Origin of the sequence: Streptomyces sp. NPDC102406 (assembly GCF_044765725.1) — a bacterium.
In the GTDB taxonomy this organism is placed as follows: domain Bacteria; phylum Actinomycetota; class Actinomycetes; order Streptomycetales; family Streptomycetaceae; genus Streptomyces.
This window is the reverse complement of record NZ_JBIWKP010000001.1, coordinates 711293-826049: the sequence shown is the minus strand read 5'-3', so window position 1 is coordinate 826049 and position 114757 is coordinate 711293. Positions and strand designations below refer to the sequence as shown.

The 114757-nt window shown below is 71.7% G+C and carries 95 protein-coding genes, 2 tRNA genes and 2 pseudogenes (1 of these 99 only partly in view); 57 read left to right on the top strand and 42 right to left on the bottom strand.

The window, feature by feature from the left end:
• Window positions 1–578, bottom strand: the 5' portion of a protein-coding gene (locus ACIRF8_RS03910) for an AMP-dependent synthetase/ligase (protein ID WP_404210538.1). It extends 1363 nt beyond the left edge of the window; only the first 578 of its 1941 coding nucleotides appear in the window; the start codon lies at window positions 576–578; its stop codon lies off the left edge, out of view.
• A gap of 120 nt (window positions 579–698) precedes the next feature.
• On the bottom strand, window positions 699–1373 hold the full coding sequence (locus tag ACIRF8_RS03905) for a TetR/AcrR family transcriptional regulator (RefSeq protein WP_404210536.1): 675 nt from the start codon (window positions 1371–1373) through the stop codon (window positions 699–701).
• A 78-nt stretch (window positions 1374–1451) separates the two neighbouring features.
• Between ACIRF8_RS03905 and ACIRF8_RS03900 the strand changes: the two genes are divergently transcribed.
• Both ACIRF8_RS03900 and ACIRF8_RS03895 read left to right on the top strand, forming a co-directional pair.
• The gene (locus ACIRF8_RS03900) at window positions 1452–1919 is read left to right on the top strand and encodes an SCP2 sterol-binding domain-containing protein (protein WP_404210534.1); all 468 of its coding nucleotides are present in this window, start codon (window positions 1452–1454) and stop codon (window positions 1917–1919) included.
• Window positions 1920–1932: 13 nt separating this feature from the next.
• The gene (locus tag ACIRF8_RS03895; protein ID WP_404210531.1) at window positions 1933–3153 is read left to right on the top strand and encodes an acyl-CoA dehydrogenase family protein; all 1221 of its coding nucleotides are present in this window, start codon (window positions 1933–1935) and stop codon (window positions 3151–3153) included.
• Window positions 3154–3175: 22 nt separating this feature from the next.
• Here ACIRF8_RS03895 and ACIRF8_RS03890 read toward each other — a convergent pair whose 3' ends face one another.
• The 6 genes from ACIRF8_RS03890 to mmsA form a co-directional block, all read right to left on the bottom strand.
• The gene (locus ACIRF8_RS03890; protein ID WP_404210529.1) at window positions 3176–3745 is read right to left on the bottom strand and encodes a putative glycolipid-binding domain-containing protein; all 570 of its coding nucleotides are present in this window, start codon (window positions 3743–3745) and stop codon (window positions 3176–3178) included.
• A gap of 65 nt (window positions 3746–3810) precedes the next feature.
• Complete coding sequence (locus ACIRF8_RS03885) at window positions 3811–5382, bottom strand: von Willebrand factor type A domain-containing protein (RefSeq protein ID WP_404210527.1); 1572 nt, start codon at window positions 5380–5382, stop codon at window positions 3811–3813.
• 181 nt (window positions 5383–5563) lie between these two features.
• Window positions 5564–6370 (bottom strand): ABC transporter permease, encoded by an 807-nt coding sequence (locus ACIRF8_RS03880; RefSeq protein ID WP_404212267.1) that lies wholly within the window; start codon window positions 6368–6370, stop codon window positions 5564–5566.
• 89 nt (window positions 6371–6459) lie between these two features.
• Complete coding sequence (locus ACIRF8_RS03875) at window positions 6460–9183, bottom strand: alpha/beta fold hydrolase (protein WP_404210525.1); 2724 nt, start codon at window positions 9181–9183, stop codon at window positions 6460–6462.
• Window positions 9184–9311: 128 nt separating this feature from the next.
• Entirely contained in the window at window positions 9312–10721 is a 1410-nt protein-coding gene (locus ACIRF8_RS03870; protein WP_404210523.1) for an APC family permease, read from the bottom strand.
• 409 nt (window positions 10722–11130) lie between these two features.
• Window positions 11131–12639 carry a CoA-acylating methylmalonate-semialdehyde dehydrogenase gene (gene mmsA / locus ACIRF8_RS03865; RefSeq protein WP_404210521.1) on the bottom strand — a complete coding sequence of 503 codons (1509 nt, stop codon included), beginning with the start codon at window positions 12637–12639 and terminating at the stop codon, window positions 11131–11133.
• Between the two features lie 277 nt (window positions 12640–12916).
• On the opposite strand from mmsA, the gene ACIRF8_RS03860 reads away from it, so the two are divergent.
• The 5 genes from ACIRF8_RS03860 to ACIRF8_RS03840 all read left to right on the top strand — a co-directional run bounded on the left by ACIRF8_RS03860 (window position 12917) and on the right by ACIRF8_RS03840 (window position 18348).
• Window positions 12917–13936, top strand: coding sequence for a helix-turn-helix domain-containing protein (locus ACIRF8_RS03860; protein ID WP_404210519.1), 1020 nt, complete (start codon window positions 12917–12919; stop codon window positions 13934–13936).
• Window positions 13937–14278: 342 nt separating this feature from the next.
• Window positions 14279–14479: a helix-turn-helix transcriptional regulator gene (locus ACIRF8_RS03855; RefSeq protein WP_404210517.1), complete on the top strand. Its 201-nt coding sequence runs from the start codon at window positions 14279–14281 to the stop codon at window positions 14477–14479.
• A gap of 170 nt (window positions 14480–14649) precedes the next feature.
• Window positions 14650–15594: a PrsW family intramembrane metalloprotease gene (locus ACIRF8_RS03850; RefSeq protein ID WP_404210515.1), complete on the top strand. Its 945-nt coding sequence runs from the start codon at window positions 14650–14652 to the stop codon at window positions 15592–15594.
• A 74-nt stretch (window positions 15595–15668) separates the two neighbouring features.
• On the top strand, window positions 15669–16010 hold the full coding sequence (locus ACIRF8_RS03845; RefSeq protein WP_404210513.1) for a heavy-metal-associated domain-containing protein: 342 nt from the start codon (window positions 15669–15671) through the stop codon (window positions 16008–16010).
• A gap of 64 nt (window positions 16011–16074) precedes the next feature.
• Window positions 16075–18348 carry a heavy metal translocating P-type ATPase gene (locus ACIRF8_RS03840; protein WP_404210511.1) on the top strand — a complete coding sequence of 758 codons (2274 nt, stop codon included), beginning with the start codon at window positions 16075–16077 and terminating at the stop codon, window positions 18346–18348.
• A 445-nt stretch (window positions 18349–18793) separates the two neighbouring features.
• Here ACIRF8_RS03840 and ACIRF8_RS03835 read toward each other — a convergent pair whose 3' ends face one another.
• Entirely contained in the window at window positions 18794–20092 is a 1299-nt protein-coding gene (locus tag ACIRF8_RS03835) for a citrate synthase (protein ID WP_404210509.1), read from the bottom strand.
• A 216-nt stretch (window positions 20093–20308) separates the two neighbouring features.
• A complete protein-coding gene (locus tag ACIRF8_RS03830; protein WP_404210507.1) occupies window positions 20309–22558 on the bottom strand; it encodes an ATP-dependent RecD-like DNA helicase in 2250 nt (749 codons plus the stop codon).
• A gap of 53 nt (window positions 22559–22611) precedes the next feature.
• Between ACIRF8_RS03830 and ACIRF8_RS03825 the strand changes: the two genes are divergently transcribed.
• Window positions 22612–23427, top strand: coding sequence for an aminoglycoside adenylyltransferase domain-containing protein (locus tag ACIRF8_RS03825; protein WP_404210505.1), 816 nt, complete (start codon window positions 22612–22614; stop codon window positions 23425–23427).
• 146 nt (window positions 23428–23573) lie between these two features.
• On the opposite strand, the gene tgmC is transcribed toward ACIRF8_RS03825, so the two are convergent.
• From tgmC to ACIRF8_RS03795, 6 genes are read right to left on the bottom strand one after another with little or no spacing between them, the layout of a single operon-like run.
• Window positions 23574–24722, bottom strand: coding sequence for an ATP-grasp peptide maturase system methyltransferase (gene tgmC / locus ACIRF8_RS03820; protein WP_404210503.1), 1149 nt, complete (start codon window positions 24720–24722; stop codon window positions 23574–23576).
• Window positions 24719–25681 carry an ATP-grasp ribosomal peptide maturase gene (gene tgmB / locus ACIRF8_RS03815; RefSeq protein WP_404210501.1) on the bottom strand — a complete coding sequence of 321 codons (963 nt, stop codon included), beginning with the start codon at window positions 25679–25681 and terminating at the stop codon, window positions 24719–24721. The genes tgmC and tgmB overlap by 4 nt, the downstream gene beginning before the upstream one ends.
• A gap of 1 nt (window position 25682) precedes the next feature.
• On the bottom strand, window positions 25683–25946 hold the full coding sequence (gene tgmA, locus ACIRF8_RS03810; protein WP_404210499.1) for a putative ATP-grasp-modified RiPP: 264 nt from the start codon (window positions 25944–25946) through the stop codon (window positions 25683–25685).
• Window positions 25947–25999: 53 nt separating this feature from the next.
• The gene (locus tag ACIRF8_RS03805) at window positions 26000–26536 is read right to left on the bottom strand and encodes a hypothetical protein (protein ID WP_404210497.1); all 537 of its coding nucleotides are present in this window, start codon (window positions 26534–26536) and stop codon (window positions 26000–26002) included.
• On the bottom strand, window positions 26530–26943 hold the full coding sequence (locus ACIRF8_RS03800) for an ATP-binding protein (RefSeq protein ID WP_404212265.1): 414 nt from the start codon (window positions 26941–26943) through the stop codon (window positions 26530–26532). The genes ACIRF8_RS03805 and ACIRF8_RS03800 overlap by 7 nt, the downstream gene beginning before the upstream one ends.
• Before the next feature lie 10 nt (window positions 26944–26953).
• Window positions 26954–27223: a hypothetical protein gene (locus ACIRF8_RS03795; protein ID WP_404210493.1), complete on the bottom strand. Its 270-nt coding sequence runs from the start codon at window positions 27221–27223 to the stop codon at window positions 26954–26956.
• Window positions 27224–27299: 76 nt separating this feature from the next.
• Between ACIRF8_RS03795 and ACIRF8_RS03790 the strand changes: the two genes are divergently transcribed.
• The 3 genes from ACIRF8_RS03790 (at window position 27300) to ACIRF8_RS03780 (ending at window position 29536) form a co-directional block, all read left to right on the top strand.
• Window positions 27300–27746, top strand: a complete 447-nt coding sequence (locus ACIRF8_RS03790) for a hypothetical protein (RefSeq protein ID WP_404210491.1) — start codon at window positions 27300–27302, stop codon at window positions 27744–27746.
• Window positions 27747–27771: 25 nt separating this feature from the next.
• On the top strand, window positions 27772–29121 hold the full coding sequence (locus tag ACIRF8_RS03785) for a hypothetical protein (protein WP_404210489.1): 1350 nt from the start codon (window positions 27772–27774) through the stop codon (window positions 29119–29121).
• 160 nt (window positions 29122–29281) lie between these two features.
• Window positions 29282–29536, top strand: a complete 255-nt coding sequence (locus tag ACIRF8_RS03780; protein ID WP_404210487.1) for a DUF4287 domain-containing protein — start codon at window positions 29282–29284, stop codon at window positions 29534–29536.
• A 12-nt stretch (window positions 29537–29548) separates the two neighbouring features.
• Here the strand turns inward: ACIRF8_RS03780 and ACIRF8_RS03775 are convergent, their stop codons facing one another.
• Window positions 29549–30121: a hypothetical protein gene (locus ACIRF8_RS03775; RefSeq protein WP_404210485.1), complete on the bottom strand. Its 573-nt coding sequence runs from the start codon at window positions 30119–30121 to the stop codon at window positions 29549–29551.
• 222 nt (window positions 30122–30343) lie between these two features.
• Between ACIRF8_RS03775 and ACIRF8_RS03770 the strand changes: the two genes are divergently transcribed.
• Genes ACIRF8_RS03770 through rbsD form a run of 5 tightly spaced genes read left to right on the top strand, consistent with a single transcriptional unit; the run spans window position 30344 to window position 36214 of the window.
• Window positions 30344–31387 (top strand): LacI family DNA-binding transcriptional regulator, encoded by a 1044-nt coding sequence (locus ACIRF8_RS03770; RefSeq protein WP_404210483.1) that lies wholly within the window; start codon window positions 30344–30346, stop codon window positions 31385–31387.
• A complete protein-coding gene (locus tag ACIRF8_RS03765) occupies window positions 31384–32922 on the top strand; it encodes a sugar ABC transporter ATP-binding protein (protein WP_404210481.1) in 1539 nt (512 codons plus the stop codon). Before ACIRF8_RS03770 ends, ACIRF8_RS03765 begins: the two co-directional genes overlap by 4 nt.
• Complete coding sequence (locus ACIRF8_RS03760; protein WP_404210479.1) at window positions 32912–34870, top strand: substrate-binding domain-containing protein; 1959 nt, start codon at window positions 32912–32914, stop codon at window positions 34868–34870. Before ACIRF8_RS03765 ends, ACIRF8_RS03760 begins: the two co-directional genes overlap by 11 nt.
• A gap of 49 nt (window positions 34871–34919) precedes the next feature.
• The gene (locus tag ACIRF8_RS03755; RefSeq protein ID WP_404210477.1) at window positions 34920–35828 is read left to right on the top strand and encodes a ribokinase; all 909 of its coding nucleotides are present in this window, start codon (window positions 34920–34922) and stop codon (window positions 35826–35828) included.
• The gene (gene rbsD, locus ACIRF8_RS03750) at window positions 35825–36214 is read left to right on the top strand and encodes a D-ribose pyranase (RefSeq protein WP_404210475.1); all 390 of its coding nucleotides are present in this window, start codon (window positions 35825–35827) and stop codon (window positions 36212–36214) included. Before ACIRF8_RS03755 ends, rbsD begins: the two co-directional genes overlap by 4 nt.
• Window positions 36215–36393: 179 nt before the next feature.
• On the opposite strand, the gene ACIRF8_RS03745 is transcribed toward rbsD, so the two are convergent.
• From ACIRF8_RS03745 to ACIRF8_RS03735, 3 genes are read right to left on the bottom strand one after another with little or no spacing between them, the layout of a single operon-like run.
• Window positions 36394–37227, bottom strand: a complete 834-nt coding sequence (locus ACIRF8_RS03745) for a sugar phosphate isomerase/epimerase family protein (RefSeq protein WP_404210473.1) — start codon at window positions 37225–37227, stop codon at window positions 36394–36396.
• Window positions 37224–38381 (bottom strand): dihydrodipicolinate synthase family protein, encoded by a 1158-nt coding sequence (locus ACIRF8_RS03740; protein WP_404210471.1) that lies wholly within the window; start codon window positions 38379–38381, stop codon window positions 37224–37226. The genes ACIRF8_RS03745 and ACIRF8_RS03740 overlap by 4 nt, the downstream gene beginning before the upstream one ends.
• Window positions 38378–39535, bottom strand: a complete 1158-nt coding sequence (locus ACIRF8_RS03735; RefSeq protein ID WP_404210469.1) for a Gfo/Idh/MocA family protein — start codon at window positions 39533–39535, stop codon at window positions 38378–38380. The genes ACIRF8_RS03740 and ACIRF8_RS03735 overlap by 4 nt, the downstream gene beginning before the upstream one ends.
• A gap of 169 nt (window positions 39536–39704) precedes the next feature.
• Here ACIRF8_RS03735 and ACIRF8_RS03730 point away from each other — a divergent pair, with 169 nt between their 5' ends.
• On the top strand, window positions 39705–40754 hold the full coding sequence (locus ACIRF8_RS03730) for a LacI family DNA-binding transcriptional regulator (RefSeq protein WP_404210467.1): 1050 nt from the start codon (window positions 39705–39707) through the stop codon (window positions 40752–40754).
• A 68-nt stretch (window positions 40755–40822) separates the two neighbouring features.
• On the opposite strand, the gene ACIRF8_RS03725 is transcribed toward ACIRF8_RS03730, so the two are convergent.
• A complete protein-coding gene (locus ACIRF8_RS03725; RefSeq protein WP_404210465.1) occupies window positions 40823–42250 on the bottom strand; it encodes an alkaline phosphatase family protein in 1428 nt (475 codons plus the stop codon).
• Window positions 42251–42596: 346 nt separating this feature from the next.
• Here ACIRF8_RS03725 and ACIRF8_RS03720 point away from each other — a divergent pair, with 346 nt between their 5' ends.
• From ACIRF8_RS03720 to ACIRF8_RS03705, 4 genes and pseudogenes are all read left to right on the top strand, one after another.
• Window positions 42597–43406 (top strand): sugar phosphate isomerase/epimerase family protein, encoded by an 810-nt coding sequence (locus ACIRF8_RS03720; protein ID WP_404210463.1) that lies wholly within the window; start codon window positions 42597–42599, stop codon window positions 43404–43406.
• A 606-nt stretch (window positions 43407–44012) separates the two neighbouring features.
• Window positions 44013–44564: pseudogene (locus ACIRF8_RS03715) on the top strand (LysR substrate-binding domain-containing protein); the annotation flags it as partial.
• Between the two features lie 245 nt (window positions 44565–44809).
• Complete coding sequence (locus tag ACIRF8_RS03710; RefSeq protein WP_404210462.1) at window positions 44810–46657, top strand: glycoside hydrolase family 3 protein; 1848 nt, start codon at window positions 44810–44812, stop codon at window positions 46655–46657.
• 125 nt (window positions 46658–46782) lie between these two features.
• Complete coding sequence (locus ACIRF8_RS03705; protein ID WP_404210460.1) at window positions 46783–47406, top strand: hypothetical protein; 624 nt, start codon at window positions 46783–46785, stop codon at window positions 47404–47406.
• Between the two features lie 67 nt (window positions 47407–47473).
• Here ACIRF8_RS03705 and ACIRF8_RS03700 read toward each other — a convergent pair whose 3' ends face one another.
• The 3 genes from ACIRF8_RS03700 to ACIRF8_RS03690 all read right to left on the bottom strand — a co-directional run bounded on the left by ACIRF8_RS03700 (window position 47474) and on the right by ACIRF8_RS03690 (window position 53266).
• Complete coding sequence (locus tag ACIRF8_RS03700; RefSeq protein ID WP_404210458.1) at window positions 47474–48895, bottom strand: S28 family serine protease; 1422 nt, start codon at window positions 48893–48895, stop codon at window positions 47474–47476.
• A 102-nt stretch (window positions 48896–48997) separates the two neighbouring features.
• A complete protein-coding gene (locus tag ACIRF8_RS03695) occupies window positions 48998–49414 on the bottom strand; it encodes a hypothetical protein (protein ID WP_404210456.1) in 417 nt (138 codons plus the stop codon).
• 102 nt (window positions 49415–49516) lie between these two features.
• Window positions 49517–53266, bottom strand: coding sequence for an ABC transporter ATP-binding protein (locus tag ACIRF8_RS03690; RefSeq protein ID WP_404210454.1), 3750 nt, complete (start codon window positions 53264–53266; stop codon window positions 49517–49519).
• Between the two features lie 223 nt (window positions 53267–53489).
• On the opposite strand from ACIRF8_RS03690, the gene ACIRF8_RS03685 reads away from it, so the two are divergent.
• On the top strand, window positions 53490–54284 hold the full coding sequence (locus tag ACIRF8_RS03685) for an endonuclease I family protein (protein ID WP_404210452.1): 795 nt from the start codon (window positions 53490–53492) through the stop codon (window positions 54282–54284).
• Window positions 54285–54303: 19 nt separating this feature from the next.
• Here the strand turns inward: ACIRF8_RS03685 and ACIRF8_RS03680 are convergent, their stop codons facing one another.
• Genes ACIRF8_RS03680 through ACIRF8_RS03670 form a run of 3 tightly spaced genes read right to left on the bottom strand, consistent with a single transcriptional unit; the run spans window position 54304 to window position 57865 of the window.
• Window positions 54304–55998: a thiamine pyrophosphate-binding protein gene (locus tag ACIRF8_RS03680; RefSeq protein WP_404210450.1), complete on the bottom strand. Its 1695-nt coding sequence runs from the start codon at window positions 55996–55998 to the stop codon at window positions 54304–54306.
• A 21-nt stretch (window positions 55999–56019) separates the two neighbouring features.
• Window positions 56020–56997 carry an agmatinase gene (speB, locus tag ACIRF8_RS03675; RefSeq protein ID WP_404210448.1) on the bottom strand — a complete coding sequence of 326 codons (978 nt, stop codon included), beginning with the start codon at window positions 56995–56997 and terminating at the stop codon, window positions 56020–56022.
• Between the two features lie 43 nt (window positions 56998–57040).
• Window positions 57041–57865 (bottom strand): nitrilase-related carbon-nitrogen hydrolase, encoded by an 825-nt coding sequence (locus ACIRF8_RS03670; protein ID WP_404210446.1) that lies wholly within the window; start codon window positions 57863–57865, stop codon window positions 57041–57043.
• A gap of 158 nt (window positions 57866–58023) precedes the next feature.
• Between ACIRF8_RS03670 and ACIRF8_RS03665 the strand changes: the two genes are divergently transcribed.
• Together ACIRF8_RS03665 and ACIRF8_RS03660 are read left to right on the top strand one after the other, a co-directional pair.
• Window positions 58024–59640 carry a PucR family transcriptional regulator gene (locus ACIRF8_RS03665; protein WP_404210444.1) on the top strand — a complete coding sequence of 539 codons (1617 nt, stop codon included), beginning with the start codon at window positions 58024–58026 and terminating at the stop codon, window positions 59638–59640.
• Window positions 59615–60418: a phosphatase gene (locus tag ACIRF8_RS03660; protein ID WP_404210442.1), complete on the top strand. Its 804-nt coding sequence runs from the start codon at window positions 59615–59617 to the stop codon at window positions 60416–60418. The genes ACIRF8_RS03665 and ACIRF8_RS03660 overlap by 26 nt, the downstream gene beginning before the upstream one ends.
• 117 nt (window positions 60419–60535) lie before the next feature.
• Here ACIRF8_RS03660 and ACIRF8_RS03655 read toward each other — a convergent pair whose 3' ends face one another.
• The 4 genes from ACIRF8_RS03655 to ACIRF8_RS03640 form a co-directional block, all read right to left on the bottom strand.
• Entirely contained in the window at window positions 60536–61522 is a 987-nt protein-coding gene (locus tag ACIRF8_RS03655; RefSeq protein ID WP_404210440.1) for a cation diffusion facilitator family transporter, read from the bottom strand.
• A 20-nt stretch (window positions 61523–61542) separates the two neighbouring features.
• Window positions 61543–62430 carry an acyl-CoA thioesterase gene (locus ACIRF8_RS03650; protein WP_404210438.1) on the bottom strand — a complete coding sequence of 296 codons (888 nt, stop codon included), beginning with the start codon at window positions 62428–62430 and terminating at the stop codon, window positions 61543–61545.
• 46 nt (window positions 62431–62476) lie between these two features.
• Window positions 62477–63634, bottom strand: coding sequence for an acyl-CoA dehydrogenase family protein (locus ACIRF8_RS03645; protein WP_404210437.1), 1158 nt, complete (start codon window positions 63632–63634; stop codon window positions 62477–62479).
• A 128-nt stretch (window positions 63635–63762) separates the two neighbouring features.
• Window positions 63763–64371 carry a TetR/AcrR family transcriptional regulator gene (locus ACIRF8_RS03640; RefSeq protein ID WP_404210435.1) on the bottom strand — a complete coding sequence of 203 codons (609 nt, stop codon included), beginning with the start codon at window positions 64369–64371 and terminating at the stop codon, window positions 63763–63765.
• 119 nt (window positions 64372–64490) lie between these two features.
• Here ACIRF8_RS03640 and ACIRF8_RS03635 point away from each other — a divergent pair, with 119 nt between their 5' ends.
• From ACIRF8_RS03635 to ACIRF8_RS03590, 10 genes are all read left to right on the top strand, one after another.
• Complete coding sequence (locus ACIRF8_RS03635) at window positions 64491–66113, top strand: carboxyl transferase domain-containing protein (RefSeq protein WP_404210433.1); 1623 nt, start codon at window positions 64491–64493, stop codon at window positions 66111–66113.
• Between the two features lie 26 nt (window positions 66114–66139).
• Complete coding sequence (locus tag ACIRF8_RS03630; protein WP_404212263.1) at window positions 66140–68134, top strand: biotin carboxylase N-terminal domain-containing protein; 1995 nt, start codon at window positions 66140–66142, stop codon at window positions 68132–68134.
• Window positions 68131–69072: a hydroxymethylglutaryl-CoA lyase gene (locus tag ACIRF8_RS03625; protein WP_404210431.1), complete on the top strand. Its 942-nt coding sequence runs from the start codon at window positions 68131–68133 to the stop codon at window positions 69070–69072. Before ACIRF8_RS03630 ends, ACIRF8_RS03625 begins: the two co-directional genes overlap by 4 nt.
• Window positions 69073–69079: 7 nt before the next feature.
• A complete protein-coding gene (locus tag ACIRF8_RS03620) occupies window positions 69080–70234 on the top strand; it encodes an acyl-CoA dehydrogenase family protein (RefSeq protein WP_404210429.1) in 1155 nt (384 codons plus the stop codon).
• 104 nt (window positions 70235–70338) lie between these two features.
• A complete protein-coding gene (locus ACIRF8_RS03615; protein ID WP_404210427.1) occupies window positions 70339–71385 on the top strand; it encodes an ABC transporter substrate-binding protein in 1047 nt (348 codons plus the stop codon).
• A gap of 4 nt (window positions 71386–71389) precedes the next feature.
• Window positions 71390–72268, top strand: coding sequence for a siderophore-interacting protein (locus ACIRF8_RS03610; RefSeq protein ID WP_404210425.1), 879 nt, complete (start codon window positions 71390–71392; stop codon window positions 72266–72268).
• Window positions 72269–72424: 156 nt separating this feature from the next.
• Window positions 72425–73891, top strand: a complete 1467-nt coding sequence (desA, locus tag ACIRF8_RS03605; protein WP_404210423.1) for a lysine decarboxylase DesA — start codon at window positions 72425–72427, stop codon at window positions 73889–73891.
• Window positions 73848–75155: a lysine N(6)-hydroxylase/L-ornithine N(5)-oxygenase family protein gene (locus ACIRF8_RS03600; protein ID WP_404210421.1), complete on the top strand. Its 1308-nt coding sequence runs from the start codon at window positions 73848–73850 to the stop codon at window positions 75153–75155. The genes desA and ACIRF8_RS03600 overlap by 44 nt, the downstream gene beginning before the upstream one ends.
• Window positions 75152–75688 carry a GNAT family N-acetyltransferase gene (locus tag ACIRF8_RS03595; RefSeq protein ID WP_404210419.1) on the top strand — a complete coding sequence of 179 codons (537 nt, stop codon included), beginning with the start codon at window positions 75152–75154 and terminating at the stop codon, window positions 75686–75688. The genes ACIRF8_RS03600 and ACIRF8_RS03595 overlap by 4 nt, the downstream gene beginning before the upstream one ends.
• Window positions 75685–77466, top strand: coding sequence for an IucA/IucC family protein (locus ACIRF8_RS03590; protein ID WP_404210417.1), 1782 nt, complete (start codon window positions 75685–75687; stop codon window positions 77464–77466). Before ACIRF8_RS03595 ends, ACIRF8_RS03590 begins: the two co-directional genes overlap by 4 nt.
• Window positions 77467–77548: 82 nt before the next feature.
• On the opposite strand, the gene ACIRF8_RS03585 is transcribed toward ACIRF8_RS03590, so the two are convergent.
• Window positions 77549–79165, bottom strand: coding sequence for a beta-N-acetylhexosaminidase (locus ACIRF8_RS03585; RefSeq protein ID WP_404210415.1), 1617 nt, complete (start codon window positions 79163–79165; stop codon window positions 77549–77551).
• Between the two features lie 139 nt (window positions 79166–79304).
• Between ACIRF8_RS03585 and ACIRF8_RS03580 the strand changes: the two genes are divergently transcribed.
• Complete coding sequence (locus ACIRF8_RS03580) at window positions 79305–80192, top strand: DUF4429 domain-containing protein (protein ID WP_404210413.1); 888 nt, start codon at window positions 79305–79307, stop codon at window positions 80190–80192.
• A 130-nt stretch (window positions 80193–80322) separates the two neighbouring features.
• On the opposite strand, the gene ACIRF8_RS03575 is transcribed toward ACIRF8_RS03580, so the two are convergent.
• On the bottom strand, window positions 80323–81897 hold the full coding sequence (locus tag ACIRF8_RS03575) for a purple acid phosphatase family protein (RefSeq protein WP_404212261.1): 1575 nt from the start codon (window positions 81895–81897) through the stop codon (window positions 80323–80325).
• 211 nt (window positions 81898–82108) lie between these two features.
• Here ACIRF8_RS03575 and ACIRF8_RS03570 point away from each other — a divergent pair, with 211 nt between their 5' ends.
• Both ACIRF8_RS03570 and glmS read left to right on the top strand, forming a co-directional pair.
• The gene (locus ACIRF8_RS03570) at window positions 82109–82366 is read left to right on the top strand and encodes a hypothetical protein (protein WP_404210411.1); all 258 of its coding nucleotides are present in this window, start codon (window positions 82109–82111) and stop codon (window positions 82364–82366) included.
• Window positions 82367–82399: 33 nt separating this feature from the next.
• Window positions 82400–84217 (top strand): glutamine--fructose-6-phosphate transaminase (isomerizing), encoded by a 1818-nt coding sequence (gene glmS / locus ACIRF8_RS03565; RefSeq protein WP_404210409.1) that lies wholly within the window; start codon window positions 82400–82402, stop codon window positions 84215–84217.
• 247 nt (window positions 84218–84464) lie between these two features.
• Here the strand turns inward: glmS and ACIRF8_RS03560 are convergent, their stop codons facing one another.
• Window positions 84465–84989 carry a universal stress protein gene (locus ACIRF8_RS03560; protein WP_404210407.1) on the bottom strand — a complete coding sequence of 175 codons (525 nt, stop codon included), beginning with the start codon at window positions 84987–84989 and terminating at the stop codon, window positions 84465–84467.
• Between the two features lie 344 nt (window positions 84990–85333).
• Here ACIRF8_RS03560 and ACIRF8_RS03555 point away from each other — a divergent pair, with 344 nt between their 5' ends.
• The 4 genes from ACIRF8_RS03555 (at window position 85334) to ACIRF8_RS03540 (ending at window position 88254) form a co-directional block, all read left to right on the top strand.
• Window positions 85334–85735, top strand: a complete 402-nt coding sequence (locus tag ACIRF8_RS03555) for a hypothetical protein (protein ID WP_404210404.1) — start codon at window positions 85334–85336, stop codon at window positions 85733–85735.
• A gap of 399 nt (window positions 85736–86134) precedes the next feature.
• Window positions 86135–87403 carry a helix-turn-helix domain-containing protein gene (locus ACIRF8_RS03550; protein WP_404210403.1) on the top strand — a complete coding sequence of 423 codons (1269 nt, stop codon included), beginning with the start codon at window positions 86135–86137 and terminating at the stop codon, window positions 87401–87403.
• 64 nt (window positions 87404–87467) lie between these two features.
• Window positions 87468–88070 carry an oligoribonuclease gene (gene orn, locus ACIRF8_RS03545; protein ID WP_404210401.1) on the top strand — a complete coding sequence of 201 codons (603 nt, stop codon included), beginning with the start codon at window positions 87468–87470 and terminating at the stop codon, window positions 88068–88070.
• Between the two features lie 111 nt (window positions 88071–88181).
• Window positions 88182–88254, top strand: a tRNA-His gene (locus ACIRF8_RS03540).
• A gap of 114 nt (window positions 88255–88368) precedes the next feature.
• Here ACIRF8_RS03540 and ACIRF8_RS03535 read toward each other — a convergent pair.
• A pseudogene (locus ACIRF8_RS03535) lies at window positions 88369–88482 on the bottom strand (hypothetical protein); the annotation flags it as partial.
• Window positions 88483–88509: 27 nt separating this feature from the next.
• The gene (locus tag ACIRF8_RS03530) at window positions 88510–89565 is read right to left on the bottom strand and encodes a LacI family DNA-binding transcriptional regulator (protein ID WP_404210399.1); all 1056 of its coding nucleotides are present in this window, start codon (window positions 89563–89565) and stop codon (window positions 88510–88512) included.
• Window positions 89566–89819: 254 nt separating this feature from the next.
• Here ACIRF8_RS03530 and ACIRF8_RS03525 point away from each other — a divergent pair, with 254 nt between their 5' ends.
• The 7 genes from ACIRF8_RS03525 to ACIRF8_RS03495 all read left to right on the top strand — a co-directional run bounded on the left by ACIRF8_RS03525 (window position 89820) and on the right by ACIRF8_RS03495 (window position 100031).
• Window positions 89820–91148: an ABC transporter substrate-binding protein gene (locus tag ACIRF8_RS03525; RefSeq protein WP_404210397.1), complete on the top strand. Its 1329-nt coding sequence runs from the start codon at window positions 89820–89822 to the stop codon at window positions 91146–91148.
• On the top strand, window positions 91145–92170 hold the full coding sequence (locus ACIRF8_RS03520) for a carbohydrate ABC transporter permease (RefSeq protein ID WP_404210395.1): 1026 nt from the start codon (window positions 91145–91147) through the stop codon (window positions 92168–92170). The genes ACIRF8_RS03525 and ACIRF8_RS03520 overlap by 4 nt, the downstream gene beginning before the upstream one ends.
• On the top strand, window positions 92167–93078 hold the full coding sequence (locus tag ACIRF8_RS03515) for a carbohydrate ABC transporter permease (RefSeq protein ID WP_404210393.1): 912 nt from the start codon (window positions 92167–92169) through the stop codon (window positions 93076–93078). Before ACIRF8_RS03520 ends, ACIRF8_RS03515 begins: the two co-directional genes overlap by 4 nt.
• A gap of 302 nt (window positions 93079–93380) precedes the next feature.
• Entirely contained in the window at window positions 93381–94856 is a 1476-nt protein-coding gene (locus tag ACIRF8_RS03510) for a GH1 family beta-glucosidase (protein WP_404210391.1), read from the top strand.
• Window positions 94857–94955: 99 nt separating this feature from the next.
• Entirely contained in the window at window positions 94956–96632 is a 1677-nt protein-coding gene (gene aspT, locus ACIRF8_RS03505) for an aspartate-alanine antiporter (RefSeq protein ID WP_404210389.1), read from the top strand.
• A 13-nt stretch (window positions 96633–96645) separates the two neighbouring features.
• Entirely contained in the window at window positions 96646–98349 is a 1704-nt protein-coding gene (gene aspT / locus ACIRF8_RS03500) for an aspartate-alanine antiporter (RefSeq protein WP_404210387.1), read from the top strand.
• A gap of 32 nt (window positions 98350–98381) precedes the next feature.
• On the top strand, window positions 98382–100031 hold the full coding sequence (locus tag ACIRF8_RS03495) for a bifunctional aspartate transaminase/aspartate 4-decarboxylase (RefSeq protein ID WP_404210385.1): 1650 nt from the start codon (window positions 98382–98384) through the stop codon (window positions 100029–100031).
• Window positions 100032–100105: 74 nt separating this feature from the next.
• Here the strand turns inward: ACIRF8_RS03495 and ACIRF8_RS03490 are convergent, their stop codons facing one another.
• The 3 genes from ACIRF8_RS03490 to ACIRF8_RS03480 all read right to left on the bottom strand — a co-directional run bounded on the left by ACIRF8_RS03490 (window position 100106) and on the right by ACIRF8_RS03480 (window position 103783).
• Window positions 100106–101572 (bottom strand): cellulose binding domain-containing protein, encoded by a 1467-nt coding sequence (locus tag ACIRF8_RS03490; protein WP_404210383.1) that lies wholly within the window; start codon window positions 101570–101572, stop codon window positions 100106–100108.
• A 112-nt stretch (window positions 101573–101684) separates the two neighbouring features.
• Window positions 101685–103082, bottom strand: a complete 1398-nt coding sequence (locus tag ACIRF8_RS03485; protein WP_404210381.1) for a sensor histidine kinase — start codon at window positions 103080–103082, stop codon at window positions 101685–101687.
• A complete protein-coding gene (locus ACIRF8_RS03480; protein WP_404210379.1) occupies window positions 103079–103783 on the bottom strand; it encodes a response regulator transcription factor in 705 nt (234 codons plus the stop codon). The genes ACIRF8_RS03485 and ACIRF8_RS03480 overlap by 4 nt, the downstream gene beginning before the upstream one ends.
• A gap of 169 nt (window positions 103784–103952) precedes the next feature.
• On the opposite strand from ACIRF8_RS03480, the gene ACIRF8_RS03475 reads away from it, so the two are divergent.
• Entirely contained in the window at window positions 103953–104483 is a 531-nt protein-coding gene (locus tag ACIRF8_RS03475) for a hypothetical protein (protein WP_404212259.1), read from the top strand.
• A 19-nt stretch (window positions 104484–104502) separates the two neighbouring features.
• On the opposite strand, the gene ACIRF8_RS03470 is transcribed toward ACIRF8_RS03475, so the two are convergent.
• On the bottom strand, window positions 104503–105390 hold the full coding sequence (locus ACIRF8_RS03470; protein WP_404210377.1) for a spermidine synthase: 888 nt from the start codon (window positions 105388–105390) through the stop codon (window positions 104503–104505).
• A 33-nt stretch (window positions 105391–105423) separates the two neighbouring features.
• Entirely contained in the window at window positions 105424–105825 is a 402-nt protein-coding gene (locus ACIRF8_RS03465) for a hypothetical protein (RefSeq protein ID WP_404212258.1), read from the bottom strand.
• 353 nt (window positions 105826–106178) lie between these two features.
• Between ACIRF8_RS03465 and ACIRF8_RS03460 the strand changes: the two genes are divergently transcribed.
• Window positions 106179–107555, top strand: a complete 1377-nt coding sequence (locus ACIRF8_RS03460; protein ID WP_404210375.1) for a tetratricopeptide repeat protein — start codon at window positions 106179–106181, stop codon at window positions 107553–107555.
• 16 nt (window positions 107556–107571) lie between these two features.
• Here ACIRF8_RS03460 and ACIRF8_RS03455 read toward each other — a convergent pair whose 3' ends face one another.
• A complete protein-coding gene (locus ACIRF8_RS03455; RefSeq protein ID WP_404210373.1) occupies window positions 107572–108171 on the bottom strand; it encodes a histidine phosphatase family protein in 600 nt (199 codons plus the stop codon).
• A 246-nt stretch (window positions 108172–108417) separates the two neighbouring features.
• Between ACIRF8_RS03455 and ACIRF8_RS03450 the strand changes: the two genes are divergently transcribed.
• From ACIRF8_RS03450 to ACIRF8_RS03420, 7 genes are all read left to right on the top strand, one after another.
• Window positions 108418–109350 (top strand): phosphatase PAP2 family protein, encoded by a 933-nt coding sequence (locus ACIRF8_RS03450; protein ID WP_404210371.1) that lies wholly within the window; start codon window positions 108418–108420, stop codon window positions 109348–109350.
• Complete coding sequence (locus ACIRF8_RS03445) at window positions 109274–110428, top strand: hypothetical protein (RefSeq protein ID WP_404210369.1); 1155 nt, start codon at window positions 109274–109276, stop codon at window positions 110426–110428. The genes ACIRF8_RS03450 and ACIRF8_RS03445 overlap by 77 nt, the downstream gene beginning before the upstream one ends.
• A complete protein-coding gene (locus ACIRF8_RS03440) occupies window positions 110425–112011 on the top strand; it encodes a hypothetical protein (protein WP_404210367.1) in 1587 nt (528 codons plus the stop codon). Before ACIRF8_RS03445 ends, ACIRF8_RS03440 begins: the two co-directional genes overlap by 4 nt.
• Window positions 112008–113369, top strand: a complete 1362-nt coding sequence (locus tag ACIRF8_RS03435; protein ID WP_404210366.1) for an AAA domain-containing protein — start codon at window positions 112008–112010, stop codon at window positions 113367–113369. The genes ACIRF8_RS03440 and ACIRF8_RS03435 overlap by 4 nt, the downstream gene beginning before the upstream one ends.
• An 85-nt stretch (window positions 113370–113454) precedes the next feature.
• Entirely contained in the window at window positions 113455–113811 is a 357-nt protein-coding gene (locus ACIRF8_RS03430; protein ID WP_404210364.1) for a hypothetical protein, read from the top strand.
• A gap of 111 nt (window positions 113812–113922) precedes the next feature.
• Window positions 113923–114534: a bifunctional DNA primase/polymerase gene (locus ACIRF8_RS03425; RefSeq protein WP_404210362.1), complete on the top strand. Its 612-nt coding sequence runs from the start codon at window positions 113923–113925 to the stop codon at window positions 114532–114534.
• A tRNA-Lys gene (locus ACIRF8_RS03420) sits at window positions 114525–114598 on the top strand. The genes ACIRF8_RS03425 and ACIRF8_RS03420 overlap by 10 nt, the downstream gene beginning before the upstream one ends.
• The last annotated feature ends 159 nt before the right edge of the window (window positions 114599–114757 follow it).

Below are 114757 nucleotides of genomic sequence, written 5' to 3'. Positions count from 1 at the left end.
AGTCGGGGTACGGCGTCCTCGTCGAGCTGCCAGAGGCGGGGTCGTTCGGTGTCGGGCAGGGCGGCCAGCGCGGTCTCGGCGGCGACCGCGTTCTCGGGGGTCTCCACGATCAGGGTGCGGGCGCCGGAGTCCCGTACGATCCACTCGATCTGCTCGGGCGCGGAGGTCGCGTAGACCGGTACGGTCTGGCCGCCGGCCGCCCAGATCGCGAAGTCGAGGACCTGCCACTCGTAGCGTGTGCGCGACATCAGGGCGACGCGCCCGCCCGGTTCGAGTCCCGCGGCGATCAGCCCCTTGGCGACGGCGGTCACCTCGCGGGCGAACGCGGCGGCGGTGACCGGCCGCCACTCCCCCGGCGCCGCGGGCTCCTTGCGTCGTACGACGACGGTGTCCGGGGCCTCCGCGGCGTTCACGTACGGGATGTCGGCGGGCGTGGAGCCGTCCGATGGGGGCGCGGCGAGCGGCGGGGTGCGGGCCTCGCGGACCACGCCCCGGTCGTCCCTGACGAGTTCGGGTCTGCCGCGTTCGGCCAGGTCGGCGCGGTTCCTGGCTCGCTTCAGATCTCTGCGTACGCCCATGACGGCTCCCGGTCGCGCGGCGGCTGGCGGTCGGTGCGTGCTTACTTACTCAGGAGTCAACTTACTCATGCGTAAGAAAAATTCAATGGGCGGTACGAGATCGGCCGCCGGGGGCCGCGCTCATGTCTCGGGCAGCCACGCCTCGCCGTCGAGGACGTCGCGCATGCCCACCCACACCATGTTCATCAGGCGCAGGGCGATGCCCTCAGGCCCCTGGCCGGGGTTGCGCTCCATCCAGTCGGTGAGCGAGTCGGCCGCGCCGACCAGCGCGTGCGCGACGAAGTCGGCGTCCTCGGCGCCGAGTCTGCCGCCCCTGCCGCTGTCCGTGATGCCGTCCCTGACGAGCCCGGCGACCTCGGCCATGACCGCGCGCCTGGCCTCCGCGACGGCGGTGGCGATCGCCTCGCTCAGCTCGCTGGCCTGGCGGTGCAGCACGACCCAACTGTCGCGGTGCTCGGCGACGAACGCGAAGAACGCCGAGAGGCCGCCGTAGAGCCGCAGTTCGGGGGCGGTGCCCGCGCCGCGCGCCGCCTCCTGGAAGGCCGCGACGAGCCGCTTCGCCTCGCGGCGCAGGCAGGCGAGGAAGAGGCCTTCCTTGGACTCCAGGTAGAGGTAGACCATCGGTTTGGAGATCCCGGCGAGTTCGGCGATCTCGTCGACGGAGGCGGCGTGGTAGCCGCGCTTGGCGAAGACGCGTACGGCCACGTCGATGATCTGCTGCTCGCGCTCCGGGCGCGGTACGCGCTTGCGCCGCGCCGCCGTGCGCCCTTGAGCCGCTCCTGGTGTCCCCGTCACTCTTGTCAGCCTACCTACGTCGCCGTAACCTTACCAATCAGTAATCTTACTATCCGGTAAGGACCTAGGAGAGTTCCCATGAGCGGTGCCGACGACATCGCGGCCCTCGACTTCGCGAGCGTCACCCCCGAGGAGTTCGCCCGGATCGTGAAGGGTCTGTCCGCGAAGGAGATCAACGAGATCGCGGAGGACACCACCCTGCGCACCCGCATCCTGAAAGAGGTCTTCGGGCGCATGGAGCGGCAGTTCAAGCCCGAGGTCGCCGGATCCCTGGAGGCGCTCATCCGCTGGAAGGTCACCGGCCGGGGCGAAACCCCCGACGCGGTCTACGAGACGAGGATCGCCGGCGGCACGTGCGCGGTCACCGAGGGCCGGTCGGAGGCGGAGCCGCGCACCACGCTCGTCATGGGCGACGCGGACTTCCTCAAGCTGGTCTCGGGCAACTCCTCGCCCGTCACGATGTTCATGATGCGCAAGGTCAAGATCGCGGGTGATGTCGCGCTCGCGGCGGGCCTGACCCGCTACTTCGACATCCCGAAGGCGTGAGGGCGGCGACACCATGGCTTTCTCTCTCGAACTGGACCAGGACCAGCGGGATCTGCGCGACTGGGTGCACGGGTTCGCGGCCGACGTGGTGCGGCCCGCCGCCGCCGAGTGGGACGAGCGCGAGGAGACGCCCTGGCCCGTGATCCGGGAGGCCGCGAAGATCGGCCTCTACGGGTTCGAGTCGCTGGCGGAACTCTTCGGCGACCCCAGCGGGATCTCGCTCCAGATCGCCAACGAGGAGCTGTTCTGGGGCGACGCGGGCATCGGCATGGCACTGTTCGGCACCTCGCTCGCGGTCGCCGGGATCTTCTCGTCCGGCACGCCCGACCAGTTGGCCGAGTGGGTGCCGCAGTGCTTCGGCGACGAGGACGACCCCAAGGTCGCGGCGTTCTGCGTCTCCGAGCCGCAGGCCGGTTCCGACGTCGCGGCGATGCGGACGCGGGCCCGCTACGACGAGGCCAAGGACGAATGGGTGCTCAGCGGCCAGAAGGCGTGGATCACCAACGGCGGCATCGCACACGTGCATGTCGTCGTGGCGTCCGTGGACCCCGGCCTCGGCTCGCGCGGCCAGGCCGCGTTCATCGTGCCGCCCGGCACACCGGGCCTGGAAGGCGGCAAGAAGATACGGAAGCTGGGGCTGCGGGCCTCGCACACGGCGGACGTCTTCCTCGACGACGTACGCGTGCCGGGCCACTGCCTGCTGGGCGGCAAGGAGAAGCTGGACGCGCGCCTCGCCCGCGCCCGCGAGGGCACCCGGGGCTCCGGCGGCCGGAGCCAGGCCGCGATGTCCACGTTCGAGGTGAGCCGGCCGACGGTGGGCGCGCAGGCGCTCGGGATCGCGCGCGCCGCCTACGAGTACGCCCTGGAGTACGCGGGCGACCGGGAGGCGTTCGGCCGCCCCATCATCGAGAACCAGGCGATCGCCTTCGCCCTGGCCGATCTGCGCACCGAGATCGAGGCGTGCCGGCTGCTGATCTGGCAGGCGTCGTGGATGGCCCGCAACGACAAGGTCTTCGACGCCGGGCAGGGCTCCATGTCGAAACTGCGCGCCGGTGAACTCGCCGTCGCCGCGAGCGAGAAGGCGATCCAGGTCCTCGGCGGCGCCGGGTACAGCAGGGAGCACCCGGTGGAGCGGATGTACCGGGACGCCAAGATCTACACCATCTTCGAGGGCACGAGCGAGATCCAGCGGCTCGTCATCGCGCGCGCGATCTCGGGGCGCCAGATCCGGTGAACCGGCGCCGGACCGGCCCGCGTCACAGGGCGCGGGCCAGTCCGGGGTAGTCGAGGACCAGTCCGTCCTCGTCGAACCCCACATCGGCCCGGAAGTCCCCGGACGCGTACCGGACGCGTGCCCCGTGCGGCGTGCGCCCCAGGTGGGTGTAGGTCTGCCGGGACGGCTCGACCGTGAGGGCCGGGACCGCGACCCAGGCCATCAGGAACGTGCGCTCGCCCGGCCCGAGATGGAGCCCGTGGCGGCGCACCGGCATGGTGTTCGTCAGGGGGCACAGCCCGAGGTCGCAGTCGAGGGCCCCGGCGAGTCCCGGCAGCTCCCGGCCGTCCGCTGTCCACCGCCCCACCTCGTCGCGCCGCAGATCCAACTCCCGGGCGCCGTCCGCGTCCTCGACGCTCACCCGCAGGCGCCGGGTCGCGAGGTCCTCACCCGTCTCCAGTGCGTACGTGACCCAGTACGGGCCCGGCGTGAGGCCCATGGCCCGGCCGTGGGCGCGGAGGCCGTCCGCGCCGAGTGCGATCCAGGCCGTCTCGTGGCCACCGCCGCTCGCGCTGACGTGCCAGGTGCGGACGTGCGTCGCCATGTCGGTCATCGCTCCACGGTAGGGCGCGTCACGCCGGGCCGCGAAAGCGCGGCCGTGCCGCGTCCTGCCGCTCCCTACCGGCTCCCGCTCAGCCCGGCCGCCTCGCGCACGGCGTCCGCCAGGGCCCGTACGTCCGCGTCCTCCGTGTCCGACCGCAACTGCCGTGCGTGCGCGGCGAGTCGGGTGAGGGACGGTTCTGCCGGGAACGGTTCGTCCGAGCCGTCGCCCAGGCGGTGGGCGAGGTACGCCGCCACCGCCGACACCCGCAGCCGGGGCGGTGTCGCGTCGGACCACAGGGGGCGGGCCAGCGCCGATGCCGCGATCGTGCCGGACTGTTCGCGGGGCGCGCAGCTCTGCGGGTCGAGCCAGCGGACCGTCGCCGTCGCCACCCGGTCTCCCGCGCCTTCGGCGGCCTCGCGGAGTTTGACCGCATAGAGCGCCGTCACGGTGTGGCCGGGGCCGATCTCGCCGCCGTCGACGCGGTCGTCGCGGAAGTCGTCGTCGGCGACGCGGCGGTCGCGGTAGCCGAGGAGCCGGAAGTCGGCGACGGTCCTCTTGTCGAAGGTGACCTGCGCCTTGGCGTCGCGTGCCCGCAGTTCCACGTTGGCGGGCAACTGCCGGCCGAAGACCTCGCGGGCGTCGGCGGGTGAGGAGACGTACGCGGTGTGGCCGTCGCCCCGGTCCGCGAGGCGCTCCATGAGGGCGTCGCCGTAGTCGCTGCCGACGCCGACGCCGAAGAGGGTGATGCCGTGGGCGCGGCGGGCGTCCGCGACGCGTTCGAGGATCGCGTCGGCCGTGGTCTCCCCGGTGTTGGCGAGCGCGTCGGAGAGGAGGACGACGCGGTTGGTGGCGCCGGGCCTGACCCCCTTGACGGCGGTGGCGTATCCGGTGCGGATGCCCGCGTCGAGGTTGGTGGAGTCGGTGGGTTCGAGGGTGTCGATCGCGCCCCGGACCCGGTCGCGGGTGTCCTTCCCCGGGGCGCCGAGCCGTGTCATGGGCAGGACGGTCCTCGCCTCGTCGCTGAAGGTGACCAGGGCGATCGAGTCGTCGGCGCGGAGCTGTCCGGTGAGGGTGGCCAGGGACGTCCTGACCAGGTCGAGGCGGCCCGGCTCGCCCATCGAACCGGAGACGTCGACCACGAACGTGAGCGCGGCGGGCGGGCGTTCGCCGCTCGCGGGGGCCTGTGCCGTCGCGAGGCCCACCCGCATCAGGCGCCAGCCGTCACCGCCGGTGCGGGCGCCGTCCAGGGTCACCGAGAACCCGTTGCCCGCCGGGCGCGGGTAGCCCTGCCGGAAGCTGTTGACGAACTCCTCGGGCCGCACCGTCGCCGGGTCGGGCAGCCGCCCCTCGGCCAGGGTGCGGCGGGCGTAGCCGTAGGAGGCGGTGTCCACGTCGAGGGCGAACGTGGAGCGGTGGTCCGCGTCGCCGTCGCGGTCGCCGTGCGGGGCGGCCGACGCCGCGGGGCCCTTCGGCGCCGGGCCGCGCGTGTCCTTCGCCGTGCCCGACGCGCCCTCGCCCGGCGCGCAGCCCGCGAGCAGCAGTCCGCCGGCGAGCGCGGCGGCGAGCGGCGCGCCGCCGCGCCACCGGACCCCGCCACGGTCACCCCTGTCACCCCTGCACCCCTTGCCGCCCCTGCCGACTCGCATGATCAGCCTCCCGCTCGCGGACGTCCCCCGGCGATGTCCTCCTGACTCTGACGTGGGAAGCGGGTGGAGTGTTCGTCCCGGGCCGTTGCGCCTCGGCCTCAAAGGGGTTACGGAGGGCGGCGGTTGTGACCGGTGGGTGATCCTCCGGAGACCGGGGCGCCACCTTCCCGGAGCGTTCGCGCTACGACACCACGTCCTTGCGCGCGAACCCGCGGAACGCCAGCGCGAACAGCACCACCGCGTACGCCACCGACACCGCCGCCCCCTGAATCATGCCGCCCCACTCGGGCTGCGCCTGGATCAGGTCCGCCCAGGCGAACTGCCAGTGCGCGGGCAGGAAGTCGCGCCAGTCGCCCAGCGCGGTGACCGCGTCCAGCACATTGCCGACGATGGTGAGGAAGACCGCCCCGCCGACCGCGCCCAGCGGATTGTCGGTCCGCGTCGACAGCCAGAACGCCAGCCCGGCGGTGACCAGTTGGGAGACGAAGACGTACGCGATCACGACGAGCAGGCGCCCTGTCGCCGTACCCGCGGGCAGGGCGCCGCCGGTCGGTATCTCCAGTGGCCCCCAGCCGTACGCGACCGTGCCCACACCGAGCGCGACGACGGGCAGCAGCACCATCGCGGCGAGGCTGAGCCCGAGCGCGACGACGAGCTTGGACCACAGGAGGCGGGCGCGGGGCACGGGCGCGGCGAGCAGGTAGCGCAGGCTCGACCAGTTCGCCTCGGAGGCGATCGTGTCGCCGCAGAACAGGGCGACGGGGATGACGAGCAGGAACCCGGCGGAGACGAACAGGCTCGTCGCCGCGAAGTTCGCGCCGGACGCCGTGGCCGTGTCCATCAGCGTGGTGCGTCCGTTGCGCCCGCCGGGCTCGCCGCCGATGGCGAACGCCGCGACGAGCACGAACGGCAGCAGCGCGAGCACCGCGCCCATGACGAGGGTGCGCCGCCGCTTCACCTGCCGGGCCAGCTCCACCCGCAGGGGCAGGGTCCGCCCGGGCCGGTACCCGTCGGCGCGTCCCGCGACGGGCGGGACGAGGGCGGGGGCCGAGGGGGGCGGGTTCGTCCCGGTGCCGCTCACGCGGAACCTCCGATCAGCGTCAGGAACGCGTCCTCGAGTCGTCGGTGCGGGCCGAACGACGTCACCGGTACGTCGAGCCGCACCAGCTCGGTCAGCAGGTGCGCGGCGGGGTCGGGCCCGGCGCCGTCACCGGCCGGTGCCGGGGCGAGCCGGATGAGGAGCCCGGCTTCCGCGCGGACCGCCGACTCCACCCCGTCCAGCGCGGCCACCTTCTCCAGGAGCGGGTCGGGCACGTCACCGGCGAGGCCGACGAGCACGGTGTCGCCGGAGCCGACGATGTCCGCGACGCGGCCGGCCCGCACGAGGCGGCCCCGGTCCATCACGACGAGGTGGGTGCAGGACTGCTCGACCTCGGCCAGCAGGTGGCTGGAGACGATGACGGTGCGGCCACCGCGCGCGTACCGGATCATCACCTCGCGCATCTCCCGGATCTGGGGCGGGTCGAGGCCGTTGGTCGGCTCGTCCAGGATGAGCAGGTCCGGCAGGCCGAGCATGGCCTGGGCGATGGCGAGCCGCTGGCGCATGCCCTGCGAGTAGGTGCGCACGGCGCGGGCCAGCGCGTCGCCGAGCCCGGCGATCTCCAGCGCCTCCTCCAGGTGCGCGTCACCGGGCGGGCGGCCGGTGGCACGCCAGTACAGCTCCAGGTTCTCCCGGCCCGACAGGTGCGGCAGGAAACCGGCGCCCTCGACGAAGGCGCCGACCCGGGACAGCACCGGGGCGCCGGGACGGATCGCGTGGCCGAAGACGCGGATCTCGCCCTCATCAGGGCCGATGAGTCCCATGAGCATGCGCAGGGTCGTCGTCTTGCCCGCCCCGTTGGGCCCGAGCAGGCCGAGGACCTGGCCCTTGTCGACCCGCAGGGACAGGTCGCGGACCGCGTACCGGTCGTGCGACCCGGCGTAGCGCTTGCTCAAGCCGGTTATCAGGAGCGGGACTTCGGCGAGGGCCGGGTCCGGGGCGGGCGCCGAGGTCCGCCTGCGGGACGTCAGCAGCAGCGCCGCCGCGAGGACGGCCGCGCCGATCGGCAGCCACCACACCCAGGCGGGCAGCGGTGTGGCCGCGGTCTCGACGCCGGGCGCGGTCGGCAGGGTGAGAGCGCCGTCGACCGACACCCGGTACGTCGCGGCCCGCGCCGGGGACGCGTAGCCGAGGTCCGTCGCGGACAGTACGAGGCGCAGGGTGTGGCCCTTTTGCACCTGGTGGTCGATGGCAGGCAGGGTGAAGGTGACGTCCTTGCCTGCTCCGCCCGCCCCGGTCACCCGTAGCGGCGTGACGAGTTGGGAGGGCAGTACCTGGCGTGTCCCGCCGGGCCCGGCGTCGTACATCTTGGCGAAGAGGACGGCGGTGCCGGTGGAGGACCGCACGTGGGCGGTGGCCGTCGGGGAGCCGGTGATCCGCACGGACCTTTCCAGCGGCGCCGACTCGAACCGGGCGAACTGGCCGGGGAAGTCGAGCGAGAGACCGGCGCCGAGGGACGACGACAGCGAGGAGGCGCCGCCCAGGCCGGGGACCGAGGAGATCGACGGCGGGGAGCCGCCCGGCGGGTTCTGGAACGTCTCGGTCGCGGACTTCAGCGGCACGCGGACCCGCTTCTCGCCGCGCAGCCCCGGGTAGCGGTCGCCGCTCGCGCCGCGCATCGTGGCCGCGCCGTCCGTGGAGTCGACGCCGCCGGTGCGGGTCACGCGGAACGCGGGCCCGGTGTCGACGTCCTCGTCCTTCAGGTACCGGTCGAACCAGGTGGTCACCCGGTGCTCGGTGCGGTCCGACTCCATGTCGCCGCCGTCGTGGCCGCCCGCGATCCAGTCGACGTCGACGGGCGCGCCGTTGGCCTTGATACGGCGGGCCATCGCGTCGGACTGGTCCAGGGGGAAGAGGGAGTCGGTCTGCCCCTGCGAGATGAGGGTGGGCACCTTGATGCGGTCGCCGACGGCGGACGGGCTGCGCTCCTCAAGGAGTTCGCGGGCCCTCGCGTCGGGCTGCCCGGCGACGGCGACCCGCTGGTACATGGCGCACAGTGCCGCCTCGAAGCGGCCGCAGTGCAGCCCTGCCTCGCTGGTGCGCGCGCCGATCTCCGCCGACCCGGTGGTGAAGAAGATGCCGGTCCACAGCTTCTTGAGGACGCCGTCGGGGAACAGGGCGTCCGCCAGGTTCCAGTACGTGATGTGCGGGGCGATCGCGTCGATCCGCTGGTCGTGGGCGGCGGACAGCAGCGACACCGCGCCGCCGTACGAGGCGCCGGTGACACCCACGCGCGGGTCACCCGCCTTGTCGAGCCGTACCTCGGGGCGGTCCGCCAGCCAGTCGATCAGCCGGGAGACGTCGGCGACCTCGCCGTCACGGTCGTTGAGCCCGATCTTGCCCGTGGAGCCGCCGAAGCCGCGCGCCGACCACGTCAGCACCGCGTACCCGTGCCGGGCCAGCTTCTCCGCCTCGCCCCGCACGTCGGCCTTGCTGCCGCCGAAGCCGTGGGCGATGAGGACCGCGGGCCGCTTGTGACGCGTGTCGCCCGAGGTGAAGTAGGAGGTCTTGATGCGGACGCCGCCGCCCATCGGCAGCGTCCGGTCCTGCCGGTGCACGGCCGTCCCGCCCCCGGAGGACGTGGCCGCGGCGACGGACCAGGTCCCCGCCCCCGCGAGCACCACAAGGGCCGCCGCGACGGCGGCCCACCGCCGCGGCTTCCCGCGTACTCGCTCGCGCCATGCGCCGATGCGTAGATCCATGCGTCAACGGTATGCGCCGCCACCGACAGTCACCGCACCCCCCGGTCGGAACCCTCCGACCTCCTCGGGTAGTACAGTCCGGCCGCCGTGTACCGCGGGCGTGGTACGACGCTGCCGGGCGCGCAGGGTCATTCGGGGATCGAGATCACCCAGCGTGCCTTCGGGTGCGGTCGCAGGTAGAGCGCCCAGTACACCGTCGCCGCCGCCGTGATCCCGCCCGTCCACAGCAGGTACGACACCTCCTGCTGACTGAGCACGTACACCAGGACCACGATCAGGAGCACCGGCACCGCGGGCCACAGCGGCATGCGCCACGCGGCCCGGTCGCGGTGCGCGCCGCGGCGGGCGAGGAGGGCGGCGACGGCGACGAGGACGTACATGCCGGTGACGGAGACGCCCGTCACGCCGTACAGGGTGTCGAGGTTGACGAAGCACAGGGCCGCGCCCGGTACGCCCACGACGAGGGTGGCGACCCAGGGGGAGCCGAACCGGCCGAGCCGGGACAGGCCCCGGTTGACCGGTGACGGCCACGCCTTGTCGCGGGCCGAGGCGAACAGGACGCGGGAGTTCTGGATGACCATGACGATGCCCGCGTTGATGATGGCGAGGGCGACGCAGAGGGAGACGAAGGTGCCGACGGCCGAGTTCGACCAGGCCTCGACCATGGCGCCGATGTCGCCCGAGGTGAGGGCAGTGAGGTCCGCCGCGCCCATCGTGATCGCCACGACCGGGACGAGGATGATCACCGTGGAGATGGCGAGGGTGGCGAGGACCGTGCGGGAGACCGAGGTGCGGGGGTTCTCCAGTTCCTCGGAGAGGTAGACGGCGGTGGAGAAGCCCTGGGTGACGAAGAGGGCGATCGCCAGGCCGGAGACGACCAGCATCGCCGTCACGGTGTCCGTGTGGCCGTGGCCGCCCGCCACCTGCATGGAGACCAGCGCGCCCGCGCCGCGCTCGGCGTGCGAGAAGCCGAGGACCGCGACGACCGCGGCCGCGATCACCTCCAGGACGAGGAAGACGCCGGTGATCCACGCGTTGGCGCGCAGATCGAGGAGGCCGGCGAGGGTGGCGAGCAGCATGACGCCGGCGCCCGCGACCGAGGGGTCGAGGTGGACGAGCGGCGCGAGGTAGTCGGCCGTGCCCATGGCGATGACGGGCGGCACGATCATCACGACGAGCAGGGAGAGGACGAAGACCAGCCAGCCGGCGAGGCGTCCCGCGAGCGTGGAGACCATGGCGTACTCGCCGCCCGCGCTGGGGATGAGGGTGCCCAGCTCCGAGTAGCAGAACGCCACGCCGATACAGAGCAGTGAGCCGATCGCGATGGTGAGGGCGGTGGCGGTGCCGAGTGAGCCGAACAGGTCGGGGACGACGACGAAGAGGGTGGAGGCGGGCGTCACGCACGACAGCGTGAGCAGGGTGCCGCCGACGACACCGATGGAACGCTTGAGCTTCTGGGGAGAACCTTCGGGTGCCGTGTCCGGCAGGACCTCCACCACCGGGGGGACGGCGGCGGTGGGGCGAAGCGTGTCGGTCATGGAGCGGTTCCGATCGACGTGTGCGGCAGTGGCTCGGGCGGGAGCGCTATCGCCTCCATGGGCTGTGGTGAGGGGTGGTACGGCCGCTCCCGGCGCGTCATCGAACCCCGCCGGTATCCGGAACGTCAACGCCCGTTTCCCTGCGGATTTCGCACTCGACACCTTGGCCAACTGCCCGCACTTCTTTAGCTGTTCGCAAAGTTGGCCGAGTTCAGTTCCCCGAACCTGCTAGTTGACCTTGTTAAGCAAGGTCAATGCGCCGCCCAGCCTGCACCGCCCCATTCATCCCCTACGTACGGGAACCGCAGCCCGGTCCCCGAACTTCGCCGGAATCTGTCCGCACTCCGGACAGCGCGCGAGTGCCCCGGCCCGCCGGGAGCGGCGGACCGGGGCACGGGAGCGGCGCGGGTCAGTGGTTGCGCGGGAAGCCCAGGTCGACCCCGGCCGGGGCGTCGGCCGGGTCGGGCCAGCGGGTGGTGACGACCTTGCCGCGGGTGTAGAAGTGCGTGCCGTCGTTGCCGTAGATGTGGTGGTCGCCGAAGAGGCTGTCCTTCCAGCCGCCGAAGGAGTGGTAGCCGACGGGGACCGGGATCGGGACGTTGACGCCGACCATGCCCGCCTCGACCTCCAGTTGGAAGCGGCGGGCGGCGCCGCCGTCGCGGGTGAAGATCGCGGTGCCGTTGCCGAAGGGCGAGGCGTTGATCAGCGCGAGGCCCTCCTCGTACGTCTGCGCGCGCAGCACGCACAGGACCGGGCCGAAGATCTCGTCCTGGTACGCCTTCGCCGACGTCGGGACGTGGTCGAGCAGCGAGAGGCCGATCCAGTGGCCGTTCTCGTGGCCCTCGACGGTGTAGCCGGTGCCGTCGAGGACGACCTCGCAGCCCTCGGCCGCCGCGCCCGCGACGTAGGAGGCCACCTTGTCGCGGTGGGCGGCCGTGATGAGCGGGCCCATCTCGGACGCCGGGTCGTTGCCCGGACCGATCTTGATCTTCTCGGCGCGCTCCTTGATCTTGGCGACCAGCTCGTCGCCGACCGCGCCCACGGCGACGACCGCCGAGATGGCCATGCAGCGCTCACCGGCCGAGCCGTACGCCGCCGAGACGGCCGCGTCGGCCGCCGCGTCGAGGTCGGCGTCGGGCAGCACCAGCATGTGGTTCTTGGCCCCGCCGAGCGCCTGGACGCGCTTGCCGTGGGCGGAGGCGGTGGTGTGGATGTGGCGGGCGATCGGGGTCGAGCCGACGAAGGAGACCGCCGCGACGTCCGGGTGCTCCAGGAGGCGGTCGACGGCGGCCTTGTCGCCGTGGACGACGTTGAAGACGCCGTCGGGCAGGCCCGCCCGCGAAAGCAGTTCGGCGAGCTTCATCGAGGCCGACGGGTCCTTCTCCGACGGCTTCAGGACGAAGGTGTTGCCGCACGCGATGGCGAGCGGGAACATCCACATCGGCACCATCGCCGGGAAGTTGAACGGCGTGATGCCCGCGACGACACCGAGCGGCTGCCGGATCGACGCCACGTCCACGCGGCTCGCGACCTGCGTCGACAGCTCGCCCTTGAGCTGCACGTTGATGCCGCAGGCGAGGTCGACGATCTCCAGGCCCCGGGCGACCTCGCCGAGCGCGTCGGAGTGCACCTTGCCGTGTTCGGCGGTGATCAGCTCGGCGATGGCGTCCCGCTCGGCGTCGAGCAGCGCGCGGAACCGGAAGAGGATCTCGGTGCGCCTGGCGAGCGAGGAGGTGCCCCAGCTCGCGTAGGCCTCCTTGGCGGCGGCGACCGCGGCGTCCACCTCCGCGGCGTTCGCGAAGTCGACGTGCGTGGTGACGGCGCCGGTCGCGGGGTCGGTCACCGGGCCGTGGTCGCCCGATACGCCCTCGACGGTCTTGCCGCCGATCCAGTGGTGGACCAACTTCGTGTCAGACATAGGGGCGACTCCTGTTGTGTCTCCAGCGTGGAACGCGTCCGCTGCTGCTTCACGTACGTCTCAGAGGTGGCGGCGGCGCGACCGCCGACGGCCCGTCCGCCGTCGCGGCCACGGGCACATCCCACCATGCCCGCCCGGGAGGCGGGCCCGACACTGTGTCTGTCGTTTCTGTCTCCCCATAGACACATGTGGGACAGACACATGCGGGACGAATCGCGGCGCGTGAAGCGGTGCACGGGGCTATCTCGGGCCGTGCGGTGTGCAGCAGTATCGGTGGATGAGTTCTCGCGCCCCGAGTTCCTCACGGCCGGCCGTCCGCCCCGCCCGCTGCCCGCACGGCACCTGGGAGACGGCGTCCGCGCGCCCGCACCCCCGGCTGCGCCCCGGCGTCCTCGGCTACCGCGGTTTCCGTCTCGCCTTCCCCGGGCCGCGCGCCCGCCTGGAGGCGCCGATCGGCGCGGTGACGCTGATGCTCGGCTTCCAGGGGGCGGTGCGCATCACGGAGGCGACGGGCGGCTGGGTGGGCGTCGGCGGGGACGGCGCCGCCCGCCCAGCGGGGCTGGGCACCATCGAGCTGTCCTCGGTCCTGTCGGGGCTGTCGACCACGCCGGTCCTCGGTGAGCACGACGGGAAGCTCGCCGGTGTCGAGGTGCTGTTGCGCCCGTGGGCCGCGTTCACCCTCTTCCGCACGGGCCTGCACGAGCTGACGGGAGCGCGGCTGCACCCGGACGCCCTGGACGCACTGCCGCACGAAGCGGTCGGTGAACTCGCGCACGCGCTCGGCAGGTCGGCATCATGGCGGGCCCGTTTCCAGCTCGTCGACGAGACCCTGGGCCGCTGGCTGGAGTCGGGGCCGCGCTGCGCCGACGGCACGGTGCGTGCCTGGTACGCGCTGGCGCACAGCGGTGGCACCGCGCCCGTCGGGCAGATCGCCGAGCAGGTCGGCTGGAGCGTACGGCACCTGGAGAACCGCTTCCGGGAGCAGATCGGGCTGAGCCCGAAGGCTGCCTCGCGGGTGCTGCGACTGCAACGGGCCCGGCGGCTGCTGTGCGCGGGCAGCACACAGGCCGAGACCGCCGCCGCCTGCGGCTACTACGACCAGGCGCACCTGAGCGGGGAGTTCAAGGCGATGACCGGTTGCACGCCCCGCCAGTTCGCCCTCGCGCGGGGCCTTCGCGCCGATCCGGGCGGGCCACCGGCCACGGACCGGCTCGCCGGGGAGGCGACGAGCCTGGTCCTGCGCCACCGGGGCCGCGCCGGCGGTGCGGATATCTCCAAGACCCGCGGCCCGCGCTGACGGCACTCTGGCTCTCCGGGCCACTCCTGTGGGGGGATGCGGGAAGGGAGGGGCCGGGTCCGGTGGAGCGGGCCCGGCCCCTCGCCCGGATCCGGGTCGTCCGTAGGGGCCTGTCCCTCGGAGCGCCGGTGTATGCGCCCGCGACGCATCCTGTTTGCATCATTCCCGTCACAAACGCCCGGTTCCTGCCACACATGTCCCGCCTACGCGGGTTCTCCGTCACAAGGGCCCCACAGGCCCACCCTTCACCTCGATGCACCTCGTTCATCGGGCACAGGGTGAGTGATCGCCGGCGGCCACCCCCGTGCCGCTGCCGCGACACCCGCCAGGGAGGAGCCACCGATGACCGACCGCAGGCTCTGGTCGTACAAAGAGATCGCCGCACATATCCGGGTACAGCCCGACACCGTCCGCTCGTACCGCAAACACGGCCTGCTGCCGCCCCCCGACCACGTGGAGCGCGGCAAACCCTTCTGGTACGCGGACACGGTCCGCGCGTGGGTGGCCTCACGCCCCCGCAACAGAGGCCGCGCGAGAGACTGAGCCCCGCCGAGGGGGCGCCCCGGTGGGCGCCCCCTCGTTCGGTACGGGAAGTGGCGCGGGGCGGCGCGCATCCCGGACTGCGACATTTCCCACCTTTAACTAAACTTCCCGCAAATCCCCCTTCACCCCTGCCCGTTCACGTCCGCCCGAGGGAAGCAGAGGCAACCGTCGTGCCGCACCCCCAGCGTCCAGGAGAGCCCCGGGCCCGCATCCCCCGGCAGCCCCTTCCTCCGGGAGCGCGGATACGCGCCGGTCTGTGGAGGCGCTGCCTCTGGGGCGGCCTGGGCCTGTGGGTGCTGACGGCGCTCGTCACGTACGCCACGAAGAACACCACCCTGCTCCCCACGCTCATCCTGCTCGGCAGCTTCCTCGTACCGGCCGTCTTCGTGCTCTGGGCGTACGAGCGTCACGGCCGCGACCTGGGCGTCCACCTCATCCTGGGCTGCTTCCTGGTCGGCGGTGTCCTCGGCGTGCTGGGCGCGTCGGTGATGGAGTACTACCTGCTGCATCCGTCGGTGTGGATGTTCGTCGGCGTCGGCCTGATCGAGGAGGCCGTGAAGCTCCTCGCCCTCATGTACGTGCTGCACCGCCACCCCCGCGTCCACGGGCTGCGCGCCGGTCTCGTCCTGGGTGCCACGGTCGGCTTCGGGTTCGCGGCGTTCGAGAGCGCGGGCTACGCGTTCAACGCGGCGGTCACCATGAAGGGCATCGACCTGCGCTCCCTGCTGGAGACGGAGGTGCTGCGCGGCCTGCTCGCCCCGTTCGGGCACGGTCTGTGGACGGCGATCTCCGGCGGCGTGCTCCTCTCCTTCCGCCGGCCCGACGGGAGCTACCGCTTCGCGGCGCCGGTCCTCCTCGCGTACGCGGGTGTCGCCCTGCTGCACGCCCTGTGGGACTCGATGCACGGCATCGCCGTCTGGCTCGTGGCCCGGGTGACCGGCACCGGCCTCGATCCCGCCCTGTTCGCGCAGGGCTACATCCCCGAGCCCACCAGCGCCCAGAAACACCTGTTCACGCTGTTCTCGGTGGGCGGCCTGGTCCTCGTCTCGCTGCTCGGGCTCGCGTGGGCGCGCTCTCTGACCCGTCGTGATCCTTCGTGGACTAATACCCCCTAGGGGTATAGGCTCGGGTGCGTCAGGAGATGCCGGGGTACCCGGCCCCTCACACGACTTCCAGCAAGGAGAACGACATGAGCGCCCAGACCGAGCTCCACCAGATCGGCACCGAGGCCGGGGCATCCGCCGCGCCCTCGGAGGCGTCCGGTTCCTGCTGCGGCGGCGCCTGCCACGGCGAGGCCGCGACCCCGGCCGCCGAGGGTTCCGTCACCACCGTCTACCAGGTCACGGGCATGACCTGCGGCCACTGCGAGGGCGCGGTTTCCGCCGAGCTCTCCGAGCTGCCCGGAGTCGCCTCCGTCCAGGCGGTCGCCGCCTCCGGACAGGTCACCGTGGTCTCCGCGGCCCCCCTCGACGAGGAGGCCGTCCGCGCCGCCGTCGACGAGGCCGGCTACGAGCTCGTCGGCAGGGCCTGACACCCACGGCGCCCCGGGCCGGGCAGCGGCGGACCGGCCCGGCCGCCGTACCCTCGACAGCACCATGACGGACGCACCTGCCACCGACATCGACCTCGCCATCGGCGGCATGACCTGTGCCGCCTGCTCCGCCCGGATCGAGAAGAAGCTCAACCGCCTCGACGGCGTGAGCGCGACGGTCAACCTGGCCACGGAGAAGGCGAAGATCTCCTACGCGGCCGACGTCGCCCCGCAGACGCTGATCGACACGATCACCAAGCTGGGCTACACCGCGGAACCGGTCGTCAAGGCCGAGCCACCGCCCCCGGCCGACCGCGAGGCGCCCCGGCCCGCCGAGCACGGGGACTCCCCCGCCGCGAGCGACGCGACCGCACCCGTCGCCCAGCGCCTTCGGATCTCCGCGCTCCTGACCGCGCCCGTGATCCTCCTGGCCATGGTCCCGGCCCTCCAGTTCGACAACTGGCAGTGGCTCTCGCTGACCCTGGCCGCGCCGGTCGTCGTCTGGGGCGGCCTGCCGTTCCACCGCGCCGCCTGGACCAACGCCTGGCACGCCGCGGCCACCATGGACACCCTGGTCTCCCTCGGCACGCTCGCCGCCTTCGGCTGGTCCCTGTGGGCACTGTTCCTCGGGGACGCCGGGATGCCGGGGATGCGGCACGGGTTCACCTTCGTCACCGAAGGGGCGAACGCCTCCTCGACCATCTACCTGGAGGTGGCCTCAGGCGTCGTCACCTTCCTCCTCGTCGGCCGCTACCTGGAGGCCCGGGCCCGGCGCAGCGCGGGCGCGGCCCTCAGGGCGCTGCTCGACCTCGGCGCGAAGGACGTCGCCCTGCTGGCCGCCGACGGCACCGAGACGCGTGTCCCCGCCGACCGGCTGCACCCCGGTGACCGCTTCGTCGTACGGCCCGGCGAGAAGATCGCCACGGACGGCACGGTCGTCGAGGGCGCGAGCGCCGTCGACGCCTCCGTGCTCACCGGCGAGTCCGTGCCCGTGGACGTGGCGGTCGGGTCCGCCGTCACCGGCGCGACCGTCAACGCGGGCGGCCGGCTCGTCGTCGAGGCCACCCGGGTCGGCTCCGACACCCGGCTCGCCCACATGGCGCGGCTCGTCGAGGAGGCCCAGACCGGCAAGGCCCAGGTGCAGCGGATCGCCGACCGGGTCTCGGCGGTCTTCGTCCCGGTCGTCGTCGCGATCGCCCTCGGCACCCTGTTCGGGCGCCTCCTCCTCACCGGGGACACCACGGCCGCGTTCAGCTCGGCGGTCGCCGTACTGATCATCGCCTGCCCGTGCGCCCTCGGCCTCGCCACACCGACCGCCCTCATGGTCGGCACCGGACGCGGCGCCCAGCTCGGCATCCTCATCAAGGGCCCCGAGGTCCTGGAGAGCACCCGCAAGGTCGACACCATCGTCCTCGACAAGACCGGCACCGTCACCACCGGCCGTATGACCCTCCTCGCCGTCCATCCGGCCGAGGGCGTCGACGAGAAGGACCTGCTGCGCCTGGCCGGTGCCGTGGAGCACGCCTCCGAGCACCCGGTCGCCCGCGCGGTCGCCGCGGGCGCCGCCGACCGCGCGGGCGACCTGCCGCCGGTCGGGGACTTCGCGGGCGTCCCCGGGCTCGGCGTGCGCGGCACCGTCGAGGGCCATGCCGTCCTGGTGGGGCGCGAGCGGCTGCTCACCGATGCCGGGGTCGCGCTGCCGCCCGCGCTCGCCGCCGCGCGGCAGGCGGCCGAGGCGGAGGGCGGGACGGCGGTCACGGTCGCCTGGGACGGGGTGGCGCGGGGCGTCTTGGCCGTCGCCGACACCGTAAAGGGGACGAGCGCCCGGGCCGTCGCCGAGCTGCGCCGGCTCGGGCTCACGCCGATGCTGCTGACCGGCGACAACCGGGCCGCGGCCGAGGCCGTCGCGCGGGCGGTGGGCATCGCTCCCGGCGACGTGATCGCGGAGGTGCTGCCGCAGGAGAAGGTCGACGTGATCCGGCGGCTGCGGGCCGAGGGCCGGGGCGTGGCGATGGTCGGCGACGGGGTCAACGACGCCGCCGCCCTGGCCACCGCCGATCTGGGCCTCGCCATGGGGACCGGCACGGACGCGGCGATCGAGGCGGGCGACCTGACGCTGGTGCGCGGCGATCCGCTGGTCGCGGCCGACGCGATCCGGCTCTCCCGCCGCACCCTGGCCACGATCAAGGGCAACCTCTGCTGGGCCTTCGGCTACAACGTGGCCGCGTTGCCGCTGGCCGCCGCCGGGCTGCTGAATCCGATGATCGCGGGGGCCGCGATGGCGTTCTCCTCGGTCTTCGTGGTCACGAACAGTCTGCGACTTCGCAGATTCACGTAGCCAGACCTGGACCTCCACACAATCCACACGGCACAATTGCAGCACTCTCACGCAGGAGGTTCACATCTACATATCGGACCTCTTGCGTACACACGGGACATAAGCAAGAGACGTAGATCACATTGATCCGAACGTAACCCTTTGCCGGTCCCGTGAGTCTAAGGAGGCGATGCAGAAACGTCTTGGGGGGCGTTTCCGTATCGCACGGGCCCGTCTTGGGGGACGGGACCGACTGCGTTGGCCGGGGCACGTGCAACGGGGAGCTTGAGCGGCCCACCCGTGCGTACGTGTTCCGGCGGCCGACGCAGCCACAGACGCCCGGCCGGATCCCGTGGGGGGAATCCGCACCGGGAAAAGGAGAGCGCCCCGACTGTCGACCCGTGGGGGGATCGACAGCGGGGCGCTCTCCGCTTACCTGCGGCCGTCACTCAGGACGGGCGGGCGCTCAGCGCTCCTCGACCGGGACGAAGTCCCGCTCGACGACGCCGGTGTAGATCTGGCGCGGACGGCCGATGCGCGAACCGGGCTCCTTGATCATCTCGTGCCACTGGGCGATCCAGCCCGGGAGACGGCCGAGCGCGAAGAGCACGGTGAACATCTCGGTCGGGAAGCCCATGGCCCGGTAGATCAGGCCGGTGTAGAAGTCGACGTTCGGGTAGAGCTTGCGCTCGACGAAGTAGTCGTCGGCCAGCGCGTGCTCCTCCAGCTTCAGCGCGATGTCGAGCAGCTCGTCGCTCTTGCCGAGCGCCGAGAGGACGTCGTGCGCCGCCGCCTTGATGATCTTCGCCCGGGGGTCGAAGTTCTTGTAGACGCGGTGCCCGAAGCCCATGAGCTTCACGCCGTCTTCCTTGTTCTTCACCTTGCGGATGAAGGTGTCGACGTCGCCGCCGGAGGCCTGGATGCCTTCGAGCATCTCCAGGACCGACTGGTTGGCGCCGCCGTGCAGCGGGCCCCACAGCGCCGAGATGCCCGCGGAGATCGACGCGAACATGTTGGCCTGCGAGGAGCCGACCAGACGCACGGTGGACGTCGAACAGTTCTGCTCGTGGTCCGCGTGCAGGATGAGCAGCTTGTCCAGCGCGGAGACGACCGTCGGGTCCAGGTCGTACTCGGCGGCCGGCACGGAGAACGTCATGCGCAGGAAGTTCTCGACGTAGCCGAGGTCGTTGCGCGGGTAGACCACCGGGTGGCCGACCGACTTCTTGTACGCGTACGCCGCGATCGTCGGAAGCTTGGCGAGAAGGCGGATCGTCGAGAGGTGACGCTGCTTCTCGTCGAAGGGGTTGTGGCTGTCCTGGTAGAAGGTGGACAGCGCGGAGACGACCGAGGACAGCATGGCCATCGGGTGGGCGTCGCGCGGGAACCCGTCGTAGAACCGCTTGACGTCCTCGTGCAACAGGGTGTGCTGCGTGATCTCGTTCTTGAAGGTGGAGAGCTCGTCGACGGTGGGGAGCTCACCGTTGATCAGCAGGTAGGCCACCTCGGTGAAGGTGGAACGCTCGGCCAACTGCTCGATCGGGTAACCGCGGTACCGCAGGATGCCCTGCTCGCCGTCCAGGTAGGTGATCGCGGATTTATAGGCGGCGGTGTTGCCGTATCCGCTGTCGAGGGTGACCAGTCCGGTCTGGGCCCGGAGCTTCCCGATGTCGAAGCCCTTGTCGCCCACGGTGCTGTCGATCACCGGGTAGGTGTACTCGCCATCGCCGTACCGCAGTACTACAGCGTCGTTTGTGTGCTCGCTCACGTCATCCCTCACCGACGTAGTGCCTCTTCTTCGAGGTGCCCTGACTGTCTCTACCATCCCCCACTTGGCCCAGCAGAGTGCACTCGGGGTCGACCATTGGGCCTATTGGCGGCACTCAGTGCCGCCAACCTGCTCATCCTGCCCCCTTCGCCCTGGTTCCGGAAGTCCTGTGTGACCTTTGCGACTCGTTTGATCGATCAAAAGGGGTGTGAGCCGTCAACGAGCCCCGGCGGACAGCCGGAAATCCAGCGCCGTACAGCGTCTTCCCGCGGAAACAGTGCGCACCGCCTGCCCTAGAGCCTTCCGCGAACCGACCAGGACCACCAGCTTCTTCGCACGGGTCACCGCCGTGTAGAGAAGATTCCGCTGGAGCATCATCCAGGCTCCGGTGGTGACCGGGATCACGACGCACGGGTACTCGCTGCCCTGCGAGCGGTGGATCGTGACGGCGTAGGCGTGCGTCAGCTCGTCCAGTTCGTCGAAGTCGTACGGGACCTCCTCGTCCTCGTCCGTCAGCACCGTCAGCTTCTGCTCGTCGGCGTCGAGGGAGGTGACGACGCCGACCGTGCCGTTGAAGACGCCGTTGGCGCCCTTCTCGTAGTTGTTGCGGATCTGGGTGACCTTGTCGCCGACGCGGAACACCCGGCCGCCGAACCGCTTCTCGGGCAGCTCGGGGCGGCCGGGGGTGATGGCCTGCTGGAGCAGGCCGTTGAGCGTGCCCGCGCCGGCCGGGCCGCGGTGCATCGGCGCGAGCACCTGCACGTCGCGGCGCGGGTCGAGGCCGAACCTGGCGGGGACGCGCCGCGCCGCCACGTCGACCGTCAGCCGCCCGGCCTCCTCGGTGTCCTCCTCCACGAAGAGGAAGAAGTCCTTGAGGCCCTGGGTGAGCGGGGGCGTACCGGAGTTGATGCGGTGGGCGTTGGTGACGACGCCGGACTCCTGGGCCTGGCGGAAGATCCGGGTGAGGCGCACGGCCGGGACGGGGCTGCCCTCGGACAGCATGTCGCGCAGCACCTCGCCCGCGCCGACGCTCGGCAACTGGTCGACGTCCCCGACGAACAGCAGATGCGCGCCGGGCGGCACGGCCTTCACCAGTTTGTTGGCGAGGAGCAGGTCGAGCATGGACGCCTCGTCGACCACCACGAGATCGGCGTCGAGCGGCCGGTCCTTGTCGTACGCGGCGTCGCCGCCGGGCTTCAGCTCCAGGAGCCGGTGGACGGTGGAGGCGTCCGCGCCGGTCAGCTCGGCGAGCCGCTTGGCGGCACGCCCTGTCGGCGCGGCGAGCACCACCTTGGCCTTCTTGGCGCGGGCCAGCTCGACGATCGAGCGCACGGTGAACGACTTGCCGCAGCCGGGGCCGCCGGTGAGGACCGCGACCTTCTGGGTCAGCGCGAGGCGGACGGCCTCCTCCTGCTCGGGCGCCAGCGCGGCCCCCGTCCGCCCCGCGAGCCAGGTCAACGCCTTGTCCCAGGCCACGTCCTGGAAGGCGGGCAGCCGGTCCTGGTCCGTGCGCAGGAGACGGGCGAGCTGGGCGGAGAGGGAGAGTTCGGCGCGGTGGAAGGGGACGAGGTAGATGGCGGTCACCGGCTCGCCGTGCTCACCGGGCACCTGTTCCCGTACGACACCGGGTTCGCCGGAGTCCTCGTCCGGCAGCGCGAGCTCGGCCAGGCACTCGATGACGAGCCCGGTGTCGACCTGGAGCAGCTTGACCGCGTCCGAGATCAGCCGCTCCTCGGGCAGGAAGCAGTGCCCCTGGTCGGCGGATTGCGAAAGGGCGTACTGGAGACCGGCCTTGACGCGCTCGGGGCTGTCGTGCGGGATGCCGACGGACTGGGCGATGCGGTCGGCGGTGAGGAAGCCGATGCCCCACACGTCGGAGGCGAGCCGGTACGGCTGGTTCTTCACGACGCCGATCGACGCGTCGCCGTACTTCTTGTAGATGCGCACGGCGATGGAGGTGGAGACGCCGACACTCTGCAGGAAGAGCATCACCTCCTTGATCGCCTTCTGCTCCTCCCACGCGTCCGCGATCTTCTTGGTGCGCTTGGGGCCGAGCCCCGGCACCTCGATCAGGCGCTTGGGCTCCTGCTCGATGATGTCGAGGGTGTCCAGGCCGAAGTGCTGGGTGATGCGGTCGGCGAAGACCGGGCCGATGCCCTTGACCAGGCCCGATCCGAGATATCTGCGGATGCCCTGGATGGTGGCGGGCAGCACCGTCGTGTAGTTCTCCACGGTGAACTGCTTGCCGTACTGGGGGTGCGAGCCCCAGCGGCCCTCCATCCGCAGCGACTCCCCCGCCTGCGCGCCGAGCAGCGACCCGACGACGGTCAGCAGGTCGCCGCCACCTCTGCCGGTGTCGACGCGGGCGACGGTGTATCCCGTGTCCTCGTTGGCGTACGTGATCCGCTCGAGGACCCCCTCCAGCACCGCCATCGGCCGCGCGGCCGTCGCCTGCTCCTTCGCCATGATCCGACGGTAGCGGTGCGGTCTGACAACGCGGCACCCTCTAGGGTTTTCGGATGAGCGCTACGAGCGGGGCGGCGGCCGGGGTCCCGGTGAGTGTGCGGCGGTTGCTGCCCGATCTGCTGACGGCCGTGGCACCTGTGGTCTGCGAGCGGCTGGTGGGCATCTGGCTGTACGGGTCGGCGGTGACGGGATCCTTCGAGCGCGGGGTCAGCGATGTCGACGTGCTGGTGGGCGTCGAGGGCGAACTCGGCCTCGGGACAGAGGAGTTGGGGTCCGTCGAGGCCCGGGTCCTGCGGGCGCACCCGGGGTTCCGCGACCGGCTCGACCTGACCTTCGCGCCCGCCGCCGCGCTCGCCGGGAGCCTGCTGGAACCGCTGCTCACCGTCTCCCCCGGCGAACCGCCGCACACCGCGCGCGTGCTGCCCCGCTGGGCGCTGACCAGGGCCCTCGTCCGCGAGACGGGCCTGACGCTGGCCGGCCGCACGACGCGCGAGGCGCTGGCCGGGGCGGAGCCGCAGGAGCTGCGGACGGCGCTGATCGACTCCGTCGCGGGGCTGCGGGACGCGGCGCCGGAGGTACGGCACCGGGGCGGGCACGCGTATGTGGTGCTGACCGCGTGCCGGGCCCTGCGCGCCCTGACCACGGGCGAACTGGCGGACAAGGCGGAGGCGGCGCGGTGGACGGCCGAACGCTGGCCCCACCTGGCCCCCCTCCTGGAGGCGGCGCTCGCGTGGCGCCGGACACAGGCGGTCCGGGACGAGACGCCGCTGCCACCCGAACTGGCGCTGCTCCGGGACGAGTTGCTGGACCTGGTGGCGGCGACGGCGGGTGCGGTGCAGAGGGGGCCGGCTGGGCACGGGGGTTACTGAGGTCGGCGGCCATCGGGGGGGCGGGCCGATCCCCCTTGTACGGCTCCGCACCACCACCGCCGGGGCCCAGCGGGTGCTCGGCATTGCCCTATGGGCTCCCCCACCGAACATATGTGCATCGAGCATGGACGTACTGAGGTGGGATCTCACACGGGCAGGCGCCAGCTCGGGCCGTCGGGAGTGCCCAGCCACACGCGTTGTCCACCGCCAGTGATCGTGAGTCCGAAAGCCTCGACGTGCGGAGAGCCAGCGGCTGTCCAGACCTCGACCGAATCCTCGACCGCGTCCCACAGCTTGAGCGGCCCACGCTGCTCGACGATCCACCCCCCGCGCTCTGCCGTGCGGGTCCGTGCCTGTGAGCCCGTGGCGACGTCGAGCAGGATCTGTTCGGCGCCGGTTCCGAACCGCTCGGCCGAGGGCGCGGCGAGCTGTCCGACGAACCGGCCCGTCCAGTTGTCGAGCAGTGTGGGGTCGATGCGGCTGCGGCGCTGTTCGCCGGGCAGGAACTCAAGTCGGCCGCGCGGCGGGTGGTCGTGCGGCCGGGCAATCATGAACGAGGTGTAGCCGGGGAGGAACCGGCCGTTCGCCCCGCCCTCGTCGTCGACTGTCAAACGCACGAGGCCGTGACCGGACGACCAACCTGCGAGCGTGACGAGGATCGTGCCACCCGGTTTGATCTGACGCAGCCATGTGTACGGAACGAACCGCACCGAGCATGTGGCGATCAGCCGGTCGTACGGTGCGCCTTCGGGCGCGCCGAGCAACCCGTCGCCCGTGATCAGCGTGGGACTGTGCCCGGCAGCGTCGAGGGCTCTGCGGGCGCGCTCGGCCGCGTTTTGGTCGACCTCGACCGACGTCACGTTCCGCTCGCCGAGCACGTTGCAGAGCAGCGCCGTCGAGTAGCCGGTGCCGGTGCCGATCTCAAGGACACTGTCGCCGGGCTTGGTGCCTGCGCGCTCGATCATCTGCACGACGAGGCCCGGCAGCGTCGACGACGACGTCGGACTACCTTCCACGGGGCCGGTGGCGTCCTCGGCGAGTACGCCGTCGATCTGTGTCACCCATGTCTCGTTGCTGTACGTGAGGGCGAGCCATTCCTCGGCGGGGACGCTGGTCCGGCGCAGCGCTGTCCACGCGGTCGACGCCGGTAGCCCTGTCTGCTTGAGGATGGCGGGGCCGAGGAAGAGTTCGCGGGGCTCGGTCTCGACCGCGGCTCGCCACGTGTCGTCGTGCAGCCAGTCACCCTCGGCGAGGGTGGCGGCGAGCCGGCGCCGCAGGGCCTCAGCGGTAGTCATGTGCGGCCTTTCTGCAAGGTGTCTGCGAGTGCTTCCGTGATGGCTCGGCGGGTGGGGTCGTCCACGAACGCCCATTGCCCGTTGGGGTTGCATTCCAGGAACCACCATCGGCCGTCGGCGTCGAGGGCGAAGTCGAAAGCACCGAAGGTGAGCCCGAAAGCGTCGAGGAACGCGCGGACGGCAGTTCGTACGGTGGCCGGGACCGGCACCGGGGTGTACGAGAGGCGGTGGTAGTCCTCGCGCCAGTCCAGGTGATCGCCGTCGATGTCGATGCGGGTCGCGAACAACTCGTCGCCGACGGCGGCGAGACGAATGTCGGCGACCTTGTCGACGCAGGACTGAAAGAAGTGGGGGCACAGGCTGACGCGCTCGTCGACCTCGTCCGCGTCGACGACATGCACCCATACGGTGCGCCCCTTGCCGTCGTCGCCGGGAAGGTGAACGAGGCGAAGGGGCTTGTAGACCGCCGGGCCGTGTTCCTCGATGAACCGGCGGGCGTCGTCCGGGTCGGTCGTGATCAGGCTCTCGGGCACGTACATGTCCACACACGAGGCGGCAGCGAGCTGAGCGTTCTTGTACTCGGCGTCGCGATTGCGCCATGGGTGATTGACGTAGAGAGCACCGGGGAGGTGGGCGAGCACTCCGGCGTACCCGGCGCGTGACTGGGAGTTGGTGAACTGCTCCTCCACGGTGACACCGGGACCGGTGCCCCCGTAGGGGGTGGGACGACGCCAGTAGACCGAGCGGACGGCGTCGAGCTCGATCTGTCGCGTCGGGGTGTGGATCGTTCCGGAGAGTCCGCGGGCCGTCAGGTGTGCGCTCATGCGGGCGTCGGCGGGGAAGTCGATGCCCGGGTCGAGCCGCACGACCGGGACGCCCCGGCCATGCAGCTCGGCGAGCACCAGATCCGCTGTGGTGTCCCCGAGGAAGGTCACGGCGACAATGGGCGGCTCGTGCATGTCAGTCCGACTGCTCGTCGGGGATCGAGTCCGAATCGGCGGGCGCCGGAGGCTTGCTGCCGCCCCCGTCGGCGCCGGTCTGCGTCGACTGCGACGTCGCCGTGATGTTGCCCATCGTGGGGCTTGCGAGCGGCTGCCCGTGCGAGTCGCGGTAGGTGGTTGTCTGGCTCTCGGGGTCGAGTGTCAGTAGGGCGTACGGCACGTCGATCGGGTTGCGGTAAGGGGCAAGACGTGACATGCCCCAAGGTGCCTTCGTCTGGCTCACGTGGGCGCTCCTTCTGTGGTGTGAAGACACGGACTTGCGGTTGCCCGACCGGCTCACTCGTTCGGTGAGGGGCGGGGGTCAAGGGGGACGATCGTGCGGATCGCCCGGGGTGAGGGCGCCGTGCGCGCCCTGCCGAACCTGAGTCGGCCGCCGGGCAGCCCGGTGTCGATGTACTGGTCGGCGGCAGCCTGCGAGGCGCCGCGCACAAGGGGGTCGAGCCCGAGGACGACCGCGAGTTCGTTGCGGTTCCTCAGCAGCCGGACGAGCCGAGGGTGCGCCGGAATCTCGATGCCGTACGGCGATCCGGCTGGGTGAATGAGCAAGCGGGTGCCGGGGTGTCTGGTGACGCGCGGCCCCGTGTCGGTCAAGGGTTTGTCGGCTTCGACAAGGGCAAGCGCGTCAGCGAGTTGGCGCATGTCGTGCTCGATCGACTCGGGGGTCTCGCTCCGCCGCGGGGCGGGCGGGTGGGCGAGCAGCACGATCCCGAGTGGTTGACCGGCGCGGTCGGCGCCCACCCATGTCCATGCGCCGGGCGAGGCGAGCAACGCCGGTGAGATCGTGGGTACTGGCGTACGTGCGGGTGTCACCACGTGATCACCTCCGGGCGTGCGGCATGGGGAATCCTGAACTCGGCCCAGACGGTCTTGCCGGTCTTCTCCGTCGCGACGCCCCAGTCGTCGGCGAACGCGGCGACGAGAAAGAGGCCCCGCCCGCCGAGCTCGTCCTCGTCGCTGTGGCGCAGCTCGGGGACGCCGTCGCCCTCGTCGCTGACCTCGATGCGCAGGCGAGCGTCGGCGAGAGCGACGCGTACGAGGAAGTCGTTTACGACGGGGGTTCCATGGGCGATGGCGTTCGTCGCCAGTTCCGAGACGCACAAGCGGAATGCGTCGGCACGCTCGCCGAGGCGCCACTCGCTCAGAGCGTCGGCGACGAACGTTCGGGCTCGACCGACCGATGCGGGATGTGTCGAAAATGCACGTTCGAGGACTTGCTGCACGGCGGCCGCCTTATGTGCACGGGTCGGCGCCGCCTGTGCGGTCACCGTTCGGGATACCCAGCAGGTACGCGAGCCGCCGGGCCGTTCCAGCCTCGTCGCCCGCGGTGCCAAGCTCGTGGTCCCACTCCGTGACGTAGCGCCCGTCGTCGTCTCCGACCGCTTTGACAAGAGTCGTGTTGAGGGGTTTCGTCACAGTAAGCGTTCTATTGCGTCCGCTTGTGATGTTCAGTCCCTGAGCTCTGAGCGACTCGGCCAGAATGGCCGACGTGTTCGCGTCCATGCCCCAATCTCACCGCAGGCACCTGCGGCAAGGGATCTGACAACCCATGACACGGAGTCGATCAATGCCTCGTGCTGTGACGATCACCGGAACACGGTCGGCCGGTCATCGTGAACCCACCTGGTTCGCCGACGTGTTCACCTCGTACCTTGGCCCGTTCGCCGACGACGAGGCGCAGTTCTACATCGGTGGCGCGGTCGGGATCGACAGTCTGTCTCTGCTGTGGTTGGCCAGGAACTCGCAGTCGCGCATCACGATCGTCGCCCCGGGGACTGTGGAGCAGCAACCGGCCGACGCGCGGCATGCGATCAACCGGTGCCGCGACCGCATCGCGAACGTCGTCGAGCTCGGCGCCGACGAGCTGCGCACACCGGCCTATCACGCGCGCAATCGGTGGATGGTGGATCACTCAGACATGGTGATCGGGTTTCCGGCCGAAGGGCCGGAAGGCACCTCGGGGACCTGGCAGGCCATCAACTACGGCGCACAGAGAGGGAAACCTCGGCTGATCGTGCCCATCTGACGAGGGCTGCGGGCATCATGAGCGCATGAGCGCGCATGACAGACAGGTCGGCGCCGCCACGCTCAAACGGTTACGGCTCGCTCGCGGTTGGTCCCTCGCGGAGACCGCGCGCGCTGTCATCGACGCGGCTGCCCGGCTCGGGCAGCCCCTCGACTCCACCGTCGCGAGCGTGCAGCGGTCCGTCGCCCGTTGGGAGAGCGGTAAAGCGCCCATCCTGCCGGGTGAGCGGTATCAACTGCTGCTCGCGCACCTTTATGCCCGAGACGTCGCGGGGCAGCCCGCCCTCGGTACCGGCAGCGACTTCGCCGAACTCCTCAACGCACTCAGGCAGTTGGGAGAGAGCGAGCGTCGGCTCGGTGAGCTACGAACGCTCGTCGTGCGTACCACGACAGATGCGGGGGGTGGGCTGCTCGCGCTGCTCGGCCCTTCGACGCGGACCGCGCTCTCGGCAGCTCTCGCCGACCCGACCCGCCTCGACGCGGAACTTCTTGCCGCCATGCACGGGGTCATCGGCGACGTGAACGGGCAGGTCGGCAGCGTCCCCTTCGTGCGGCTGCAACTCCTCCTCTCCCCCGTGGTCGAGTCATGTCGGCGCCTACTCGGAGCGGAGGTCCCCGGCGCCTTCGCCGCCGATCTTCACGCGCTAGCCGCACAGGCGTACACGCTCGCCGGCCGGTTCGCCTTCGAAACGCGCGACGACGAAGCATCAAAGGCGCTTTACGCCGCGGCGACCGATGCGGCAAGTGGCACCGGCGCCCCATGGCGTCGCGCCATGGTTCATATGAGTCATGCGCTCGTCACGCTGTACTCGACGCCGGGCCTCGAACCGGCGCGAGCTCTCGTCGACGCTGCGGTACGCGATGCCCGAGCCGGCGAGAGTGTCACGATCCGATCCCGCGCACACGCCTTGCAGGCGGAGATCACGGCCCGAGGGGGTGTCGAGTTTTCACGGCAAGCGCAGGCTGCGCTCGCCCTTGCTTGGTACGACATGGACAGCGACCGCGACGGTGATCCGGCGACGAGTTCGTTCTCGCCTGCCCACCTTCGGGGGTTCGAGGGGGTCACTTCGCTTTACATCGGTGACCCGGGCGAGGCGCACGACTACTTCGCTCGATCGGCGGCCTCGCTTGTCGCCCCGCGCGAACGAGTGCAGCGGGCGATCGTGTCGACGGACCAGGCGCTCGCGCGCATTCGCCTCGACGACCCGCGGTCGGCCGCGGACCTGTTGCACGGTTGCGTCGACGCAGCCACCTCGACGGGTGGCCGCGTAGCAGTGATTCGCCTACGTCGGGCTCGCCGGGACCTACGTCAGTGGCGACAGGAAGACTTCGTGGCCGACCTCGACGACCACATGATCGACGCGCTCGGCGCCTGATCGCCGCTTCGTCCGACGACCACCCCAGACCCGAACACGGGCCGACGACCGCCCAGATTCGGCACGTGGCGTGGATCACAGCACCGCCCCGATGAGTTCCACGCCGCCCCCACGTCATACCCGGTGACACCATTCGCGCCCCGGCCGACAGGAGCCTGCCATGACCGCCGCCACCAAGGGCCCCGCCAGCTACTTCCCGTCCATCGAGAAGAAGTACGGGCAGCCCGTCTCCCACTGGCAGGAGCTCATCCGGTCCTCCCCGCTGACCAAGCACATGGAGCTGGTGAGCTGGCTCAAGGCCGAGCACGGGCTCGGGCACGGACATGCCAACGCCCTGGTCGCGTACACGCTCGCGGAGGAGCGAGGCAACCTCGCTGAGGGGCGGGACAACCTCGCCGAGGGGCGGGACCAGTAGAACGCGGGCCGGTCAGATCCCGCCCATCGGCTTCACGTCGACCTTGACCGGTGTGCCCCACACCCGCACGACCTCGTAGTCCGTGAACTCGTGCACCAGGCGGTACGCCATCGCCGCGTCCGGGCGCCTGCGCTGCGCCGCCAGGTAGAGGTCGGCCTCGCGCCGGTCGTGGCGCGGGGTGCCGCAGAGCTGCCACACCTGCCCGTTCCACATCTCGGGGATCCAGCGCTGCTGGGGCTGGGGGCGGTCCTCGCGCGTGCCGTAGCGCGAGAGCACGGGCTGCTCCTCGGCGCGCGGGCGGGCGGGGCCTCCCGCGTACTCCGAGCGGCGCGCCTGGCGGCGGCGGGTCTCGCAGAGCAGGCACAGGTCGGGCGCCGACTTGTCGACCGCGCCCTGCGGGTGCTCGGGGCAGCGGGTGGTGGGCGCCGAGCCGGTGACCGTGTCGTCCAACAGCTCCAGGGCTCTCTTCACGTCACCGCGCACCTCGTGCAGCTTGGCTTCGGCGGTGTCCCCGGTGAGGGCGTCGCCGTGCTCGCCGAGCAGGCGCAGGGCGCGGCCGAGTGCGGTGAGCTGCGCGTGGTTCACGGTCCTGGTCTCCGATCGTCGCCGTCTCGCGGTGGGGTACGCGGTACGTCCTCCACCATCGCACGCGCCACCGACAACCCTGCCGCCCTCACCTTCGCCCTATCACGATCCGGTCACGACAACCGGAATCCCTCTTGCCATTCGCCCGTGTAATCGATTCCAATCCTCGGTGTAAGTCGATGTAATCGATTCCATGCAGCCACAAGGAGGTGGCCGGCGCGAATGGCGAGCATCAAAGACGTCGCGGCCGCGGCCGGGGTCTCCGTCGCCACGGTCTCCCGCGTTCTCAACAGTCATCCGTCCGTCAGCCCCGACGCCAGGGCCCGGGTGATGGCCGCCGTGGAGTCGCTCGGCTACCGGCCCAACGCCGTCGCCCGCTCCCTGCGCACCGACCAGACCCGCACGCTCGGCCTGGTCATCAGCGACGTACTGAACCCGTACTTCACCGAGCTGGCCCGCTCGGTCGAGGAAGAGGCCCGCGCGCTCGGCTACAGCGTGGTCATCGGCAACGCCGACGAGCGGCCCGACCTCCAGGACCACCACGTACGGACCCTGCTCGACCGGCGGATCGACGGGCTCCTCGTCTCCCCCACCGACGGCGGCTCGCCGTTGATGCTGGACGCGGCCAGGGGCGGCACGCCGATGGTCTTCGTCGACCGGTGGATCCCGGGCGTCGACGTGCCGGTCGTGCGCTCCGACGGCCGGGACGCCATCCGTGATCTCGTCGCGCATCTGCACCGGCTCGGCCACCGCAGGCTCGCCATCATCGCGGGCCCGGCGGCGACCACGACGGGCAGCGAGCGCGTCGCGGCGTTCCGGGACGCGCTCGCCTCGTACGCGGTCGAGCTGCCGGACGCCTACATCGGGCAGGGCGACTTCCAGGCGGCCAGCGGGCGCCGCGTCACGGAGGGGTTCCTCGACCTGCCCGAGCCGCCCGAGGTCGTCTTCGCGGCCGACAACCTGATGGCGCTCGGCGCGCTGGACGCGATCCGCGCGCGCGGGCTGCGCGTCCCGGACGACATCGCGCTCGCCGCGTTCGACGACATCCCCTGGTTCGTGCACACCGATCCGCCCGTCACGGCGATCGCCCAGCCGACGAAGGAGCTGGGGCGGGCCGCTGTCCGCGCCCTGGTGGACCGCATCGAGGGCCGCCCGCCCGCGTCCGTGACACTCCCCGCCCACCTCGTCGTACGGCACTCGTGCGGTGAGCCGCGTGCCTCGAAGAAGCCAGAACCGACTGCCTCAACGGAGAGGAGAGCCCGGTGAAACAGCCGCGCGACCCGGACGAGTTGCTGCGTATCGAAGGGATACGGAAGACCTTCCCCGGCGTGATCGCGCTCGACAGCGTCGACTTCGATCTGCGCGGGGGCGAGGTGCACGTCCTGCTCGGTGAGAACGGGGCCGGGAAGAGCACGCTGATCAAGATGCTCTCCGGCGCCTACACGCCCGACGAGGGCCGTATCACCGTCGGCGGCGAGCAGGTCCGCATCCATGGCGCGCAGGACGCCGAACGACTCGGGATCGCCACGATCTACCAGGAGTTCAACCTGGTCCCCGATCTGACCGTGGCCGAGAACATCTTCCTGGGGCGCCAGCCGCGCCGCTTCGGTCTCATCGACCGCAAGAAGATGGAGGCCGACGCCGAAGCGCTCCTCGCGCGCGTGGGCGTGCATGTCTCGCCACGCGCGCGTGTACGTGAACTCGGCATCGCCCGGCTCCAGATGGTGGAGATCGCGAAGGCGCTCAGCCTGGACGCCCGCGTGCTGATCATGGACGAGCCGACCGCCGTGCTCACCTCGGAGGAGGTGGAGAAGCTCTTCGCGATCGTGCGCGCGCTGCGCGCCGACGGTGTCGGCATCGTCTTCATCACCCACCACCTGGAGGAGATCGCCGCGCTCGGCGACCGGGTCACCGTCATCCGCGACGGCCGCAGTGTGGGCCAGGTGCCCGCCTCGACCCCCGAGGACGAACTCGTACGCCTCATGGTGGGGCGCTCCATCGAGCAGCAGTACCCGCGGGAGAGGGCCGACACCGGCGGCGCGTTGCTGAAGGTGGAGGGGCTGAGCCGCGACGGCGTCTTCCACGACGTGAGCTTCGAGGTGCGGGCCGGTGAGGTCGTCGGCATCGCGGGGCTCGTGGGCGCGGGTCGTACGGAGGTCGTGCGTGCCGTGTTCGGGGCCGATCCGTACGACGCGGGCCGGGTCGAGGTCGGCGGGGCCCGGCTCCCCCGGCACGACGTGAACGCCGCGATGGCCGCCGGGATCGGGCTCGTGCCCGAGGACCGCAAGGGGCAGGGGCTCGTCCTGGACCAGTCGGTCGAGGAGAACCTGGGGCTCGTGACCTTGCGGACCGCCACCCGCGCCGGGTTCGTCGACCTCAAGGGGCAGCATGCCGCCGCCGAGCGGATCGCCGGGCAACTGGGTGTGCGCATGGCCGGGCTCGGCCAGCACGTGCGCACCCTGTCCGGCGGGAACCAGCAGAAGGTCGTCATCGGCAAGTGGCTGCTCGCCGACATCAAGGTGCTGATCCTCGACGAGCCGACGCGCGGCATCGACGTCGGCGCCAAGGTCGAGATCTACCAGCTCATCAACGAGCTGACCGCGGCCGGGCACGCCGTGCTCATGATCTCCAGCGATCTGCCGGAGGTGCTCGGCATGAGCGACCGGGTGCTCGTGATGGCGCAGGGGCGCATCGCTGGTGAACTCGCCGCCGAGGACGCCACCCAGGACTCCGTGATGGCGCTCGCCGTCAGCAACCAGAACCACGACGCGTACGAGGAGGAGGGCTCCCGTGACCACTGACACGCTCGGAAAGAACAACGGCAAGAGCGCGACCACGAACGGCGGGAGCCTGCTGCGGCTGCTCCTGGACAACGGCGCGCTGACCGCGCTCGTCGTCCTCGTCATCGCCATGTCGCTCCTGTCGGGCGACTTCCTGACCACCACCAACCTGCTGAACGTCGGCGTGCAGGCGGCCGTGACCGCGATCCTCGCGTTCGGTGTCACCTTCGTCATCGTCTCGGCGGGCATCGACCTGTCCGTCGGCTCGGTGGCCGCCCTGTCCGCGACCGTCCTCGCCTGGGCCGCCACGAACGAGGGCGTGCCGGTCGTCCTCGCGGTCCTCCTCGCCGTCGTCACCGGTGTGGCCTGCGGACTCGTCAACGGCGCCCTCATCTCGTACGGGAAACTCCCGCCGTTCATCGCGACGCTCGCGATGCTGTCGGTCGGGCGCGGTCTCTCGCTCGTCATCTCGCAGGGCAGCCCGATCCCGTTCCCCGACTCGGTCTCGCACCTCGGTGACACGCTCGGCGGCTGGCTGCCGGTGCCGGTCATCGTGATGGTCGTCGTCGGGCTGATCACCGCTGTCGTGCTCGGGCGTACGTTCATCGGGCGCTCCATGTACGCCATCGGCGGCAACGAGGAAGCGGCCCGTCTGTCCGGGCTTCGCGTCAAGCGGCAGAAGCTCGTCATCTACGGCCTGTCGGGCCTGTTCGCGGCCGTCGCCGGTATCGTCCTCGCCTCGCGTCTGGCCTCCGCGCAGCCGCAGGCCGCGCAGGGGTACGAGCTGGACGCCATCGCCGCCGTCGTCATCGGCGGTGCCTCGCTCGCCGGTGGTACGGGCAAGGCGTCGGGCACGTTCATCGGCGCGCTGATCCTCGCCGTCCTGCGCAACGGCCTCAACCTCCTCTCCGTCTCCGCGTTCTGGCAGCAGGTCGTCATCGGCGTCGTCATCGCGCTCGCCGTGCTGCTCGACACGGTGCGCCGCAAGGCGGGGGCCACGCCCACGGCCGCGGGGACCGGCTCTCAGGGCCCCAAGCAGAAGATGCAGTACCTGATCGCGGCCGTCGTCGCCGCGGCGATCGTCGGTGGGCTCGCGCTGTGGAACAACGGCTCGTCGTCCGACTCCAAGAAGGATCTCAAGCTGGGCATGGCCGTCTCCACGCTCAACAACCCGTTCTTCACCGAGATGCGGGCGGGCGCGCAGGCCGAGGCGAAGAAGCAGGGCGTGAAGCTGACCGTCACCGACGCGCAGAACGACGCCTCGCAGCAGGCCAACCAGGTGCAGAACTTCACCAGCACCGGCCTCGGCGCGGTCATCGTCAACCCGGTCGACTCCGACGCCGTGGGCCCGGCCGTGCGCGGCGCCAACGACGCCGGTATCCCGGTCGTCGCCGCCGACCGCGGCGTGAACAAGGCGAAGACGGCGACGCTCGTCGCCTCCGACAACGTCGCGGGCGGCAAGCAGGCCGCAAGGACCCTCGCGGACAAGCTCGGCGGCAAGGGCACCATCGTGATCCTGCAGGGCCAGGCCGGTACGTCGGCCAGCCGCGAGCGCGGCGCGGGCTTCGCCGCCGGGCTCAAGGAGTTCCCCGGCATCAAGGTCGCCGCCAAGCAGCCCGCGGACTTCGACCGCACCAAGGGCCTCGACGTCATGACGAACCTGCTCCAGTCGCACCCCGACATCGACGGTGTCTTCGCCGAGAACGACGAGATGGCGCTCGGCGCGGTCAAGGCGCTCGGCTCCAAGGCCGGCAAGTCGGTCGCCGTGGTCGGCTTCGACGGCACCCCGGACGGCTTCAAGGCCGTCGAGGCGGGCACCCTGTACGCCTCCGTCGCCCAGCAGCCGCGCGAGCTCGGCAGGATGGCCGTGCAGAACGCGATCCGGGCCGCCCAGGACAAGAAGATCGCGGGCGCGGTGAAGGTGCCGGTCAAGGTCGTCACGGCGAAGAACGTCGGCGACTTCGAGTGACACGCCCCCTTCGGCATATCTTCGAGTGACGTACGAAGAAAGGCACAGCATGAACACGTACGACCTGCTCGTCGTCGGGTCGGCCAACGCCGACCTGGTGGTGGGTGTCGACCGCCGCCCCGGCGCCGGGGAGACCGTCCTCGGCTCCGACCTGGTCGTCCACCCGGGCGGCAAGGGCGCCAACCAGGCCGTCGCCGCCGCCAAGCTCGGCGCGCGCACGGCGCTGCTCGCGCGGGTCGGCGACGACGGGCACGGGGCGCTGCTGCGCGAGTCGATGGAGTCGGCGGGCGTGGACACGTCGGGCGTCCTGGTCGGCGGGGCGCCCACCGGCGTCGCGCTGATCACGGTCGATCCGTCCGGGGACAACAGCATCGTGGTGTCGCCGGGTGCGAACGGGCGGCTGACCCCGGACGACGTACGGGCCGCGGGCGAGCTGTTCGCCGGCGCCCGGGTCGTCTCCACGCTCCTGGAGATCCCGCTGGAGACGGTCGCCGAGGTGGCGCGCGGTGTCAGCGGCTCCGGTGAGGAAACGCGGCTCGTCCTCAACCCGTCGCCGCCCGCGCCGCTGCCGGACGAGGTCCTCGCCGTGTGCGACCCGCTCATCGTGAACGAGCACGAGGCCCGCGTGGTCCTCGGCGCCGACACGGAGGGCGAGCCCGAGGACTGGGCGCGGGCGCTCCTCGCGCTCGGCCCGCGCTCGGTCGTCATCACGCTCGGCGCGAAGGGCGCGCTCGTCGCCGACGCGTCGGGCACGTCGCGGGTGGCGTCGGTGAAGGTGAGGGCCGTGGACACCACGGGCGCCGGTGACGCGTTCACCGCCGCGCTCGCCTGGCGCCTCGGCACCGGCGCGTCGCTGGCCGAGGCCGCCGCCTACGCGGCGCGGGTCGGTGCCGCCGCCGTCACCAAGGAGGGCGCGCAGATGTCGTACCCGACGGCGGAAGAGGTCGCCGCGCTGTGAAGAGGTCCGGCATTCTCAACCGTCATCTGGCGGGCGCCATAGCCGAGTTGGGGCACGGGGACGGGGTGCTCGTGTGCGACGCGGGAATGCCGGTCCCGGCCGGGCCGCGCGTCGTCGACCTCGCTTTCCGGGCGGGCGTGCCGTCGTTCGCGGATGTCCTCGACGGGCTCCTCGACGAGTTGGTGATCGAGGCGGGCACGGCGGCGCACGAGGTGCGCGCGGCGAACCCGGCGGCGGCCGGGCTGCTGCGCGAGCGGGTGCCGTCCCTCGGCTTCGTCCCGCACGAGGAGCTCAAGGAGCTGTCGGGCGGCGCGCGGCTGATCGTGCGGACCGGGGAGGCGCGGCCGTACGCCAACGTGCTCCTGCGGTGCGGCGTCTTCTTCTGACGCCCCGATCCACCCCCGCATCCGACGAGGGGCCCGGTCCGCCGGACCGGGCCCCCCTCCGGGCCTTCCCCCTCCTGCGTCAGAGCTTCCTGATCCCCCCAGATCCCCCTCCGAAAGCCCTGACGCACGCTAGACCCGCCGTGCCGCGGAAAGGTTGCACGGAGGCGTGGGTTTTTCTTTCAGACGGCGTGGCGCGTGAAGCGGGCCGCCGTCTCCGCAAGGACCTCGCGGCCGTCGCGCGCCCACAGGCCGTCGTTGAACAGTTCGACCTCGATGGGCCCGGAGTAGCCCTGCTCCTCCACCAGACGGCGCCAGTACCGCATGTCGATCGAGCCGTCACCGATCTGCCCGCGCCCGTTGAGCACGCCTTCCGGCAGCGGCGTCGTCCAGTCCGCGAGCTGGAACGTGGCGATACGTCCCTGCGCACCGGCCCGCGCGAGCTGCGCGGGCGCCCGGTCGTCCCACCAGATGTGGTACGTGTCCACGCAGACGCCGACCTGGTGCGCGGGGAACCGCTCGGCGATGTCCAGGGCCTGGGCGAGGGTGGAGACGACGCAGCGGTCCGCCGCGTACATCGGGTGCAGCGGCTCGATGGCCAGCCGGACGCCGTGCTCGGCGGCGTACGGGGCGAGTTCGCCGAGCGCGTCGGCGATCCGCTCCCGCGCGCCCGCCAAGTCGTACGAACCGGCCGGGAGGCCGCCGGAGACGAGGACCAGGACGTCCGTGCCGAGGATGGCGGCCTCGTCGACGGCGCGCTTGTTGTCCTCGACGGCGGCCTTGCGGTCGGCGGGGTCGACGGCGGTGAGGAAGCCGCCGCGGCAGTGCGTGGAGACGCTGAGGCCCGCGTCGCTCAGCAGTGTGGCCGCCGCTTCGACGCCGTACGCCTGGACCGGTTCGCGCCAGGTGCCGACGTGCCGGACGCCCATTTGTTCGCAGGCGGCGACCAGTTCGGGCAGGCCGAGCTGTTTGACCGTCATCTGGTTGACGGAGAAGCGGGGGTCGGCGGTGCTCATGAGGTGACTCCGTACACGGCGAGCAGGTTCTTCATGCGGGCCTCGGCGAGCGCCGGGTCGGGGAACAGGCCGAGGCCGTCGGCGAGTTCGTAGGCCCGCGCGACGTGCGGCAGCGAGCGGGCCGACTGGAGGCCGCCGACCATCGCGAAGTGGTCCTGGTGGCCCGCGAGCCAGGCGAGGAGGACGACGCCGGTCTTGTAGAAGCGCGTCGGTGCCTGGAAGAGGTGGCGGGACAACTCGACCGTGGGGTCGAGGAGTTCGCGGAACCCCTTCGCGTCGCCGGTGTCCAGGACCCGGACCGCCTGCGCGGCGAGCGGCCCCAGCGGGTCGAAGATGCCGAGCAGCGCGTGGCTGAAGCCGTGGTCGTCACCGGCGATCAGCTCGGGGTAGTTGAAGTCGTCGCCGGTGTAGCAGCGCACGCCGTGCGGGAGACGGCGGCGCAGCTCGACCTCGCGGCGGGCGTCCAGCAGTGACACCTTGATGCCGTCGACCTTGTCGGGGTGGGCGGCGATGACCTCCAGGAAGGTCTCCGTCGCGGCGTCCAGGTCGGCGGAGCCCCAGTAGCCCTCCAGGGCCGGGTCGAACATGGGGCCGAGCCAGTGCAGGACGACCGGTTCGGTGGCCTGGCGCAGCAGGTGGCCGTAGACCTCCAGGTAGTCCTCGGGGCCCTCGGCGACGGCGGCCAGGGCGCGGGACGCCATGAGGATCGCCTGTGCGCCCGTCCCCTCCACGAGCGCGAGCTGCTCCTCGTAGGCGGCGCGCACGGTCGCCAGGTCCCCGGCGGGTCCGGTGAGCTGGTCGGTGCCGACGCCGCACGCGATGCGCCCGCCGACGGCCCTGGCCTCGGCGGCGGAGCGCCGGATGAGTTCGGCGGCGCCCGCCCAGTCCAGGCCCATGCCGCGCTGCGCGGTGTCCATGGCCTCGGCGACGCCGAGCCCGTGCGACCACAGGTGGCGGCGGAAGGCGAGGGTGGCGTCCCAGTCGACGGCGGCCGGTGAGTCGGGGCTGGTGTCGGCGAACGGGTCGGCGACGACGTGCGCCGCCGAGTAGACGACCCGGGAGGTGAACGGGGCGCCGGTGTCGAGGGCGAGCGGCGTCGTCCGCGGCTCGTAGGTCCGCAACCGGCCCGAGCTGTCGGGGAGTTCGATGGTCACAGCGTGATCTCCGGGACGTCGATGCGGCGGCCCTCGGCGGACGACTTGAGGCCCAGCTCGGCGAGTTGCACGCCACGGGCTCCGGCCAGCAGGTCCCAGTGGTAGGGCGCGTCGGTGTAGACGTGCTTGAGGAACAGCTCCCACTGCGCCTTGAAGCCGTTGTCGAACTCGGCGTTGTCGGGCACCTCCTGCCACTGGTCGCGGAAGGAGTAGGTGGCCGGGATGTCCGGGTTCCATACCGGCTTCGGCGTCGAACTGCGGTGCTGTACGCGGCAGTCGCGCAGACCGGCGACGGCGGAGCCCTCGGTGCCGTCGACCTGGAACTCCACGAGTTCGTCGCGGTTGACGCGTACCGCCCACGAGGAGTTGATCTGTGCGACGGCGCCGCCGTCCAGCTCGAAGATGCCGTACGCGGCGTCGTCGGCGGTGGCGTCGTAGGGCTTGCCGTCCTCGTCCCAGCGCTGCGGGATGTGCGTGGTGATCAGCGCCTGCACGGAGGCGACCCGGCCGAACAGCTCGTGCAGCACGTACTCCCAGTGCGGGAACATGTCGACGACGATGCCGCCGCCGTCCTCGGAGCGGTAGTTCCAGCTCGGGCGCTGCGCCTCCTGCCAGTCGCCCTCGAAGACCCAGTAGCCGAACTCGCCGCGCACGGAGAGGATCCGGCCGAAGAAGCCGCCGTCGATGAGGCGCTTCAGCTTGAGCAGGCCCGGCAGGAAGATCTTGTCCTGGACGACGCCGGACTTGATGCCCGCGTCCTTGGCGAGGCGGGCGAGCTCCAGGGCACCGTCGAGGCCGGTGGCGGTCGGCTTCTCGGTGTAGACGTGCTTGCCCGCGGCGATCGCCTTCTTGATCGCTTCCTCGCGCGCGGAGGTCACCTGCGCGTCGAAGTAGATGTCGATCGAGTCGTCGGCGAGGACGGCGTCGAGGTCGGTGGAGATGTTCTCCCGCCCGAGGCCGTGCTTCTCGGCGAGCGCCCGCAGGGCGTGCTCTCGGCGGCCGACGAGGACCGGCTCGGGCCACAGCACCGTACCGTCGCCGAGATCGAGTCCGCCCTGGTCACGCAGGGCGAGCAGAGAGCGGACGAGGTGCTGGCGGTAGCCCATGCGCCCCGTCACACCGTTCATGGCGATGCGCACCGTCTTGCGTGTCACGTGAGTCCCTTCGTCCTTCATCCATCGGCCGCGCCCGCCGAGACGTGCGTAGCAAGCGCTTTCTATCTGGAAAGAAGCTAGCCTCTGCACAGCCGCTCGGACAAGAGCGGATACGAGACGGGGTCCGCCGAGTCCACAACGGGCCCGGCCGTTGACGGAGGATGACTCGATGACCGTGACCCTGGCGGACGTGGCCGCCCGCGCGCAGGTGTCCCCCGCCACCGTCTCGCGCGTGCTGAACGGCAACTACCCGGTAGCCGCCGCCACGCGCGAGCGGGTGCTCAAGGCCGTGGACGAACTGGACTACGTGCTCAACGGCCCGGCCAGCGCCCTCGCCGCGGCCACCTCCGACCTGGTCGGCGTCCTCGTCAACGACATCGCCGACCCGTTCTTCGGGATCATGGCGTCCGCGGTGCAGTCGGAGATCGTCGGACCCGGCGGCCGGGCCGGCGGGGAACGGCTCGCGGTGGTCTGCAACACGGGCGGCTCCCCCGAGCGGGAGCTGACCTATCTGACGCTGCTGCAACGCCAGCGGGCGGCGGCGGTCGTCCTGACGGGCGGCGCCATCGAGGACGAGGCGCACGTCGCGGCGGTGGCGGCCAAGCTGCGGCGGCTTGCGGACGCGGGCACGCGGGTCGTGCTGTGCGGACGCCCGCCGGTGCCGGGGACGGACGCGGCGGCCCTGACCTTCGACAACCGGGGCGGGGCGCGGGAGCTGACGCACCACCTGCTCTCGCTCGGGCACCGCCGGATCGGCTACGTGGCGGGCCCCCAGGAGCGCACGACGACCCGGCACCGCCTGGAGGGGCACCGCGAGGCGCTGGCGGAGGCGGGCGTGAGCGACGCGGACGACCTGGTGGCGCACGGCCCCTACGACCGTGCGGCGGGCCATGCGGCGACCGTGGAACTCCTGCGCAGAGAGCCCCGGTTGACGGCGGTCGTCGCGGCGAACGACACGGTGGCGCTCGGCGCGTGCGCGGCGCTGCGGGAGGCGGGCCTGCGCATCCCCGAGGACGTCTCGGTGGCGGGCTTCGACGACCTGCCGTTCAGCGTGGACGCGGTCCCCGCGCTGACGACGGTCCGCCTCCCGCTGGCCGAGGCGGCGGCGCGGGCGGGCCGCATCGCGATGGGCCGGGAGACGCAGCCGCCGGGCGGGCTCGACGTCGTACGCGGTGAGCTGATGGTGCGCGGGTCGACGGGGGCGCCGCGCGGCGCGTGAACCCGGTGGGCGCCCGCGCCGCCGCCGCACCGGGCCGGTGCGGACCGGTGGCGGCGACGGCGACCCGCCTACACGTGGCGGCGGCGCCCCCGTTCCTGGAGCGGGAACTGCTGGTCCTCGCCCGGGAACGTCGGCTCGGGAAGGGTGGCCACCTCCTTCTTGGCCTGTTCCAGTTGCGCCGCCGTGTCGCCCGGCAGGCGGGGCGGGCGCGGCGTGGCGTGGGAGAAGCGGAACGCCGAGGTCAGGTCGCCGAAGGTGGACCGGCGCCAGTCGGTGATGTTGGGCTCCCGCACGCCCGTGAACTTCTCCAGGAACTGGAGCGCCGAGGTGTGGTCGAAGGTCTCGGAGGCCACCCAGCCGCCGACCGTCCACGGCGAGACGATGATCGCCGGGACGCGGAAGCCGCCGCCGATGGGCAGCCCCTGGATGAACTCGTCGGGCGTGCCCGCCGGGGGTGTGGGCGGTGGCACGTGGTCGAAGAGGCCGTCGTTCTCGTCGTAGTTGAGGATGAAGGCCGTCTTCGCCCAGACCTTCGGGTTGGAGGCGATCGCCTCGATCTTCCGGGCCACGAAGTCGGCGCCCGCCGCGGGCAGGTAGTCGGGGTGCTCGGACTGGTAGCCGGTCGGCATGATCCAGCTCACGGTCGGCAGCCGGTCGTTGCGGGCGTCGTCCTCGAAGGTGCCCTCGGGCTGGGGTCGCATCCCGCGCTCGTAGAGTTCCGAGCCGGGTTGCGCGTCCCTGAAGGACGCGAACTGCTCCAGCAGGTTGCAGCCGTAGTCGTCCTCCTGCTGGTAGACCTTCCAGCTCACGCCCGCGGCCTGGAGGCGTTCGGCGTACGTCGTCCAGCGGTACGGCTCGGGCGCCTTGTTGGTGAGGACCGGTCCGCCCAGGGTGCCGGACGGGTCGATCGTGCCCGTCATCCAGTAGAGCCGGTTGGGCCAGGTCGGGCCGAAGACCGAGCAGAAGTAGTGGTCGCAGATGGTGAAGGTCTCCGCGAGGGCGAACTGGAACGGTATGTCCTTGCGCGTGTAGTACCCCATCACGTACGGGCCGTTGACGCCGTCTGCCTTGCGGTGGGCCGGGAGCCAGCGGTCCATGGCGCCGTTGTTCCACGCCTCGTGCTGCACGGACCAGGCGTGGCTCGTGGAGGGGATGGCCTGGGCGCTGGTCGCGTGCGTGTCCAGGTGGAAGGGGAGGAGGTAGCCCTTCGGGTTCTCCTCGTCGGGCTGGTAGAACACCGAGCGGCCGTTGCTCAGCGTCATGGCCTTCGGGTCGTTGAAGCCGCGGACGCCCTTGAGCGTGCCGAAGTAGTGGTCGAAGGACCGGTTCTCCTGCATCAGCATCACGACGTGCTCGATGTCGCGCAGCGAGCCCTTGCGGGGCGGCCCGGCGGCGACCGCCTTCTGCACGCTGGGCGGCAGGAACGAGAGCGCGGCGGCGCCGCCGACGGCGCCTGCCGCGGAGCCGAGGAGTCTGCGTCGGGTCAGTTCGGCCATGGGGTCCCCTGGGGGTGAGATGGCTGGACGGGCGGTTCGGGCATGCGAACGGCCCGTGAGGGACGGGCCGTTGCACCACTGTGCGCGCCGCCTGACGTGCGGCGGAGGGGGCGGACGGTGAAATCGGGGCCAACGTGCGGGAAGGGGTTGGCCAACCCATGGGCTGTCTTTGAACCGCTATACCTGCCATAGACACGGACTTGACTCACGGAGGACACGCGCGACGCCTCCGGATGGCGGAACCCCGGACGCGGGTGCGTGAGGTGCGTACGGGACGCAGCGCCCCCGTGCGCGCTCCGGGCGGCACCGCTGAGTGAGGCGCGGGAGCGCGGGTAGGGTCCGCCCCATGAAACTGGCGTTCTCCACTCTCGGTGTCCCCGGCCGCCCGCTGGCCGACGTCCTCCACCTCGCGACCACGCACGGTTACCACGGCGTGGAGCTGCGCGCGCACCCCGAGGAGCCGGTCCACCCGGGCCTCGATCCGGCCGCGCGCACCGAGGTGACCGCCGCGTTCAAGGCCGCGGGCGTCGAGATCCTGAGCGTCGCGGGGTACGCGCGCGTCGCCGCGCCCGGCGACGACGCCCCCGTCCTCGACGAGGTCCGGGCCCTCATCGACCTCGCCCGCGACCTGGGCGCCCCGTTCGTGCGGGTCTTCCCCGGCGGCGGGGACGACCTCGACGAGGCGGGGCGCGCGGAGGCCGACGCGAGGGCGGCGGGCCGTCTCGGGGTCGCCGCCGAGTACGCGGCGGACCGCGACGTCCGCGTACTGCTGGAGACGCACGACTCGCACCGCACCGGGGCGGACGCCTCCCGCGTCATCGGCCCGGTCGGCCACCGCAACGTGGGCGTGCTGTGGGACGTCATGCACACCTGGCTGGGCGGCGAGCAGCCCTCCGTCTCCTACGCGGCGCTCTCCCCCTATCTCGGCTATGTGCAGGTCAAGGACATCGCGGGCCCCGACGACACGACGCCGCTGCCGCTCGGCGCGGGGGCGCTGCCGCTGGGCGAGTGCGTGGAGGTGCTCAGCCGGGAGGGCTGGGACGGCTGGCTGTGCTGGGAGTACGAGGCCCGCTGGTACGAGTCGGCGGCGCCGCTTCCCGGGCTGCTCGCCGAGGGCCGGGAGCATCTGGCCCGGCTGCTCAACGAGTCGGCGTAGCGTGCGGCTCCGGCACCCCGTCCGCCCGGCCGCGGAGGGTCGCGCCGACCGCCGTCCGCGGTGCGTCTGCGCGCGGCTGCTCAAGGAGTCGGCGTAGCGTGCGGCTCCGGCACCCCGTCCGCCCGGCCGCGGAGGGTCGCGCCGACCGCCATCCGCGGTGCGTCTGCGCGCGGCTGCTCAACGAGTCGGCGTAGGGTGCGGCTCCGGCACCCCGTCCGCCCGGCCGCGGAGGGTCGCGCCGGCCGCCGTCCACGGTGCGTCAGCGCGCGGCTGCTCAACGAGTCGGCGTAGCGTGCGGCTCCGGCGCCCCGTCCGCCCGGCCGCGGAGGGTCGCGCCGACCGCCGTCCGCGGTGCGTCTGCGCGCGGCTGCTCGCGCCTTTTCGGGGGCCTGCGCGCTGACGTCAGCGCCACGCCCGCCACCAGGAGCGTCGCCGCGCACCAGCGCAGCGGGGTGACGGACTCGTGCCGGAAGAGGGCCGCCGACGACATCCCGAACACCGGGACGAGCAGCGAGTACGGGGGCGACCGTCGAGGCGTCGTAGCGGTGCAGGAGGCGGCTCCAGACGCTGAAGCCGAGGAGCGTGGTGACGAGGGCCACGTAGCTGATCGCGCCGCTGCCCGCCCCGGCCGGGGTGGAGCAGGCCGTGCTCGGCTCGGACCTGTGCGACCTGCTCGTCCCGGCCGGGCATCCGCCGGCCGGGCGGACCGCCGTGCGGCGGGAGAGGCTCGGCGGGGAGCGCTGGGTGTCGCAGCCGCCGGGGCGGGTCTGCCACGACTGGCCGATGCGCACGATGCGCTCCGCCGGGTTCGAGCCGGACATCGCGCACCAGGCCGACGAGAACCCGACGCTGGTCGCGCTGGTCGCCGCCGGTCTCGGGGTCGCGGTCGTCCCCCGGCTCGGGCGGGGCGTCTTGGCGGCGGGCGTCGTGGTGGTGGGCCTCGATCCCGTGCCGCGCCGACGGGTCTGCGCCCTGTGGCGGACCGGGATGTCGGGCCGTCCGGCGATCACCGAGACAGTGCGGGCCCTGCGCGCCCACGGCCGCGCCTGCCTGACACCCTGGTGCCCCCCCAGCCCCTCGCGCCCCGACTTCCCGGAACCTTCGGGGAGAGGGGAACCCGCGCGCGGTCCGGCCCGTCCAAGCGGCACGCTGCCGTGAGTCTCCGCAGAGCGGTGTCGGCCTCGCTGCCGGCTGCGAACGCTGACCACCCTCTCCGCCGCCTGCGGTCGGCAGCACGCCGTCACCGGTACGCCCCTCCGAACAGTGCCGGTGACGGCCCCTTCCACGTCAGCCCCCTTGACTGGCAGAAACTTTCCCGATATCCGTGACGCGCGGAAGTTTTTTTCACCCTGTTCGATCCCAGCTCGTGCCCTGCTCCGCGCCTCCCTCCGGAAGGAGCGCAAGTGCACCACCGCCAGTCCAGCAAGGGTTTCTCCAGACGTACGCTGCTCGCCGCCACCACCGTCGGCGTCACCGCGGCCGGCCTGAGCGCCGCACCCGCCCGGGCCACCACCGGCACCGACAAGGCGAACAAGCCCAGCAAGACAGACAAGCAACTGAAGAAGCTCATCTCCGGGATGTCCCTGGAGGAGAAGGTCGGCCAGCTCTTCGTGATGCGGGTGTACGGCCACTCGGCGACCGCCCCCGACCAGGCCGACATCGACGCCAATCTCAAGGAGATCGGCGTCCGCACCGCGGCCGAGATGATCGACAAGTACAAGCTCGGCGGCATCATCTACTTCGCCTGGGCGCACAACGTCCGCGACCCGCACCAGATCGCCGACCTGAGCAACGGCATCCAGACGGCCGGTCTGCGACAGCCCTCCCGGATCCCCCTGCTGGTCTCCACCGACCAGGAACACGGCATAGTGGCCAGGGTCGGCAAGCCCGCCACCCTGCTCCCGGGCGCGATGGCGCTGGGCGCGGGCGGCTCCCGCACCGACGCGCGCGCGGCGGGCCGGATCGCCGGTGCCGAACTGCGCGCCCTCGGCATCAACCAGGACTACGCCCCCGACGCCGACGTCAACATCAACCCGGCCAACCCCGTGATCGGCGTGCGGTCCTTCGGCGCGGACCCGGCGGCGGTGGCCCGGCTCGCCGCCGCCCAGGTCGAGGGGTACCAGTCGGCCCGCGTCGCCGCCACGGCCAAGCACTTCCCCGGCCACGGCGACACGGCGACCGACAGCCACACGGGCCTCCCGGTGATCTCGCACACCCGCGAGCAGTGGGAGCGGCTCGACGCCCCGTCGTTCAAGGCGGTGATCGCCGCCGGGATCGACTCGATCATGACCGCCCACATCGTCGTACCGGCCCTCGACCCGGCGGAGGACCCGGCGACGCTCTCCCGCCCGATCCTCACCGGCATCCTGCGCGAGCAGCTCGGCTACGACGGTGTCGTGATCACCGACTCGCTCGGCATGGAGGGCGTCCGCTCGAAGTACGGCGACGCCCGCGTCCCGGTGCTCGCGCTGAAGGCGGGCGTCGACCAGTTGCTCAACCCGCCCTCCCTTGACGTCTCCTGGAACGCCGTACTCCAGGCGGTGCGCGGCGGCGAGCTGACCGAGGAGCGCCTGGACGCCTCGATCCTGCGCATCCTGCGCCTCAAGACCAAGCTGGGACTCTTCGAGGACCCGTACGTCACCGGGCGCGGCGTCGACCGCACGGTGGGGACCCGCGCCCATCTGGCGGCGGCCGACCGGATCGCCGAGCGCACGACGACGCTCCTGGTCAACAAGGACCGGCTGCTGCCCCTGAACCGGCGCACCCACAAAAACGTCCTCGTGCTCGGCGCCAACCCGGCCTCGCCCTCGCTCAGCGACGGCCCGCCGACCACGGTGCTCGGCGCGGCCCTCACCGAACAGGGCTTCGCCACGACGGTCCTGCCCACCGGCACGGCGCCCGGCCGGGCGGTCATCGACCAGGCGGTGGCGGCGGCCGAGGGCAAGGACGCGGTGCTCATCGGCACGTACAACGTCGCGGCCGGCAGCGCCCAGCAGGCCCTGGTGAACGCGGTCGCCGCGACGGGCGTGCCGGTGGTCACGCTGTCCTTGCGCAACCCCTACGACGTGGCCCACCTGGGCGCGGCGCAGGCCCACGTGGCGGCGTACTCGTGGATAGACGTCGAGCTGCGGGCGGCGGTGCGGGTGCTCGCGGGGCGGGCGGAGCCGCGCGGCAAGCTGCCGGTGCCGGTGCAGAAGGCCGACGACCCGACCCAGGTGCTCTACCCGATCGGCTACGGCCTGGGGTACTGAACCGGGCGCACCGGGCGTACGCCGCACCTGTGGCGCACCACCCCCAACTGGCGCAAACCCCCGTGCCCCTCTGGCGTGCGCCCGCCGCGGCGGGTCACGCTGGCCGGGTACTCGGGGGGACTGCCATGTTCGCGCGGACGGTCGGGGTGGTGTGCGCGGCGCCGGCACTGGCGCTCGCACTGGTCGGGTGTCAGGCCCTGTCGGGGTCCGGGGGCGAGCCCGCGAGACCTTCGGCGCCGCAGTCGGCGCGCCATCCCTCCGGTCACGGGGCGGTCTTCCTCGCGGTGGGCGAGTGCGGTTCACGGGGGCGCACGTCGTTCGACGAGGTGCCCTGCGGCAGTGAGAGCGCCGTGGCGCGGGTCGCCGCCCGGTTCGAGGGCGGGGCGACGGTGGGCCCGGCGTGTCCGCCCCGCACCGATTTCGTCCTGCACATCAGCGAGGACCGGCCGGCCTCCGACGAGAACGGCGACGGGACCGTCGCCCGCGGTTACGCCTGCATGCGCAACCTGGAGGAGCCGCATCCCGGTGATCCGGGCGCCGGAGGCGGTCCCCGCACGATCGTCGGCGACTGCGTGTACACGGCGGGCGAGGGGCGGGTCCGGGAGACCGCGTGCGACGGGTCGGGCGAGCGCGCGCCGCAGTACCGCGTCCGCTCCGCGGTGCCCGCCCGCCCGGACTGTCCCGCGTCCACGGCTCTGTACGTCGCGCTCGGCGGGTCCTTCCCGGTGGGGTGCGCGGTGCGGGTGTGAAAGAGGCGGTGCGGGTGCGAAAGAGGGGGCCGCCTATCGCGGCCCCCTCTTCCTCAGGCGTCCGCCGTCACGGGCGGAGGGTGAACTTCCGGGCGCCGTCCACCCGGTCGAGCTTCGCGTCGTGCGGCGCCTTGGCCGTCGTACCGGACAGGCCGGCCCAGGCGAGGATGCGCGAGGTGGCGAGGGCCTTGTCGTCGGCGTCGAGACCGGCGACGTTGGCTCCGTGGTTGGCGTGCGGGGCCGTCAGGACGTAGCTGTCCCGGGCACCGGCGCCGAGGCGGAAGCGCTCCGCGCCCCACGGGTCGTTCTCGCCGTAGACGTACAGCATCCGGGTCGCGTGGTGGCGCACCCAGGTGTCGACGTCCCGCATCGCGCGCGGCTGGAACGTCATCGGGATGGACCGCGGGACGAAGTCGCGCGGCGGCTGGTAGCCGTAGCGCGACAGCTTGCCGAGCCAGGGCTGGCGGATGTCGGGCGAGCCGAGCTGGGTGCCCGCCTGGTAGTAGTACGGCGTGTACTGCTCCAGGCCCTGGTCGGCGTAGGACGACCAGCCGCCGACCGCGTCGACGTAGTCGAACAGCGCCTGGTCGGTGACGGTCGCGGCGTCGGGCACGTCGGCGCAGGCCGACTCGGGCTGGTACTGCCAGAAGCCCCACACGAGGTCCAGGACGGTCGCCTCGTACGCCTTGTCCAGCGAACCGACCGTGTTCACGGTGTAGTTGTTGGCCGCGAGGTACTCCTTGTACTTCTTCTCCAGGGCGTCCCGGCGCACCAGCGTCTCGCGCTGCACCTTCTGGAGGGCGACGCGGCAGTCCTTCGGGCCGACGTTCCCGAGGAAGCGGTCGTAGGCGGAGTCCTCGTCGTTGACGACGTCGTTCGGGGCGACGTAGGCGACGACGCCGTCCATGTCGCGCGGATAGAAGCGCTCGTAGTACGTGGCGGTCATGCCGCCCTTCGAGCCGCCGGTGGTCAGCCAGTTCTGGCCGTAGACCGGCTTGAGGGCCTGGTAGATGCGGTGCTGGTCACTGGCGGCCTGCCAGATGTCGAGCTTCGACCAGTCGGCGGGCTGCGGCCTCGACGGGGTGAAGAAGCGGTACTCGACGGAGACCTGGTTGCCGTCGACGATGCGGGTGGGCTCGCTGCGCGAGGGGTTCGTCGAGACGTTGTAGCCGCTGGTGAACATGACCGTCGGGCGGCCGACGTCCTTGTGCAGCACGGTGATGCGCTGCTGGAAGGTGCCCTTGGACGGGTGCCGGTGGTCGACCGGCTGGGTGTAGTTGAGGACGAAGTAGCGGTAGCCGGTGTACGGCTTCTCCTCGATGAGGCTCATGCCGGGTACGGCGAGGAGCCGGTCCTTGATGTCGGCGTTGTCGGCGGCGGTGGCCCCGGCGCCGGCCGGGCCGGCCGCGGTCGCCGTGGATATTCCGGCCGCGCTCACCGTGCCTATGAGCACCACGAGCGACAGCAGCCATCTGAGCGCTTTGCGCATACACCCTCCCCTGGAGTTACACAGTGCCCCGGAAACTATCGGAGCGATTCGCGCACCACCAGGGGTACTTGGTGTTCGCTCAGCGCGGCTTTCGGCACGGGTTCAGCACAGAATCCAACCCGAACTGACCGATTTCGATCCCACGTGCCCTTTCACCCGGACGCAGCGGTGCCCGGCGTGCACCGTGACGGGCCCGGCGTGGTGGGTGAAGCGGCCCGAGTCGACGACGGCCCGGCTGCCGCGGGCCTGGACGCTGACCGACATGCTCTGCCGGACGCCCGTGCGCTTGGCGAGGGTGACCGCGCACACATAGCCGCGGCTCTTGTAGACGACGGCCCTGCCGGTGGCGAACGGCAGGGTGCGGACCTTGTGCCCGGTGCACAGCGCGGCGGCGTGCGCGCCGCCCACCCCGGGCCCCGCGACGACCAGCAGCGTGGACGAGAGCAGCGCGGTCAGCGCGAGCACCAGCACCCGGCGCAGCCCCCGGGCACCTATGTCGCCGTCCTCACCTCTTCGCACCGCAGTCCCTCCCGTCGCATCGGCACCAGCGTACTGATGAACGGACGCGGCGGACGGCCCGCGTGGTTGCGCGGGAGCCCGCCCACCGCCGCGTACCGGCCATCACACCGCGGTGGTGGCGTCCTCGCCCACGAAGGTCCGCCACAGGGCGGCGTACGCGCCGTCACGGCGCAGCAGCTCCTCGTGCGTCCCGTCCTCGGCGACCCGGCCGTGGTCCATCACCACGACCCGGTCGGCGCGGGCCGCCGTCGTCAGGCGGTGGGCGACGACGAGGGTGGTGCGCTTGCCGGCGATACGGTCGGTGGCCTGGTTGACCTGCGCCTCCGTGGCGAGGTCGAGGGCGGCCGTGGCCTCGTCGAGCAGAAGGATGTCCGGGTCGACGAGTTCGGCCCTGGCCAGGGCGATGAGCTGGCGCTGGCCCGCGGAGAGGTTGCGGCCGCGCTCGGCGACCTCGTGCAGGTAGCCGCCGTCCAGGGTGGCGATCATGTCGTGCGCGCCGACCGCCCTGGCCGCCGCCTCGACCTGCGCGTCACTGGCGTCGGGCCGCCCGTAGGCGATGGCGTCGCGGACCGTGCCCTGGAAGAGGTAGGCCTCCTGCGGGACGACGCCGAGGCGGTGCCGGTAGCTCGTCAGGTCCAGATCGCGCAGGTCGGTGCCGTCGATCAGGACCCGGCCGCCGGTCGGGTCGTAGAACCGGGCGACCAGCTTGACCAGCGTCGACTTGCCCGCGCCGGTCTCACCGACGAAGGCGACGGTCTGCCCGGCGGGGATGTGCAGCGCCACGCCGCTGAGCGCGGTCTCCGGCTCGTCGGTGGCGCCGTACGCGAAGTCGACGTCCTCGAAGGTGATCTCGCCGCGCAGGGAACGCACCTCGCGGGGTTCCCGAGCGGCCTTGGTCGACGTCGGTTCGCGCAGCAGTTCCTGGATGCGGCCGAGCGAGACGGTCGCCTGCTGGTAGCCGTCGAAGACCTGCGAGAGCTGCTGCACGGGCGCGAAGAACAGGTCGATGTAGAGGAGGTAGGCGACGAGCGCGCCGGTCGTCAGCGTGCCCGCGTCGACCCGGTGGGCGCCCACCATCAGCACGGCAGCCGCCGCCACCGACGACAGGAGCTGCACGAACGGGAAGTAGACGGAGATCAGCCACTGGCCGCGGATACGGGCCTGGCGGTAGCTCTCGCTGCCCTCGGCGAACCGCTCCCGGCCACCCCTCTCGCGCCGGAACGCCTGCACGATCCGCAGCCCGGCGACGGACTCCTGGAGGTCGGCGTTGACGACGGAGACCCGCTCGCGCGCCAGCTCGTACGCCTTCACGCTGGAACGCCGGAAGAAGAACGTGCCGATGATCAGCGGCGGCAGCGTCGCGAAGACGACGAGCGCGAGCTGTACGTCGATGACGAGCAGCGTGACCATGATGCCGAAGAACGTGACGACGGAGACGAACGCGGTGACCAGGCCCGTCTGGAGGAACGTCGACAGGGCGTCCACGTCCGTCGTCATCCGGGTCATGATCCGCCCGGTCAACTCCCGCTCGTAGTAGTCGAGGCCGAGCCGCTGGAGCTGGGAGAAGATCTTGAGCCGGAGCGAGTAGAGAACCCGCTCCCCCGTCCGTCCGGTCATCCGGGTCTCGCCGGTCTGCGCGGCCCACTGCACGAGCACGGCGAGCAGCGCGAGCGCCGAGGCCGTCCAGACGGCGCCGAGCGCCATCTGCGAGACGCCCTCGTCGATGCCGTGCCGGATGAGGATGGGCAGCAGCAAACCGACGCCCGCGTCGACGGCCACGAGCCCGAGGCTGACCAGGAGCGCCGCCCCGAACCCGCGCAGGAGCCTGCGCAGCCCGTAGGAGTCCTCGGGGGTGACGGCCCGCGCCTCGTCGATGCCGGGGGTGTCGGTGGCGGGCGGCAGCGCCTCCACCTGCGCGAGCAGTTCGGGTGTCGCGGGCATCCCGGCGAGGGCCGGGTCCTTGCGGTCCGCTGCGTCGTCGGTGTCGTCAGTGTCGTCGGTGTCCCGGGTCCACAGCCTGGGGGTGACACCCCGCTCGGCGTCGAACTCGGCGTCCAGCTCGTCGCGGACCGAGGTGTCCTCGGGCTGCCCGGCCGGGGGCGTCACGTGCCCGGGCGAGACCCCGCCGAGCTCGTCGGGGTCGGTCAGCAGGCGCCGGTAGAGCGCGGAGTTCGCCTCCAGCTCCTCGTGGGTGCCGACGGCGGCGAGTCGGCCGCCGTCCAGGACGGCGATGCGGTCGGCGAGGCCGAGGGTGGAGCGGCGGTGGGCGATGAGGAGGGTGGTGCGGCCCGCCATGACGCCGCGCAGCGCCTCGTGGATCTCGTGCTCCACGCGCGCGTCGACGGCGGACGTGGCGTCGTCGAGGACGAGCAGGCGCGGGTCGGTGAGGATGGCGCGGGCGAGCGCGAGGCGCTGGCGCTGGCCGCCGGAGAGGGTGAGTCCCTGCTCGCCGACCTTGGTGTCGTACCCGTCGGGCAGCTCGGCGATGAACCGGTCGGCCCGCGCCGCGCGCACGGCCGCCTCGATCTGCTCGTCGGTGGCGTCCGGGGCGCCGTAGGCGAGGTTGGCGCGCACGGTGTCGGAGAAGAGGAAGGAGTCCTCGGGCACGAGGCCGATCGCGGCGCGCAGCGAGTCCAGGGTCAGCTCGCGCACGTCGTGCCCGCCGATGAGGACGGCGCCGCGCGTGACGTCGTAGAAGCGGGGCAGCAGCAGCGAGACGGTGGACTTGCCGGAGCCGGAGGAGCCGACGACGGCGAGGGTCTCGCCCGCCCGGATCTCGAAGGAGAGTCCGTCGAGTACGGGCCGGTCGCCGCCCGCGTACTCGAAGGCGACGTCGTCGAACTCGACGGTCGCGGGGGCGTCGGCGGGCAGTTCCTTCGTCCCGTCCTGGAGGGACGGTTCGGTGTCGATGAGTTCGAGGACGCGCTCGACGCCCGCGCGGGCCTGCTGTCCGACGGTGAGCACCATGGCGAGCATGCGTACGGGCCCGACGAGCTGGGCGAGGTAGGAGGAGAACGCCACGAACGTGCCGAGCGTGATCTGTCCGCGCACGGCCAGCCAGCCGCCGAGGGCCAGCATGGCGACCTGACCGAGGGCGGGGACGGCCTGGAGCGCGGGTGTGTACCGGGAGTTGAGCCGGATCGTCCGCAGGCGCCCGGCGAACAGGCGCCGCCCGACCTCCCGCAGCTTCCCGGTCTCCTGCTCCTCCTGCCCGAAGCCCTTGACGACGCGGACGCCGCTGACGGCGCCGTCGACGACCCCGGCGACGGCGGCGGCCTGCGCCTGCGCGTACCAGGTGGCGGGGTGCAGCCGGGAGCGGCTGCGCTTGGCGATGAACCAGAGGGCGGGGGCGACCGCGAGCGCGACGAGGGTGAGCGGCAGGGACAGCCACGCCATGATCCCGAGCGAGATCACGAAGAGCAGGATGTTCCCGATGGTCATGGGAAGCATGAAGAGCAGGCTCTGGATGAGCTGGAGGTCGCTGGTGGCGCGGCCGACGACCTGCCCGGTGGACAGCTCGTCCTGGCGCCGTCCGTCGAGCCGGGTGATCGTCCCGTACATCTCGGTGCGCAGGTCGTGCTGGACGTCGAGAGCGAGCCGTCCGCCGTAGTAGCGGCGGATGTAGGTCAGTACGTACACCACGACGGCGGCGCCGACGAGCACACCGGCCCACGTCCCCATGGACCGCGAATGGTCCCCGATGACGTCGTCGATGATGACCTTGGTGATCAGCGGGACGAGCGCCATGACGGCCATACCGCCGAGCGAGGCACCCAGCGCGAGCAGGACGTCCTTGGGATACCGCCACGCGTATCCCGCGAGCCTCCGTGCCCAGCCCTGTTTCTCCGCCACGCCTCTGCCTCTCGCCGCACCACTCGGTCCTGACCTGCCGAAGGGCCAACGCGAGGCGGTACGGATTTCATCCCGCCGCAACAATCGGGGGGCGGCCGGGCTCGCCGCGGCGCATCCAGTTGTGTCACACAACCGACCCGGAATGTTCACCCAAACACTACGTGTCCATGTCACTCTACGCGGGTTGTCCCCGAGTCAACCCGCGTAGAACGGACGGACCCCCATGCCCCGGATCCATATACGCACCGCCGCCCTCACGACAGCCGCGCTCCTCGCCGCCGTCGCCCTCCCCACGGCCACCGCGGGCCCCGCTTCCGCGACGACGACCGCGTACGACTCCACGTACTACAAGAACGCGATCGGCAAGACGGGGGCGAGCCTCAAGTCCTCACTCCACACGATCATCAGCAGCCAGACCAAGATCTCGTACTCGGCGGTCTGGAACGCCCTGAAGGTCACCGACCAGGACCCGAACAACAGCAACAACGTGATCCTGCTCTACAGCGGCGTCTCCCGGGCCAAGTCCCTCAACGGCGGCGACCTCGGCGACTGGAACCGCGAGCACACCTGGGCCAAGTCCCACGGCGACTTCGGCGAGGTCACCGGCCCCGGCACCGACCTGCACCACCTGCGCCCCGCGGACGTCCAGGTCAACAGCGTCCGCGGCAACAAGGACTTCGACAACGGCGGCAGCACCGTCTCGGGCGGCGGCGGCAGCCTCACCGACTCCGACTCCTTCGAGCCGCGCGACGCGGACAAGGGCGACGTGGCCCGCATGATCCTCTACATGGCCGTGCGCTACGACGGCGGCGACGGCTTCGCCGACCTGGAGCCCAACGAGAAGGTCAACAACGGCAGCGCGGCCTACATCGGCAAACTCTCCGTCCTCAAGCAGTGGAGCGACGAGGACCCGCCGAGCGCCTTCGAGGAGAAGCGCAACCAGGTCATCTACGACACCTACCAGCACAACCGCAACCCGTTCATCGACCACCCGGAGTGGGTGGAGTCGATCTGGTAGGGGCGGCCGGTTCGTCCCGTCAGACGGCCGGGCGACCGCCTGGATCGTGCGTCGGCGCGAACATCCGCAGCCGCGCCGGCAGCACGACCACGTTCGGCCCCGGCGCGGCGAGTGCGGCCGTCAGGTCGTCCCGCAGCGCCTCCGGCGACGTGCGCACCGCCGGTACGCCGAAGGACTCGGCCAGGGCCACGAAGTCCGGGCCGGTCAGTTCCGTGCCCTCGGTCGCGCCGTACGCGTCCGTCATGTATTCACGCAGGATGCCGTAGCCGCCGTCGTCGACGATCAGCCAGGTGACGTTCGCCGTCTCCTGCTTCGCCGTGGCGAGTTCGGCGAGGGAGTACAGGGCGCCGCCGTCCCCGCTGACCGCGAGGACGGGGGTCGTCGGGTCGGCCGCGGCGGCGCCGAGTGCGGCCGGGAAGGCGTATCCGAGGCCGCCCGCGCCCTGCGCCGAGTGCATCGGGCCCGGCCATGCCGACCAGGCCCAGTACGCCAGGATCGTCATGTCCCAGAAGGACGGGGAGCGAGGCGGGAGCGCGGCGCGGACCGCGCTCAACACCGCCTGTGCCAGGGCGAGTTCCTGACCGTCCAGGCGGGAGCGTACGGCGGCGAGGACCTGGGCCACGCGGTCCGGCGCCCCGGCGTCCGTGCGTTCCCCGGTCGTCTCCAGGAGCGCCTGGAGCGCGAGGCGGGCGTCCGCGTGGATGCCGAGGGCCGGGTGGTTGGACTCCAGTTTTCCGACGTCCGCCTCGATCTGGATGATCCGGCCTCGCGGGGTGAACGTGTGGTAGTTCGAGGACAGTTCGCCGAGCCCGGAGCCGACCACGAGCAGGACGTCGGCGTCCTCAAGGAACTCCGTCACGTGCCGGTCCTCCAGCCACGACTGGAGAGAGAGCGGGTGCTCCCAGGGGAAGGCGCCCTTGCCGCCGAACGTGCACACCACCGGGGCGGACACCTTCTCGGCGAGCGCGCGCAGCTTGCCCGCCGCGTCCGCGCGGATCACGCCGCCGCCCGCGATGATCGCCGGGCGTTCGGCGCGGGCCAGCAGGTCCGCCGCCACGGCGGTGAGTTCGGGCGTCGGCGCCAGTTCGTGCGGGAACGCGTCCACCGGTGTGAGGACGGGCAGCGACGCGGGCGCCAGCAGCACGTCCTGCGGGATCTCCACGTACACCGGGCCGTGCGGCACGCTCAGCGCCGACTCCCAGGCCGCCGCGATCGCCGACGGGATCTGCGACTGCGTACGGACGGCGTGGACCGACTTGACCACGCCCCTGAACGCGGCCTGCTGGTCGGGGAGTTCGTGAAGATAGCCGCGGCGGCCACCGCCGAGCCCCGCGACCGGGACCTGGCTCGCCACCACGAGGACCGGCGCCGAGGCCGCCGCCGCCTCCTGGAGCGCGGGCAGCGTCATCAGGGCGCCGGGGCCCGTCGACACGAACAGCGGGGCGACCTCACCCGTCACCCTGCCGTACGCGTCCGCCGCGAACCCCGCGTTCTGCTCCGTGCGCAGCCCCACGTACCGCAGCGGACCGCAGCGGCGCAGCGCGTCGAAGAGGCCGAGGGCGTGCTGTCCCGGCAGGCCGAAGACGGTGGACGCGCCGAGACCCGCGAGTGCCTCCACGACGAGGTCGCCGCCGGTGCGTCCCGGTGGCGGGTTGAGCGCCGCCTCGGTCTGGCGGGGCGTGGGGCGCAGGACGAGGTCGTGGTCGTGGGTCATCGGGCGTCACTCCTCAGCGGTTCAGGAGGCCGTACGGGACTCCGCGATCTGGCGGGACATGATCGTCGTCAGCTCGTACGCGGTGTGCGAGGCGGCGACGGCGGTGATCTCCGCGTGATCGTACGCGGGCGCCACCTCGACGACGTCGGCCGAGACGAGATTGCAGGAGGCCAGGCCGCGCAGGATCTCCAGCAACTCGCGGGAGGTCATGCCGCCCGCTTCGGGAGTGCCGGTACCGGGCGCGTGGGCCGGGTCGAGACAGTCGATGTCGATGGAGATGTAGAGCGGGCGGTCGCCGATGCGCTGGCGGAGCTGGTCGGCGACCTCGTCGGCGCCCCGGCGGTAGATGTCCGCCGAGGTGACGATGCCGAAGCCCATCTTCTCGTCGTCGGTGAGGTCCTGCTTGCCGTAGAGCGGGCCGCGCGTGCCCACGTGGGACAGGGCGGACGTGTCGAGGATGCCTTCCTCCACGGCGCGGCGGAACGGCGTGCCGTGCGTGTACTCGGCCCCGAAGTAGGTGTCCCACGTGTCGAGGTGCGCGTCGAAGTGGAGCAGCGCGACCGGGCCGTGCTTCTTGGCGACGGAACGGAGCAGCGGCAGCGCGATGGTGTGGTCGCCGCCGAGCGTCATCATGCGGGCGCCGGAGCCGAGCAGGTCGTCGGCGGCGGCCTCGATCGTCTCGACGGCCTCGTTGATGTTGAACGGGTTCGCGGCGATGTCACCGGCGTCCGCGACCTGGGCAAGCGCGAAGGGGGACGCGTCCTGTGCCGGGTTGTAGGGGCGCAGGAGGCGGGACGCCTCGCGGATCGCGTTGCCGCCGAAGCGGGCGCCGGGCCGGTAGGAGACGCCGGTGTCGAAGGGCACGCCGACCACGGCCACGTCGGCCGTCCCGACCTCGTCCAGGCGCGGCAGGCGGGCGAAGGTCGCGGGGCCCGCGTAGCGCGGGACGCGGGAGGAGTCGATCGGGCCGCGGGGCGTGGACTGGGGGCCGGTGGTCATGGCGTGCCTTTCGGATACGTACGTAGGGGATGTGTGGCGGGGTTCAGTCGCCGTACAGCTCGGGGCGCCGGTCCCCGAACACGTCGTTGTGGGCGCCGAGCCGCTTGTCGCGGGCGCTCGCGAGGTCGCAGGGGGCGAGCAGCAGGGCGGGGCCCTCGGTGGGCGTGTGCCCGGCGAGCGGGAAGCCGTCCGGGTCGACGATGACGGAGCCGCCGGTCCAGGTGACGCCGCGCTCCTGCCCCGCGCGGTCGCAGGCGGCGACGTACATCCGGTTGACGGCGGCGTCGGCCTGGACGCGGACGACCTCGCCGGGGCGCTCACCGGCCGGGCGCGGGAAGAGCGGCCAGTTGACGGGGGCGCACAGCAGCTCGGCGCCGGCCAGGGCGGTGCGCCGGACCCACTCGGGGAACTCGACGTCGTAGCAGACCATGACGCCGATCCGGCCGACGCCCTCGATGTCGACGACGGGCGGCGCTTCGTCCCCGGGGACGAAGAAGTCCTTCTCGGTGCCGAAGAGGTGGGCCTTGCGATAGACGGCGCGGACGGTGCCGGTGGGGTCGATGAGCACGGCCGAGTTGCGGACCAGCCCCTCCTCGTCCAGTTCGGCGAGGCCCGCGACCAGCGTCACCGCGTGCCGGCGCGCGGCGGCGGACCAGGCGGTGACGGTCGGGCCCGTGACCGGTTCGGCGAGGGCGCGGGCCTCGGCGGCGTCCGCGAACACGTAGCCGCTGTTGGCCAGCTCGGGGAGCACGACGACGCGGGCCCCGGCCGCGGCGGCGGCCTCGACGGCCTCCTCGGCCGCGGCGAGGTTCTCGGCGACGTCCCCGACGCCGAGGGCGAGCTGCGCACAGGCGACTGTGGTCGTCACGTTCCAGCACCTTCCGGTTCGACCTCGGACCCACTCCAGGATGCAGGGGGAACCTAACCGCGGGCGAGCGGGCGGCTCGATGGCCCTGGGGGAGAATCGTCTCGGCTCTCATGGACATGGTGTCCAGGGGCGCCCGCGCCGTCGGTGACACTGGACGTATGGCGCTGCTCCTCTCCGACCTGGTCGAACGGCCCGGACTGCATCTCTCCGTGGCCGCGTGCCCCGAGCACCTGGACCGGCCGGTGCTCGCCGCGCACGTCTCGGAGCTGGTACGTCCTGGCCCCTGGCTCCAGGGCGGCGAACTCCTCATGACGATCGGGCTGCTGCTGCCGATGGAGGCGGACGCCTGCCGCGCCTACGTCGACGACGTCACGGCCGCGGGAGCGCACGGGCTGGCCCTCGGGCTCGGCGCGGACCTGCCGCACCAAAAGGCGCCGGGACCATTGGTGGCGGCGGCGCGGGAGGCGGGTCTGCCGCTGCTCACGGTCGGCGAGGAGGTGCCGTTCATCGCGGTGACCAAGGCGGTGTTCGCGGCGCAGGCCGCCGAGCAGCGGGCCGCCGTGGAGCGGGCCTTCGAGACGCAGCGCCGGTTGACCGCGGCGGCGGTTGCGGGCGGCGGCCTGACCCCGACGCTGGACGCGTGGACCTCGGCCACCGGCGTCCGCGCCCAGGTCACCGACCCCCTCGGCCGCGTCATCGCCACGGCCTCCGCCGCCGCGCGGGACCACGACGCCCCGGGCCCGGGGCCGCGGCAGGAGCCGGACGCCGACCACGCCGACCTGTTGCGGCGGGTGGCGAAGGGCGGGCTGCGGGCCAGCGCGGTCGCGCCGGGCGTGGAGGTGCAGCCGCTGGGCGCGCGTCGGCTGCGCGGGATGCTGGTGCTCGTCGGCGATCCCGGCCCGGATGCCCGGCTGCTGATCTCCGGCCTCGTCTCGCTGCTCTCCCTCGAACTGGAGCGCCGCCACCTCGCCGACGAGCCGGAGCGCCGCCGCAGGGCCGGTCTCCTCGGCCGTCTCCTCGACGCGTCGACCACCGGCGAGCAGGCCGCCGACGTGCTGGCGGAGGCGGGGCTCGCGGCGGACGCGGTGCGGGGCGTCGTGGTGGCGGCGCCCGGTGCCGAGGCGGCCCGCGAGATCGCCGCTGACCTGGCGCTCGCCGTGCCGGGCGGTCTCACCCGGACCCGCGGCGCGCTCGTCGAGGCGGTGGTCGGCGACGGCCTCGACCCGGAAGCGGCCCTCGGCCACTTCGCCCCCGGCTGCCCGGCGGGCATCGGCGCGGCGGTGCCGCCGGGCGCGGCCCGCACCTCGCTCCTGGAGGCGGGCGGCCTGCTCGAACTGAGCCGCACGGCCGGTCACCCGGTCCGGGCCCGCGAGGACCGTTCCAGCGCGCTGCTGCTCGACCTCGGTGACCGGGCGGCGCTCACGGGCTACGCGGACGCGCTCCTGGGGCCTCTCGACACGGCGGACCCCTCCGGGGCGCTCACCCGGACCCTGGCCGCCTGGCTGGACAGCGGCAGCTCCTGGGACGAGACGGCCCGTCGCCTCGGCCTGCACCGGCACACCGTCCGCAACCGCCTCGACAAGATCGCCCGGCTCACGGGCCGCCGCCTCGACGACGGCGACGACCGCTTCGACCTGTGGCTCGCGCTCCGGGCGCGGCGGGCGGCGGGCGGCGCGGGTGACCCACGCGACAGGTCCACCCGACGGAATCGATCAACGCCCTTCGGCGCCGCTGGGCACAATAGGGAGCATGCCGATACCCGGGATTCCCAGTGACAGTCCGACCCGTGCCGCCCTGACCGAGCACCTCGTCCGCACCCGTATCGCGGGCGACGTGGCCACTCCCCGCGAGAACAACCTCTCCCACTACCGCAAACTCGCGAACGGCGACCGGCACTACTGGCTGGGCCTGGAACTCGGCGACCGCTGGACCGACGAGCAGGACGTGCTCGCCGTGATGGCGGAGCGCTGCGGTGTCGTCGACGACCCGGAGCACCGGTTCGGCCAGGACACGATCGACCCGGAGCTGACGGTCGACGCCCTGGAGCGGATGGCGGGCCGGCTGCGCAAGGCGGCCCAGGACCGGCAGCGCGTCCTGCTGGCCACCGGTCACCCCGGCGGCCTCCTCGACGTGCACCGGGCGACGGCCGCGGCCCTGCGCGCCGCGGGCTGCGAGATCATGGTGATCCCCGAGGGCCTGGCCACCGAGGAGGGCATGGTCTTCCAGTTCGCCGACGTGGCGATGCTGGAGCGCGGCGCGACGCTGTGGCACACGCACTCCCCCGACCCCATGACCCGGATCCTCGACGGCCTGGAGCGCGAGGGCCGCCCGCTGCCCGATCTGGTCGTCGCCGACCACGGCTGGGCGGGCTGCGCGGCCCAGCGCGGACTCGACTCCGTCGGCTACGCGGACTGCAACGACCCGGCGCTGTTCCTCGGCGAGGCGGAGGGCACCATGCAGGTCACGGTCCCCCTGGACGACCATGTGACGAGCCCGCGCCACTACGACCCGTTGACGGCCTATCTGCTGGACTGCGCGGGGCTGCTCGGTTAGACGCCGTCCCGCCGTAGGGCTTCACGCACGCGTGCGGCCGACCCGCCGTCGTGGCTGGTCGCCACGAAACCCGCACCCGCGCACACACATGAAGCCCTACGTCGACCCGGCGCACCCCTAGAACGGCCGCAACCCTTCCTCCCTGCGCTGGGCGAACCCGGGCGTCGGGTCCAGGTACACCCGCCGCACCGCGGGAAACCGCTCCCGCAGCCGCCGCGCCGCGTCCTCGCAGGCCCACTCGATCTGCGCGGCGGTGGACGCGTCCCGGAAGTCCACCTTCGCGGCGACGAGCGCCTCGCGGGGCCCTTGCACGAGCGTCGTCAGTTCGAGGACCGCCTCGACGTGTTCCCCGGCGAGCAGGATCGACCGGATCTCGGCCCGGACGGACGTGGGCAGGGGGCGTCCCACGAGCAGCTCGATGTTGGAGCGGCCCAGGACCCAGGCGACCCAGAGCAGCAGTGCGCCGATGCACAGCGACGCGATCCCGTCCCACGCCCCGGAGCCGGTGAGCTGCCCGCCGAGCAGGCCGCCCGCGGCGAGCAGGAGGCCGGCGAGCGCGGCGCTGTCCTCCAGGACGACGGCCTTCACGGCGGTGTCGGGGGTGTGGCGCAGATACGTACGGACGGGCGCGCGGAAGCGGGCGGCTTCGCCGCGCGCCTGTTTGACGGCGGTGCGCAGCGAGAAGCCCTCCAGCAGGAAGGCGACGGCCAGGACGATGTACGACACCAGGGGGTCGCCCAGCTCCTCGCCCGCGACCAGGGTGTGGACCCCGTCGTACAGGGAGAAGACGGCGCCGCCGACGAACGTGGCGACGGCGGCGAGCAGGGCCCAGACGTAGCGTTCGCCGCCGTAGCCGAGCGGGTGTTCCTCGTCGGCGGGTTTCTCGCTCCGCTTCAGGGCGGTGAGGAGCAGCAGTTCGGTGATGGTGTCGGCGAACGAGTGCGCCGCCTCGGAGAGCATCGCGCTGGAGCCGCTGATGACTCCGGCGACCGCTTTGGCGAGCGCGATCCCGAGGTTCGCCGCGGCGGCGACGATCACGGTGAGGACGCTCTCCCCACCACCGGTCTCTTCCTCCGCACCCGCATCCTGAGCCCGTAGATCCATGTACGGGACCGTATGTCCGATCAGCGCGGAACGCGAACGACGCCTTCCTGGATGACGGTGATCGCGAGCCGTCCGTCCCGGGTGTAGATGCGGGCCTGCCCGAGCCCGCGACCGCCGGAGGCGGACGGCGACTCCTGGTCGTACAGCAGCCATTCGTCGGCGCGGAACGGCCGGTGGAACCACATCGCGTGGTCGAGGGAGGCGCCGACGACGTCCCCGACGGCCCAGCCGCCGCGCCCGTGCGCGAGCAGCACGGAGTCGAGGAGCGTCATGTCGGAGACGTACGTGGCCAGGCACACGTGCAGCAGGTGCTCGTCGCCCGCGGTGACGCCGTCGAGCTTGCCGTTGGTGCGGAACCAGACCTGGGAGCGCGGTGGCTGCGGCTGGCCCACGAAGGCGAACGGCGGGGCGTCCACGTAGCGCAGGTCGACGGCCTCGCGCGCTTCGAGGAGGCGGTCGACGACGCCGGGGTCGACGAACGCGTCGGCGTAGCGCGGCAGCATCTCGGCGGCGGTCGGCAGCGTCTCCGGGTCGGGCGCGTCCGGCATGGCGGCCTGGTGGTCGAGCCCGTCCTCGTACGTCTGGAAGGAGGCCGAGAGGTGGAAGATCGGCTGCCCGTGCTGGATGGCGACGACGCGGCGCGTGGTGAAGGAGCGGCCGTCGCGGATGCGGTCGACGGTGTAGACGATGGGCGCGCCCGGGTCGCCCGCCACGAGGAAGTAGGCGTGCAGGGAGTGGGCGAGCCGGTCCGCCGGGACGGTGCGTCCGGCGGCGACGAGTGCCTGCGCCGCCACCTGCCCGCCGAAGACGCGCGGGACCACGGCGGACCGGGACTGGCCGCGGAAGACGTCCTGCTCGATCCGCTCCAGGTCGAGCAGATCGAGCAGGGACTCAAGTGCCTGGTTCATACCGGTAGTTGTACTGGCCTGTCCTGCTCGGTGTGCGAAGTGCGGGTTACAGGCCCATGTTCTTCGCGATGATCATCTTCATGACCTCGCTGGTGCCGCCGTAGATGCGGTTGACCCGGTTGTCCGCGTAGAGGCGGGCGATCGGGTACTCGTTCATGAAGCCGTAGCCGCCGTGGAGCTGGAGGCAGCGGTCGATGACGCGGTGGGCGACCTCGGTGCAGAACAGCTTGGCGGACGCGGCCTCGGCGGCCGTCAGCTCACCGGCGTCGAGGGCTTCCAGGGCGCGGTCGGCGACGGCCTCGGCGGCGTCCACCTCGGCCTGGCAGGCGGCCAGCTCGAACTTGGTGTTCTGGAAGGACGCGACCGGCTTGCCGAAGACGGTGCGCTCCTGGACGTACTCCTTGGCGAACCGGACGGCGGCCTTGGCCTGCGCGTACGCGCCGTAGGCGATGCCCCAGCGCTCGGAGGCGAGGTTGGTGCCGAGGTAGCCGAAGCCCTTGTTCTCCTCGCCGAGCAGGTCCTCTGCGGGCACCTTCACGTCGACGAACGCCAGCTCGGCGGTGTCGGAGGTGCGCAGGCCGAGCTTGTCGAGCTTGCGGCCGATGGAGTAGCCCTCGGACTTGGTGTCGACGGCGAACAGGGAGATGCCGAAGCGGCGGTCGTCCTCGCGCGGCGCGGAGGTGCGGGCGCAGACGATGACGCGGTCGGCGTGGACGCCGCCGGTGATGAAGGTCTTGGCGCCGTTGAGCACGTAGTGCGTGCCGTCGTCGGAGAGCTTGGCGGTGGTCTTCATGCCCGCGACGTCGGAGCCGGTGCCCGGCTCGGTCATCGCCAGGGCCCACATCTCCTCGCCGGAGACGAACTTCGGCAGGTAGCGCTTCTTCTGCTCGTCGGTGGCGAGCATCTTGATGTAGGGCAGGGCGAGCAGCACGTGGACGCCGGAGCCGCCGAAGGAGACACCCGCGCGCGCGGTCTCCTCGTACTGGATGGCCTCGAACTTGTGGGTGTCCAGACCGGCGCCGTCGAACTCCTCGGGCACGTTGATGCCGAACAGGCCGAGCTCCGCCATCTTGGCGTACAGCTCGCGCGGCACGACGCCCTGCTGGAACCACTCGTCGTAGTGGGGGACGACCTCGGCCTCGATGAAGGCGCGCAGGGTATCCCGGAACGCCTCGTGGTCCTCATTGAAAACGGTACGGCGCACGGAGAACTCTCCCTCTACGACGGTCTCTGAACGATCTCTACGACGCTCTCTGCACAGTGCACAAACGCGACTAAGCGCTTGCTCAGAGCACGTTACCCGTCAGTTACGAGAGCGTCCAGAGATGCACGTCACTCCCCCGGCCCGTCCTGCGCCGCAGCCGCCGCGAACGCCCCGCGCGCCAGCTTGTGCAGCAGCCCCGCCGTCGCGGTCCGCCCCGGCAGGGAGCCGGGGCGGCTCAGGTGCGGCGTGGAGTTCAGCAGGCCGAAGACCGCGTGCACGGCCACGCGCGCGTGCGGCTCGGCGAGTGCGGGATAGACCTTGCGCACGCAGTCCACCCACAGCTCGACGTACTGGCGCTGCAACTGCCGCACCAGCTTGCGGTCGCTGTCGCGCAGCCGGTCCAGCTCCCGGTCGTGCAGCGTGATCAGGTCGCGGTCGTCGATCGCGAAGTCGATGTGCCCTTCGATGAGCGAGTCGAGCAGCGCGTCGGGCCCGTCCTGCGCCTCCGCGACGCGCCGCTTGGCGCCGGTCATGAGCTGCCCGCTGATCCCGACGAGCAGCTCGGCGAGCATCGCGTCCTTGCCCGCGAAGTGCCGGTACAGACCGGGCCCGCTGATACCGACGGCGGCGCCTATCTCATCGACACCGACGCCGTGGAACCCGCGGTCGGCGAAGAGCCGCGCGGCCTCCTTGAGGATCTGCTCGCGGCGGGTGGGGGCGTCGGTTCTGGTGGCCATGAAAGCAATTCTAGACAGGGAGGTTAGCGACCGTTAACCTGACCGGAGCGAGGTTAACGGTCATTAACGTCGGTGGACGTCGTCGCCGCCTTTTTCATTGTTGGTGAGGAGACCGCAGGATGCACGAGGCACCGGAGCTGACGAGCGCGGCGGACCCCGCGTCGGAGGCGTGGCGGGCCAATGAGGCGGCCCACCGGGCGCTCGGCGAGGAGCTGCGCGACAAGCTCGCGGCGGCCCGCCTCGGCGGCGGCGAGAAGGCCAGGGCGCGGCACACCGCGCGCGGCAAGCTGCTGCCCCGCGACCGCGTGGACACACTGCTCGACCCGGGCTCCCCGTTCCTGGAGCTGGCGCCGCTCGCGGCGGACGGCATGTACGGGGGGCAGGCCCCGGCCGCCGGGGTGATCGCGGGGATCGGCCGGGTCGCGGGCCGGGAGTGCGTGGTCGTCGCCAATGACGCGACGGTCAAGGGCGGCACGTACTACCCGATGACGGTGAAGAAGCACCTGCGCGCGCAGGAGGTGGCCCTGGAGAACCGGCTGCCCTGCGTCTATCTGGTGGACTCGGGCGGCGCGTTCCTGCCGATGCAGGACGAGGTGTTCCCCGACCGCGAGCACTTCGGGCGCATCTTCTACAACCAGGCGCGGATGTCGGGCGCGGGCATCCCGCAGATCGCGGCGGTCCTCGGCTCGTGCACGGCGGGCGGCGCGTACGTCCCGGCGATGAGCGACGAGGCCGTCATCGTGCGCGAGCAGGGCACGATCTTCCTGGGCGGCCCGCCGCTGGTGAAGGCGGCCACCGGCGAGGTGGTGACCGCCGAGGAGCTGGGCGGCGGCGAGGTGCACTCCCGCGTCTCGGGCGTCACGGACCATCTCGCCCAGGACGACGCGCACGCGCTGCGCATCGTCAGGACGATCGTCTCGACGCTGCCGGAGCGCGGGCCGCTGCCGTGGTCGGTGCGGGCGGCGGTGGAGCCGAAGGTCGACCCGGCGGGTCTGTACGGGGCGGTGCCGGTCGACTCGCGCACCCCCTACGACGTACGGGAGGTCATCGCGCGGATCGTCGACGGCTCGCAATTCGCCGAGTTCAAGGCCGAGTTCGGGCAGACGCTCGTCACCGGGTTCGCGCGGATCCACGGGCACCCGGTCGGCATCGTCGCCAACAACGGCATCCTGTTCTCCGAGTCCGCCCAGAAGGGCGCCCACTTCATCGAGCTGTGCGACCAGCGCGGCATCCCGCTGCTGTTCCTCCAGAACATCTCGGGCTTCATGGTCGGCCGGGACTACGAGGCGGGCGGCATCGCCAAGCACGGCGCCAAGATGGTCACGGCGGTGGCCTGCACGCGCGTACCGAAGCTGACCGTCGTCATCGGCGGCTCGTACGGGGCGGGCAACTACTCGATGTGCGGGCGCGCCTATTCGCCGCGCTTCCTGTGGATGTGGCCCGGCGCCAAGATCTCCGTGATGGGCGGCGAGCAGGCCGCGTCCGTGCTCGCCACCGTCAAGCGCGACCAGTTGGAGGCGCGCGGCGAGACCTGGCCCCCGCAGGACGAGGAGTCCTTCAAGGAGCCGATCCGCGCCCAGTACGAGACACAGGGCAGCGCCTACTACGCGACCGCGCGCCTGTGGGACGACGGAGTGATCGACCCGCTGGAGACCCGCCAGGTCCTCGGCCTGGCCCTGACCGCCTGTGCCCACGCGCCCCTGCCGGAGAAGTCCGGCGGGTTCGGCGTCTTCCGGATGTGAGGGGAGGTACGACTGTGACCACGACCTTGTTCGAGACGGTCCTCGTGGCCAACCGCGGCGAGATCGCCGTCCGCGTCATCCGTACGCTGCGGGAGCTCGGCATCCGCTCCGTGGCGGTGTACAGCGACGCCGACGCCGACGCGCGGCACGTGCGCGAGGCCGACGAGGCGGTGCGGATCGGACCGCCCCCGGCCGCCGAGAGCTATCTGTCCGTGGAGCGCCTGATCGAGGCGGCGCTCGCCACCGGCGCGCAGGCGGTGCACCCGGGATACGGGTTCCTCGCGGAGAACGCGGGCTTCGCGCGCGCCTGTGAGAAGGCGGGCCTGGTCTTCATCGGCCCGTCGGCCGACGCGATCGCGCTGATGGGCGACAAGATCCGGGCCAAGGAGACGGTCCGGGCGGCCGGGGTGCCCGTGGTGCCGGGCGGCCGGGACCCCGACCTCGCGGACGCGGCGCGCGAGCTGGGCGCCCCCGTCCTGCTGAAGCCGTCCGCGGGCGGCGGCGGCAAGGGCATGCGCCTGGTGCGCGACCTGACCGCCCTGGAGGAGGAGATCGCCGCCGCGCGGCGCGAGGCCCGCGCCTCCTTCGGCGACGACACCCTCCTGGTGGAGCGGTGGATCGACCGGCCGCGGCACATCGAGATCCAGGTGCTCGCCGACGCCCACGGCAATGTGGTGCACCTGGGCGAGCGTGAGTGCTCCTTGCAGCGCCGCCACCAGAAGATCGTCGAGGAGGCGCCGAGCGTCCTGCTCGACGAGGCCACGCGCGCGGCGATGGGCGCGGCGGCCGTGGACGCGGCGCGCAGTTGCGGCTACCGGGGCGCGGGCACGGTGGAGTTCATCGTGCCGGGCAGCGACCCCTCGGCGTACTGCTTCATGGAGATGAACACCCGCCTCCAGGTCGAGCATCCGGTGACCGAGCTGGTCACGGGCCTGGACCTGGTCGAGTGGCAGGTCCGTGTCGCGGCGGGCGAGCCGCTGCCCTTCACCCAGGACGACATCGCACTGACCGGGCACGCGGTCGAGGCGAGGCTCTGTGCCGAGGACCCCGCGCGCGGCTTCCTCCCCTCTGGCGGCACGGTCCTCGCGCTGGGCGAGCCGGACGGCACGGGGGTGCGCGTCGACTCAGGGCTCAGCGAGGGCACGGAGGTGTCCTCCCTCTACGACCCGATGCTGGCGAAGGTCATCGCGTACGGCCCCGACCGGGCGACGGCGCTGCGTAGGCTGCGGGCGGCGCTGGCCCGGACGGTGACACTGGGCGTGCCGACGAACGCCGGGTTCGTGCGCCGCCTGCTGGCCCACCCGGACGTGGTGGCGGGCGAGTTGGACACCGGCCTCGTGGAGCGCGCGGTGGACGGCCTGGTCGACCCGGAGGTCCCGGCGGAGGTGTACGCGGCGGCGGGCGCCCTGCGCCAGGAGCGGCTCGCGCCGGCCGCGGGCGCGGGCTGGACCGACCCGTTCGCGCGCCCCGACGGCTGGCGCCTCGGCGGTGACCCCGCCTGGACCGTGCACCACCTGCGCGTGGCGGGCCACGACCCGGTCGAGGTGCGGGTGCGCGGCGCGGAGGTCCTGGTCGACGGCGTGCCGACGCAGCCGGCCCGGCTGACGGCCGTCGCCGGTGACTGGCTGGGCCGCGACGGAGACGCCTGGCAGGTGCGGGACCACGACCCGGTGGCGGCGAGCCTGACCGGCGCGGGGGCGGGCGGCGCCGGTTCGCTGACCGCGCCCATGCCCGGCACGGTGACGGTGGTCAAGGTGGCGGTCGGCGACCGGGTGGCGGCGGGCCAGAGCCTGCTGGTCGTGGAGGCGATGAAGATGGAGCACGTCATCGCGGCCCCGCACGCGGGCGTGGTGACGGAGCTGGACGTGACCCCGGGCACGACGGTGGCGATGGACCAGGTGCTGGCGGTGGTGGACCCCCTGGAGGAAGCCCCGTCAGGGGCGCGGGGAGCTGCGCGCTCCGCCACGACGGCGCACCCGCCGACGAACCGCACCCCCAACGGCGAGGAGGCGTCGGCATGACCCCGGAACTCCCCATGGTGGTCCCCGCGGACGACCTGCCGGAAAAGGTCCGTATCCACGAGGTCGGCCCCCGGGACGGCCTGCAGAACGAGAAGTCCACGGTCCCCACGGAGGTCAAGGCGGAGTTCGTCCACCGCCTCGCCGGGGCCGGTCTCACCACCATCGAGGCGACCAGCTTCGTGCACCCCAAGTGGGTGCCCCAACTGGCCGACGCGGAGGCCCTGTTCCCCGCGCTCCGGGATCTCGGGGGCGTCCACCTCCCCGTACTCGTACCGAACGAGCGGGGCCTGGACCGCGCGCTGGCCCTCGGCGCGAGCCGCGTCGCCGTCTTCGCCAGCGCCACCGAGTCCTTCGCCAAGGCGAACCTGAACCGGACGGTGGCGGAGTCCCTCGCCATGTTCGAACCGGTCGTGGCCCGCGCCAAACAGAGCGGGGCGCACGTGCGCGGCTACCTCTCCATGTGCTTCGGCGACCCCTGGGAGGGCGCGGTCCCGGTCCCGCAGGTCGTGCGCGCCGCGCGGTCCCTGATGGACCTCGGCTGTGACGAGCTGAGCCTCGGCGACACGATCGGTGTGGCCACACCGGGCCATGTCACCGCCCTGCTCGCCGAGTTGAACGCGGCGGGTGTCCCGACGGACCGTGTCGGCGTCCACTTCCACGACACCTACGGGCAGGCGCTCGCCAACACCCTGGCGGCGCTCCGGCACGGCGTGACGACGGTGGACGCATCCGCGGGCGGCCTCGGCGGCTGCCCGTACGCGAAGAGCGCCACCGGCAATCTCGCCACCGAGGACCTCGTCTGGATGCTGCACGGCCTCGGCATCGAGACCGGCGTCGATCTCGGCCGTCTCAGCGCCACCAGCGCCTGGATGGCCGGCCAGTTGGGCCGACCCAGCCCGTCCCGCACCGTCCGCGCCCTGACCCACCAGGAGCAGTGAGTACACGATGGACCACCGTCTGAGCCCCGAGCTCGAAGAACTCCGCCGCACGGTGGAGGCCTTCGCCCACGACGTCGTCGCCCCGAAGATCGGCGACTTCTACGAGCGCCACGAGTTCCCGTACGAGATCGTCCGCGAGATGGGCCGCATGGGCCTGTTCGGGCTGCCCTTCCCCGAGGAGTACGGCGGGATGGGCGGGGACTACTTCGCGCTCGGCGTCGCCCTGGAGGAGCTGGCCCGCGTCGACTCGTCCGTGGCGATCACGCTGGAGGCGGGCGTCTCGCTGGGCGCCATGCCGCTGCACCTGTTCGGCACCGAGGAGCAGAAGCGGCAGTGGCTGCCGCGGCTGTGCGCGGGCGAGATGCTGGGCGCGTTCGGGCTCACCGAGCCGGACGGCGGCTCCGACGCGGGCGGCACCCGCACCACGGCGGTGCGCGACGGTGACGAGTGGGTGATCAACGGCTCGAAGTGCTTCATCACCAACTCGGGGACCGACATCACGGGCCTGGTCACGGTCACCGCCGTCACGGGGCGCAAGCCGGACGGCCGGCCGCTGATCTCCGCGATCATCGTGCCCTCCGGGACGCCGGGCTTCACCGTCGCGGCCCCGTACTCGAAGGTCGGGTGGAACGCGTCGGACACGCGTGAGCTGTCGTTCTCCGACGTCCGCGTCCCCGCGGCGAACCTGCTCGGGGAGGAGGGCCGGGGATACGCGCAGTTCCTGCGCATCCTCGACGAGGGCCGTGTCGCGATCTCCGCGCTCGCCACCGGGCTCGCCCAGGGCTGTGTGGACGAGTCCGTGAAGTACGCGCGGGAGCGGCACGCGTTCGGCAAGCCGATCGGCGCCAACCAGGCCATCCAGTTCAAGCTCGCCGACATGGAGTTGCGGGCGCACATGGCGCGCGTCGGCTGGTACGACGCGGCGTCGCGGATGGTCGCCGGGGAGCCGTTCAAGAAGGAGGCGGCGATCGCCAAGCTCTACTCCTCGACGGTGGCGGTGGACAACGCGCGCGACGCGACGCAGATCCACGGCGGCTACGGCTTCATGAACGAGTACCCGGTGGCCCGGATGTGGCGCGACTCCAAGATCCTGGAGATCGGCGAGGGGACCAGTGAGGTGCAGCGCATGCTGATCGCGCGGGAGCTGGGCGTGAGCGCCTGAATCACGGGCCCCTCCCTCTGGACATGCCAGGAACTTAGGTTAACCTTCCCTCAGTTCCAGTGAACCAGCCCGCGCCGGTCCGGCACGTCCGAAAGCAGCCCGTCATGCCCAACGCCCGACTGTCCCGTCCCACCCGCCGCGGCGTCCTCGCCGCCGGCGGCGCCCTCGGCCTCGGTGTCGCGCTCGCCGCCTGCGGCAACGACGACGGCGCCAAAGACAGCGGCTCGGGCTCGTCGAAGAAGGCCGCCTCGGGCCCCTTCTCGTTCAAGGACGACCGCGGCACCACGGTGAAGCTCGACAAGGTCCCGGCGAACATCGTCGCCTTCACCGGTGTCGGCGCCGCCCTCTACGACTACGGCATCCAGGTCAAGGGCGTCTTCGGCCCGACGACGACCAAGGGCGGCAAGCCGGACGTCCAGGCCGGCGACATGGACGTCTCCAAGGTGACCGTCCTCGGCAACGCCTGGGGCCAGTTCAGCATCGAGAAGTACGCGGGCCTCGCCCCCGACGTGCTGATCACCACGACGTTCGACGACGCGGGGACGCTCTGGTCGGTGCCCGAGGAGTCCAAGGACAAGATCGCGGGGCTCGCGCCGTCCATCGCGATCTCCGTCTTCGACCGCCAGCTCACCCAGCCGCTGGAGCGCATGTACGCGCTGGCCGAGGCGCTCGGCGCCGACCTGAAGGCCGCCGAGGTCGTCGCGGCGAAGAAGCGGTTCGAGGACGCGGCGGCCCGGCTGCGCAAGGCCGCCAAGGCCCACCCCGACATCAAGGTCCTCGCGGGCAGCGCGAGCCAGGACATCTTCTACGTCTCCGGCACGAACCTCTCCATCGACCTGGAGTACTTCAAGTCGCTCGGCGTGAACTTCGTGGAGCCCACGGAGGCCGCGAAGAAGGCGTCCGGCGGCTGGTTCGAGAACCTGAGCTGGGAGAACGTCGACAAGCACAAGGCCGACATCATCATGATGGACGACCGCAGCCAGACCATCCAGCCGGCCGACATCGACGAGCCGACCTGGAAGCAGCTCCCCGCGGTCAAGGCCGGCCAGGTCATCCCGCGCTCCCCCGAGCCGATCCTCTCCTACGACAAGTGCGCCCCGCTCCTGGAAAACCTCGCGAAGGCCATCGAGACGGCGAAGAAGGTGTCCTGATCCCATGACTGTGACGGCCGAAGCCCCCACCGTTGCCCCTTTCCGATTCTTCGATCTGCAAGTGGTGCGCACGCGGCGGCTCGGCCCGTCGCTGCTCCGGGTCACCTTCACGGGAGCCGATCTCGATGGCTTCCACAGCGGCGGCCGCGACCAGTCCCTCTCCCTCTTCCTGCCGCACCCCGGCCAGGACGCCCCCGTCCTGCCGGCCGCCGTGCCGGGTGACGACGGGCGTGCCTGGCACGCGGCGTACCGGGCGATCCCGGCCCACGAGCGCGCGATCATGCGCTCGTACACGCTGAGCGGCCGGCGCCGCGCGCGGGCGGGCGGCATCGAGGAGGTCGACATCGACTTCGTCCTGCACAACGACGGGCCGGCCGCCGCCGGTCCCGCCTGCCGCTGGGCGGAGGGCGCGCGCCCCGGTGACCGCGTGGTCGTGCTCGGCCCCGCGGTCGCGGACAACGCGGCCGTGCGCTGCCGCCCGCCGCGGGACGTCGACCACATCCTCATGTGGGGCGACGAGACGGCCCTGCCCGCGGCGCTCGGCGTGCTGGCCTGGCTGCCCGCGTCCGTCTCGGCGCACGTGTGGCTGGAGGTTCCGCACCGCGACGACATCCAGCCCGTCGTGACGGCCGCCGATGTGACGGTGACCTGGCTGGTACGTGACGAGGGCGGCCCCTCGGCCCTGGAATCCCTCGCCGCGACCCGGCTCCCGGACGCCGTACGGCCGTACGCCTGGCTGGCGGGCGAGTGCGGAACCATGAAGGAGCTGCGCCGCCACCTCGTGCGCGAACGCGGCTACGACAAGCGGTCGGTGACGTTCGTCGGGTACTGGAAGCGCGGCCTGAGCGAGGACGCGCTGCGGGAGCAACCGGCCGACGCATAGCGGCGAACCAGCCAATACCCGGCATTCCAGTCAGAAATCAGGGGCGGGGTCGCGAGCTCAACTTAGGTTAGGCTAACCTAACCAACGAGTTCGCGACCTCGCCCTTTTTCCTGCCCCACCCGGGAACACCCTCATCCCCACCCGGAGGAACCGTTCATGCGCTCGCACCTGCTCAATGACACGACCGCGGAGCTCTACCGCAGTTCCGTGACCGAGGGAATCGAGCGGGTGGCGGCCAAACTCGCCACCACCGCACGGCCGTTCACGGGCGTCACCCCGGACGCCCTCGCACCCACCATCGACGCCGTCGACCTGGACAAGCCGCTCCACGACACCGTCGCCGTACTCGACGAGCTGGAGGACGTCTACCTCCGCGACGCCGTCTACTTCCACCACCCCCGCTACCTGGCCCACCTCAACTGCCCGGTCGTCATCCCCGCCGTGCTCGGTGAGGCCATCCTGTCGGCGGTCAACTCCTCGCTCGACACCTGGGACCAGTCGGCGGGCGGCACGCTCATCGAGCGCAAGCTCATCGACTGGACCGCCGCGCGGATCGGCCTCGGGCCCGCCGCCGACGGCGTGTTCACCTCCGGCGGCTCGCAGTCCAACCTCCAGGCGCTGCTCCTCGCCCGCCAGGAGGCCAAGCCCGGGGCGGACGGGTGGGAAGGCCCGGCCTCGCTCGCCAAGTTGCGCATCTTCGCCTCCGAGGCCAGCCACTTCAGCGTCAAGAAGTCCGCCCAACTCCTGGGCCTGGGCTCCGACGCGGTGGTCTGCGTCCCCGCCGACCGCGAGAAGCGCATGCAGACCGTGGCGCTCGCCGCCGAGCTGGAGCGCTGCCGCGCCGACGGCCTCGTCCCCATGGCCGTCGTCGCCACCGCCGGCACCACCGACTTCGGCTCCATCGACCCGCTGCCCGAGATCGCCGAGCTCTGCGCCCAGTACGACACCTGGATGCACGTCGACGCCGCGTACGGCTGCGGACTGCTCGTCTCGCCGAGGAACCGCGACCGGCTCACCGGCATCGAGCGGGCCGACTCCGTCACCGTCGACTACCACAAGTCCTTCTTCCAGCCGGTGAGTTCGAGCGCCCTGCTGGTCAGGGACGGGGCCACCCTGCGCCACGCGACGTACCACGCGGAGTACCTCAACCCGCGCCGCACCGTCGCCGAGCGCATCCCCAACCAGGTCGACAAGTCCCTCCAGACGACCCGCCGCTTCGACGCGCTCAAGCTGTGGATGACGCTGCGCGTGATGGGCGCCGACGGCATCGGCTCCCTCTTCGACGAGGTCTGCGACCTCGCGCACGAGGGCTGGAGACTGCTCGCCGCCGACCCGCGCTTCGACGTCGTCGTGGAGCCGAGCCTGTCCACGCTCGTCTACCGCTACATCCCGGCCGCCGTCACCGACCCGGCCGAGATCGACCGCGCCAACCTCTACGCCCGCAAGGCCCTGTTCGCCTCCGGCGACGCCGTCGTCGCGGGCACCAAGGTGGGCGACCGCCAGTACCTGAAGTTCACCCTGCTCAACCCCGAGACGACCCTCGCCGACATCTCGGCCGTCCTCGACCTCATCGCCGGCCATGCCGAGCAGTACCTGGGAGACACCCTTGACCGCGCTTCCTGAGTCCCGTGACCGCTACGACTTCATCGGGATCGGACTCGGCCCGTTCAACCTCGGCCTCGCCTGCCTGACCGAGCCGATAGCCGAACTGAACGGCGTCTTCCTGGAGTCCAAGCCGGACTTCGAATGGCACTCCGGGATGTTCCTGGAGGGCGCGCACCTCCAGACCCCGTTCATGTCGGACCTGGTGACGCTCGCCGACCCGACCTCGCCGTACTCCTTCCTCAACTACCTCAAGGAGTCGGGGCGGCTGTACTCGTTCTACATCCGCGAGAACTTCTATCCGCTGCGCGTCGAGTACAACGACTACTGCCGCTGGGCCGCCGGGAAGCTCTCCTCGATCCGTTTCAACACGACCGTCACCGCGGTCACGTACGACGAGGGCGACGGCCTCTACACGGCCACCACCGAGGACGGCACCACCTACCGCGCCCCGCACCTCGTCCTCGGCACCGGCACCCCGCCGCACATCCCGGAGGCCGTGCGGGGTCTGGACGGCGACCATCTGCACAACTCCCGCTACATGCAGCACAAGCGGGAGCTCCAGAAGAAGAAGTCGATCACGCTGGTCGGCAGCGGGCAGTCCGCCGCCGAGATCTACTACGACCTGCTCGGCGAGATCGACGTCCACGGCTACCAGCTCAACTGGGTCACGCGCTCCCCGCGCTTCTTCCCCCTCGAATACACCAAGCTGACCCTGGAGATGACGTCCCCGGACTACATCGACTACTTCCACGCGCTGCCGGAGACCACCCGGTACGCGCTGGAGGAGCGGCAGAAGGGCCTCTTCAAGGGCATCGACGGCGAACTCGTCGACGCCATCTTCGACCTGCTCTACCAGAAGAAGCTCGGCGGCCCCGTGCCGACGCGCCTGCTCACCAACTCGGCTCTCAGAACCGCGCGGTACGAGAACGGCACGTACACCCTCGGCCTGCACCAGGAGGAGCAGGACAAGGCGTACGAGGTGGAGACCGAGGGCCTGATCCTGGCCACCGGCTACAAGTACGCGACGCCCGCGTTCCTGGAGCCCGTGAAGGACCGCATCCGCCTCGACGGCCGGGGCCGCTTCGACGTCGCCCGCAACTACTCCATCGACACGACCGGGCGCGGCATCTTCCTCCAGAACGCGGGAGTGCACACGCACTCGATCACCAGCCCGGACCTGGGTATGGGTGCCTACCGCAACAGTTACATCATCGGCGAACTGCTCGGCACCGAGTACTACCCCGTCGAGAAGACCATCGCCTTCCAGGAGTTCTCCGTATGACCTTCGCAATACGCCCTCTCGACCCCCTGCACGACGCCGAACTCGTGCACGGCTGGGTCACCCACCCCAAGGCCGCGTTCTGGCTCATGGGCGACGCGTCGCTGCCGGACGTGGAGCGCGAGTACATGTCCATCGCCGCGGCCGAGCACCACGACGCCTTCATCGGCGAGCGCGACGGCGTGCCCGTCTTCCTGATGGAGCGCTACGACCCCCGGTACGTCGAACTGGTCGGCCTGTACGAGCCCGAGCCGGGCGACATCGGCATGCACTTCCTGGTCGCACCCACCGACACTCCCGAGCACGGCTTCACCCGCGCCGTGATCACCGCGGTGATGGAGCACCTCTTCGCCGACCCGGCCGTGCGGCGCGTCGTCGTCGAGCCCGACGTCCGCAACAAGGCGGTGCACGCGCTCAACGAGGCCGTCGGTTTCGTCCCCGACCGGGAGATCGACAAGCCGGAGAAGCGGGCGCTGCTCAGCTTCTGCACGCGCGCCGGGTTCGAGGCGGCCACGGACAAGGAGGTCAGGGTATGACCCTCGCCGACACCGTCTCCCACCTGTCCCCCGAGCGCTGGGCCGAGGCGAACCGCCTCCTGATCCGCAAGGCCCTCGCCGAGTTCAGCCACGAGCGGCTGCTCACCCCCCAGGCGCGGGACGGCGGCCGGTTCGTCGTCCGCAGCGACGACGGCCAGACCCGTTACGAGTTCAGCGCCCGCCGACTGCGCCTGGACCACTGGCAGGTGTCCGCCGCCTCGATCACCCGCCACCGCGACGGCGCAGAACTCCCGCTCGACGCCCTGGAGTTCTTCGTCGAGCTGAAGGACGCGCTCGGCCTGTCCGAGGCGATCCTGCCGGTCTACCTGGAGGAGATCTCCTCCACCCTCTCGGGGACCTGCTACAAGCTGACCAAGCCCGACGTCACCGCCGCCGAGCTGGCCGCCTCCGGGTCCTTCCAGGACATCGAGACGGGCATGACCGAGGGCCACCCGTGCTTCGTCGCGAACAACGGCCGCCTCGGCTTCGGCATCCACGAGTACCTCTCCTACGCCCCCGAGACCGCGAGCCCCGTACGCCTGGTCTGGCTGGCGGCGACGCGTGAGCGGGCCGCCTTCACGGCCGGTGCCGGCCTCGACCACGAGTCGCTGCTCCGCGCCGAGCTGGGCGAGGAGACGCTCGCCCGCTTCGACGCGACCCTGCGCGACCAGGGCCTCGACCCGGCCGACTACCTGCTGATCCCGGTCCACCCGTGGCAGTGGTGGAACAAGCTGTCCGTCACGTTCGCCGCCGAGGTGGCGCAGCGGCGCCTGGTCTGCCTGGGCGAGGGCGACGACGAGTACTTGGCGCAGCAGTCGATCCGTACGTTCTTCAACTCCACCTCCCCCGAGAAGCACTACGTGAAGACGGCCCTCTCGGTCATCAACATGGGCTTCATGCGCGGCCTCTCGGCGGCGTACATGGAGGCGACACCGGCGATCAACGACTGGCTGGCCGGGCTCATCGAGAACGACGACGTGCTGAAGGGCACGGGCCTGACGATCATCCGGGAGCGCGCCGCCGTCGGCTACCGGCATCTGGAGTACGAGGCCGCCACCGACCGCTACTCGCCGTACCGCAAGATGCTGGCGGCCCTGTGGCGCGAGTCGCCGGTGCCGTCGCTCGGCGAGGGCGAGCGCCTGGCCACGATGGCGTCGCTGCTGCACGTGGACCGCGCGGGCCGCTCCTTCGCCGGGGCGCTGATCGAGCGCTCGGGCCTGACGCCGCGCGCGTGGCTGAAGCCGTACCTCACGGCGTACCTGACGCCGCTCCTGCACAGCTTCTACGCTTACGACCTGGTGTTCATGCCGCACGGCGAGAACGTCATCCTGGTCCTGGACGAGCGAGGCGTGGTGCGGCGGGCGATCTTCAAGGACATCGCCGAGGAGATCGCGGTGATGGACACCGAGGCGGTGCTGCCGCCGAAGGTGGACCGGATCCGGGTGCGGGTCCCGGACGACATGAAGCTCCTGTCGATCTTCACGGACGTCTTCGACTGCTTCTTCCGCTTCCTCGCGGCGAACCTGGTCGAGGACGGCGTCCTGGACGAGGAGACGTTCTGGTCGGCGGTCGCGGAGTGCGTGCGCGACTACCAGGACTCCGCGCCGCACCTGGCGGACAAGTTCAAGCAGTACGACATGTTCGCCCCGGCGTTCGCCCTGTCGGCCCTCAACCGGCTCCAGCTCCGCAACAACGAGCAGATGGTGGACCTGGCGGACCCCTCCGGCGCGCTCCAGCTCGTCGGCGACCTGGACAACCCGATCGCCGCGGTCGCGTGAGCGCGTAGCGGCGTCGGGCGGAGACGGAAAGGGGCTCGGGAGACGGTCCTCCCGGGCCCCTTTTCGCGTGCGTGTACGCCAACTACCCTGCGGGCCAGGGCACTTGCGGTGACTTGTAGTAGCCGATACCGAGTGCGTCCCAGCGCGGTGCCTGCGCGGCGAGCCGCACCTTGTACGTGTCCCAGTCGTGCGTGGCCGCGGGCGACCAGCCGAGTTCGGCGACGCCGGGCAGCCGCGGGAAGGCCATGTACTCGATGTGCGCGGACGTCGACAGGGTCTCCGACCACAAGGGGGCCTCGACGCCCTTGACGGCCGGGGCGGGCGCTCCCGGCAGGTAGCTGCCCGGGTCCCAGTCGTAGGACCGCCGCACCTCCACGTACCCGGCCCAGGACAGTCCGAGGGGGGTGTCCTTGGTGTACTTCATGTCGAGGTACGTACGGTCGGCGGGCGAGATGACGAGCCCGGTCCCGTTCTTCGCGGCGTTCGCGACCTGCGCCTTCTCGGCGGCGCTGGTCCCTTCCGTGCCCCAGTACTGCGCGAGCGCGCCCTTGGCCGGGGTGGCGCCGGTCAACTGGTGCCAGCCCACGACGGTCTTCCCGTACTTGGCGACGATCGGCTGCACCTTGCTCATGAAGGTGACGTAGTCCTCCTGGCTGGTGGAGTGCGCCTCGTCGCCGCCGATGTGCAGGTACTTGCCGGGGGTGAGGGCGGCCAGCTCGCGCACCACGTCGTCCACGAAGTCGTACGTGATGTCCTTGCCGACGCACAGGGAGCTGAAGCCGACCTCGGTGCCGGTGTAGAGCGGCGGTGCGACGCCGTCGCAGTTCAGCTCCGCGTAGGAGGCGAGGGCGGCGTTGGTGTGGCTCGGCATGTCGATCTCGGGCACGACCTCCAGATAGCGCGAGGCGGCGTACCGGACGATCTCCTTGTACTGGGCCTTCGTGTAGTGGCCGCCCGCGCCACCGCCGACCTGGGTGGAGCCGCCGTACGTGGCGAGCCGCGGCCATGAGTCGATGGCGATGCGCCAGCCCTGGTCGTCGCTCAGGTGCAGATGCAGTTTGTTGACCTTGTAGAGCGCCAACTCGTCGATGTAGCGCTTGACCTGTCCGACGGTGAAGAAGTGCCGGGACACGTCGAGCATGGCGCCGCGGTAGCCGTAGCGGGGCGTGTCCTCGATGGTGCCGCCCGCGACGAGCCACGGCCCGGGCTGCCTGCTGTTCGCCTCCACCGAGGCGGGCAACTGCTGGCGCAGGGTCTGTACGCCGTGGAAGAGTCCGGCGGGCGCGTGCGCGACGATGGTGACGGACCGGCCGGTGCTCGTCAGCCGGTACCCCTCGGTGCCGAGCCCCTTGTCCTTCCCGCTCAGTTCGAGCCGGATGCCGTCGTTGCCACGGGAACCGGCGCGATCGTCGGTGACGGGCAGCCGGTAGCCGGTGGAGGGGCGCAGCACCCCGGCGAGGTAGTCACCGACGCGGCGCGCCTCGCGCGAGCCGTCGTCGACGCGGATACGGGTCGTGTCCGTGATCCGGTACGGGGTGCCGCCCGGCGTCGCCTCGGCGGGCGCGGGGACGATCTGCCCGAGGGGCGTGGCGGCGGCCGGTGCCGAGGCCGTCGCCGGGGCGGCGCCGAGCACCCCGGCCCCGGCGGCGACGAGCAGCAGTGAGCCCAGCAGGGCCTGCGATCTGTGGTGCGTCCTCACGAACGGTCCCTTCGACGGAGTCGTTGGCGGAGTTCGTCGTACGAGCTGAGCAACCGATCGGTCACCATCCGTACCGTCAGCCTCCCAGCCGGTCAAGGTGTAGACCATTTCTCGCCGGGTCGGATGCCAGAATCGCCCCATGGCGGAAATCATCCAGCGCGACGGCACGTGGACGTTCGACGGTGAGACGCTGCGGCTGGTGCCGGGGCACGACAAAGGGGTGAGCCTGCTCCGCAAGACGCTGGGCGAACTGACCGTGCCGCTGCGGGCGTTGGCCGGGGTCTCCTTCGAGCACGGAAGGAAGTCGGGGCGGCTTCGGCTGCGGCTGCGCGACGGCGCTGACCCGCTGCTCCAGGTGACCGGCGGCAAGCTGACGGACGGCGCCGACCCGTATCAGCTCACCGTCGAGTCGGACCGGTACGGGGTCGCCGAGTACCTCGTGGACGAGATCCGCAACGCGCTGCTGCTCGAACAGGTCCCGCCGACGGCCTGCACGGCGTACGTGCTGCCGGGCCCGCCCGTGCCGCTGTCCGTCTCGGCGGGGGACGGCACGGCGAGCTTCGACGGGGAGCACATACGCCTCGAATGGAACTGGAAGACGGAGGACGCCAAGGCCGCGGCCGGGACCCGGCTGCTCGCCCTCGCCGACGTCGCGGCGGTGGAGTGGCAGCCGGCCGTGGGCCTGGAGAACGGCTGCCTGCGCTTCGTCGTCCGCTCCTCCCCCACCAAGGCGCCGCCGAAGTTCGACCCGAACTCCGTGGAGCTGTGGGGGTTCAAAAAGGACCCGCTGATGGCGCTGGTCGCGGCGGCCGTCCAGGCCCGGCTGCCGCACCCCGGCGCGCAGTCCGCCCCGAAGGAACCGCCCCCGCGCCCGGCACCGGCCCCCGCGCCCGCGCCCGCTCCCCCGGAGGACGACCACGACGCGCTGCTGCGGCGCCTGCGGGAGCTGGGTGAGCTGCATCAGGCCGGGGTGCTGACGGACGAGGAATTCACGGCGGCGAAACAGGCTGTCCTGAAGCGCCTGTAGCGGACATCAGCCCCTCCGCCCCGGACAAGCCCCTTTGGCGATGCAGGAGCGGGGGGGGGTTGGGGCGGAGCCCCGTGTCCTTGGCCGTCTGACCGCCGGTGGCGGCTGCGCGCGCGGTTCCCCGCGCCCCTCAGCGGCGTACGGTGCGAGCGACGACGAAACGGTCGATCTCTTCACCCGTCTCCGCGATCCCCCGCACCGTGAGCCTGGCCGTCCGGCCGACCGGCGCCGGTTCCACGTCCACCCGCAGGAACGAGTAGTTGGTGTACCGCACCCGCGACCAGTCCACGGTGACGGCCTTCTTGCTGCCGTCGGGCTGGACGACGTACGACGCGAACGGGTCGATGTCCTTCTCGTGGCCCTGGTACGTGTCCTCGACCGGGAACGCGTAGAGGCTCTTGCCGGCCGCGCCCGCCGTCACGTACACGACACCGTCCGTCTCCGGGTACGCGGTGCCGCCGATCGGCAGCTCCTTGGTGACCTTCTCGCCCTTGAGCACGTCCGAGCGCTCGTACACGTGGTTGTGGCCGTTGATGACGAGGTCGACCGTGTACTTCTCGAACAGCGGCACCCACTCCTCGCGCACGCCGCCCTCCGAGGCGTGCGCGGTGGCGGTGCAGTACGCGCAGTGGTGGAAGAAGACGACGACGAAGTCGATCCCGGAGCCGTGGGCCCGGAACTTCTTCAACTGGCTCTCGAACCACGTCGTCTGGGTGCCGCCGGAGAGCCCCAGGTTGGCCGGGATCTCGTACGACACGTCGTTCGCGTCGAGCGAGATGACGGCCGTGTTGCCGTGCACGAAGGAGTACACACCCGGCAGGTTCCTCGGGTCGGGTCCGTTGCGCGGCGGCGCGAAGCGGGCCTGCTGGCTGCCGTAGCCGTGCGGCGCGTACCAGGCCTCCATGTCGTGGTTGCCGTAACTGACCATCCAGGGCACGGACTTGGCGACCGACTCGGTCTGGGCGAGGAACTGGTCCCAGGTCCGCGCGTCGAAGGTGTCCGTGGTCCGCCCCGAGCCGGACGGGTCCGCGTACGCGATGTCACCGGCGTGCAGGTGGAAGGCGGGGCCCTGGGCGAGGATCAGGCTGTCGTTGGCGAGGGCGTGGTAGCTGACGCCCTGGTCGCCGAAGGCGGTGAAGGTGAAGGGTCCGGGGCGCGCGGGCGCCGTGGTGAAGGTGCCGACGGTGCCCGCGAAGCGCGGCGCGGCCGGGTCGAAGCCCTGGTGCCCGACGCCGTAGTAGTACGTCCTGCCGGGCTTGAGGTGGGTCAGCTCGGCGTGCACGTAGTACTGGGTGTGGTCGGCGCTGGTGCCGACGCCCGCCGGGGTGTACAGCGCACGGATCTCGGCCGGTATCTTCCGCGACAGGTCGCCGGGGTGCGCGCCGATGCGGATGAACGGGTTCTTCACCGCGACCGGCACCTGCCAGGACACGGTCATCTCGGTGCGCGGGTCGCTCCCGTAGGAGAGGTGCCGCCCGAAGGGGGCGACGAGGGCGCCGTCGACGTGGTCGTGCGCCGTCGTGGTGGCGGTGGCCGATGCGGCCGGGGTGGCGGCGCTCGCGGCGCCCGGCACGAAGACGCCGCCCGCGACCGCGCCGAGCGTGACGGCACCGCCGCGCATCAGGGTGCGGCGGGAGAACCGGCTGCGCAGGTATTCGTGCTGCTCGGCGAGGGACCGGTCGGCCAGCTCGTCGGGTACGCCCATACGTGGAATGTCCATGGCCTGAAAGTTGCTGGGGGCATCCATCTCGCTCGGGTACGCCGGGTGAACGTGGCCCGAACATGCGGCATAACACGCTTCAAGCCTTGACCGCCTCCGCCGCAAGGGTCCGTGAGACCACCCGCGTGCCGCACCACCTGCCCGATATCGGGCAGATTTCTTGCGAAAGCCCCGTCGGTCCTCCAGGATCGTCCGGGTGCACGAGGAACTGGTCGATCATCTGACCCGCAGCACGTCCCTGGGCAGGGGCGAGGCACTGCGGGTGATCCAGGACGTGCTCGCCTACTTCGACGAGTCGACGGAGGACTACGTTCGCCGTCGCCACCGCGAACTCCAGGGTCAGGGCCTGGTGAACGCGGCGATCTTCGAACAGCTCACGACGGAGCTGCGGTACCGGGCGGTCGCACCGCCCGAGCTCACTCTCCGACAGCTACGCCGCATCGTCTACGGCTGATCGATCCACCACCAGAGGGGACCTTTCTTACTCATGTGCGGAATTGTCGGTTACATCGGCAAGCGGGACGTCGCCCCACTCCTCCTCGAAGGGCTTCAGCGCCTGGAGTACCGCGGCTACGACTCCGCGGGCGTCGTCATCACCAGCCCCAAGGCCACCGGCCTGAAGATGGTCAAGGCCAAGGGCCGCGTCCGTGACCTGGAGGCCAAGGTCCCGGCCCGCTTCAAGGGCACCACCGGCATCGCCCACACCCGCTGGGCCACACACGGCGCCCCCTCCGACGAGAACGCGCACCCGCACATGTCCGGCGACAACAAGGTCGCCGTCGTCCACAACGGCATCATCGACAACGCCGCCGAGCTGCGCGCCAAGCTGACCGCCGAGGGCATCGCGTTCCTCTCCGAGACCGACACCGAGGTCCTCACCCACCTCATCGCCCGCTCGCAGGCGTCGGACCTGGAGGACAAGGTCCGCGACGCGCTCCGTCTGGTCGAGGGCACGTACGGCATCGCGGTCGTCCACGCCGACTTCCCCGACCGCATCGTGGTGGCCCGCAACGGCTCGCCGGTCGTCCTCGGCATCGGCGACAAGGAGATGTTCGTCGCCTCCGACATCGCCGCCCTCGTCTCCCACACCCGCCAGATCGTCACCCTCGACGACGGCGAGATGGCCACCCTCAAGGCCGACGACTTCCGTACGTACACCACGGAGGGCACCCGCACCACGGCGTCCCCGACGACCGTCGAGTGGGAGGCCGCCTCCTACGACATGGGCGGCCACGACACGTACATGCACAAGGAGATCTTCGAGCAGGCCGACGCCGTGGACCGCGTCCTTCGCGGCCGCATCGACGACCGCTTCTCCACGGTGCACCTCGGTGGCCTGAACCTGGACGCCCGCGAGGCGCGCACCGTGCGCCGCGTGAAGATCCTCGGCTGCGGCACCTCGTACCACGCGGGCCTGATCGGCGCCCAGATGATCGAGGAGCTGGCGCGCATCCCCGCGGACGCCGAGCCGGCCTCCGAGTTCCGCTACCGCAACGCGGTCGTCGACCCCGACACCCTCTACATCGCGGTCTCCCAGTCCGGTGAGACCTACGACGTCCTCGCCGCCGTGCAGGAGCTGAAGCGCAAGGGCGCCCGGGTCTTCGGCGTCGTGAACGTGGTCGGCTCGGCCATCGCCCGCGAGTCGGACGCCGGGGTCTACGTCCACGCGGGCCCCGAGGTCTGCGTCGTGTCGACCAAGTGCTTCACCAACACCACGGTGGCCTTCGCGCTCCTCGCCCTGCACCTCGGCCGCATCCGTGACCTGTCCGTCGCCGACGGCAAGCGCATCATCGAGGGCCTGCGCAAGCTGCCCGCGCAGATCAGCGCCATCCTGGAGCAGGAGGCGGAGATCAAGAAGATCGCCGAGGAGTACGCGGACGCCCGCTCGATGATGTTCATCGGGCGCGTCCGGGGCTACCCGGTGGCCCGCGAGGCGTCCCTGAAGCTCAAGGAGGTCTCGTACATCCACGCCGAGGCCTACCCGGCCTCCGAGCTGAAGCACGGCCCGCTGGCCCTGATCGAACCGGCGCTCCCCACGGTCGCGATCGTCCCCGACGACGATCTCCTGGAGAAGAACCGCGCCGCCCTGGAGGAGATCAAGGCCCGCTCCGGCCGCATCCTGGCCGTGGCCCACCAGGAGCAGGAGAAGGCCGACCACACGATCCTCGTCCCGAAGAACGAGGACGAGCTCGACCCGATCCTCATGGGCATCCCGCTTCAACTCCTCGCCTACCACACGGCGTTGGCCCTCGGCCGCGACATCGACAAGCCGCGCAACCTGGCCAAGTCGGTCACGGTGGAGTAGGTCACGGTGGAGTAGGTGACGGTGGAATAGGGCCCCACACCGCCCCGAGACGAACGAACGGGTCCCCGACGCGTGCCACCGGACGCCCGGGGACCCGTTCTCGAAGGGCCGGGGTCGCCCATTACCCCGGCCCGCGAGGCCGTACTGGGTCCAGCGACCGGTATGTACCCTTCACAGGGGTCCGAAGCACCTCTACGCGCGGGTAGATTTATCTGTCTTTCGTGGCGCCGCGCGCGAGCGGGACGGGTCAGGGGATGACGATGACGGGCCGCTGCGCCCGCCGCGCGAGCCGCCCCGCGACCGAGCCGAAGATCCGCCCGACGAGCCCGTGGGTGGACCCCACGACGATGGCGTCGGCGGAGTACTCCCGCCCGACCTCCTCCAGCTCGTGGCAGATGTCGCCGCCCCGCTCGACGAGGATCCAGGGCACCTCGGAGAGATAGTCCGCACAGGCCAGTTCGAGCCCGAGCACCTCGGTGCGGTGGTCCGGCACATCGACGAAGACGGGCGGCTCGCACCCGGCCCACACGGTGGTCGGCAGCCGGTTGGCCACATGCACGATGATCAGCCCCGAGCCCGAACGGTGGGCCATGCCGATCGCGTACGCCAGGGCGCGCTCGCTCGACGTCGAACCGTCGAACCCGACGACGACACCGTGCCGGAACACGGGGTCACAGGCGTGACGTGTCTCTTCCGCCGCGAGGGGGGTCACCGTGGGATCGGCGACGGGCCGCTTGCGGTCCGCTGGTTCGGGAATCTCGTGACCGGCCATGAGTGTCTCGGCGTGTACCTCGTGGGCCTCTGGATGAGGGGACGACAACGGACTCGGCGGAGCTGTGTCCGGGAATCATCTTCCCAACCCCATACCCTCCAGGGTACGGCGACACTCCTCCTTCGCCCAGAGGCCGGCCTGCCGCCAGGCCTGCTCGCCACCTGCCGATGAGTCCCGCTCCGCAGCGTTCAGGGGAGCATGCACGAGGCTGCGCCCGTATGGCAATGGTTGCTGCCCCGTACAGGCGGTTTGCGCACTCTTGTGGCCGCCGTCCGGGGCGGATCAAGTGACCGGGACGACAGCCGCGCGTTGAACTCCCGAACCGAAACCCCAGGGAGCACTCCGTGCCCGGACCGTCCCCCGCGCACCGCGCCGCCACCTCGCGCCGGAGCGTTCCGGCGCCCGCTCCCGCGCCCGAGCCGGGCGCCCGGACGACGGGGTCCCCGGACGCGCCGCCGAGGGGGGCGGACGGGGTGGGTGACGTGGTCCGCTGGGCGGCGTTCAGTTGCGTCCTGGTGCCGCTCGTCCTCGTCGGGTACGGCATCTCGGCCGCGGGCGCCGCCGGGGCCGCCGTGGGGCTCGCCGCGATCACCGCCGCCTGCCGACTGCTCCTGCGTCAGTCGGAACGTGACGCCGCACAGTTGCACAGTGAACAGTGTTGCGGCCATCGTGGCCGGCACGGGCGGGACGGATCGGGGGCGCACAGGGGCGCCCGCCGGACCGACCGTGGTGCGCCGGTCGACTGACCCACGGCCACACGCCACTCCGTATATTTTCAGCCAACTTCGGGCGGGGCTCCATCCCTTGCCGGGGGCCTCCCCCAACCCCCGTTCCGCCAGGGCTGAAAGGACCGCAGAGGCCGCTTGCACCCTACGGGGACCGGCCACTGAGTTGAGGCGCACTTCCCACCAACGCCCGTGAGTGCAACGCTTCGTGATCGACTGCTTCACGCCACGTTGCCATGTCGACAATGTGCCAGGTCCTTAACTGGTCACGACGGCACCACGGGACACAGTAGATTCGATCATGACTGTCTGATCTGTAGGCGGCGGGGGACTTCGTGCAGGACCGAGGGGAAACGTGCAGGAGCGAACAGCCCGTCAAAGTATTGAGGGAGCCGCGATCACCGAGGGGGGCTTAGCAGGATGAGCCACGACTCCACCACCGCGCCGGAGGCGGCGGCTCGCAAGCTGGCGGGGCGCCGCCGACGAGAGATCGTCGCGGTGCTGCTGTTCAGCGGCGGACCCATCTTCGAGAGCTCCATCCCGCTCTCCGTGTTCGGGATCGACCGGCAGGACGCGGGAGTTCCCCGGTACCGGTTGCTCGTGTGCGCCGGCGAAGAGGGACCCCTGCGGACCACAGGGGGACTCGAACTCACCGCGCCGCACGGGCTCGAGGCGATCTCGCGGGCGGGCACGGTCGTCGTGCCGGCCTGGCGGTCGATCACCTCGCCGCCGCCGGAGGAGGCGCTGGACGCGATCCGTCGCGCCCACGAGGAAGGCGCGCGCATCGTCGGCCTGTGCACCGGCGCGTTCGTGCTCGCCGCGGCCGGCCTGCTCGACGGCCGCCCGGCCACCACGCACTGGATGTACGCACCGACGCTCGCCAAGCGCTACCCGTCGGTCCATGTGGACCCGCGCGAGCTCTTCGTGGACGATGGTGACGTCCTGACGAGCGCCGGCACCGCGGCCGGTATCGACCTGTGCCTGCACATCGTGCGCACGGACCACGGCAACGAGGCGGCCGGAGCGCTCGCCCGCCGCCTGGTGGTCCCGCCGCGCCGCAGCGGCGGCCAGGAGCGCTATCTCGACAGGTCTTTACCTGAGGAGATCGGCGCGGACCCGCTGGCCGAGGTCGTCGCCTGGGCCCTGGAACATCTCCACGAGCAGTTCGACGTGGAGACGCTGGCCGCCCGCGCCTACATGAGCCGCCGCACGTTCGACCGGCGTTTCCGCTCGCTGACCGGAAGCGCTCCCCTGCAATGGCTGATCACCCAGCGGGTGCTTCAGGCGCAGCGGCTTCTGGAGACCTCCGACTACTCCGTCGACGAGGTCGCGGGACGCTGCGGCTTCCGCTCACCGGTCGCGCTGCGCGGCCACTTCCGGCGCCAGCTCGGCTCGTCCCCGGCCGCGTACCGGGCCGCCTACCGGGCGCGCCGGCCGCAGCCGGGCGACTCGGGGGGTGCCGGGAAGGCGGAGAAGCCCCTGGAGATCGCTCCCGCGCACAGCCCCGAGCCGCCGGGCCCGGGGCCGGTGCCCGCGCAGTCCCGGCGGACCGCCGCGGCGCACGCGATGGGCGCGCCCGCGGCCTCCATGCCGACGGGCCCATCGGGCCACGGGGAGGGCGCCCGACAGGCGTCCGAGGCGTTCGCGCCGGGCCGGGCGAGCCTGCCCGGGCCGCGTTCGGCGCCGTAGGCCGGCGCAGGAGCTGACGACCGTCGTCTGCCAGCGGGAACATCCGACCCGTAGGGTTGGGCGCATGAACGATCGCATGGTGTGGATCGACTGCGAGATGACCGGACTCTCGCTGGCGAACGACGCGCTCATCGAGGTGGCCGCACTGGTCACCGATTCGGAGCTGAACGTACTCGGCGACGGTGTGGACATCGTGATCCGCCCGCCGGACGAGGCCCTGGAGACCATGCCCGAGGTGGTGCGGAACATGCACACCGCCTCGGGCCTCCTCGACGAGCTGGCAGCCGGTACGACGCTGGCCGACGCCGAGGAGCAGGTTCTCTCCTATGTACGTGAGCACGTCAAGGATGCGGGGAAGGCCCCGCTGTGCGGGAACTCGGTCGGTACCGACCGCGGATTCCTGCTGCGTGACATGCCGACGCTGGAGGAGTACCTCCACTACCGGATCGTCGATGTGTCCTCGGTCAAGGAACTGGCGCGGCGCTGGTACCCGAGGGCGTACTTCAACAGTCCGGAGAAGAACGGCAACCACCGGGCGCTCGCCGACATCCGCGAGTCCATCGCCGAGCTGCGCTACTACCGCGAGGCGGTCTTCGTCCCGCAGCCGGGGCCCGACTCCGACACGGCGAGGACGATCGCGGCGAAGTACGTCCTGCCTGCGGAGTAGCCCCTCCCACGTCCGCCCGTACGGGGTCCGGAAAAGGGGTGCGCGAGCACCCCTTCGGACCCTGTACACTTTTTCTCGGCCGGTCGGAAGAACGACAAAAGACCGGACATGGTGGGTGTAGCTCAGTTGGTAGAGCACCTGGTTGTGGTCCAGGTGGCCGCGGGTTCAAGTCCCGTCACTCACCCTGAATGATCAAGGCCCGACCTGCGAAAGCAGGTCGGGCCTTCGTCATGTCCGAGCCCATGGCCAAATCATGGCCAAACGAGGCCACCGACATGGCCCTCACCCCTGGCAGGCATCAGCGCGCACACATCGGCGAGTCCGGCACGCCGAGCGCGGTCTCCGGCCGACAGCGCGGGCATGCGCCGATGCCGTCCACGAGCGCCCGCCACGCAGCCGAGCCCGGGGCGGGTCGAGACCGGCGCCACCACCCCGCCCCTCAGGACGACGCCCGGATCACCAGCTCGGTCGGCAGCACCACATGGCGCTCGGCGCCCCGGCGCGCCGAGGACCGCTTGCCGTCGGCCGCCAGCGCGATCTCGTCGAGCAGGAGCTGCGTCATCGCCCGGCCCATGTCGCGGGTGGGCTGGCGCACGCTCGTCAGGCCCGGCTCCATGTGGCGGGCGATCACCGAGTCGTCGAAGCCGACCAGGGCGACGTCGTCCGGGATGCGGCGTCCCGCCTCGCGCAGCACCTGGCGGGCGCCGGACGCCATCAGGTCCGAGCAGGCGAAGACCGCGTCGAGTCCGGGGCTGCGCTCCAGGAGATCGGCCATGCAGCGCCGGCCGCCCTCCTCGGTGAAGTCGCCGTAGGCCACCAGTTTCTCGTCGTAGGCGATGCCGTCGGCGGAGAGCTGGCTCTCGTACCCGGCGAGGCGGCGCTCGGCTCCGTACACGTCGAGCGGGCCCGTGATGATGGCGACGGAGCGGCGGCCTCGGGAGGTCAGGTGTTCGACGGCGGAGCGGGCGCCCGCGAAGTTGTCGGTGTCGACCGAGGGCAGCGGCTCATCGGCGGAGCGCGGGCCGCTGATCACCGTCGGAATGTCCATCTGGAGCAGGCGGTCCGCGAGGGGGTCGTCGGCGTGCACGGAGACCAGCAGGACGCCGTCGACGCGGTGGGCGGCGAGGTACGCGGCCAGCCGGTCCTGCTCGCGCTCGCCCCGGGCGAAGGTCAACAGAAGCTGAAGGTTCGACTCGGCCAGGGCGACGCCGACGCCGCCGACCATGCCGGAGAAGTACGGCTCCGAGAAGAACCGGGACTCCGCTTCCGGAACCACCACGGCGATGGAGTCCGTGCGGTTGGCGGCCAGGGCGCGGGCCGCCGTGTTCGGGACGTAGCCGAGCTCCTCGACCGCCTCCTCGACGGCGGCGCGGGTACGGTCGCTGACCCGCGGCGATCCGTTGATCACCCGGGAGACCGTGCCCCGGCCCACGCCTGCCCGGGCCGCGACCTCCTCAAGGGTGGGACGCCTGCTGTGAGTGCCGCGAGCCGCCATGACTCCTACCTCCCCAAGTCTTCCGCGGAATCTAACAGCCCGATAACCGCGGCAAGTTGTCGCCGCCGAGTCTCTTGACACCCCCGGGCCGAGCGACGACCCTTCAACACATCACACATGGGAGCGCTCCCACCGTAGTGGACGCATACAGAAGCCGCACGTTTCCCGCCTGAGCCGCACGTGAATGAACAGGTCCAGCGCAGCAGTTGGCCGGGATTTGGCACGTTAGAGCAATTGAGCACTTGGAGGACGCAATGCGCACTGCCCGTACGTCCCGACGCGCGATGACCTTCGCGGTCGTCGCCACCCTGGCCACAGGGCTGCTTGCCGGATGCGCGAGCGATGACGACGGTGGCTCCGACGGCGGATCGGGCGGCGGTGACGCCGGCGGCAAGGGCGGTACCACGCTGACGATCGGCACGTTCGGGACCTTCGGTTACAAGCAGGCCGGTCTGTACGACGAGTACATGAAGCTGCACCCGGACGTCACCATCAAGGAGAACGTCACCACCCGTACCGACGTCTACTGGCCGAAGACGCTGACCCGTCTCCAGGCCGGTTCGGGCACCGACGACGTCCAGGCCATCGAGATCGGGAACATCACGGAGGCCGTGCAGACCCAGGCCGACAAGTTCATCGACATCGGCAAGGAGGTCGACAAGTCCAAGTGGCTGGACTTCAAGAACGCCCAGGCCACCACCAAGGACGGCAAGACCATCGCCCTCGGCACGGACATCGGCCCGATGGCCCTGTGCTACCGCAAGGACCTCTTCGAGAAGGCCGGGCTGCCGACCGACCGCGACGAGCTGGCCAAGAAGTGGGCGGGCGACTGGAGCAAGTACGTCGACCTCGGCAAGCAGTACATGAAGAAGGCGCCGAGCGGCACCAAGTTCGTGGACTCGGCCGCCTCCGTCTACAACGCGGCGATCAGCAGTGAGACCACGCAGTACTACGACAAGGACGGCAACGTCGTCTGGGACAAGTCGGCGGGCGTCAAGCGCGCCTGGAACGACGCCATGACGGCGGCGACCTCCGACATGTCGGCCAAGCTGAAGCAGTTCGACAAGCCGTGGGACCAAGGCTACTCGAACGGCACCTTCGCCACCGTGGCCTGCCCGCCGTGGATGATCGGCTACATCCAGGAGAAGTCCGGCGAGGCCGGCAAGGGCAAGTGGGACGTGGCGCCCGCGCCCGTGGCCGGTAACTGGGGCGGCTCCTTCATCGGTGTCCCGAAGGCGAGCAAGCACCAGAAGGAGGCCATCGAGCTGGCGAAGTGGCTGACCGCCCCCGAGCAGCAGGCCAAGGTCTTCGCCAAGCAGGCCAGCTTCCCCTCGCGGCCGGACGCGTACGGTGATCTGAAGGTGTCCCCGGAGACGACCGCCTACTTCTCGAACGCGCCGATGACCGAGATATTCTCCGCCGCGGCGAAGAACATCCCGACCGCGTACCACGGCGTCAAGGACCAGCCGATCCTCACCGCCATCACCGACACGGGCATCCTCCAGGTGGAGCAGAAGGGCAAGACGCCCGCGCAGGGCTGGGACGCGGCCACCAAGGAAGTCAAGGACGTGCTCGGCCAGTGACCAGCTCCGACCAGGCTCTCGCGCAGTCCGCGAGCGCCGACGCCGCGCCCGGCTCCCAGGAGCCGGGCGCGGCGCGGGGCGCTCAAGGTCGCGGTAACCCGCCGGGCCCCTCCTCCTGGCGCAGCCGGCTCTACCGCTGGGACATGAAGGCGTCGCCGTACGCGTTCATCTCCCCCTTCTTCATCATCTTCGGCGCCTTCTCGCTGGTGCCGCTGCTGTACACCGCCTGGTACTCCCTGCACAACGTGCAGTTGGCGTCCCTGGACACCCAGACCTGGGCGGGTCTCGACAACTACACCAACCTCTTCCAGTCGGACTTCTTCTGGAACGCGCTGAAGAACACGTTCTCCATCGGCGTCCTGTCGACGGTGCCGCAGCTCGTCGTGGCGATCTGGCTCGCGCACATGCTGAACTACCGGCTGCGCGGCTCGACGGTGTGGCGCGTCATCATGCTGACCCCGTACGCGACCTCGGTGGCGGCGGCGACGCTCGTCTTCGTGCTGCTGTTCTCGCCCGACAACGGAATGATCAACTGGGCGCTCGACCTGGTCGGTATCGACCCGGTCAACTGGCGTGAGTCCGACTGGGGTTCGCAGTTCGCGGTCTCCTCCATCGTGATCTGGCGGTGGACCGGCTACAACGCGCTGATCTACCTCGCCGCGATGCAGGCCATCCCGGCCGACCTGTACGAGTCGGCGGCCCTGGACGGCGCGAACCGCTGGCAGCAGTTCCGGCACGTGACCATTCCGATGCTGCGCCCGACGATCCTGTTCACGGTGGTGGTCTCCACCATCGGCGCGACGCAGCTCTTCGGCGAGCCCCTGCTGTTCGGCGGGGTCAGCGGCACCAAGGGCGGCTCCGAGCACCAGTACCAGACGCTCGGCCTCTACATGTACGACCAGGGCTGGATCGTCGGCAACCTCGGCAAGGCGTCCGCGATCGCCTGGTCGATGTTCCTGATCCTGTTGATCATCGCCGCGATCAACCTGCTGATCTCCCGACGGCTGAGGAAATCCCAATGACCACCATCAGCGATGTGACACCGCCCGCGCAGGTGGCGAAGGACGGCGCCGCCGGGCCGCCCGCGCGTCGTCGGATCATGGGTGCGGGCAAGCAGTTGCACGCGGGGCCCATCACCTATGTGGCCCTGGCCCTGTTCGCCGTGATCTCGCTCGCCCCGCTGCTGTGGACGGCGGTCGCGGCCTCCCGCACCAACACCCGGCTCGCGCAGACGCCGCCGCCGTTCTGGTTCGGCGGCAATCTGTTCAAGAACCTGGAGACCGCCTGGAACCAGGCCGGCATGGGCACCGCGATGTGGAACTCCATCCTCGTGGCGTCCTCCATCACCGTCGGCACCGTGCTGTTCTCCACGCTCGCCGGGTTCGCCTTCGCGAAGCTGCGGTTCCGGTTCTCGACCACGCTGCTCCTCATGACCATCGGCACGATGATGATTCCGCCGCAACTCGCGGTCGTGCCGCTGTACTTGTGGATGTCGGACCTGGGCTGGGCCAACCAGCTCCAGACCGTCATCCTGCCGACGCTGGTCAGTGCCTTCGGTACGTTCTTCATGCGGCAGTACCTGGTGCAGGCGCTGCCGACCGAGCTGATCGAGGCGGCGCGCGTCGACGGCGCGAGCAGTCTGCGCGTGGTCTGGCACGTCGTCTTCCCGGCGGCGCGGCCCGCGATGGCCGTGCTCGGGCTGCTGACCTTCGTCATGGCCTGGAACGACTTCCTGTGGCCGATCATCGCCCTGAACCAGGAGAACCCGACGGTCCAGGTCGCCCTCAACGCGCTGGGCACCGGCTTCATCCCCGACGACTCGGTGATCATGGCCGGCGCGCTGCTCGGTACGTTGCCGCTGCTCATCGCGTTCCTGCTGTTCGGCAAGCAGATCGTGGGCGGCATCATGCAGGGTGCGGTCAAGGGGTAGTCGGCTGGTACTGCCCGGGGTTGCTGCGGGGTGCCGCCGCGGGCTTCTTGGTTTCGTCGCCGGGTGCGGGCCCGGTGGGGCTTCTCGCGCAGTTCCCCGCGCCCCTGAGGCATGCGGCTTCGCCGCAGCCCCATGAAACGGCGCACGCAGTGCGCGTTTCAGGGGCGCGGTGAACCGCGCGCTCAGCCCCCACCGGGCCGCAGCCACGCACCCACCGCACCCCACCCTCCCCTCCCCCTGAGGCGCACCGTCGCGCCCCGCCCCCTCTCGTCGTCCCTCCACCACCCCATGGGAGCGCTCCTATGACTACCACTGACAACACCGGCCCCACGGCCACCACCGCCACCACTGCTACCGCCACCGCCGCCCCGGCGATCACCCGGTTCCCGACGGGGTTCCTGTGGGGGTCGGCCACCGCCGCGTACCAGATCGAGGGCGCCGTGCGGGAGGACGGGCGGACCCCCTCGATCTGGGACACCTTCAGCCACACGCCGGGGAAGGTGGCGGGCGGGGACACCGGTGACATCGCTGTCGACCACTACCACCGGTGGCGCGACGACGTGCGCCTGATGGCGGACCTGGGCCTGACCGCGTACCGCTTCTCCGTGGCGTGGCCGCGGGTGCAGCCCACCGGACGCGGCCCCGCCGTGCAGCGCGGGCTCGACTTCTACCGTGGGCTCGTCGACGAGCTGCTCACCCACGGGATCAAGCCCATGGTGACCCTGTACCACTGGGACCTGCCGCAGGAGCTGGAGAGCGCGGGCGGCTGGCCCGAGCGCGAAACCGCGTACCGGTTCGCGGAGTACGCCGGGATCGTCGGCGAGGCGCTCGGGGACCGCGTCGAGAGCTGGGTCACCCTCAACGAGCCCTGGTGCAGCGCCTTCCTGGGCTACGCCTCGGGCGTGCACGCCCCGGGCCGCACCGACCCCGCCGCCGCGCTGCGCGCCGCCCACCACCTCAACCTGGGCCACGGACTGGCCACTTCGGCGCTGCGTGCCACGCTCCCGGCCCGCGCGGGCATCGGCATCAGCCTCAACCCGAGTGTGGTCAGGGCGCTCACCGACGCCCCCGCCGACCTGGACGCCAAGCGCCGGATCGACGCGCTCGCCAACCGGGTCTTCACCGGCCCGCTGCTCAAGGGCGCCTACCCCGAGGACCTGATCGCCGACACGGCGCGGCTGACGGACTGGTCGTTCGTGCGGGACGGCGACACGGAGATCATCCACCAGCCCCTGGACTTCATCGGCCTGAACTACTACACGCCCGCCGTCGTCTCGGGCCCCCGCCCCGACCAGGACGGTCCCCGGCTCGACGGCCACGGCGCCAGTGACCACTCCCCCTGGCCGGCCGCCGACGACGTGCTCTTCCACCACGCGCCCGGCGAGGTCACCGCGATGAACTGGCCGGTGGACCCGACCGGCCTCACCGACCTCCTCCTGGACTACACCGCCCAGGCCCCCGGGGTCCCGCTGTACGTGACGGAGAACGGCGCCGCCTACGAGGACACGGTCGACGCCGAGGGCCGCGTCCACGACCCCGACCGCGTCCGCTACCTGCACGGACACCTCGGCGCCGTCCACGAGGCGATCGCCCGGGGCGCCGACGTCCGCGGCTACTTCCTGTGGTCGCTGCTGGACAACTTCGAGTGGGCGTACGGGTACGGCAAGCGGTTCGGCGCCGTCTACGTGGACTACGAGACGCAGACCCGCATCCCCAAGTCGAGCGCCACCTGGTACGCGCAGGTCGCGCGCAGCGGGGGGCTGCCCGCCGGCGAGTAGGCGCTCGCGGGGCCGGTACGTCACCTGGCGAGGTGGCGTACCGGCCCTTATTTTTCGGCTATGCACCATATCGCCGCTATTGAGACGAACTGAGCCGCCGTGGGCGTGCTCAAGGACCACCCGGAACTCGTCCTGTTCGTGAGCCTCGCGCTCGGCTACCTCGTCGGGAAGCTGCGCGTCGGGCCGCTGACGCTGGGCGGTATCTGCGGGACGCTGATCGTCTCGCTGCTCCTGGGGGCCTGGACCAAGGCGCAGGTCTCCGACGACGTGAAGACGGTGTTCTTCGCGCTGTTCATCTTCGCCCTCGGCTACATGGCCGGGCCGCAGTTCTTCCGCAACCTCAACAAGAAGAGCCTGCGCTTCTTCGTGCTGTGCGCCATCGAGCTGGTCTGCGTCATCGGGATCGCCCTCGGCCTCGCCGAGTGGTTCGACCTCGATGTCGGTACCGCCTCCGGCATCCTGGCCGGCGCGGCGACCGAGTCCGCCGTCGTCGGCACGGCCACCGAGTCCATCGGCAAGCTGTCGGGCATCAGTGCCCAGCAGATCAGCGAGTACCAGGGCAACGTCGCCACCGCGTACACCGTCTGCTACCTCTTCGGCCTCATCACGATCGTGCTCTACACGAGCCAGATCATGCCGATGATGATGCGGATCAACCTGCGGGACGCCGCGCGTGACCTGTGGGAACGCACCCGCAGCAGCGGCAGCCTGGAGCCCGACGAGCGTCCCGCGCTGCCGGGCATGGTGGGCCGTACGTATCTGGTGACGACGGCCGACGGGCGGACCGTCGGCGAGTTGGAGTCCCACCTCGACGACCGGGTCACCGTCGAGTCGGTCAAGCGCGGCAGCAAGGTCCTCACCCCCGCACCCGACCTGGAGCTGACCCTCTCCGACCTGGTGCTCGTCGTCGGACGGCGGGCGCAGACCATCGAGGCGGGGCGGCTCATCGGCCCCGAGACGCCGGGTGTGCCGGGTCTGGACTCGCCGCTCGCCACCAGCCAGGTGTCGGTGACCCGCCCGTCCGACGACGGCAAGACGATCGACCAGATCCAGCGGGAGAACCCCGAGTTCCTGAAGGACGGGGTGTACGTCACCGACATCACGCGCGCCGACACGGACCTGCCCGCCACCGGCGACACGGTCGTGCACCGCGGTGACGTCCTCACCCTGGTGGGGGCCCGCTCGGGCCTCGGGAAGCTGGTCGCGAAGCTCGGCTCGGTCGTCAAGAACGACGCCACCGACTTCGTCTATCTGGGGCTCGGCATCGCGGCCGGTTCACTGCTCGGGCAGGTCGTCGTGAAGTTCGGCTCCGTCCCGATGTCGCTCGGCACCGGCGGCGGTTGCCTCATCTCGGGGCTCCTCTTCGGCTGGTTCCGCTCCCGCAGCCAGACGTTCGGCGCGTTCCCGCCGCAGGCCGCCTCGACCATCAAGGACATGGGCCTGGCCGTCTTCATCGCCTGTACGGGGCTTGTCTCGGGGCCGCAGGCGTGGCCGCTGCTCAAGGAGTACGGGGCGCTCCTGCCGTTCGCCGGGATCGCGATGGTGCTGATCCCCGCCACGATCTCGCTGTTCGTCGGGCGCAAGCTCCTCAAGATCGAGAAGCCGCTCCTGATCGGTGCCATCGCGGGCCAGCAGTGCTCGACCCCGGCGATCACCGCCGTCACCCAGGTGGCCCAGTCCTCGGTCCCGATGCTGGGCTACACGATCACCTACGCCCTCTCGAACTTCCTGCTCCCGCTGACGGGCCCCGTGCTCGTCGGCATCCTCGGTTCCTGAAGGGGGCCCGGCCGTGATCGATTTCCTCGACCGGAACATCTTCCAGCCCCACTCCGAGCTGCTGGTCTTCATCACCGTGGCCATCGGCTTCCTCCTCGGGAAGATCCGCTACAAGGCCGTGGCGCTGGGCGCCGTCACCGGCTGCCTGGTCGCGGGGCTGCTGCTGGGCGCCCAGTTCAAGGTCACGATCGACGGGACGGTGAAGAACCTGTTCTTCACGATGTTCCTGTTCGCGCTCGGCTACAAGGTCGGCCCGCAGTTCTTCCGCGGCCTGAAGAAGGACGGCCTGCCGCAGGTCGTCAACGCGATCGTCGTCTGCGTCAGCGGCCTGCTGGTGTGCTGGGGCTTCGCCGCGCTGCTCGGCTACGGACCGGGACTGAGCGCCGGTCTGCTCGGCGGCGCCCTGACCCAGTCCGCCGTGATCGGTGTCGCCCAGGACGCCATCGGCACCCTGCCGGGTCTGTCCGCCGGGGCCGCCAAGGACGAGCAGAACCTCGTCGCGATCGGCTACGCGGTGACGTACCCCCTCGGCACGATCCTGTGCGCGATGCTCCTGGCGAACGTCCTGCCGAAGCTCTACCGCAAGGACCTCGCCGCCGAGTCGGCCGCTCTCGCCAAGGAGCTGGACGCCCCCGAGGACGACCCCGACCTCCACCAGGGCTACTACGAGGTGGTGCTGCGCGCCTACACCCTCCAGCGCCCGGACATCGTCGGCCGCACCATCGACGACTTCGAGCGGCAGCAACAGCAGCTCGGCCACCGGATCTACCTGACACGCGTCCGCCGCGACGGACGGATCCTCGACCACGACCAGCGGACGGTGCTGCGCGAGGGCGACGTCGTCGCGGTGAGCGCGCTGCGCGGCTCGCTCGTCGACTACGACCCCCGCACGCACATCGGCGCGGAGACGGACGACACCGAACTGCTCGGCTACCGGACGGAGTCGCTGCACGTGGTCGTCTCCGAGAAGGCGCAATTGGGCCGCACGATCGCGGAGTTGCGCAAGGAACCGTTCATGGTCGGCGTCTTCGTCGACAAGGTGTACCGCTCCGGCGCCGAGTTCCCCTACCGGCTCTCCACGAAGGTCGAGCGCGGCGACACCCTGGTCCTGACCGGCCCCAAGCGGCTGGTGGACCCGGCGGGCAAGGCGCTCGGCACGCCGGTGCCGACCTCGTTCGCGACCGACATGGTCTGGGTCGGACTCGGCATCTTCCTCGGCGGCTGCATCGGCATCCCCGCGCTCACCGCGGGCGGCGTGCCGATCTCGCTGTCCACGTCCGGCGGCGCGCTCATCATGGGCCTCGTCTTCGGCTGGATCCGCGGCAAGTACCCGACGTTCGGCAACGTGCCGCCGGGCGCCCAGTGGTTCATGGACACGCTCGGCCTCTGCCTGTTCGTCGCGGTCGTCGGCATCAACGCGGGCCCCTCCTTCACGTCCGGCCTGTCGACGGCCGGCTGGGGCCTGCTGCTCCTCGGCGCGGTGGCCACCGTGGTCCCACTGATCGTCGGCTTCCTGGTCGGCCACCACATCCAGAAGATCCGCTTCCCGGTCCTGATGGGTGTCCTGGCGGGCGGCCAGACCACGACCGCCGCGATCGGCGCCGTCAACGAGGCGTCCAGGTCCCAGGTCCCCACCCTCGGCTACACGATCCCGTACGCCGTCGGGAACGTCCTGCTGACCATCTGGGGCGCCGTGATCGTCCTGCTCCACCACTGACCCGCAAGCGTTCAAGGACGTAAGGAAAGACCATGCCGAAGACGACCCTCACCCGCGAGCAGATCAAGAGCTACGCCCAGCTCTCCCCCTTCGAGCTGAAGAACGTCTTCATCGACCTCGCCAAGGAGGCGCAGGCCGACCAGCCGGGTCAGAAGGACAAGTCCAGCGTCCAGATGCTCAACGCGGGGCGCGGCAACCCGAACTGGACCGCGACAGGACCGCGCGAGGCGTTCTACGCGCTCGGCTACTTCGCGCTGTCCGAGTCCCGCCGGGTGTGGACGGCCGACAACCTCGGCGGCATGCCGGAACTGGCCGGCTCGGCCGACCGCTTCGACACGTTCGTGCGCCGCCATCCCGACCTGCCCGGCATCGAACTGCTCCGGGACTGCGTCGAGCTGGCGGTGCGGCGGTTCGGGTTCGACAAGGACTCGTTCGTGCACGAGCTGACCGACAGCTCCGTCGGCGACAACTACCCCGTGCCGGACCGCATCCTGCCGCACACGCAGGAGATCGTCCGCGGGTACATCGCCGACGAGATGTTCGGCAAGGAGCCGCCGGCCGGTGACTTCTCGTACTTCGCGACCGAGGGCGGCACCGCCGCCATGTGCTACATCTTCGACTCGCTCATGAAGAACGGCGTCCTGCGCAAGGGCGACAAGATCGCGCTGATGGTGCCGGTCTTCACGCCGTACATCGAGATCCCCGAGCTGGACACCTACGAGTTCGACGTGACGTACGTGGAGGCCAGCCTGTTCGCCGAGGCGGGCGTGCGCGAATGGCGCTACCCCACCGAGGAGGTCGCCAAGCTGGCGGACCCGGAGATCAAGCTGGTCTGCCTGGTCAACCCGTCCAACCCGCCGTCCCTCGCCCTGTCGCGGCGCGTCACCGACCAGATCAAGGAGATCGTCGCGACGCGGAACCCGGGGCTGCTCATCGTCACCGACGACGTGTACGGCACGTTCGTGGAGGGCTTCCGCTCGATCGCCGCCGACCTGCCCCGCAACACACTGCTCGTCTACTCGTACTCGAAGCACTACGGCTGCACGGGCTGGCGGCTCGGGGTGATCGGGCTGCACGACGACAACGTGATCGACGAGCGGATCGCCGCCCTGCCGCAGGCCGAGCAGGAGCGGCTGGACAAGCGGTACGGGACGCTCACCCTGGAGCCGCGCACCCTCACCTTCATCGACCGGCTGGTCGCCGACTCCCGGCAGGTGGCCCTCAACCACACGGCCGGGCTCTCGCTCCCCCAGCAGGTCATGCTCTGCCTGTTCTCCCTGTTCGACATGCTCGACGAGGGCCAGGCGTACAAGGAGCGCATCCGGGGAATCGTGCGCCGCCGCCTCGAACTCCTCCTCGAAGGCGCCAAGATGAAGATTGCCGACGATCCGCAGCGGGCCGGCTACTACATCGAGCTGGACCTGATGGCGCAGGCCCAGCTCGAACACGGGCCGGAGTTCGCGGCGTTCCTGGAGGCGAACTACGAGCCGATCGACCCGCTGTTCCGGCTCGCCCGCCAGACCGGCGTGGTCCTGCTCAACGGCGGCGGCTTCGAGGGCCCCCAGTGGTCGGTGCGCGTCTCCCTCGCCAACCTCGACGACCTGGACTACCTGAAGATCGGCCACCACCTGCGGGCCATCTTCGACGACTACGCGCAGGAGTGGCGGGCGTCGAAGGGCTGACATGGGACAGCCCCGGCCGGGTGGGGGGCTCCGTGGAGCGCCGGCCGGGGCTGTCGCCCCCGTTTCCTCAGTGGCTACTTGAACGCGGCGAACGCCTTCTGGAACGCGTCGGCCGACTGGACGATCGAGCTGCACGTAGGCTGCGCCGAGTTGGAGGCGCCGCCCTCGCACTGCTTGTCGCGGGTCGCGGACCACATGGACAGTCCGCCGAGCCCCTTCTCCTTGGCGAAGGAGACGAGCTGCGTGGCGTCCTCGACCTTGAAGATCTCGGACGTGACGTCGTTGACGCCGATCATCGGGGTGATGGCCACCGCCTTCCAGGCCGCCGCGTCGGACAGGCCGAGCGCGCTCTTGATCTGCGCCTGCGTCGCGGTCGCGGCCTGCTCTGCGTAGGTGCCCATGTCGCCGCTGTATGAGGCGCCGTAGTCCATCGCCATGATGTTGACGAGGTCAGTGGCGACGCCGTTGGCCTTGGCGTTCTTCAGGAAGTTCACGCCGTCCGACGTCAGGCCCTCGGGCATCACCGGGAGCGTGAAGGACACGTTCAGGTCCGGGTTGTTCTTCTGGAGCGTCGCGATGGCCCGGGCGCGCTCGGTGTTGGAGGCCGTGTCCGGCAGAGCGCCGCCCTCGATGTCGAAGTCGACCTTGGTGAGCTCGAACCGGTCGATGACCTTCTGGTACGCCGCCGCCAGGTCGCCCGCGGAGGAGCAGGCCAGTGCCAGTTCGGTGCCGGAGGCGCCGCCGAAGGAGACGCGGACGTCACCGCCCGCCGCCCGCAGGTCACCGATCTGCGCCGCGACCTGGTCGGAGCCGAGGTCGCTGACGCCGCCCCACTTCGGGGTGCAGTCGCCGCCTGAGGTGATGAAGGCGAGGTTGTACTCCTTGACGCCGGTGGCCTTGGACGAGGCGACCAGGTCGAACTTCGGGTACAGCGACGTGTCGACGTACGGGGCGAAGCCGGCCGTCGCCTTCGAGCCCGAGCCCGTCCCCGTGGAGGCGGTGGGGGACGCGGTCGGCGCGGTCGGCGTGGGGGACGTCGACGTGGTCGGCGCGGGGGTCGCCGTCGTGGTCGGGCGCCCGCTCGGCTCGGGGGTCGCGCCGCCGTCGACGGAGCACTTGGCGTCGTTGATGAGACAGCCGGTCGGGTCGGCGTCACCGGAGACGACGAAGCCGACCGTGACCGAGCGGCCCGCGGCGATGCCCTCCTTGTCCCAGGAGGCGGGCTTCACGGTGACGTGCGAGCCGCCGGCCGTGGCCGAGACGGACGACTCCGCGTTCCACAGCGAGCTGAGCTTCGCGCCGGACGGCAGGTCGAACTCCAGCGTCCAGCCGGACTGGACCTTGTCCGTGTCGTTGGTGACGACGTACTGGCCGGTGTACCCGCCGGACCAGCTACTGGTCTTCGTGTACGCGGCGCCGACGGAGGCGGCCGACGCGCTGGAGGCGAAGAGGAACGTACCGCCGCCCACGACGGCCGCCGCGACGATGCCGCCTATCGCCTTGTTCCTGCCGCTGACCTTGCGCCGGTGCGTGCTGCTCATCGCGTGCCTGCCTTACCTGTGCGGGGGATCTTGGGGGTGCGGCAGCACGCTAGCGACCCGGAAACCGTCAATTCGGGCAACCGGGAAGGGACTTGCGGATCTTAGGGTTGGCTTAAGGAAGGGATCGGGAGCGATTAAAGGTCGAGACCAGTCCTTTGCGTTCCCGGCCGCGATGTCCCCGGCCACGGCCGCGCTCCAGCGGGCCGCGCCCGTCGAGCTGCACCCAGATCCGCACCTCGGTACCGCCGAGCACGGAGGAGCCGATGCGGACGTCGCCGCCGGTCGACTCGGCGAGGCGGCGCACGATGTCGAGGCCGAGCCCGGTCGAGCCGTCGCTGCCCGACCCCTTGCCGCGGGCCATCGCCGCCTCCGGGTCGAGGATGCCGGGGCCCGCGTCGGAGACCAGCACGATCACGGCGTCCTCACCGCTGTGCACGTCGACCGCGAAGGCGGTGCCCTCGGGGGTGTGCCGGAAGACGTTGCCGAGCAGCGCGTCGAGCGCGGCCACCAGATCGCCCCGGACGACGGGGATCCGCACGGGCCGGTCGATCCCGGCGACCCGCACCTTGCGGTCCTCGTCCTCGGCCAGCGCCGACCAGAACTCCATCCGCTCGCGGATCACCTCGGCGGCGTCGCAGCCCGCGCCCGGCCCGGCCGCGGCGGTCTGCGGCTTGGCGTCCCGCGCGGTGCGGATGATGGTGTCGACCTCGCGCTCCAACTGCTCGACGGCGACCCGGGTCTGCTCGGCGGCGGGGCCGGTGCCGAGCGAGGCGACGTTGAGCCGCAGCACGGTCAGCGGGGTGCGCAGCCGGTGCGACAGATCGGCCGCCAACTCCCGCTCATTGGCGAGGAGTTGTACGACCTGGTCGGCCATGGAGTTGAACGCGACGGCCGCGAGCCGCAGTTCCTCGGGGCCGTCCTCCGGCACTCGCGCACCGAGCCTGCCCTCACCCAGCTCGTGCGCGGCGCCGACCAGGCGCTGCGCGGGCTGCACCATCCGCACCCCGAGCCGGTCCGCCACGGCCACCGAGCCGATGACGAGCGCGATACCGACGCCCGCGAGGACGACCCACGCGGTCGTCACGCCGTTGCTGACCTCGGCCTCGGGGACGTAGACCTCGACGACGGCGATCTTCCCGGTGCTCACCGCGATCGGCTGGAGCCACACCGAGCCGCCGGGGACCTCGTCGATCCTGGCCCGGCTGATGTCGAGCCGGTCCGCGGGCACCCGCTGACGGCCGAGCGTGATCGCCGGTTCGCCGCCCGCGGCGGGGACGTACACCGACATCCGGTCCTCGCCGCCGGTCTGCGCGGTGGCCAGGGCGCGGGCCAGTTCGTCGCGGTCCGTGGTGATGGACAGGGTGGGTCCGATGGCGGCGGCCGTCCGCTCGGCGTTGGAGAACGCCCGGTCGCGGGCCATCTCCTTGATGACGAGCCCGAGCGGCACGGCGAACGCCACCACCACCATGGTCGTGACCGCCAGGCACACCCTGACCAGCGCCCACCTCACGGCGCCGGCTCCGGCCGCGGCGGCTCCAGCTTCACGCCGACACCCCGCAGGGTGTGCAGATAGCGCGGGCGCGCGGCCGTCTCCCCCAGCTTCCGCCGCAGCCACGACAGATGGACGTCGATGGTCTGGTCGTCCCCGTAACTCTGCTGCCACACCTCGGCGAGGAGTTCCTTGCGCGGTACGACGACGCCGGGGCGCCCGGCAAGGAAGGCCAGCAGGTCGAACTCACGGCGGGTCAGATCGAGCGTGGCACCGTCCAGTTCGGCCTGCCTGCGCAGCGGGTCGATGGACAGGCCGCCGACCCGCAGCACCCGGGAGGGCGGCTCGGCGCCCGCGCTGGAGCGGGAGCGGCGCAGCACGGCGGCCATCCGCGCGGACAGGTGCTCGGGCGAGAAGGGCTTGGTCAGGTAGTCGTCGGCGCCGTCGTTGAGCAGCCGCACGATCTCGGTCTCGTCGTCGCGGGCCGTGGCGATGATCACGGGTACGTCGGTGATGCCGCGCAGCATCTTCAGCGCCTCGGCCCCGTCCAGGTCCGGCAGACCGAGATCGAGGATGACCACGTCGAACCGGAAATGAGCGACCTCGCGCAGCGCCTCCAGGGCCGTGCCGACGCTGCGCACGGTGTGCGCGGCGTCGGTCAGGTGCCGGATGAGGGCCGAGCGTACGAACTGGTCGTCCTCGACCACGAGCACACTTGCCATGGGCGGCACCGTACGCCATCCGGGTGATCAGGGTCCTCCCCCGGGTGACCAGGGGTGACCGCGGTCTCCACGGGACAGCGGCGCCGGGCGTGGTGCAAGATGGCCCGCGATGCGACCGACACCACCACCACCGCCCGAGACCCCGGATCTCCCCCGGACCCCGCGCCCCGTGCGCCGGGGCCTGGTGCACACCGTGGCGTGGCTGCTCGCCACCGGGGCCGCGGTGACCCTGTCGTGGTGGGGCGTGCACACGGTGATGTCGGGCACGGCGTACGACCCGCCGAGGGCGCTGCCGGTGGCCGTCGCCGCGTCGGGGTCGGCGTCGCCGCTGTCCTCGTCCACGCACCGGCCGGAGCCCACGCCCTCGGCGACGCCGTCCCGCGCGAAGCCGGTGCGGTCGTCGCGGCCCCCGGCTCCGACCCGTTCCCCGTCGGCGACGCCCCGGCGGAGCGTCTCGCCCTCCGCCACCGCGTCCGCCGGGAACGTGAAGAGTTACACGACGGCGGGCGGGCGTGCCGTGTTCGACCTCGGGGAGACCTCGGCGACGCTGGTGTCCGCGACGCCCGACTCCGGCTGGTCGGTGCAGGTGTGGAAGCAGTCGACGTGGATCCGGGTCGAGTTCACGTCCGGGGAGCGGAGGGTGTCGGCGTTCTGCACCTGGCACGATCACCGCCCGTCGGTGGAGATCGCCACCTACTGAGCGGTTCACGCACCTCTCTTCAGCGGAAGACGGAGGGCGGCGGCGCCGGTGACGCCTTCGCGGTGGCGTCCGTGACCGGCCCCGCGCCGCCGGTGAAGGCCATCAGCGCCCGGCCGTGCTCGATCCGCCCCGGGTGCGGGTCCCCCGCCGCGCGCCGGGTCAGCTCGGCCACGGGCAGGGGCAGCGCCGACGCCGCCAGGACCGCGTTGCCGAAGCGCTTGCCGCGCAGCACCGCGGGGTCGGCGATCAGGGCCAGTTCGGGGAAGACGGCCGCGGCCGTGGCGATCTGGGCGCGCAGGTGGGCGAGGGGCGGGCCGTCGGCGAGGTTGGCGACGTAGGTGCCGGTGGGCCGCAGCACCCGGCGCACCTCGGTCAGGAACTCGGTGGTGGTCAGGTGGGCGGGGGTGCGGGCCCCGCTGAACACGTCGGCGACGAGGACGTCCGCCCAGTTGTCGGGCAGTTTGGCGAGGGCCTCGCGGGCGTCGGCCGTACGGACCCGGATGCGCGCGCCGGGCGGCAACGGAAGCTCCTCGCGCACGAGGTGGACCAGCGGGCCGTCGCTCTCCACGATCTGTTGCGTGGTGCGCGGCCGGGTGGCGGCGAGGTAGCGGGCGAGGGTGAAGGCGCCGCCGCCGAGGTGCACGGCCTGCACCGGCCGTCCCGGGTCCGCGGCCAGGTCGAGGACGTGGCCGATGCGGCGCTGGTACTCGAAGGCGAGGTGGGCCGGGTCGTCGAGGTCGACGTGCGACTGCGGGGCGCCGTCCAGGAGCAGTGTCCAGGCGGACGGCCGGTCCCGGTCGGGTATCAGCTCGGCGAGTCCGCCGTCGACGCTCCGCACGACGGGCTCCCTGGCCCCCCGGCCCTCCCGCTCGCCCTTGCGTCCCTGATTCCCGCGTGACCTGGCCATCCGGCCATTATCCGTGGCGGGCGGCGGGACGGCTCAGCGGCAGTTGTCGGCGGCCTCGATCAGGCGGGCGGCCTCGTCGAGCGCGGCCCGCAGCACGGCCGGGTCGGTGACCAGGTCGGCGCAGTCCGGGTCGTCGGCGGCGGGTGGCAGCAGCCAGCCGGTGCCCTCGACCGGCGGCGCGAGCGACAGGCCCCGGCCCTGGGTCTGCGTACAGGCGCTGCCCGGTACGTCCCAGCCGTCGGCGGTGCCGGGCGGGACGAGGAAGCCGAGGGTCTTGCCGCCGTCGTGCAGGACCGGGCCGAAGGGTTCGGCGCTGGCGCGGCGCAGGATGTCGACCGCTTCCAGTCCCTGCCGTGATCCGACGGTCACCAGGTCGCAGCCGCCGGGCGGCTGCGCGCTGTTCTCCTCGGTCGGGCGGTGTCGCGCCGTCGACAACGACTCGACGGGCGGTGACGTCACGGGTTGTGAGGCGTCCAACACGTCAGCCCCTCCTCACTCTTCGCGTACATGGCAGTGGTGCCGGTGGGGGTTTCGCCACATGGTTCAACGGCTGCGGGCGTCAACGGCTACGGCGGCACGCCGCCGCAAAGGATGGCAGTTCATGGCAGATTGCGGGTGAGATATCCGGTTTGTAGCCAAACACTGCGTGTCGGTACCGTCACACCCGGTACCTTCGAGCCTCGCCGGACAAGGGAGTTGACGGCTCGCGGGCGGGTGCGGACAGGCCCTGACCCAGGGTCCGCCCTCACCCTCGGTGTCCGGCACGGTTCGCACGGGAGGACCCGCCCATGACGTCGTCTCCGTATCCTCCGGACGCCCCGGCACCACAGCCGCCGCGCCCCAACCTCGCCTTCCGGCGACTGCGCGGACAGCGCTCGCCGGGCGAGTTCGCGGCCGCGGTACGGCGCGCGGCCCGCGAGATCGGCGAGTGCGTCAGTTGCGACGCCCGCTACATCGGCCGGGTCGAGTCCGGCGCGATCCGCTGTCCGAACTACGCGTACGAGCGCGTGTTCCTGCACATGTTCCCGGGCCGGACGCTCGCGGACCTCGGGTTCGCGCCCCGCGCCTCGGTGCGCGGGCGCGGCGCCCGCCCGTCCGGGGCCCGGCTTGAGAGCCCCGTAGCCACCGAGTACACGCACCACGAGGAGAGCGACGTGCGGCGTCGCGCATTCATGACCGGCATGACCGGCTCGACGGCCACCCTGGCCGTCGCCACCCTGACCCACATCGGCGCCGCTCCGGCCGACGCCGCCGACCTCGACCGCTACCCGGCGCGGGCCGGCGCCCGCTCCGTGGAGGAGGCGATCCGGCGGATCCGGCTCCTCGACGACCGGCACGGCGCCGACGGCCTCTACCGGCGGGCGGAGGCGCCGCTGCGGACCGCCTTCGAACTGCTCGACCAGGGCGCCGGGCGGCGCGACGTCACCGAGCGGCTCCAGGCGGGCGCGGGCGAACTGGCGATCTCCGTCGGCTGGCTCGCCCACGACTCGGGCCGCTTCGACGAGGCGCGTTCGCACTACGCGGAGGCGCTGGCGACGGCACGGATGGCGGGCGACGAGGCGCTGGAGGCGCACGCGTTCTGCAACACCGCGTTCCTCGCGCGGGACGTGGGGCGGCCACGGGAGGCCGTCCGGGCGGCGCAGGCGGCGACCCGGGTGGCGGCGCCGCTCGGCTCGCCGCGCCTGCTGTCGCTGCTCGCGCTGCGGGAGGCGGGCGGCTGGGCCGGGCTCGACGACCGGCCGTCGTGCGAGCGGTCGCTGGTGCGGGCGCAGGCGCTGTTCGCGCGGGGCGCCTCGGACGCCGACCCGGAGTGGATGTCGTTCTACGGCGAGGCCGAGCTGGAGGGCCTGGAGGCGCAGTGCTGGTCGGCTCTCGGCGACTGGCGGCGCGCGGCCCGGCACGCCCGGCGCGCCGTCGCCCTGCAGGACCCGCACTTCACCCGCAACACCGCTCTGTACACGGCCGAACTGGCGGACGACCTGGCCCGCTCGGGCCAACCGGACGAGGCGGCCGACGCGGGGTCGCGGGCGCTCGCCCTGCTCCGCGACGTGCGCTCGTCCCGCATCGAGTCGATGCTGGCGACGACGGCCCGCGTCCTGCTGCCTCACCGCAGGGCGGCCGGGGTGGCCGCGTTCCTGGAGGCGCACGCGGCTTCCCGGCGCTGACCGCGGGGCGCGCGCATCAGCCCGCGGCCAGGTGCCCCGTCTCGTTCCAGCTCTCGATGGCCGGTTCCCCGTACGCCCACCCGAGCACCGACAGCGACGTCGGGTTGAGACGGACGCGGGCCGCGAAGTCCAGCGGCAGGCCGAGCCATCGCGCGCCGATCGAGCGCAGGATGTGCCCGTGGGCGAAGACCAGCACGTCACGGTCGGCGGACCTGGCCCAGGCCACGACCTCGTCGGCCCGCGCCGTCACCTCGGCGAGCGTCTCGCCGTCGGGGACGCCGTCGCGCCAGATGAACCAGCCGGGCCGCAGCTCCTGGATCCGGGCCGGGGTGAGCCCTTCGTACGCGCCGTAGTCCCACTCCATGAGCGCGTCCCAGGCGGTGGCCCGCTCCCCGAACCCGGCCAGCGCGCACGTCTCGCTCGCCCGCACCAGCGGCGACGTGCGCACCTCGACGCCGGGCAGCCCGTCGTGGGGCGCGCCGTGCAGCCGCTCGCCGAGCAGCTTCGCGCCGCGCCGGCCCTCTTCCAGCAGCGGAATGTCCGTCCTGCCGGTGTGCCGTCCGGACAGGGACCACTCCGTCTGTCCGTGCCGGGCCAACAGAATGCGCGGTGCCATGCGGGGACCTTTCACGACGAACGGGCGTACGGATCTACCGGACGTATGAGGTGAACCAGGGGCGAACGGGCGGCGTCGCCGCATCCATCATCGCGTAACCGGATTGCGGACGGCCGAGCGGGCAACCCGGAGACTGATCTTCGCGTCTACGAGGGTCAGGGGTCACCCACGCGGCGACCCGCATACACCTTAGGGTGAGCGACGTGGCCGGAGGCCGCCGGACGAGGAAGAGGGGGAGCGGCCCGAATGTCGCAGATCGACCACGCACCACGCACGGAGGCGGTACCCGAAGTCCGGCTCCGGTGGTGGACCGAATTGCCCCTGCTCCTCCTCGTGTACGGGGCGTACTCGGCGGGTCGGCTGCTCGCCCGCGGTGACGTGGGCACGGCCGTGGGCCACGGGCTCGCGATCCTGCGGGCCGAGAAGGCCGTCCACCTGAACATCGAACACCCGCTGAACCGTCTCTTCACGCGTGAGCCCTGGCTCGGGGTGCCCGCCGACTTCTGGTACGCCTCGCTGCACTACGTGGTCACCCCGGCCGTCCTGGTCTGGATCTTCCGCCACCGCGCCCACCTCTACCGGGCCGCCAGGACCTGGCTGATGACCTCCACCCTGATCGGCCTGATCGGCTTCACCCTGCTGCCTACCTGCCCGCCCCGGCTGCTCTCGGCGGGCCACGGCTTCGTCGACACCATGGCGCAGTACAGCTCGTACGGCTGGTGGGGCGGCGCCGCCAGCGCGCCCAAGGGCCTGGGCGGCATGACCAACCAGTACGCGGCGATGCCGAGCCTGCACGTCGGCTGGGCGCTGTGGTGCGGCGTCATGCTGTGGCGCAACGGCCGCGGCCCCTACGCGAAGGCCCTCGGCGTCGCCTATCCGCTGATCACCACGGTCGTCGTCATGGGCACGGCCAACCACTACTTCCTCGACGCGCTCGCCGGGGCCGCCGTGATGGGCACCGGCCTGCTCCTGACGAAGCCGGTGACGCGGCTCGCCGAGCGCGTCAGGAACCGGCTGGACGCCAGGGCCGCGGTCAGGCCCTGGACCGTCCCTTCCCTCACTCGTTCCTCAATTGTCAGTGGAGAGTGCCAGACTTCCCCGGGTGAGCGAATTCCCCGACAGCGCAAGGCCGCCACGCCGCACGACACAGGCGACGGGGCTCCGGCACCGGCTCGCTGAGCTGCGCGGCCCCGACCGTCCGCCGCGCCCGCTCGACGCCCGCGCCCTGGCCGCGCTGGCCGCGAACCCGGGGTGCGACCGGCGGGCGCTCCTCGACGGCGCGGGCGTGGACAAGGCCCGCCTCGCGGACGCGCTGGGCGCGCCGTCGGGGTTCGGCCAGTCCCAGTTCGCGCTGGCCCGGGGGAACGTGTTCGAGGCGCGGGTGAAGGCGGACGGCGGCTCGGGGCTGCTGCACCTGGTGCACGCGCGCGTGGACGCCGCCGCCCCCGAGCCGGTCCCCGATCTCGTCCGCGCTCCGGACCTGTCGGCGATGGGGCCCGAGGGTCGCACCGCGCGCACCGCGCTCGCGCTGCGCGAGGCGGTGGAGTCCCCCGGCCTCTGGACGTTCCTCGACCATCCGATGCTCGCCCTCGACGTGGCGGGCAGTCCGGCGTTCCTGGAGCCGGACGCGGTGGTGGTGCACCCGGACGGGAGCTGGACGGTCGTCGAGATCAAGTCCTTCCCCATGATCGACGGGGCGGCGGACGCGGCGAAGGTCGGCGCCGCCGCCCGCCAGGCCGCGGTCTACGTGCTGGCGCTTCAGGAGGTCGCGGGTCGCCTGCCGGACACCGCCGCGCGGGTCCGCGACCGGGTGGTGCTGGTCTGCCCGAAGGACTTCTCGAACCTGCCCGCCGCCTCGGCCGTCGACGTCCGCAAGCAGCTCTCGGTGACGCGGCGCCAGTTGCGGCGGCTGACCCGGATCGAGGACATCGCTGCCGCGCTGCCGCCCGGCACCGCCCTCGACCCGGACCGGCCACCCGCCGAGCTGGCCGCCGCGGTCGAGTCGGTGCCCGCCACCTACGCGCCGGAGTGTCTGGCCGCCTGCGAGCTGGCCTTCCACTGCCGTGAGCGGTCCCGCGCCCAGGGCGCCGTGACGAGCCTCGGCCGACCGCTCCGCGCCGAACTGGGCGGCCTCACCACGGTCGACGCGGTGCTCGCCGTGGCCCGCGGCGAGACGGGCGATCCCGCGGACCCGACGGTGGCGGCGCTGCGGCGCGCTGCGGCGCTGCGGGCCGAGGCCCTCGGAGGCGCCCGGTGAGCCTGATCAACCACCTGGCGCGGCTCGAAGCCACCAGCACCGGCCGCGCGCAGCCCATCGCCACGGTCCGCCACCGGCACCTCTCGCAGAAACCGCTGGTCATCGTCCCGCTGACGACCGCGGGCGAGACCGGCGCCCCGCTCGGCGCCCTGGTCGGCACCGAACGGACCTCCCCCCGTCTGCTGGTCGTGCCGCAGCCCCGCGACCGCGATCTGCGCTTCGCGTTCCTGACGCGGCTCGCCGAGACCGTCCTGCCGTACATCGACGCTTACGCCGCCGATGTCGAGGCCGCCGAGCGCAGCGAGACCGACCCGGAGACCGGGAAGAAGGTCAAGGTCGAGGTCGAGCTGTGCGCGGACGCCCCGCAGGTGATCGTGCCGAGCCGCGCCGGCATCGAGCTCGTGCGGCTGCTCGGCCGGTCCATGCGGTTTCGCCGCACCGCCGAGCAGGACCCGGAGACGCCCTATCCGGCGCCGCCGCACGTGCCGCTGCTCGGCCGCTGGCTGACGCACTTCGGTGAGCGGGCCCGCGTCCCCGGCTCCGCGCTGCTGCTCGCCATGACGGATCTGCTCTCCCGGCACTGGGCGACGGGCCAGTCGAGCCTGGAGGACCAGCACCTGGGCGCGCTGCTCGCCTGGATCGCGCCGCCGGGGGGTGTCTCGGGCGCCGAGGCCGCGCTCCGCGCCGAGCTGGACCGGGGCCCGGACGGCCAGCTCCTGTGCCCGCCCGCGGGCCCCGCCACCGACCCGGCCTTCGACAACAAGCTGCTCGCGCCCGCGATCGAGCGCTACGACCGGGCCCGTACGCGACTGGCGGCGGCCGAGGACCCGGTCCTGGCCGACGGCCGCCTGGCCGAGGTCGCCGCCGCCGAGCGGGAGATCCACGCCCTGGTCGAGTCGCGGACCCGGCCCACCTGGGACGCGGTGTGGCGCGGCCTCGACCTGCTGTGCACGCTGCCCGAGGGTCCGCGCGCCGCGGAGCGCTGGACGCGGGACCGCTGGTCCTTCACCGGGCACCGCGACCGGGTGGCCGCGGGCGAGCCGCCGCAGCCGCGCCGCGACGACGCGGTGACCGCGGCGAACAAGCTGGCGACGCGCGAGCGGGAGCAGGCCCGCCTCGACGCGCAGGAGGCGCTCGACGATCCCCTGGTGATGGCGGGCAGGCGGCTCGCGGGAGAGGCGTTCGCGGGTGAGGTGACCGAGGTGGTGGAGGCGTACAACGACAAGAAGCGGCCACGCCCCCTGATCACGGTCCGCACCGACGACCGGCCGCACCTCGGGGAGCGGGTCAAGGTGTTCCGCTCCCTCGAAGGCAAACCGCAGACGGCGGAGTTCGTGGCGTACGAGAGTGACGCGCGGGACGCGGTCGTGCTGCGGGTCCTGGACAAGATGGGGCGCGGCAAGGAGCCCGAGGAGGGGTCGGTGCCGCAGAAGGGGGACCAGGTGGTCTGGACGTTGTTCGAGCACGAGCAGCGCGGCGGGCCCAAGCTGCCGGAGCCGGAGGAGACGCCGTGGACGCACGGCGGGCCGCCGGGCACGGACCTGCCCGCGCCGGACGCCGTGACCTCGGAGGACCTGCTGTGACCGTGACCCCTCTCGACCCGGCCGCGCTCAGCCCGTCGGTCGCCGCCGCCCGCGCGACGGAGGCGATCCTGCGCGACACGCTCGACGGTGACGCCCGGGGTGTCGTCGTGGACTCCCCGCCCGGCGCGGGGAAGTCGACCCTGGTGGTGCGGGCCGCGCTGGAACTGGCCGAGGCGGGGCGGCCGTTGATGGTCGTCGCCCAGACCAACGCCCAGGTCGACGACCTCGTCCTGCGGCTCCACGAGAAGAACCCCGAGCTGCCCGTCGGCCGTCTGCACAGCAGCGACCCGGACGCGTACGACAAGGCGCTGGACGACCTGGTGACCGTCCGCACGTCGACGAAGGCGGCCGATCTGGCGCCGCTGCCGGTCGTCATCTCCACCGCCGCGAAGTGGGCGCACGTGAAGGTCGCCGACGCGGGCGGCCCGTGGCGCCACGCCATCGTGGACGAGGCCTACCAGATGCGGTCCGACGCGCTCCTCGCCGTGGCGGGACTGTTCGAGCGGGCGCTGTTCGTGGGCGACCCGGGCCAGCTCGACCCGTTCGCGATCGTCGGCTCCGAGCAGTGGGCGGGCCTGTCCTACGACCCGTCGGCGTCGGCGGTCTCGACGCTGCTGGCCCACAACCCGGAGTTGCCGCAGCACCGGCTCCCGGTGTCGTGGCGGCTGCCCGCGTCGGCGGCGCCGCTGGTGTCGGGGGCGTTCTACCCGTTCACGCCGTTCCGCAGCGGCACCGAGGAGGGCGACCGGGGCCTGCGTTTCCTCGCCCCGTCGGACGGTTCGGGCGTCGACCGGGTCATCGACGAGGCCGCGGACGCGGGCTGGGGGCTGCTCGAACTGCCCGCCGCGCACACGCCGCGGACCGATCCGGAGGCGGTGCGGGCGGTGGCGCTCGTCGTGCGGCGGCTGCTCGACCGGGAGGGCCTGGCCCGTTCCGAGCGGGGGACGGACGCGGCGCCGCTGAGCGCCGACCGGATCTGCGTCGGCACCGCCCACCGCGACCAGGCGGCGGCGGTCCGCGCGGCCCTGGGCGAACTCGGCGTGCGGGACGTCACGGTGGACACGGCCAACCGTTTGCAGGGCCGGGAGTTCGACGTGACCGTCGTCCTGCACCCCCTGTCGGGCCGCCCCGACGCGACGGCGTTCCACCTGGAGACCGGCCGCCTGTGCGTGCTGACGTCCCGGCACCGGCACGCGTGCGTCGTGGTGTGCCGGGCCGGGGTCGCCGAACTCCTCGACGAGCATCCGTCGACGGAGCCGGTGCAGCTCGGGGTGGACGTGAAGTTCCCCGACGGCTGGGAGGCCAACCACGCCGTCCTCGACCGGCTCGCGCGGCACCGGGTGGCCTGGCGGCCCTGAACGACGGGCGTACTTGCGCCCCTGCGGACAATGGAAGGCGGCCCGGGCACCGGACGGGCCGTCACCGGCACGAGGAGGAACCACCATGGCGGAGCCCGAGCGGCCCCGTACGCCGCAGCCCCGGATGCGGCCCGCCCCGCTGATCTTCGAGCCCGCGGAGGCCGCCGCCGACCCGGAGCACTTCTTCGACCTGGAGTCCATCGAGGACCCCCGCGAGCTGCTGGCCCGCGCGACGGAGCTGACGCTGGCGTTCCGCGCGGCGACCGACCGGTCCCTGGAGTTCCAGGCGATCGCGGCGGCCCAGCTCGCCGATCCGCGCCGGTTCGACCGGCTGACCACGGCGGAGATCGCGGGGCGCGCGGAGTGGACCGAGGACTACGCGAAGAAGATGGTCGAGTTCGGCCGTGACCTGCTGCGCAGCGGCTCGGAGCAGGCGCCGTAGCCACCCTTCTGGCATATGCCAGGGGGCAAGATACTCCTCGCTTCCCTCTCCTGTCCCGGTTTCCCGCAACCCTGTGGAGTCGATCCCTCACCCCGTGTAGATGTGGGGGACATGGACTTCGCTCACCCCCTCGCCCCTGCCCCCGGCGCCCCCGACGACCACTACGACGTCAGTGGCGTCACCCCCGAAGGCGCCGCATGGCTCGCCTCCGCAGGAACGTATCCGCGCTCGACCCTCGCCCACTGGGAGTCCCGCCCCACCGCTCCCGTGGTGCTGCCCTGCGGTTCCGTCTTCGACGTCGTCAACGTGCCCGCGATCTTCGGCCGGCGGATGTTAGACCGGCTCTGGGACGAGGGCCCCGGCTCGGGGCCGGTCGCCGCCCACCGCGGTCGCATGCTCCTGTTCGCCGCGCCGGGCACCGCCCAGCGGCTGCCCTCGCTGCTCGAATGGGAGGAGTGGGGCCCCGCCGTGCCGCCCTTCCTCTGCCACGGAACCGGCGACGCGGTCACCGTCCCCGCCCCCACGCCCCTCTCCGGGCAGCGCCCCGATTCCCGCTGGCTCGTCGCCCCCGACACCCGCAGCCCCTGGCTCCCCGGCCCCGAAGTACTGCTCTGGGCCTGCGTCCGAGCGGCCCGCGCCGGGGCGCACGCCGCCGTACGAATTTCGATTTTTCCCGCCGCCGATCAGGATGCTAAGGTCTACGACGTCAGCAGGCGCCGCTAGCTCAGTTGGTTAGAGCAGCTGACTCTTAATCAGCGGGTCCGGGGTTCGAGTCCCTGGCGGCGCACCGACAGTGAAGGCCCTCCGTGCGAACGGGGGGCCTTTCGCGTGGAACAGGGCGGGTCCCGGCGCCGGGCGGTCGGCTGGGGGTCCGGGGGTCACCCCCCGGGGGATGCAGCATCAGCGGGTCCGGGGTTCGAGTCCCTGGCGGCGCACGTTGTCGGTG

What these genes read in the sequence shown, in the direction of transcription:
- ACIRF8_RS03900 (WP_404210534.1), top strand. Translation starts at nt 1,452, where the DNA reads ATGAGCGGTGCCGACGACATCGCGGCCCTCGACTTCGCGAGCGTCACC.
- ACIRF8_RS03895 (WP_404210531.1), top strand. Translation starts at nt 1,933, where the DNA reads ATGGCTTTCTCTCTCGAACTGGACCAGGACCAGCGGGATCTGCGCGAC.
- ACIRF8_RS03890 (WP_404210529.1), bottom strand. Translation starts at nt 3,745, where the DNA reads ATGACCGACATGGCGACGCACGTCCGCACCTGGCACGTCAGCGCGAGC.
- ACIRF8_RS03885 (WP_404210527.1), bottom strand. Translation starts at nt 5,382, where the DNA reads ATGCGAGTCGGCAGGGGCGGCAAGGGGTGCAGGGGTGACAGGGGTGAC.
- ACIRF8_RS03875 (WP_404210525.1), bottom strand. Translation starts at nt 9,183, where the DNA reads ATGGATCTACGCATCGGCGCATGGCGCGAGCGAGTACGCGGGAAGCCG.
- ACIRF8_RS03870 (WP_404210523.1), bottom strand. Translation starts at nt 10,721, where the DNA reads ATGACCGACACGCTTCGCCCCACCGCCGCCGTCCCCCCGGTGGTGGAG.
- mmsA (WP_404210521.1), bottom strand. Translation starts at nt 12,639, where the DNA reads ATGTCTGACACGAAGTTGGTCCACCACTGGATCGGCGGCAAGACCGTC.
- ACIRF8_RS03860 (WP_404210519.1), top strand. Translation starts at nt 12,917, where the DNA reads ATGAGTTCTCGCGCCCCGAGTTCCTCACGGCCGGCCGTCCGCCCCGCC.
- ACIRF8_RS03855 (WP_404210517.1), top strand. Translation starts at nt 14,279, where the DNA reads ATGACCGACCGCAGGCTCTGGTCGTACAAAGAGATCGCCGCACATATC.
- ACIRF8_RS03845 (WP_404210513.1), top strand. Translation starts at nt 15,669, where the DNA reads ATGAGCGCCCAGACCGAGCTCCACCAGATCGGCACCGAGGCCGGGGCA.
- ACIRF8_RS03840 (WP_404210511.1), top strand. Translation starts at nt 16,075, where the DNA reads ATGACGGACGCACCTGCCACCGACATCGACCTCGCCATCGGCGGCATG.
- ACIRF8_RS03830 (WP_404210507.1), bottom strand. Translation starts at nt 22,558, where the DNA reads ATGGCGAAGGAGCAGGCGACGGCCGCGCGGCCGATGGCGGTGCTGGAG.
- ACIRF8_RS03825 (WP_404210505.1), top strand. Translation starts at nt 22,612, where the DNA reads ATGAGCGCTACGAGCGGGGCGGCGGCCGGGGTCCCGGTGAGTGTGCGG.
- tgmC (WP_404210503.1), bottom strand. Translation starts at nt 24,722, where the DNA reads ATGACTACCGCTGAGGCCCTGCGGCGCCGGCTCGCCGCCACCCTCGCC.
- tgmB (WP_404210501.1), bottom strand. Translation starts at nt 25,681, where the DNA reads ATGCACGAGCCGCCCATTGTCGCCGTGACCTTCCTCGGGGACACCACA.
- ACIRF8_RS03795 (WP_404210493.1), bottom strand. Translation starts at nt 27,223, where the DNA reads ATGGACGCGAACACGTCGGCCATTCTGGCCGAGTCGCTCAGAGCTCAG.
- ACIRF8_RS03785 (WP_404210489.1), top strand. Translation starts at nt 27,772, where the DNA reads ATGAGCGCGCATGACAGACAGGTCGGCGCCGCCACGCTCAAACGGTTA.
- ACIRF8_RS03780 (WP_404210487.1), top strand. Translation starts at nt 29,282, where the DNA reads ATGACCGCCGCCACCAAGGGCCCCGCCAGCTACTTCCCGTCCATCGAG.
- ACIRF8_RS03770 (WP_404210483.1), top strand. Translation starts at nt 30,344, where the DNA reads ATGGCGAGCATCAAAGACGTCGCGGCCGCGGCCGGGGTCTCCGTCGCC.
- ACIRF8_RS03755 (WP_404210477.1), top strand. Translation starts at nt 34,920, where the DNA reads ATGAACACGTACGACCTGCTCGTCGTCGGGTCGGCCAACGCCGACCTG.
- ACIRF8_RS03745 (WP_404210473.1), bottom strand. Translation starts at nt 37,227, where the DNA reads ATGAGCACCGCCGACCCCCGCTTCTCCGTCAACCAGATGACGGTCAAA.
- ACIRF8_RS03730 (WP_404210467.1), top strand. Translation starts at nt 39,705, where the DNA reads ATGACCGTGACCCTGGCGGACGTGGCCGCCCGCGCGCAGGTGTCCCCC.
- ACIRF8_RS03725 (WP_404210465.1), bottom strand. Translation starts at nt 42,250, where the DNA reads ATGGCCGAACTGACCCGACGCAGACTCCTCGGCTCCGCGGCAGGCGCC.
- ACIRF8_RS03720 (WP_404210463.1), top strand. Translation starts at nt 42,597, where the DNA reads ATGAAACTGGCGTTCTCCACTCTCGGTGTCCCCGGCCGCCCGCTGGCC.
- ACIRF8_RS03705 (WP_404210460.1), top strand. Translation starts at nt 46,783, where the DNA reads ATGTTCGCGCGGACGGTCGGGGTGGTGTGCGCGGCGCCGGCACTGGCG.
- ACIRF8_RS03700 (WP_404210458.1), bottom strand. Translation starts at nt 48,895, where the DNA reads ATGCGCAAAGCGCTCAGATGGCTGCTGTCGCTCGTGGTGCTCATAGGC.
- ACIRF8_RS03685 (WP_404210452.1), top strand. Translation starts at nt 53,490, where the DNA reads ATGCCCCGGATCCATATACGCACCGCCGCCCTCACGACAGCCGCGCTC.
- ACIRF8_RS03680 (WP_404210450.1), bottom strand. Translation starts at nt 55,998, where the DNA reads ATGACCCACGACCACGACCTCGTCCTGCGCCCCACGCCCCGCCAGACC.
- speB (WP_404210448.1), bottom strand. Translation starts at nt 56,997, where the DNA reads ATGACCACCGGCCCCCAGTCCACGCCCCGCGGCCCGATCGACTCCTCC.
- ACIRF8_RS03665 (WP_404210444.1), top strand. Translation starts at nt 58,024, where the DNA reads ATGGCGCTGCTCCTCTCCGACCTGGTCGAACGGCCCGGACTGCATCTC.
- ACIRF8_RS03660 (WP_404210442.1), top strand. Translation starts at nt 59,615, where the DNA reads ATGCCGATACCCGGGATTCCCAGTGACAGTCCGACCCGTGCCGCCCTG.
- ACIRF8_RS03655 (WP_404210440.1), bottom strand. Translation starts at nt 61,522, where the DNA reads ATGGATCTACGGGCTCAGGATGCGGGTGCGGAGGAAGAGACCGGTGGT.
- ACIRF8_RS03650 (WP_404210438.1), bottom strand. Translation starts at nt 62,430, where the DNA reads ATGAACCAGGCACTTGAGTCCCTGCTCGATCTGCTCGACCTGGAGCGG.
- ACIRF8_RS03640 (WP_404210435.1), bottom strand. Translation starts at nt 64,371, where the DNA reads ATGGCCACCAGAACCGACGCCCCCACCCGCCGCGAGCAGATCCTCAAG.
- ACIRF8_RS03635 (WP_404210433.1), top strand. Translation starts at nt 64,491, where the DNA reads ATGCACGAGGCACCGGAGCTGACGAGCGCGGCGGACCCCGCGTCGGAG.
- ACIRF8_RS03625 (WP_404210431.1), top strand. Translation starts at nt 68,131, where the DNA reads ATGACCCCGGAACTCCCCATGGTGGTCCCCGCGGACGACCTGCCGGAA.
- ACIRF8_RS03620 (WP_404210429.1), top strand. Translation starts at nt 69,080, where the DNA reads ATGGACCACCGTCTGAGCCCCGAGCTCGAAGAACTCCGCCGCACGGTG.
- ACIRF8_RS03615 (WP_404210427.1), top strand. Translation starts at nt 70,339, where the DNA reads ATGCCCAACGCCCGACTGTCCCGTCCCACCCGCCGCGGCGTCCTCGCC.
- ACIRF8_RS03610 (WP_404210425.1), top strand. Translation starts at nt 71,390, where the DNA reads ATGACTGTGACGGCCGAAGCCCCCACCGTTGCCCCTTTCCGATTCTTC.
- desA (WP_404210423.1), top strand. Translation starts at nt 72,425, where the DNA reads ATGCGCTCGCACCTGCTCAATGACACGACCGCGGAGCTCTACCGCAGT.
- ACIRF8_RS03600 (WP_404210421.1), top strand. Translation starts at nt 73,848, where the DNA reads ATGCCGAGCAGTACCTGGGAGACACCCTTGACCGCGCTTCCTGAGTCC.
- ACIRF8_RS03595 (WP_404210419.1), top strand. Translation starts at nt 75,152, where the DNA reads ATGACCTTCGCAATACGCCCTCTCGACCCCCTGCACGACGCCGAACTC.
- ACIRF8_RS03590 (WP_404210417.1), top strand. Translation starts at nt 75,685, where the DNA reads ATGACCCTCGCCGACACCGTCTCCCACCTGTCCCCCGAGCGCTGGGCC.
- ACIRF8_RS03580 (WP_404210413.1), top strand. Translation starts at nt 79,305, where the DNA reads ATGGCGGAAATCATCCAGCGCGACGGCACGTGGACGTTCGACGGTGAG.
- ACIRF8_RS03575 (WP_404212261.1), bottom strand. Translation starts at nt 81,897, where the DNA reads ATGGGCGTACCCGACGAGCTGGCCGACCGGTCCCTCGCCGAGCAGCAC.
- glmS (WP_404210409.1), top strand. Translation starts at nt 82,400, where the DNA reads ATGTGCGGAATTGTCGGTTACATCGGCAAGCGGGACGTCGCCCCACTC.
- ACIRF8_RS03560 (WP_404210407.1), bottom strand. Translation starts at nt 84,989, where the DNA reads ATGGCCGGTCACGAGATTCCCGAACCAGCGGACCGCAAGCGGCCCGTC.
- ACIRF8_RS03550 (WP_404210403.1), top strand. Translation starts at nt 86,135, where the DNA reads ATGAGCCACGACTCCACCACCGCGCCGGAGGCGGCGGCTCGCAAGCTG.
- orn (WP_404210401.1), top strand. Translation starts at nt 87,468, where the DNA reads ATGAACGATCGCATGGTGTGGATCGACTGCGAGATGACCGGACTCTCG.
- ACIRF8_RS03530 (WP_404210399.1), bottom strand. Translation starts at nt 89,565, where the DNA reads ATGGCGGCTCGCGGCACTCACAGCAGGCGTCCCACCCTTGAGGAGGTC.
- ACIRF8_RS03525 (WP_404210397.1), top strand. Translation starts at nt 89,820, where the DNA reads ATGCGCACTGCCCGTACGTCCCGACGCGCGATGACCTTCGCGGTCGTC.
- ACIRF8_RS03515 (WP_404210393.1), top strand. Translation starts at nt 92,167, where the DNA reads ATGACCACCATCAGCGATGTGACACCGCCCGCGCAGGTGGCGAAGGAC.
- ACIRF8_RS03510 (WP_404210391.1), top strand. Translation starts at nt 93,381, where the DNA reads ATGACTACCACTGACAACACCGGCCCCACGGCCACCACCGCCACCACT.
- ACIRF8_RS03495 (WP_404210385.1), top strand. Translation starts at nt 98,382, where the DNA reads ATGCCGAAGACGACCCTCACCCGCGAGCAGATCAAGAGCTACGCCCAG.
- ACIRF8_RS03490 (WP_404210383.1), bottom strand. Translation starts at nt 101,572, where the DNA reads ATGAGCAGCACGCACCGGCGCAAGGTCAGCGGCAGGAACAAGGCGATA.
- ACIRF8_RS03480 (WP_404210379.1), bottom strand. Translation starts at nt 103,783, where the DNA reads ATGGCAAGTGTGCTCGTGGTCGAGGACGACCAGTTCGTACGCTCGGCC.
- ACIRF8_RS03470 (WP_404210377.1), bottom strand. Translation starts at nt 105,390, where the DNA reads ATGGCCAGGTCACGCGGGAATCAGGGACGCAAGGGCGAGCGGGAGGGC.
- ACIRF8_RS03460 (WP_404210375.1), top strand. Translation starts at nt 106,179, where the DNA reads ATGACGTCGTCTCCGTATCCTCCGGACGCCCCGGCACCACAGCCGCCG.
- ACIRF8_RS03455 (WP_404210373.1), bottom strand. Translation starts at nt 108,171, where the DNA reads ATGGCACCGCGCATTCTGTTGGCCCGGCACGGACAGACGGAGTGGTCC.
- ACIRF8_RS03450 (WP_404210371.1), top strand. Translation starts at nt 108,418, where the DNA reads ATGTCGCAGATCGACCACGCACCACGCACGGAGGCGGTACCCGAAGTC.
- ACIRF8_RS03430 (WP_404210364.1), top strand. Translation starts at nt 113,455, where the DNA reads ATGGCGGAGCCCGAGCGGCCCCGTACGCCGCAGCCCCGGATGCGGCCC.
- ACIRF8_RS03425 (WP_404210362.1), top strand. Translation starts at nt 113,923, where the DNA reads ATGGACTTCGCTCACCCCCTCGCCCCTGCCCCCGGCGCCCCCGACGAC.